Origin of the sequence: Serratia marcescens, assembly GCF_029846115.1 — a bacterium.
Taxonomy (GTDB): domain Bacteria; phylum Pseudomonadota; class Gammaproteobacteria; order Enterobacterales; family Enterobacteriaceae; genus Serratia; species Serratia marcescens_L.
This window is the reverse complement of sequence record NZ_JARVZZ010000001.1, coordinates 1722953-1838295: the sequence shown is the minus strand read 5'-3', so window position 1 is coordinate 1838295 and position 115343 is coordinate 1722953. Positions and strand designations below refer to the sequence as shown.

Sequence of the window (115343 nt, the reverse complement as noted above, 5' to 3'; positions counted from 1 at the left end):
ACCAGCAGGCAACAATATTGAGAAAAAGCGGCAGGAGCGGTGGCAAATTCGACGATATTTCGTGAATTTTGCATATGAAAAAGCCCTGAGTCTCTGACTCAGGGCTTATCAATTAAGTGGCGGAACGGACGGGGCTCGAACCCGCGACCCCCTGCGTGACAGGCAGGTATTCTAACCAACTGAACTACCGCTCCACCGATTTTTTACGTCGCATCTCTCGATGCCGGCAAATTCGCGCTCTGCGATTTGCGCATTACCAGTCGTCACACCGATAACGTTTATTTGATGCCTGGCAGTGTCCTACTCTCGCATGGGGAGACCCCACACTACCATCGGCGCTACGGCGTTTCACTTCTGAGTTCGGCATGGGGTCAGGTGGGACCACCGCGCTATTGCCGCCAGGCAAATTCTGTTTCATTCCAACCGCTTCACTCTCGTGTCGCCATCAGAACCAATCTCGGAACTTCGCTGAAAATCTCTCTAAAAACACCTTCGGTGTTGTAAGGTTAAGCCTCACGGATCATTAGTACTGGTTAGCTCAATGCATCGCTGCACTTACACACCCAGCCTATCAACGTCTTAGTCTTAAACGTTCCTTCAGGGACCTTAAAGGCCCAGGGAAGACTCATCTTGAGGCAAGTTTCGCGCTTAGATGCTTTCAGCGCTTATCTTTTCCGCACTTAGCTACCGGGCAATGCCATTGGCATGACAACCCGAACACCAGTGGTGCGTTCACTCCGGTCCTCTCGTACTAGGAGCAACCCCTCTCAATCTTCCAACGCCCACGGCAGATAGGGACCGAACTGTCTCACGACGTTCTAAACCCAGCTCGCGTACCACTTTAAATGGCGAACAGCCATACCCTTGGGACCTACTTCAGCCCCAGGATGTGATGAGCCGACATCGAGGTGCCAAACACCGCCGTCGATATGAACTCTTGGGCGGTATCAGCCTGTTATCCCCGGAGTACCTTTTATCCGTTGAGCGATGGCCCTTCCATTCAGAACCACCGGATCACTAAGACCTACTTTCGTACCTGCTCGAGCCGTCACTCTCGCAGTCAAGCTAGCTTATGCCTTTGCACTAACCTCACGATGTCCGACCGTGATTAGCTAACCTTCGTGCTCCTCCGTTACTCTTTGGGAGGAGACCGCCCCAGTCAAACTACCCACCAGACACTGTCCTCACCCCGGATCACGGGGCCGAGTTAGAACATCAAACATTAAAGGGTGGTATTTCAAGGATGGCTCCACGCAGACTGGCGTCCACGCTTCAAAGCCTCCCACCTATCCTACACATCAAGGCTCAATGTTCAGTGTCAAGCTATAGTAAAGGTTCACGGGGTCTTTCCGTCTTGCCGCGGGTACACTGCATCTTCACAGCGAGTTCAATTTCACTGAGTCTCGGGTGGAGACAGCCTGGCCATCATTACGCCATTCGTGCAGGTCGGAACTTACCCGACAAGGAATTTCGCTACCTTAGGACCGTTATAGTTACGGCCGCCGTTTACTGGGGCTTCGATCAAGAGCTTCGCCTTGCGGCTGACCCCATCAATTAACCTTCCAGCACCGGGCAGGCGTCACACCGTATACGTCCACTTTCGTGTTTGCACAGTGCTGTGTTTTTATTAAACAGTTGCAGCCAGCTGGTATCTTCGACTGGCTTCAGCTCCATCCGCAAGGGACTTCACCTACATGCCAGCGTGCCTTCTCCCGAAGTTACGGCACCATTTTGCCTAGTTCCTTCACCCGAGTTCTCTCAAGCGCCTTGGTATTCTCTACCTGACCACCTGTGTCGGTTTGGGGTACGATTTAATGTTACCTGGAGCTTAGAGGCTTTTCCTGGAAGCAGGGCATCAACTACTTCTGCACCGTAGTGCATCGTCATCACGCCTCAGGGTTAGTATGCAACCGGATTTACCAGGTCACACCCCCTACACGCTTAAACCGGGACAACCGTCGCCCGGCTAGCCTAGCCTTCTCCGTCCCCCCTTCGCAGTAACACCAAGTACAGGAATATTAACCTGTTTCCCATCGACTACGCTTTTCAGCCTCGCCTTAGGGGTCGACTCACCCTGCCCCGATTAACGTTGGACAGGAACCCTTGGTCTTCCGGCGAGCGGGCTTTTCACCCGCTTTATCGTTACTTATGTCAGCATTCGCACTTCTGATACCTCCAGCAACCCTCACAGGCCACCTTCAACGGCTTACAGAACGCTCCCCTACCCAACAACGCCTAAGCGTCGCTGCCGCAGCTTCGGTGCATGGTTTAGCCCCGTTACATCTTCCGCGCAGGCCGACTCGACCAGTGAGCTATTACGCTTTCTTTAAATGATGGCTGCTTCTAAGCCAACATCCTGGCTGTCTATGCCTTCCCACATCGTTTCCCACTTAACCATGACTTTGGGACCTTAGCTGGCGGTCTGGGTTGTTTCCCTCTTCACGACGGACGTTAGCACCCGCCGTGTGTCTCCCGTGATAACATTCTTCGGTATTCGGAGTTTGCATCGGTTTGGTAAGCCGGGATGGCCCCCTAGCCGAAACAGTGCTCTACCCCCGAAGATGAGTTCACGAGGCGCTACCTAAATAGCTTTCGGGGAGAACCAGCTATCTCCCGGTTTGATTGGCCTTTCACCCCCAGCCACAAGTCATCCGCTAATTTTTCAACATTAGTCGGTTCGGTCCTCCAGTTAGTGTTACCCAACCTTCAACCTGCCCATGGCTAGATCACCGGGTTTCGGGTCTATACCTTGCAACTAATCGCCCAGTTAAGACTCGGTTTCCCTACGGCTCCCCTATACGGTTAACCTTGCTACAAAATATAAGTCGCTGACCCATTATACAAAAGGTACGCAGTCACACCACGAAGGTGCTCCCACTGCTTGTACGTACACGGTTTCAGGTTCTATTTCACTCCCCTCGCCGGGGTTCTTTTCGCCTTTCCCTCACGGTACTGGTTCACTATCGGTCAGTCAGGAGTATTTAGCCTTGGAGGATGGTCCCCCCATATTCAGACAGGATGTCACGTGTCCCGCCCTACTCATCGAACTCACGACCTGTGCATTTTAGTGTACGGGGCTATCACCCTTTGCTGCGCGACTTTCCAGACGCTTCCACTAACACACAAGCCGATTCAGGTTCTGGGCTCCTCCCCGTTCGCTCGCCGCTACTGGGGGAATCTCGGTTGATTTCTTTTCCTCGGGGTACTTAGATGTTTCAGTTCCCCCGGTTCGCCTCATGCCACTATGTATTCATGACATGATAGTGTGTCGAAACACACTGGGTTTCCCCATTCGGGTATCGCCGGTTGTAACGGTTCATATCACCTTACCGACGCTTTTCGCAGATTAGCACGCCCTTCATCGCCTCTGACTGCCTAGGCATCCACCGTGTACGCTTAGTCACTTAACCTCACAACCCGAAGATGTTTCCATCGTTCGCGCTGCAAACATTTGAGAGACTCTATGACAGGTTACTCTTTATCCCAATACATCTACGGAGGGATAAATTTCAGCCGTCATGTTTCAATTTTCAGCTTGTTCCAGATTGTTAAAGAGCAAAATACTTCGCAGCATACTGTTTCCAATATACTCTGAAGTATTGAAATACCGGACTATATGGTGGAGCTAAGCGGGATCGAACCGCTGACCTCCTGCGTGCAAGGCAGGCGCTCTCCCAGCTGAGCTATAGCCCCATACAGTCACGTGCAGTACCTTTTCCACTTCGAAGAAGTGGTAGGCCTGAGTGGACTTGAACCACCGACCTCACCCTTATCAGGGGTGCGCTCTAACCACCTGAGCTACAAGCCTATAAAGGTATTTCTGCTCGTTACTTTCTATCAGACAATCTGTGTGAGCACGCCACTCGAATCAATATCTTTAGGTAAGGAGGTGATCCAACCGCAGGTTCCCCTACGGTTACCTTGTTACGACTTCACCCCAGTCATGAATCACAAAGTGGTAAGCGCCCTCCCGAAGGTTAAGCTACCTACTTCTTTTGCAACCCACTCCCATGGTGTGACGGGCGGTGTGTACAAGGCCCGGGAACGTATTCACCGTAGCATTCTGATCTACGATTACTAGCGATTCCGACTTCATGGAGTCGAGTTGCAGACTCCAATCCGGACTACGACATACTTTATGAGGTCCGCTTGCTCTCGCGAGGTCGCTTCTCTTTGTATATGCCATTGTAGCACGTGTGTAGCCCTACTCGTAAGGGCCATGATGACTTGACGTCATCCCCACCTTCCTCCAGTTTATCACTGGCAGTCTCCTTTGAGTTCCCGGCCGAACCGCTGGCAACAAAGGATAAGGGTTGCGCTCGTTGCGGGACTTAACCCAACATTTCACAACACGAGCTGACGACAGCCATGCAGCACCTGTCTCAGAGTTCCCGAAGGCACCAAAGCATCTCTGCTAAGTTCTCTGGATGTCAAGAGTAGGTAAGGTTCTTCGCGTTGCATCGAATTAAACCACATGCTCCACCGCTTGTGCGGGCCCCCGTCAATTCATTTGAGTTTTAACCTTGCGGCCGTACTCCCCAGGCGGTCGATTTAACGCGTTAGCTCCGGAAGCCACGCCTCAAGGGCACAACCTCCAAATCGACATCGTTTACAGCGTGGACTACCAGGGTATCTAATCCTGTTTGCTCCCCACGCTTTCGCACCTGAGCGTCAGTCTTCGTCCAGGGGGCCGCCTTCGCCACCGGTATTCCTCCAGATCTCTACGCATTTCACCGCTACACCTGGAATTCTACCCCCCTCTACGAGACTCTAGCTTGCCAGTTTCAAATGCAGTTCCCAGGTTGAGCCCGGGGATTTCACATCTGACTTAACAAACCGCCTGCGTGCGCTTTACGCCCAGTAATTCCGATTAACGCTTGCACCCTCCGTATTACCGCGGCTGCTGGCACGGAGTTAGCCGGTGCTTCTTCTGCGAGTAACGTCAATTGATGAACGTATTAAGTTCACCACCTTCCTCCTCGCTGAAAGTGCTTTACAACCCGAAGGCCTTCTTCACACACGCGGCATGGCTGCATCAGGCTTGCGCCCATTGTGCAATATTCCCCACTGCTGCCTCCCGTAGGAGTCTGGACCGTGTCTCAGTTCCAGTGTGGCTGGTCATCCTCTCAGACCAGCTAGGGATCGTCGCCTAGGTGAGCCATTACCCCACCTACTAGCTAATCCCATCTGGGCACATCTGATGGCAAGAGGCCCGAAGGTCCCCCTCTTTGGTCTTGCGACGTTATGCGGTATTAGCTACCGTTTCCAGTAGTTATCCCCCTCCATCAGGCAGTTTCCCAGACATTACTCACCCGTCCGCCGCTCGTCACCCAGAGAGCAAGCTCTCCTGTGCTACCGCTCGACTTGCATGTGTTAAGCCTGCCGCCAGCGTTCAATCTGAGCCATGATCAAACTCTTCAATTAAAAGCTTGATTTGCTTCCACTCGAGAAGCGATGCTCAAAGATTTACTGCATGAATTTTACTTCAGTTAGTCACTCTTCAAGACTTGATATTTTTTTGCATCCGAAGATGCTGGATATCGTCTTGTGGAATGCCCACACAGATTGTCTGATAAATTGTTAAAGAGCAGTGCCGAGAAACTCATCGGCGCGGGCTGCGTATACTACGCTTTTCGCCCTGAGAGTCAAGCGTTTATTTCGCTTTCCTCTCGCTGACCCGGCGGCTTGTCAGTCGTTGTTCCCGGTCAGTGGAGGCGCATTATAGGGAGTTCTCGGCGGGCCGCAACCCCTAAATGCAAAAAACCTCTCAAGCGCTCAAATAATCACCCAAAATGCCTTTTTAGGATGTTTATTAGTCAAAAAACACCGGTTTTAGCACAGCAATAGCGGCAAACCCTGTAAATAGAGACAAACGAAGATAAAGAAAAGGGAGCGGTCACCCGCTCCCTTTCATCTTTATGACGCTCGATTGCCGTTATTGGCGTGCAACGATATGGTCGTTTTCCACATCCAGCGTCACCAGCTTGCCGGGGATCAGCTTACCGGACAGGATTTGCTGCGCCAGCGGGTTCTCGATCTCCTGCTGAATAGCGCGTTTCAACGGACGTGCACCATACACAGGGTCGTAACCGGTTTTGCTCAACAGCGCCAGGGCCGGTTCGGTCATGGTCACTTCGTAACCGCGCTCTTCCAAACGCTTGTACAGACGCGACAGCTGAATCTTGGCAATTGCAGCAATGTGTTTCTCGCCCAGCGGATGGAACACAACCACTTCGTCGATACGGTTGATGAACTCCGGACGGAAGTGGTGACTCACCATCTCCATCACCGACTCTTTCATCTGTGCGTAATTCATCTGACCGAAATGCTCCTGGATCAGATCGGAGCCCAGGTTGGACGTCATGATCACCACGGTATTGCGGAAATCGACGGTACGGCCTTGACCATCGGTCAGTCGGCCGTCATCCAACACCTGCAACAGAATATTGAATACGTCCGGGTGCGCTTTCTCGACTTCATCCAGCAGAATCACCGAATAAGGCCGGCGGCGCACGGCCTCCGTGAGGTAACCGCCCTCTTCATAGCCGACATAACCCGGAGGCGCGCCGACCAGACGAGAAACGGAGTGTTTCTCCATAAACTCGGACATGTCGATACGCACCATGGCGTCGTCGCTGTCGAACAGGAACGAAGCCAGCGCTTTGCAGAGCTCGGTTTTCCCCACCCCGGTCGGGCCGAGGAACAGGAACGAACCGATCGGCCGGTTAGGATCAGACAACCCGGCGCGGCTGCGGCGGATAGCATTAGAAACCGCGCTGACCGCTTCGTCCTGGCCGATAACCCGCGAATGCAGCTCTTGCTCCAGGCGCAGCAACTTGTCACGCTCCCCTTCCAGCATTCTGGCCACCGGGATCCCGGTCGCACGCGCCAGCACTTCGGCAATCTCCGCATCGGTCACCCGATTGCGCAGCAGTTTCATACTCTTGCCTTCGGCCTGCGTGGCGGCAGCAAGCTGTTTCTCCAGCTCAGGGATTTTACCGTATTGCAGTTCTGACATCCGTCCCAGATCGCCGACGCGGCGCGCCTGCTCCAGGGTGATTTTGGCCTGCTCGAGTTCAGCCTTGATGTTCTGGGTGCCGGAGAGCGAGGCTTTTTCCGCTTTCCACTCTTCTTCCAGCTCCGAATATTCGCGCTCTTTCTGCCCCAGCTCATCGCTGAGCATGTCCAGGCGTTTCTTGCTGGCGTCGTCAGACTCTTTATTCAGCGCCTGCTGTTCCAGCTTCAACTGAATGATGCGGCGTTCAAGCCTGTCGAGAGACTCCGGCTTGGAGTCCATCTGCATGCGAATGCTGGACGCCGCTTCGTCGATCAGGTCGATAGCCTTGTCCGGCAATTGACGATCGGCGATATATCGGTGCGAAAGCGTTGCCGCCGCCACGATGGCCGGGTCGGTGATCTGCACGTGGTGGTGCAGTTCGTAACGCTCTTTCAGGCCGCGCAGGATAGCGATGGTGTCTTCCACGCTCGGCTCCGCCACATACACTTTCTGGAAACGACGTTCGAGGGCCGCATCCTTCTCTATATATTGGCGGTACTCATCCAGCGTGGTGGCACCGACGCAGTGCAGTTCGCCGCGCGCCAGCGCCGGCTTGAGCATGTTGCCCGCATCCATCGCGCCGTCCGCCTTACCGGCGCCGACCATGGTGTGCAGTTCGTCGATAAACAGGATAACGCTGCCTTCCTGCTTGGCCAGATCGTTGAGCACGCCTTTCAGTCGTTCTTCAAACTCGCCGCGGTATTTGGCGCCGGCGATCAAGGCCCCCATATCGAGAGACAGTACGCGCTTGTGCTTCAGCCCTTCTGGCACTTCGCCGTTGATGATGCGTTGCGCCAGGCCTTCGACGATGGCGGTTTTACCCACGCCAGGTTCGCCGATCAGCACCGGGTTGTTTTTGGTACGGCGTTGCAGCACCTGAATGGTGCGACGGATCTCTTCGTCACGGCCGATCACCGGGTCAAGTTTGCCCTGCTCGGCGCGTTCAGTCAGATCGATCGTGTATTTCTTCAATGCTTGCCGCTGGTCTTCGGCGCCTTGATCTTCCACGCTGTCACCGCCTCTCATTTGTTCAATGGCTTTGCTGATTTTGTCGGCCGTTGCGCCGGCCGCTTTTAACAAATCGGTCAACGAACCGCGGTCTTCCAGCACCGCAAGCACAAACAGCTCGGAAGAAATGAATTTATCCGCACGCTTCTGTGCCAGCTTGTCGCACAAGTTCAAAACGCGCACCAGCTCGTGAGACGGTTGAACGTCGCCACCGGTGCCTTCTACCTGCGGTAAACGGGACAGCGCCTGTTCGAGCTCGGTGCGCACGCGCCCGGCATCGATACCTGCGGAAGTTAAAAGTGGACGAACCGTGCCCCCTTCCTGATTGAGCAGGGCGCTCATCAGATGTAGCGGTTCAATAAACTGGTTGTCGTGCCCAAGGGCTAGTGACTGGGCATCGGCGAGGGCAAGCTGGAATTTGTTGGTAAGACGATCCAGACGCATAACACCTCCAAGATGGGTCGAAATTGCTACTGGAGATTAAATGAGGTCATCCCTCAAATTTTCAAGGTTATCTCGACGCTAAATTTTCGGTACAACGCCATGCGTCGTTGGATCGTCCTAATTCAATAGGTTATATCAGCCAGATTAAACTTGCCAGACGTCCGGTTATTCCATCGCGTCGATAGGAGAAAAAATGGCTCGTTTCGTTAACCGTGCAGCGGTCGCCGCCATAGATGGCCTGAACACCTGCACGCAACAAGCGTTGGCGAGCCAGCAAGTAGATATTAGCCAAAAACTTATCGCCGTGCGGCGTAAATGCCAACGCGGCTTCAGCATCTTCCGCCATGAAAGCGGCGCGCACCTCCGACCCGACCTCAAACTGCTGCGGACCGATCGCCGGCCCCAGCCAGGCGCTGATCTGGCCCGGCGCGGCGCTGAACGCCGCCACGGTTTGTTCCAGCACGCCGTGGCACAACCCACGCCAACCGGCGTGGGCGGCGGCCACTTCGTCGCCGTGCTGCGAACAGAACAGCACCGGCAGGCAATCCGCCGTCATCACTGCACACACCTGCCCCGGCACGTTGCTGTACACCGCATCCGCCCGCAGATCGACGGGCGCTTGTCCCGTCAACGGCACCACGCGGGTACCGTGTACCTGCTCGAGCCATACCGGCATCTGTGGCAAGCCGGCGGCGGTAACCAGCCTTTCCCGATTGCACTTCACCGCTTGCTCCTCGTCACCGACGTGGGTGCCGAGGTTCAGCGAGTCATAAGGCGGCAGGCTGACGCCGCCGCCGCGCGTGGTGCTGCAAGCTTTAACGCCGGGAGGCAACGGCCAGTCTGGCAGAATGAGCGGGTTCATTACCAGTCCATCTGATCTTTGAATTCTTCGGTGTCTGCCTTCAGCGCGTTGATCAGATCGACCATGTCCTGCGGCAGCGGCGCATGCCACTCCATCTGGATGCCGCTGATCGGGTGGTACAAACGCAGCATGGTGGCGTGCAGCGCCTGACGGTCAAAGCCGCGCAGCGTGTTGATGAAAGTTTCCGAAGCGCCTTTCGGCGGACGTGGACGGCCGCCGTACAGCGGATCGCCCACCAGCGGATGGCTGATATAAGCCATGTGTACGCGGATCTGGTGAGTACGGCCGGTTTCCAGACGCAGACGCAGGCGGGTGTGCGCGCGGAAGTGCTCCATGATGCGGTAGTGCGTCACCGCCGGTTTACCCATCGGATGCACCGCCATGTGGGTGCGCTTGGTGGAGTGACGCGCGATTGGCTCTTCTACCGTGCCGCCGGCGGTCATGGTGCCGATCGCCACCGCTTCGTATTCACGGGTAATTTCACGCGCCTGCAGCGCTTCCACCAGCCGGGTTTGTGCCGGCACGGTTTTCGCCACCACCATCAGACCGGTGGTGTCTTTATCCAGACGGTGCACGATGCCGGCACGCGGCACGTCGGCGATTTCCGGGTAATGATACAGCAGCGCATTGAGCACCGTGCCGTCCGGGTTACCGGCGCCAGGGTGCACCACCAAATCGCGCGGCTTGTTGATCACCAGGATGTCGCTGTCTTCATAGACGATATCCAACGCGATATCCTGCGGCTCCCAACGCGCCTCTTCTTCAATCTGTGCATCGATGGCGACGGTCTCTCCGCCCAGCACCTTCTCTTTCGGTTTATTTGACGTTTTGCCATTGACCTGCACCCGATCGCCCAGGATCCACTCTTTTATGCGAGATCGTGAATAATCAGGGAACAATTCGGCCAAAGCCTGATCTAAACGTTGTCCGAGTTGAGATTCGGCCACCGTTGCGGTGAGTTGTACTTGTTGTGCCATATGCAGCTTCTTCGTTAACGTTGGGTTTTCACGGCGATGCCGTTTAATATAATGTGCTATTGTACCTGGTCTTTGTCGGGAGCTTAACGGACAGTCTCCCGGAATAACACCCTGAGGATAATCAAAACGTCATGACGCGTATGAAATATCTGGTGGCGGCAGCCACGTTGAGCCTGGCGCTGGCAGGTTGCTCCACATCCAAGGATGCGGTTCCCGACAACCCACCTTCGGAAATCTATGCTACCGCGCAGCAAAAACTGCAGGACGGTAACTTCAAGGGCGCGATTACGCAACTCGAAGCGTTAGATAACCGCTATCCTTTCGGGCCGTATTCCCAGCAGGTCCAGCTGGATTTGATTTACGCCTACTATAAGGCCGCCGACTTGCCGATGGCTCAGGCATCCATCGATCGCTTCATGCGCCTGAACCCGACGCACCCGAACATCGATTACGTGATGTACATGCGCGGCCTGACCGACATGGCGCTCGATGACAGCGCACTGCAGGGCTTCTTCGGGGTTGACCGTTCAGATCGCGATCCTCAGCACGCTCGCGCTGCGTTCCGCGACTTCAGCCAGCTGATTCAGCAATACCCGAACAGCCAATACGCGACCGACGCCAACAAGCGTTTGGTGTATCTGAAAGACCGCTTGGCCAAGTATGAGCTTTCGGTGGCGGAATACTACACTAAACGCGGTGCTTACGTCGCGGTCGTTAATCGCGCCGAGCAGATGTTGCGTGAATTCCCGGATACCAAAGCGACGCACGACGTGTTGCCGCTGATGGAAAATGCCTACAAGCAGCTGCAGCTGAACGGCCAAGCTGACAAAGTGGCCAAAGTGATCGCCGCCAACCCGCAATAAGCGCGCGTCGGCAACGACAGAAAAACAAAACGGCAGCTTCGGCTGCCGTTTTCATTGGCGTTGACCGGGTTTTTACTGGGAAAATACACAAGTAAAAACACGGTGTTAGCTAACGTTCCTCACCGGTCAACTCATCGATAATGCGCCATCCGGCGGCAACTCTCAAGCATTAGATAACCAATTCAAATGCTGAATCACAGATTGAACTAACTTTGCAAAAAGTGACAAAAAATCGTGATTTACATCACGCATTTAAACAAAAAGCGGGGTATGCTGGATTCACCAAGACGGAAAGACAGAGAGGTAAGTTATATGACATTGAACATTACCAGCAAACAAATGGATATCACTCCCGCAATCCGCAATCACGTCGAAGACCGTCTCACCAAACTGGAAAAATGGCAGACCCAGCTGATAAACCCGCACATCGTCTTATCCAAAGAACCACAGGGGTTTGTCGCCGACGCTACCATTACCACGCCGAACGGCCCGCTGGTCGCCAGCGCCAAACATGATGACATGTATACCGCCGTTAATGAGCTGATCGCCAAGCTGGAGCGCCAGCTGAACAAGGTGCAACACAAAGGTGAAGCGCGCCGCTGCAACGCCAGCGTGAAAGACATCGTGCCGGAAGTCACACCGGAAGAAGAATAACTGTCCGAGTCCGACTACGGTTACCGCATCAAACGCGCCCGAGGGCGCGTTTTTTGTCGGGTATTTTTGTTGACGGGGTAAAAGCCAGCGGTTACTTTAAAACCTGTTCGCATCAACCTTAGGTAGACCATGCTACGTACATCGTTTTTCTTCGCATTCTTTTTTACCTTCCCCTGACTGGGAGGCGTTTCGTCGTGTGAGAAAGAATGCGAAGACGAACAACAAGGCCTCCTGGAAACAGGGGGCTTTTTTTATGGCTGTTTTATAACGAATAAGAACTGAAGGCGGAAGCTGATTATGACTGACAACCCGTTATTGGTGCTGCGCGAGCGCATCAGCGCACTGGACTTGAAACTGTTGGCCCTGCTGGCGGAACGCCGTGAGCTGGCGATCGAAGTCGGCAAGACCAAGCTGCACTCTCACCGCCCGATCCGCGACAAAGAGCGCGAGCGCGATCTGCTGGATGCGCTGATCGCCGCCGCCAAGCCTTACGACTTGGACGGTTTCTACGTCACTCGCCTGTTCCAACTGATCATTGAAGACTCCGTTCTGACCCAACAAGCGCTACTGCAGCACCAGCTCAATCCCGTCAGCCAGCACTCCGCCCGCATCGCCTTTCTCGGCCCGAAAGGCTCTTACTCGCATTTGGCGGCGCGCCAATACGCTGCCCGCCACTTCGATCAGCTGATTGAATGTGGCTGCCAGAAGTTTCAGGATATCTTCGCCCAGGTGGAAACCGGCCAGGCGGACTACGCGATTCTGCCGATCGAGAATACCAGCTCCGGCTCGATTAACGAGGTGTACGATCTGTTGCAGCACACCAGTCTGTCGATCGTCGGTGAACTGACCAACCCGATCAACCACTGCGTTCTGGTAGCCGGCGACAGCGATCTTAGCCAGATTGAAACCGTCTACAGTCATCCGCAGCCGTTCCAGCAGTGCAGCCAGTTCCTTAACCGTTTCCCACACTGGAAAATCGAATACACCGAAAGCACTGCAGCCGCGATGGAGAAAGTCGCCAAGCTGAATTCGCCGAAAGTGGCCGCGCTGGGCAGCGAAGCCGGTGGCGCGCTGTACGGTCTGCAGGTGTTGGAACACAACCTCGCCAACCAGCAGCAGAACATCACCCGCTTTATCGTCCTGGCGCGCAAAGCGATCGAGGTTTCTGAGCAGGTGCCGGCCAAAACCACGCTGATCATGGCGACCGGTCAGCAATCCGGCGCCTTGGTCGAAGCGCTGCTGGTGCTGCGCGACAACGGCATCATCATGACCAAGCTGGAATCACGCCCGATCAACGGCAATCCGTGGGAAGAGATGTTCTACATTGATGTGCAGGCCAACCTACGTGCCGACGCGATGCAGAAAGCGCTGCGCGATCTGGCGTCGATCACCCGTTCGCTGAAGGTGTTGGGTTGTTACCCGAGCGACACCGTAGTGCCGGTCAACCCTTCCTGACGCGATAAAAAAGGGTTCGGCCAAGCCGAACCCTTCATTTTTATTTACCGCCGGTATTTTACTGCCGACTGTCGTTGGCCTGCCGCAACAGCGTGCGGCTCTCCACCAGGAAACGCTGGGCGTAATCGCCGAACCAGTGTTCCACCTTGCGGAAACTGTCGATAAACGCCTGTTTGTCGCCATGCTCCAACAGCTTTATCGCCTCGCCGAAGCGCTGGTAGTAACGTTTGATTAACGCCACGTTTTCTTCCGACGACATGATGATGTCGGCATACAACTGTGGATCCTGCGCGAACAGGCGGCCAACCATCGCCAACTCCAGCCGGTAAATCGGCGAGGAGAGCGCCAGCAGCTGCTCCAGCTGTACGTTCTCTTCCGCCAGGTGCAGCCCGTAGGCGAAGGTGGCGAAGTGCCGCAGTGCCTGAATAAACGCCATATTCTGATCGTGTTCGACCGCGCTGATGCGATGCAGCCGCGCGCCCCACACCTGCAGCTGTTCAAGCAACCATTGGTAAGCCTCCGGCTGGCGGCCGTCGCAGTAAACCACTACCTGCTTCGCCACGCTGCCCACGTCCGGGCCGAACATCGGGTGCAGCCCCACCACCGGGCCGCTGTGCGCCGCCAGCATCGCGTGCAACGGGCGGTTTTTCACCGATGCCAAATCCACCAGAATACAGTCGTCGGGCAACGGCGGCAGGTGGCTTATCACCTGCTCTGTCACATGGATCGGCACGCTGACGATCACCATGCCGGCGTCTGCCAACAGCGGCTCCGCCTGCGGCCAATCTTCCTGATCCAATACCCTGACCTGATAACCCGACAGCGTCAGCAGACGGTTGAACAGCCGGCCCATCTGGCCGTTGCCGCCGATGATGACGATCGGCCGCAGCTGCGGGCACAGGGTTTTAAAGCCTTTATCGTTCTCGCTGACGTACGATTCGCGCATCACGCGGCGCAAGACGTCCTCGATCAAATCCGGCGGCACGCCGAGGTTTTCCGCCTCCTGACGGCGCGAGGCCAGCATCGCCGCCTCACGCTCCGGCACATAAACCGGTAAACCGTGGCGGCTTTTCACCTCCCCCACTTCCGCTACCAGATGCAGGCGTTTTGCCAGCAGATCCAGCAACGCTTTATCCACCTCGTCGATTTGATCGCGCAACGCGGTCAGTTCTGCCACCATAACTTACTTTTCTCCCGTGCGTGCCGTCAGCGCAGCGCCGAGTTCCTGATGCATATGACGCAGCAGCGTTTCCGTGCTCTCCCAGTCGATGCAGGCGTCGGTGACGGACACACCGTAACGCATGTCTGCACGCGGCTGTTCGGAAGACTGATTGCCCTCATGCAGATGGCTCTCCAGCATGATGCCGGTGATCGAGCGGTTGCCCGCCTTAATCTGCTCCACCACGGACTCGGCCACCGCCGGCTGACGGCGATAGTCTTTATTCGAGTTGCCATGGCTGCAATCTATCATCAAGGACGGGTGGAGTCCCGCCTCGAGCATCTGTTTTTCACAGGCCGCAACGTGCTCGGCGCTGTAGTTCGGGGTTTTGCCGCCGCGCAGGATCACGTGCCCGTCCGGGTTGCCCTGCGTCTGCAGCAGGCAAACCTGGCCCGCCTGGTTGATGCCGACGAAACGGTGCGGCATGGCGGCGGCGCGCATGGCGTTGATGGCGGTGCCCAAACTGCCGTCGGTGCCGTTTTTGAAGCCGACCGGCATCGACAGGCCGGAAGCCATTTCACGGTGGGTCTGCGATTCGGTGGTACGCGCACCGATCGCCGACCAGCTGAACAAGTCCCCCAGGTACTGCGGGCTGTTCGGATCCAACGCTTCGGTAGCCAACGGCAAGCCCATGCCCACCAGATCCAGCAACAGGCGACGCGCGATATGCAAGCCTGCTTCAACGTCAAACGAACCGTCCATGTACGGATCGTTGATTAAACCTTTCCAGCCGACAGTGGTTCTGGGTTTTTCAAAATAGACGCGCATAACGATGTACAGCTGATCGCTCAAGTCAGCCGCCAGGGTTTTCAAACGACGGGCGTAGTCCAGCGCCGCATCCGGATCGTGGATCGAACAAGGCCCGCACACCACCAACAGGCGATGATCGCGCCCCTGCAAAATGTTGGCGATGGTGTTACGCGCAGTGGCAATTTCATTTTCGTCGTCTGCACTGAGCGGGAACTGGTTCTTCAGCTCCTCCGGTGTGATGAGAACCTGTTCTGCACTGATGTGTACGTTATTGAGCGCGTCTTTTTGCATGATGCTATTCCTGTCGTTTGGCGTTATGCGTTGAAATGGAACATTGAGCGTTTCAGGGCTCTACCTTACCACGCAATGTAAAGTTTTCAATCCAATTTCCGTAAATAAAAAATTACCGTACTTAATCTTATGAAAAAACATTCGTAAAAACCTTAAGTAATAAAAATAAAATACAATAAATTCAATTAGATAATCAAGAATAAAGATCATCGTAATGCACCTGTGCGCCTTCCCAATCAAAACCCCTAGCTGTAAATATATTTGTACAATTGATTTTACAGGGAAGCTACGCCGCCCGTCTCGGCGCCAGCGAATGGGCAGCAGCGGATACCGTTAGACTCAGCACGAAATGCCGCCGAAAGCGATGAATTTAAGTAGAAGAAAAGCGAATAAATGAGGAATAAAAACTAAAAACTTAAGCTAATGGCGGCTATTTTTGTCGCCGAAATGAACCGATATAATGTGACCGTCATCAACAATAACCACCCTTAACAACTGGATCCAAGATGCTCTCTTCTCGCGCTCGTCGCGCTTTTCCGCTGTATATTTGCTGCTTAACGACTTTCACCAGTGTTTCAGCTCTTGCCGATAATACGCTTTTCACCGCGATGGACGATCCGGCCACCGCCAAGAAACCGTTCGAAGGCAACGTGCAGGCGGGCTATAACGCCCAGTCAGGCAACTCGCAGAGCTCCACCCTGCTGGCCAACACCAACATGACCTGGTTCAACAGCGACACGGCGTATAGCCTGTGGGGGGCGGCCAATAATACTACCTCCTCCAACGTGCGCTCGTCCGAAAAGTACCAGGCCGGTGGCCGTACGCGCTATAACCTGACCGATCGCAACTATCTGTTCGGCCAGGCAAGTTGGCTGAGCGACCGTTTCAACGGTTATGACTCGCGCTCCACGCTGACCGGCGGTTACGGCCGTCAACTCCTCAACGGGCCGCTCAGCGATCTGCGGGTGGAATTCGGTCCCGGCGTGCGCCATGACGAATACCATGGCGGCGGCCGCTCAACCAAAGGGCTGGCCTACGGTGCGGCCAACTACTCCTATCAGCTGACCGACAACACCAAGTTCATTCAGGGCGTTTCCGCGCTGGCGAACGAGGAAACCACGCTGAACTCGGAAAGCGCGTTGAACGTGGCGATCAACGATCGCTTCTCACTGCGCGTGGCCTACACCGTGACCTACAACAGCAAACCGCCGGCCTCAGCGCCCAAGAACACCGATACCACCACCTCGGTCACGCTGGTCTACGGCCTGTAACTTCCCCCCACCCAGAATTTCTCGAAGCCCATCATCGATGGGCTTTTTTTATGCCCGCCGCCCTCTTTTGCACAATCTGCTAAAAATATTCATCCCGCCCATTGACGACTTTAGCAAATAGCTTAATACTGTATGCATATACAGTAATTATTATACAGCCTCGGGCCATGATGGATTTCGATAGAGAGCGACCAGTAACGCATCGATGACCACCACAGCTCCCGAGATGCTGTAAACAAAGCGAGCATAAGCTATGGAGAAAATCACCTCATTCATCACCTACGCCATGGCGCTGTTTCTCGCCTGGCTCGGCAAGCTCTCTCCGCAGGACATTGCCTTTTTAGTCGGTGCGGCGGTAGGCATCGGCACGTTTCTGGTGAACTGGTACTACCGACGTAAAAGCCTGCAGATCTTGAAGGCTATTGAGCGCAATGCGGCATCACGGAGGAAAATTTACGATGAGTGCAATCGTTAAGCGCTGCAGCGTCGCCGCCGTTTTGGCCATTGCCGTGCTGTTACCGTCATTTGGCGAGCTGCAAACCTCAGAAGCCGGTCTCAGGCTGATCGCCGATCTCGAAGGTTGCCGCCTGTCGCCTTACCAGTGCAGCGCCAGAGTGTGGACACAGGGCATTGGGCACACCGCCGGCGTCATCCCGGGCAAAGCCATCGATGAACGGCAAGCCGCTGTGGATTTGGTCGACGATATTCGCCGTACCGAGCGTGGCATGGCCGCCTGCCTGCCGCAAACGCTCCCACAAGAAACCTATGACTCGGTGATCGCCTTCGCCTTCAACGTGGGCATCAGCGCTGCCTGCCACTCCACGCTGGTCACGCTGCTGCAGCAGCGCCAGTGGCAGCAGGCTTGCGATCAGTTGCCACGCTGGATTTACGTAAACGGAAAGAAAAACAAGGGGCTGGAACAGCGACGCGCCACGGAACGCGCACTGTGCTTGCAAGGCATTGCCTCATCATGACGGGCTCGCTCGCCTAAGTGGTGATGCCACAACAATTTCACTTAATTTGTTCAAGGGGGGTTCTTATGATGCACTGTCCACTCTGCGGTCACGTGGCCCACACTCGCTCCAGTCGCTATCTGAGCGAGTCGACCAAAGAGCGTTACCATCAATGCCGCAACATCAACTGCAGTTGCACGTTCGCCACGCACGAATCCGTTGCACGGGTGATCGTCAAGCCCGGCGATGACATTGTCCCGGCGCAGCCGCATCCGCCGGAGAATCAGCATAAACAAAGCGCCGCCGCGCTGTAATGCAAAAAGCCTGCTGATGCAGGCTTTTTTAATGTCGCTACAAGGCGGTCAAATCTCGCAAATGCAACGCAACTGGATTTTCAGATAAAAAAAGGGGTTGGCATAGGCCAACCCCTGATAACTATTAACTTTTGGATGCAGCGTTAGTTAACGCGGTTCAGACGCTCTTTGATACGAGCAGACTTACCAGTACGTTCACGCAGGTAGTACAGTTTAGCTTTACGAACGGCACCACGACGTTTAACAGTAATGCTGTCGATTACTGGGGAGTGAGTCTGGAATACGCGCTCAACACCTTCGCCGTTGGAAATCTTACGAACAGTGAATGCAGAGTGCAGACCGCGGTTACGGATAGCGATAACCACGCCCTCGAATGCCTGCAGACGTTTTTTGCTACCTTCAACGACCCATACCTTCACTTCCACGGAATCACCCGGACGGAATGCAGGTACGTCTTGTTTCATCTGCTCTTGTTCAAGTTGCTTAATAATGTTGCTCATAATATGTCTCTTACCCTAGGTAAACTGATATATCGGTCCCGTCTGATGTCAGACGTTTCCTTCATAGTCCTGTTGCCTGGCCTGATGTTCCCGTTGGAACTCAGCCAGCAACACCGCTTGCTCGTCAGTCAGAGCTAGGCTTTCTAGAAGTTCAGGTCTTCTAAGCCAGGTTCGGCCCAGCGACTGCTTTAAGCGCCAGCGACGTATCTCGGCATGGTTGCCCGACAGCAGAACCGGCGGTACTTCCATCCCTTCCAACACCTCTGGGCGGGTATAGTGCGGGCAGTCCAGCAATCCGTCGGCAAAGGAGTCTTCCTCCGCTGAGGCCTGATGGCCCAGCACACCCGGTATGAAACGGGCGACTGAATCAATCAGGGTCATCGCCGGCAGTTCCCCGCCGCTGAGAACGTAATCGCCGATTGACCATTCTTCATCAATTTCGGTTTGGATTACGCGCTCGTCTATCCCTTCGTAACGGCCGCACACCAGAATCATCTTCTGATTGGCCGCCAGTTCGCACACGCCGGTTTGATCCAGCTTGCGCCCCTGAGGTGACAGATAAATCACCTTTGCTCCCTCGCCTGCCGCTGCTTTCGCCGCATGAATGGCTTCCCGTAAAGGTTGCACCATCATCAGCATTCCCGGGCCGCCGCCATAAGGGCGATCGTCCACAGTACGATGCCGGTCGTAGGTGAAGTCGCGAGGACTCCAACACTGCACGCTCAGCAGGCCATTTTTTACTGCCCGGCCAGTCACCCCGTAATCGGTGATAGCGCGGAACATCTCAGGAAACAGGCTTACAATACCGATGAACACAAGCCAATCCCCTTACCGTTATTCCACTTGCTTCGACCGTTTGATCCGGGGGTCAAAAACCAGGATCCCAATCTGCCTCAATCACGCGGGCAGTGAGATCGACTTTCTTGATAACCTGCCCATGAAGAAACGGAATCAACCGCTCCTTCATGCCGAACGCATCTTTCAGGTTCGCTTTCACAACCATCACATCGTTCGAGCCGGTTTCCATCATATCGATGACTTTACCCAGCTCGTAGCCGGCAGTGGTGACTACCTGGCAGCCCATCAGGTCTTTCCAGTAGTAATCGTCACCCTCCAGCGGAGGAAGTTGCTCAGAATCCACCATAATCTCGCGATTAGTCAGCAGATTCGCCGCGTCCCGATCGTCAATGCCTTTGACCTTGATGATCAGATCCTGACTGTGGCGCTTCCAGTCTTCCAACTCGATATGCTGCCACTGACCCGCCTGCTGGATAAACCACGGCTGATAGTCAAAAATGCTTTCGGCGTTCTCGGTGGATGAAAACACTCTGAGCCAACCACGAATGCCGTAAGCGGACCCCATTTTACCGAGTACAATCGGCTGCTTAGGCGCTACCGGTTTGAGTTGCTTGCTCATTGCCACCACCGCGACAGATTAAGCTGCTTTCTTAGCGTCTTTGATCAGCGCGTGAACGCGATCAGAAACGGTTGCACCCAGACCAACCCAGTGCTCGATGCGGTCCAGGTCCAGACGCAGTGCTTCAGCCTGACCGGAAGCGATCGGGTTGAAGAAGCCTACGCGCTCGATGAAACGACCATCACGAGCGTTGCGGCTGTCGGTCACTACTACTTGATAGAACGGACGCTTTTTAGCGCCGCCACGTGCCAAACGAATTGTTACCATAACATCCTCTTTAGTTAATAAAACAGCCGGGCCCCATTGAGGGACGGGGCCCGGTTGCAATATAAAAAGCCCGAAAATTTTACTCATTTTGGCGCAAAAAGCAATCTAAAGCGTCGATCGCAGAGGACAACTTTTGCAGCCTGTCAAATTTCGGGCGGTTTTCACCGCGAACGGCGAATGCTGAAAGCGCCCGCACTCGGCGTGCGGAGGCCCATCAGCGGCCTGGGAAGCCCGGTGGCATCATACCTTTCATGCCGCGCATCATCTTCGCCATACCGCCTTTCTTCATCTTCTTCATCATACGCTGCATTTCGTCGAACTGCTTCAGCAAGCGGTTGACGTCCTGCACCTGCATGCCGGCCCCCATCGCGATGCGACGCTTGCGCGAGCCTTTGATGATTTCCGGTTTGGCGCGCTCTTTCAGCGTCATCGAGTTGATGATCGCCTCCATGCGCACCAACACTTTGTCGTCCATCTGCGATTTGACGTTATCCGGCAGCTGGCCGGCACCCGGCAGCTTGCTCAGCATGTTGGCCATGCCGCCCATGTTACGCATCTGCTTGAGCTGCTCCAGGAAGTCGGTCAGATCGAAACCGTCGCCCTTCTTCAGCTTGTTGGCCAGTTTTTCCGCCTGCTCGCGGTCGACCTTGCTTTCGATATCTTCGATCAGCGACAGCACGTCGCCCATGCCCAGGATGCGCGATGCTACGCGATCCGGGTAGAACGGCTCCAGCGCTTCGGTCTTCTCGCCCACGCCAAGGAACTTGATCGGCTTGCCGGTGATATGACGGATGGACAGCGCGGCACCGCCGCGCGCATCGCCGTCGACCTTGGTCAGCACCACGCCGGTCAGCGGCAGCGCTTCGTTAAACGCTTTGGCGGTATTGGCGGCATCCTGGCCGGTCATGGCGTCGACCACGAACAGGGTTTCTACCGGCTTGATCGCCGCATGCACCTGTTTAATCTCGTCCATCATCGCTTCGTCAACGTGCAGACGGCCGGCGGTATCGACGATCAGGACGTCGTAGAACTTCAGCTTGGCCTGTTGCAGCGCGCGATTGACGATGTCGATCGGTTTTTCTTTGACGTCAGACGGGAAGAAATCGATACCGACACCTTCCGCCAGCGTTTCCAGCTGTTTGATCGCCGCCGGGCGATAAACGTCCGCGGAAACCACCAACACTTTCTTCTTCTGCTTTTCCTTCAGGAATTTGCCGAGCTTACCGACGCTGGTGGTTTTACCGGCGCCCTGCAGGCCCGCCATCAGCACCACCGCCGGCGGCTGGGCCGCCAGGTTCAGCTCGGTGTTCACTTCGCCCATCGCGGCGATCAGCTCGCCTTTGACGATCTTGACGAACTCCTGCCCCGGCGTCAGGCTCTTGTTGACTTCATGGCCAACAGCGCTCTCTTTGACGCGGTTGATGAAGTCGCGCACCACCGGCAGCGCGACGTCCGCTTCCAGCAATGCCATACGCACTTCACGCAGGGTTTCCTTGATATTCTCTTCGGTCAGCCGCCCGCGGCCGCTGATATTGCGCAACGTGCGCGACAATCGATCGGTTAAATTTTCAAACATCGTCTCATGCTCAACGTGTAATGACAGGCCGCTCCGGCGACACAATTGCGCCGATGATAACACGAAGCGCGGCGGATCTCTGCCTCAGCGTTGGAGATAGGTTGGAGTGAAACGCGCGCAACGTTATACTGACACTCCAATTAACCACGCCGAAGCAAAATTAAACGCTATGCCAGTTTTCTCCATTGTGGCTTTGATGGCCTACCTGCTCAGCCTTGGACTGATCATTCCCAGTTTGTTGCGGAAGAACAGCGCATACCGTCGGCTTGCCCTCGTCTCGGCGGTGGTGGCGCTGATTTGCCATGCCATCGCGCTGCAGCAGCGCATCTTTGACGTCAGCGCCGGGCAGAATCTCAGCCTGCTGAACATTGGCTCCATCGTCAGCCTGATCATCTGCTCGGTGATGACCTTCGTCGCCTCGCGCGACCGCGGCTGGTTCCTGCTGCCGATCGTCTACAGCTTCGCGATGATCAACCTGGCCTTCGCCAGCTTTATGCCCGGCGAGTTCATCACTCATCTGGAGGCCAGCCCGGAACTGATGGTGCATATCGGCCTGGCGCTGTTCTCTTATGCCACCTTGATCATCGCCGCGCTCTACGCCTTGCAGCTCGCCTGGCTCGACTACCTGTTGAAGAACAAGAAGTTGACCTTTAGCGCCGACATGCCGCCGCTGATGAGCATCGAGCGCAAGATGTTCCATATCACCCAGATCGGCGTGGTGCTGCTGACGCTCACCCTGTGCACCGGCCTGCTGTACATGGATAATCTGTTCAGCAAAGAGAACGTGCATAAAGCCGTGCTGTCGATCATGGCCTGGTTCGTGTATATCGTGTTGTTGTGGGGCCATTACCATGAAGGCTGGCGCGGCCGCCGCGTCGTCTGGTTCAGCCTCGCCGGTGCCTTCCTGCTGACGCTCGCCTACTTCGGCAGCCGTCTGATTCAGCAGGTGATGGTGCGCTAAGCCAGCCCGGTTCAATTCTCCCTCTCTATAAGGAATACTGCATTGGAGCATGTGTCGACGGGGACCCTCATCATTATCCTGGTGATCATGATCGTGGTCTCCGCTTACTTCTCCGCTTCCGAAACCGGCATGATGACGCTCAACCGTTATCGCCTGCGTCACCTGTCCAAACAGGGCAACCGCTCGGCGCGTCGGGTGGAGAAGCTGCTGCAAAAACCGGATCGGCTGATCGGCCTGGTGCTGATCGGCAACAACCTGGTCAACATCCTCGCCTCGGCGCTGGCGACCATCGTCGGCATGCGGCTGTATGGCGATCTCGGCGTGGCGATCGCAACCGGCATACTGACCTTTGCCGTGCTGCTGTTCGCCGAAGTGCTGCCGAAGACCTTCGCCGCCCTCTATCCGGAACGCATTGCCTTCCCCAGCAGCGTCCTGCTGGCTCCGTTGCAAAAGGTGATGTTCCCGCTGGTCTGGTTGCTCAACGGCATCACCAGCCTGACCTTGCGCCTGTTCGGCATCCGCACCAACGTGCGCATCAGCGACGCCGTCAGCAAGGATGAGCTGCGCACTATCGTGCGCGAATCTCAATCGCAAATCTCCCGCCGCAATCAGGACATGCTGATCTCGGTGCTGGATCTGGAAAAGGTGACGGTTAACGACATCATGGTGCCGCGCACCGAGATCGTCGGCATCGACGTCAACGACGACTGGAAGTCGATCATGCGCCAGCTGACCCACTCGCCGCACGGCCGCATCGTGCTGTATCGCAGTTCGTTGGACGACGCGATCGGCATGCTGCGCGTGCGCGAAGCCTACCGCCTGATGACCGAGAAAAAAGAATTCAACAAAGAGAACCTGCTGCGCGCCGCCGACGAGATTTACTTCGTGCCGGAAGGCACGCCGCTCAACGTGCAACTGGTGAAGTTCCAGCGCAACAAAGAGAAGGTCGGCATCGTGGTCGACGAGTACGGCGACATTCAGGGCCTGGTCACGGTAGAGGACATTCTCGAAGAGATCGTCGGCGACTTCACCACCTCGATGTCACCGACGCTGGCGGAAGAGGTCACGCCGCAGAGCGATGGCTCGGTCTTGATCGACGGTACCGCCAACGTGCGCGAGCTGAACAAGGCCTTCAACTGGACCCTGCCGGCCAGTGAGGCCCGCACCGTCAACGGCATGCTGCTGGAAGAGCTGGAAGAGATCCCCGAAATCGGCACCCGGGTGCGTATCGGCCATTACGATATCGACATTCTCGACGTGCAGGGCAACATGATCAAACAGGTGCGGGTCACGCCGATCACCTCGCTGCAGTCCAGCGTCGGCCATCACTGACCGCCGGCCTGAACGTAAAAAAGACGCGAAATCGCGTCTTTTTTTATCTCTGCGGAAAATGCGCGGCTAGATATGCAGTTCCTGCAGCTTCTCTTTCGGCAGCGCCAACTCGTCGTTGTGGTTAACCACCACGTCGTTATCCAGGATGTGCTTGGCGATCTCCTGCGCTTCTTCCAGCGAGTGCATATGGTAAGTGCCGCACTGGTATTCGTTCAGCTCGGGGATTTTGCGCTGATCGGTCACTTTCAGCACGTCGGCCATCGCCGCTTTCCAGGCGTCGGCTACGCGCTGCTCTTCCGGCACGCCGATCAAGCTCATGTAAAAACCGGTACGACAGCCCATCGGGGAGATGTCGATAATCTCCACGCCCTGGCCATTCAGATGGTCACGCATAAAGCCGGCGAACAGGTGCTCCAGCGTGTGAATGCCGCGCTCGGGCATCACTTCCAGGTTCGGGCGGCAAAAGCGCAGATCAAACACCGTAATGGTATCGCCATGAGGCGTTTTCATGGTTTTCGCAACGCGGACAGCCGGAGCTGCCATACGGGTATGATCGACGGTAAAGCTATCCAGCAATGGCATTTCGCTACCTCCTCGTAAAAGAGCATTTATTTCGAAACTTTTTTTCCTAACCGGGAAACCTTTTCCAACCCTGCGAGTCTGAGTATGTGAAAGACGCGCATTTGTTATCATCATCCCTGTCATCAGAGATGCATATTTGGCCACATTGATGTGGCCTTTTTCTTTTTCAGCTTCCGCCGTTTTGCTTCAGGAACGCTTCAAAGCTTAGCGTATCATTGGCTTCTATGTCGCGTTGGCGCTGCCACGAGGCTTCCCGCTCTTTATCCAGCTCGGCTTCGTTCAGGATTTCCAACGGTTCTTCCAGCAACGTCTGGCGATACTGCTCCGCCAGCTGCAACCCGACGCGCCCGGTGCCTTCCTCCTTCATCGCCTTCAGAATGCGCGCGGAGAAGGTCAGCTCAGGATCGTCGAACGCGGCGACCAGCTCATCACACACCTGCTGGTATTGACGGTTGCCGGCTTCGCTGTCCAACACTTCCGCCACCCGACGCAGATCGGCGAACAGCGCCTTACCCACTTTTTCGAGCGGTTCATGGCTGGCGCCACAGCCGATGCCGATGGTCTGGCCCGGCTTACGCCCTTCCAGAATCACCCGGTTCCAGTTCTTGCGCGTGCACAGCAGTTCATCGCTGCTCATCTCCGGCGCATCGGCAAGCGCGCACCACACCAGGAACAGATCCAGGAAACGCGCCTGCACCGCGTCCACGCCGATCGGCGAGAACGGGTTTATATCCAGCGAACGCACTTCGATGTATTCGATACCGCCACGCAGCAGCGCGTCCGACGGTGTCTCGCCGCTTTGGGTCACGCGCTTCGGCCGTATCGGTGCATACAGCTCGTTCTCGATTTGCAGCACGTTGCTGTTCAGCTGCAGGTAGCGATCGCCCTCTTTCACGCCCAGCTTGGCGAACTCTTCGGAAGGCGTAGCAATCGCCCGCTTCAGACCGGCCACATAGCTGTGCAGATCGTTGAAGGTGATGCCCAAATTGCTCTGCGACTTGTTGGTGTAACCCAGGTCGCTCAGTCGCAGCGAGGTGGCGTACGGCAGGTAGCACATCCCCTGCTCGGTGCGCTCGAACGGCAGATTGGTCTCGCGCCCCTTGAGGAACGAAGAACAAATGGCCGGTGATGCGCCGAACAGATACGGGATCACCCAGCCGAAACGGTAATAGTTGCGGATCAGGCGGAAATACCCCGCCGAGATCTGCTCTTTGCCGCTTTCTGCGTCCTGCACGCCGGCCCACGCCTGCCAAAACTCCAGCGGCAGCGAGAAGTTGTAATGCACGCCGGAAATGGTCTGCATCAGCGCGCCGTAGCGATTCTTCAACCCTTCGCGATACAGCGTCTTCATGCGGCCGATGTTCGACGAACCGAACTGCGCCAGCTCGATATCCTGCTCGGCTTCGATAAAGCACGGCATGCTGAGCGGCCACATGCGCTCATCGCCGATATTGCGCGCCACGTAGCGATGAATATCGCGCAGGAACGTCAGCAGGTGATCGATGTTGTCATCAACCGGCGTAATGAACTCTAACAGCGCTTCGGCGAAATCCGTGGTGATCCAGTGGTGCGTCAATGCCGCGCCCAGCTTTTCCGGATGCCCGGTGGTCGCCAAGGTGCCGTTCGGCGTGACCCGCAGCGTTTCACGCTCGATGCCGCGACGAATGCCTTTTAATGCCTGGGGATGGGCTTCCAACCAAGAAAGCGCCTGTGATACGTCCGGGATCAAATTGACCTCCCGCTTCTAAAAACAATAACTCGTAAGCATACTGAATCCGCACCCGAGAGAATATTGAGTTATATTCACTTGGTTACTGCCACCAGGCGATACCCTGTGCCGTTATCATAGCCAACACGATGTAACGCAGCGCCTTTCCGATACACAGAAACAGCGCGACAGAGCCCCAGGGCATGCGCAGCCAACCTGCCAACACGCACAACAAATCGCCCACCACCGGCACCCAGCTGAGCAGCAGCGCAGCCGGGCCGAAGCGTTGCAGCCACCCGAGCGCCGTTGCCAGCCCCCGCTGTGGTTTCAACGCCGGTAACAGGCGCCCGATAATGACATTGGTCAAGCCACCCAGCGTGTTGCCCAGGGTCGCGGCCAATACCAGCAACTCTGGCGAGACGCGACTCTGGGCCAGCAAGGCGACCAGAACGATTTCTGAATTTCCCGGCAGCAGCGTCGCACTGAGGAAGCTACTGCCAAATAACGATATTACGGCTAGCGTACTACTCACAGCGTGCGGACGTCTACCACAGCCATACCGGCACTTTTCGCCGCCTGAATGCCGAAATCGGCGTCTTCAAACACCACGCATTTTTCCGGCGGTACGCCGATCAGTTCGGCACAGCGCAGGAAGGTGTCCGGCTCCGGTTTATGGCGCTGCACGTCGTCCGCGCCGACGATCGCGTCGAAGCAGTTGAACAGGCCGAGATGACGCAGCAGCATTTCCGCCATGCGGTGCTCACTGCCGGTACCGACCGCCATCGGACGGCGACCATGATAGGACTTCACCACCTCGATCAGCGGCAATGGACGCACGCTATCCAGCAGCATCGCTTCCACCGCGCGCGTTTTCTCCGCGGCCAGGTGATGCGGATCGAGGTCGGCCTGGTGGCTGGCGATAATCGCCTGAGCGATGCGCCATGTCGGTGAACCGCTCAGCGCCACCATGGCCGCTTCATCAAACGTCATGCCATAACGGGACAGCACTTCACGCCACGCTTTGCGGTGCGTTGGCTCGGTGTCCAGAATCGTACCGTCCATGTCGAAAATAAGACCCTGATAGCGGTCGTACATCGTTACTCCATGATCGTAGAGGAAAGAAAACTACTTTAGCGTAAAGCCGTTGGGTTGTCGCTGACTGCGTCATAACGGAATGTGCTGTGCCCGAACGGGCGCAAAGGGGAAAAGGGGGATGGAAAAAGCTGAAAAGCGAAAAACCCGCCGTAGCGGGTTTCTCTTAGATGGTGCATCCAGGAGGATTCGAACCTCCGACCGCTCGGTTCGTAGCCGAGTACTCTATCCAGCTGAGCTATGGATGCATGTCTATTTTTTACTGCTTGCCTGCTTCACTAACGAAGCATGACGGAAAGAATGGTGCATCCAGGAGGATTCGAACCTCCGACCGCTCGGTTCGTAGCCGAGTACTCTATCCAGCTGAGCTATGGATGCACAGGAATTCTTTTTTGATACCGTATGGTACGTTGTTACTACCCCACCATACCGCAAAATATGGTGCATCGAGGAGGATTACTCGGCGCTAGCGCCTCGCCCTACGGCGCCATTGCTTAAGCAATGTTATCCTCCTTCGAGCACTTTCTTGCTCGCCATCTGTCTGAAACTCTCGCTCCGCGACACATGAGGAAAATATGGTGCATCCAGGAGGATTCGAACCTCCGACCGCTCGGTTCGTAGCCGAGTACTCTATCCAGCTGAGCTATGGATGCAAATGGCGGTGAGGCGGGGATTCGAACCCCGGATGCAGCTTTTGACCGCATACTCCCTTAGCAGGGGAGCGCCTTCAGCCTCTCGGCCACCTCACCATACGCTTCTTTCGAATTGTGCCTAACTTGCTTTAGAGAAGCTCATCGGCACTGCGTGGCGCACATATTACTTTCTCCGACTTTTAAGTCAAACAATTTTTCCCAACTCATGCGCGTTTGCACAATTCGCACCCAACATGGGCGATTTCAAGGCAAAAAGGGCGTTTTATCAACAGGCAACCGCAGCGTTTGTGGCAACAAAGCAGAAAACTAACCGGGAAAATAATCACGAAAAAGAGAGAGGAGAACGAAAGAAGTGGGTAAAACGATGCAGTAGCGTCTCGTCTGGCAACGAGACGCTGCTTCGGAATCAGTAAGTCGTCTGCTGAGACTTCTCTGCCTGAATGCGCTGATAGATTTCTTCACGGTGAACCGAAACCTCTTTGGGGGCATTCACACCAATACGCACCTGGTTGCCTTTTACCCCTAGCACAGTGACCGTAACCTCATCGCCAATCATGAGGGTTTCACCAACTCGACGAGTCAGAATTAACATTCTTTGCTCCTTGAAAGATTAAAAGAGTCGGGTCTCTCAGTTTCCCCGTCATTATCCATCATATGTGGTGAAAACGTAAGCCGCGCAACCCACAATAAGTGTAAGCAGACTTGGTCCCACCTCAGATAATGGTAAGTTTAGCCGACCTGAAAAACTTTGTTCCCGCAATTGTAACTAAATTGTGTTAGCACAGTATGAAAACGCCATAATCAACAAAGTATTATGGCGTTTGTGCGTGCTATTTATTTATGTTCACAGCTTCGAGGCCACCCAGGCTTCTACGCTGTTTAACGCCGCTGGCAGGGCGTTGATATCCGTCCCCCCCGCCATCGCCATATCCGGGCGACCACCGCCCTTGCCGCCTACCTGGTGCGCCACGTTGCCGATCAACTCGCCGGCTTTCACGCGGTCAGTCAGATCCTTGGTCACGCCTGCAACCAGGCTGACTTTGTCATCAGCCGTCGTTGCCAACACGATGATGGCCGAACCCAATTGATTTTTCAGGTCATCCACCATGGTGCGCAGCATTTTGGCTTCGACATTGTCCAACTGGCTGACCAACAGCTTCACACCGTTAACCACTTTTGCCTGGCTGGACAACGACGCGCTTTCCTGCGCCGCCTGCTGATCTTTCAACTGCTGCAGTTCTTTTTCCAGCGCGCGGGTGCGATCGAGCACCGAGCGCACTTTATCGGTCAGGGTGTTGCTGTCGCCCTTAACCAGCTGCGCAACGTCTTGCAACAAATCGCTTTGCTGGTGCAGCGTGGCGATAGCGCCTGCGCCGGTCACCGCTTCAATACGACGGATGCCCGCCGCGGTGCCCGACTCGCTCAGAATGCGGAACAGGCCAATATCGCCGGTGCGGCTGGCATGAGTACCGCCACACAGTTCGGTGGAGAAGTCGCCCATGGTCAGTACGCGCACGTTGTCATCGTACTTCTCGCCGAACAGCGCCATCGCGCCCTTCTCTTTGGCATCTTCCAACGCCATCAGCTCGGTCTGTACCGGCAGGTTACGACGCACCTGCTGGTTCACCAGATCTTCCACCGCGCGGATTTGCTCCGGCTTCATCGCTTCGAAGTGCGAGAAGTCGAAACGCAGGTATTTGTCGTTAACCAGCGAGCCTTTCTGCGCGACGTGGTCGCCCAGCGTTTGACGCAGCGCGGCGTGCAGCAGGTGAGTCGCGGAGTGGTTCAGACGAATGCTGTTGCGGCGCTCAGCGTCGATCTGCGCATCCACGCGATCGTTCAGCTTCAGCGAGCCCTGCGCCAGTTTGCCCTGGTGGCCGATAGCCTGGCCGTATTTCTGGGTGTCGTTGACCACAAACTCTACGCCGGCGGCTTTCAGCACGCCTTTATCGCCGACCTGGCCGCCGGATTCGCCGTAGAACGGCGTCTCATCCAGCACCACCACCGCCTCTTCGCCAGCGTTAATCTGATCGACCGGCTGGCCGTCGCGGAACAGCGCGATGACAGTTGCCTGCTGCTCGTCGTGATCGTAACCGCTGAACTGGCTGCTGCCGTCCACGCGGATCAGGCTGTTGTAGTCGGCGCCGAAGCCGCTGGATTCGCGCGCGCGGCGGCGCTGCGCTTCCATCGCTTCTTCAAAGCCCGCTTCATCGACTTTCAGACCGCGCTCGCGGCAGACGTCAGCGGTCAGATCGACCGGGAAGCCGTAGGTATCGTACAGACGAAAAGCGGTTTCGCCGTCCAGGGTATCACCCTTCAGCTTGGCCAGCTCTTCGTCCAACAGCGCCAGACCACGCTCCAGCGTGCGGGCAAACTGCTCTTCTTCGGTTTTCAGCACCTGCTCCACCAGCGATTGCTGGCGTTTCAATTCGTCGGCCGCCGGGCCCATCACGTCGATCAGTGGCGCCACCAGCTTGTAGAAGAAGGTATCTTTCGCGCCCAGCATGTTGCCATGGCGGATCGCGCGACGAATGATGCGGCGCAGCACGTAGCCGCGGTTTTCGTTAGACGGGATCACGCCGTCCGACACCAGGAAGGCGCAAGAACGGATGTGGTCGGCGATAACGCGCAGGGATTTGTTGTCCAGATCGGTCGCGCCGGTCACTTTCGCCACGGCGGCGATCAGGGTACGGAACAGGTCGATTTCATAGTTGGAGTTCACATGCTGCAACACCGCCGCGATGCGCTCCAGCCCCATACCGGTATCCACCGAAGGTTTCGGCAGTGGCAGCATGGTGCCGTCGGACTGACGGTTGAACTGCATGAAAACGATGTTCCAGATCTCGATATAGCGGTCGCCGTCTTCTTCCGGGCTGCCCGGAGGGCCGCCCCAGATGTGATCGCCGTGATCGTAGAAAATTTCGGTGCACGGGCCGCATGGGCCGGTGTCGCCCATCTGCCAGAAGTTGTCGGAAGCGAAAGGCGCGCCCTTGTTGTCACCGATACGGATAATGCGCTCGGCCGGTACACCAATTTGCTTCTGCCAGATGTCGAACGCTTCGTCATCGGTTTCATACACGGTGACCCACAGTCTCTCTTTCGGCAGGTTGAACCAGTTTTCACCGGTCAGCAGTTCCCACGCGTAGCTGATCGCGTCGTGCTTGAAGTAATCGCCGAAGCTGAAGTTGCCCAGCATTTCAAAGAAGGTATGGTGACGTGCGGTATAACCGACGTTTTCCAGGTCGTTATGCTTGCCGCCTGCGCGCACACAGCGCTGCGAGGTGGTGGCGCGGGAATAGGCGCGTTTGTCGAGCCCCAGGAAAACATCCTTAAATTGGTTCATGCCGGCATTGGTAAACAGCAATGTCGGATCATTGTTAGGCACCAGGGAGCTGCTTGCTACAACCTGATGACCCTTACTATGAAAGAAATCGAGAAACGCTTGACGGATCTCAGCGGTGCTCTTGCTCATAATTTTCCTGGAAAGGCTAGAATAACGACACGTGAGCCGGTGACGCGTCATCCCGACGATGACAACCAGCTCACGAACAAAAAGTGGGGATAAGATAAATTTTCTTCAGAGGGAAGTAAAACCCCGTGTGCGCTCATTGCGCAAAATCACGGTAAATTGACTGAATTTCTTCCTGGAAGAAGCCGCGATAGAGCAGATAACGCTGCACTTTGGCTTTCTCTTTCCAGTCGGTTGGCAACGCATCGCCAAATTTTCGCTGTGCCACCTGTTTTGCCTGTTCGCACCAATCGATATCGCATTCCGCCAGCGCGTCCTGCACCAGCGCTTTGTCGACGCCCTTTTGCATCAGTTCGCTGCGGATGCGCTGCGCGCCGTAACCTTTGCGGCTGCGGCTGCCGATGTAGCTGTGAGCGAAACGCTTATCGTCTAGCCAGTTATGCTGGTAACAGTAGGCAATAACCTGCTCGATCAGCGCAGGATCCACCGGCTCTTCAGCCACCGGCGGTAATGCCGGCGCATGTGGCCTCTTGCCGCCAAAACGGGCTTTCGCCACAAACGGCTGCGCCGCAAGTTTGCGGCGCAGTTCAGCTTCACTATGATCGCGTTGCGACAGCAGGCGCATGGCGCGGCTTAGCAAGTCATTCATCATTCAAGCCTGAATTTATGGGATATGCGCCACACGAACGGCGGCACACATCTTCAGCGATTAGAACTGCTCGCTGGTTTCCGCTTCATCGTCTTCGAAGTCGTCACCGGAAGCGGCCACCAGTTCACCGCCGCTGTGCAGCAGCAGGTCACGCAGCTTCTTATCCAGCTCGGCGGCGATAGCCGGGTTTTCTTTCAGGAAGTTACAGGCATTCGCCTTGCCCTGGCCGATCTTCTCGCCGTTATAGCTGTACCAGGCGCCGGCTTTTTCGATCATCTTGTGCTTCACGCCCAGATCGACCAGTTCGCCACGGCTGTTGATGCCTTCGCCGTACATGATTTGGAACTCAGCCTGCTTGAACGGCGCAGCGATTTTGTTCTTCACCACTTTCACGCGGGTTTCGCTGCCCACCACTTCGTCGCCCTCTTTGATGGCGCCGATGCGGCGGATATCCAGACGCACCGAAGCGTAGAACTTCAGGGCGTTACCGCCGGTCGTCGTTTCCGGGTTGCCGAACATCACGCCAATTTTCATACGGATCTGGTTGATGAAGATCAGCAGGGTATTGGCGTTTTTCAGGTTGCCGGCCAGCTTACGCATCGCCTGGCTCATCATGCGTGCCGCCAGACCCATGTGCGAATCGCCGATTTCACCTTCGATTTCCGCCTTCGGCGTCAGTGCCGCCACGGAGTCGACGATAATGACGTCAACCGCGCCGGAGCGGGTCAGCGCATCACAGATTTCCAGCGCCTGCTCGCCGGTGTCCGGCTGGGAGCACAGCAGGTTGTCGATATCGACGCCCAGCTTTTTCGCATAGATAGGATCCAGCGCGTGCTCGGCGTCGATGAACGCACAGGTTTTGCCTTCACGCTGCGCAGCGGCGATCACCTGCAGCGTCAGGGTGGTTTTACCGGATGATTCCGGGCCGTAAATTTCGACGATGCGGCCCATCGGCAGGCCGCCGGCGCCCAGAGCGATATCGAGTGACAGTGAGCCGGTGGAGATCGTTTCCACGTCCATGGAGCGGTCTTCACCCAGGCGCATGATGGAGCCTTTGCCGAACTGTTTCTCAATCTGGCCCAGTGCCGCAGCTAACGCCTTTTGCTTGTTCTCATCAATAGCCATTTTTGCTCCTTCGTTTCGCAATGCCGGTGTTACCCCACACTGCCACTGAATGTATGTTGTGCAGGAAATGTCACTAATTATACTGTATGGTCATACAGTATCAAGCCTAATTTACAAAAATTCGTCGATGGCGGTTTGCAGCGCGAAAATCGTCGCCTGCAGCCGCACCGCGTCGCGGTCGCCCTCAAATTGCATCTTGCGCGACAGCCCCCGGCCATCGCTGCCGGCGAAGCCGAACCACACGGTACCGACCGGCTTTTCCGCGCTGCCGCCGTCCGGGCCGGCGATGCCGCTTACCGACAGCGCCAGATCGGCCTGTGCCGCCCGCAGCGCCCCTATTGCCATCTCGCGCACTACCTCTTCGCTGACCGCGCCGTGCGCCGCCAACGTGGCTTCGCTCACCCCCAACAGGTCATGCTTCGCCGCATTGCTGTAGGTGACGAAACCGCGATCGAAATAGGCGGAGCTGCCGGCGATATCGGTAATGGCCTTGGCGATGCCGCCGCCGGTGCAGGATTCCGCGCAGGTGATCCAGCGGCCCTGAGCCTTCAGTTTTTCCCCCGCCAGCACGCTGAGCCGGCGCAGTTGGTTTTCACTCATAACCCCTCCCTCGCGAATTCAGGTATATGCGCCCGATAGTAGCATTTATCAAGGCGACGCGGCGGCTGGCGCGCAGAAATGCGCAGCGCCTCGCAGGAGGTGCGGTTTTAAGCGCCCGGCCAAGCTGCTAGTATCAAAAGAAGCGCCCCATTGAGCGGCGGCGCACCAGCACAAGGAACATCACGGAGGCGGCACGCGGCGGCGGCGGCCTCAGGGCGCACCAGAAGAGATTAGGATGATAGCGTGAAAAAAACGTTGGGCGTATTCTTGCCGTTGTACACCACCACCCTGCTGCTGCTGTTGGGCTCAGGCCTGCTCACCACCTACGTCTCGCTGCGGCTGACCTCCATCCACGTCAGCAGCGCGCTGATCGGCGCCATCATCGCCGCCAACTACATCGGGTTGGTGATCGGCGGCAAGGTCGGCCACTTTCTCATCGCCCGCGTCGGGCATATCCGCGCCTACGTGGCCTGCGCCGGCATCATCACCGCTGCGGTGCTGGGGCACGGCCTGACGGAGTTCATTCCCGCCTGGGTCGCGCTGCGTCTGGTGATCGGGCTGTGCATGATGTGCCAGTATATGGTGCTGGAAAGCTGGCTGAACGACCAGGCGGAATCCAACCAGCGCGGCATGGTGTTCGGCTTCTATATGGCGGCGACCTATCTCGGCATGTCGCTGGGCCAGATCGTGTTGATGCTGCAAAGCAATCTGGGCATCACCACGCTGCTGGTGATCGCACTGTGTTTCGCGCTCTGTCTGGTGCCGATCGCTCTCACCACCCGCACCAATGCACGCCACATGTCGCCGGCCCCGATGGAGCTGCGTTACTTTGTCGGCGCCATTCCCAAGGTGCTGGCCACCACGTTGGTGATCGGCATGGTGGTGGGCTCGTTTTACGGCCTGGCGCCGGTCTACGCCAGCCTGCAATCCTTAACCACTCAGCAAACCGGCCTGTTCATGGCGCTGGCCATCTTCGCCGGGCTGGTGGCGCAGTTCCCGCTCAGTTGGCTGTCGGATCGCTATAACCGCCCGTTGCTGATGCGCTTCAACGCCATTCTGCTGATCGTGGCGGCGCTGCCGCTGGCGCTGCTGCCGCACATCGATTTTCCGTTGCTGCTGGCGGTGGGCTTTGTCGTCAGCATGTTGCAGTTTACGCTCTATCCGCTGGTGGTGGCATTGGCCAACGATCTGATCGAGCCGGAGCGCCGCGTCTCGCTGGCTGCCTGTCTGCTGATGGCGTTCGGCGTCGGCGCCAGCATCGGGCCGTTGGCGGTCGGCGCACTGATCGAGCCGCTTGGCGGCAATATCCTGTACGCTTTCTTCGCTCTGTGCGGCGTACTGCTGGCGGCCCTCGGCCGTACGGCGAAAGCGGAGGAACCGCAGCTGGCGCAAGATGCGCCGGTGCCACACATTGCGCTGCCGGACAGCCTCGCCAGTTCACCGCTGTCGCCGGCGCTCAATCCGACCTTCGATGAGCAGATCATTCACGACACCATGCCGCCGCCGGAAGCGGCGCCCGATGTCGACGAGCCGCAGTCTGAAGAACAGGAGGCGGAGCCCCTGCCTCAGGGGGCCGATCCGCAAGAGGACACCGGCCTGAAAAAGGCGCACGCCATGCTGTGAACGGCGGCGCTACAGATCCTGGAAGGAGCCCAGCATAAAACCGCGTTCGGCGATCGCCGCTTTCAGCGTCGGCGCGGTCAACACATCCAGCTCGACAAGGCGCGGGTGGCAGTATTTGCTCTGCAGGATCGTCGCGTCGAGGAACGCCGGGTGGCACATCATTTCCAATGACTCGGCGCCCTGCTCGTCGGCGCGCGCCAATCTCTGCAGGAATAAGGCTTCGGAAATCGTTTCGCCGTAGAATCCCGCATCAAACGCGTCGGTGCTGCAGGGCGTCTGCAACGCAATATCGCGCCGTTTCGCCTCTTCGCGATCGAGGCGCAGCGGCAGCCCCTGCGCCTGCGCAAACGCCTCCACCAGCGGGTAAATCTGCGGCTGCATATGCACATGGTGGTGGCTGTCGATGTGCGTCGGTGGCCTGCCGAACAGCGTCATAAACCGCGTGAACTGGCGCTGCAGCTCCTCCTGAATCTCGTCCAGTTGCAGCTCACCGGCCTCGGCGCGGCGCCACAGCCATTTGCCCAATTCGCCATGCTCGTTGACCAGCGAAGGCATGGCGCCCAGCGGCCTGCCATAGGTCAAAACGAAATGCAGCCCGATCGGCAGCCCCGGATGTTGCCGGCTGAGCGCCGCCGCGTGCTGTGCGCCGCCGCCGTTCACCATCGCCGTGGTGGAGGAGACGACGCCATATTGATACGCCTCGATAACACCGTAGTTTTGCCCCTTGCTTAGGCCGAAGTCATCGGCATTCACGATCAGTAGTTTTTCCATAGTGGCTCCCGCGAGATGGATTTTTGGCAAGGGAAGTCCGACCGACCGACGCGGCATTCCCTTTCGCTAAGGTAAAAATCGAATGACTAACTGGCCGGCGGCCTGAAGCTCATCGGCATATCGGCATTGAGACTGATCGGGAGCGGCCCTAAAGAGGGCCGTAGCACTTTTTTCGGTAGTTGCCTGGGGTCACCTCGGTGAGCCGCTTGAAGTTTTTGATGAACAAACTGACATCGCCATAGCCGGAATCGAAGGCGATATCGGACACCGAAGAGTTGGTGACCTCCAGCTGCGTCTTGGCGAAATTGATGCGGATCTCATTGATCACCTGCATCGGCGTCTTATGGTAGTAACGCCGCATCGCCCGGGTCAGATACTCCTGAGTCTTCCCCGACAGCGCCACCATGTTCGCCAACGCCCTCTCGCCGAACATCGCCTTGTCATGCATGCCGGCCAGGGTGTTCTTCAGCCACTGCGGGATATCATCGCCGCCGTCATTTTCTTCTTTATAATGACGAATGCGGCTGATCACATAGAAGGTCAGCGTTTCGAGAAACTCGGCGAAATCATCCTCACGAAACTGCGGCGAACTCACCACCGATTCGATATAGGCCAGAAACTCGCTTCTCAGGCTGTAGGCCTGCGAGGCAACAAAGCAGCGCGGCAGCTGCTGCAAATAGTGCTCTTCAAAAAACGCTTTGCTGACCGCCACGTTGAAGATTTTTGTCGCGCCGAACTCGTAAAAGCTCTGGTGATAGGAGCCGATAGGGATAAAGACGAAATCACCGCGTTCCAGCAGCACCCGCTTACCGTTGATCTCCTGATAGCATTTGCCGCTCAGCACGATGGTGAACTCGTAATAGTCGTGCTGATGCAGGCCGGTGGCGCTTTCCACCTTGTTGTAGATAAACAGGTGAAAATCTTTGCAGTTAAAGAAATCCTGCTCGCGAATCAGCTTCACATCGTTGGCACTCAGCGAAATTCGGTTGTCAGACACGGCGTCGGCCTCCCGTTAGTCAAATCCGTTGCGTCTGGCCGCCTCGGCAAACCAGTAGCCGCTTTTCTTGATGGTGCGGCGCTGATCCGCCCGATCCAATCGCACCAGCCCATAACGATTCTTGTAGGCGTTCAGCCAGGACCAGCAGTCGATAAAGGTCCACAGATGATAGCCTTTGCACTGCGAGCCTTCTGCCAGCGCGCGGTGCAGCCACTTCAGGTGCTCGCGAATAAAGTCGATGCGGTAATCGTCCTCCACCCGCCCATCGGCGCCGATAAACGCTTCTTCTCCCTCGACGCCCATGCCGTTTTCCGAAATATAACAAGGCAGATTGCCGTAGTTCTCTTTCAGGTCCATCAGGATGTCGTACAGCCCCTTCTCATAGATCTCCCAGCCGCGGTGCGGATTGATTTTGCGTCCCGGCATCGCATAGTAACTGAACAAATCCTCCGGCGATGCGATCGGCCCCTCGGCACGACGCCCCTCTTTCGCCTGCACCCTGCGCGGCTGGTAGTAGTTGACGCCGAGGATATCCACCACGCCGCCTTCGATCAGCCGCGCATCCTGCGGCTCGCAGCAGGGCATCAGCCCATGCCGTTCCAGCAGCTGCAGCAACGCCGCCGGATAACGCCCTTTGGCGACCGGATCGAGGAAACTGCGGTTGAGCAGCAGATCGGCGTCGTGCGCAGCCTGCCGATCCTCCGGCGCGTCGGAACGCGGGTAGGTCGGGCTCAGATTCAGAATGATGCCGATGCTCCCCGGCAGCTCACGTGCTCTGAAACGCTGCACCGCCATGGCGTGCGCCAGTACGCTGTGATACGCCACGGTGACCGCCCGTTTGAAGTCCACCACGCAAGGGTAGTGCAGGTCATTCAGGTAACCTGCCTCTACCGGCACGATCGGCTCGTTGAAGGTGAACCAGTGGGTGACCCGATCGCCAAATAGATCGAAGCAGATATCGGCGTAACGCGCGTAGGCTTCGACCACCGCCCGGCTTTCCCAGCCACCGCGCTGCTGCATGCGCAGCGGCATATCGAAGTGGTAGAGATTGATAAACGGGGTGATGCCCTGCGCCAGCAGCTCGTCGATCATCGCGTTATAGAACGCCACCGCCTGCGGGTTAACCTCGCCGTCGCCGTCCGGGATCAGCCGCGACCACGAGATCGAGGTTCTAAAGGTATTGTGGCCCAGCGTTTTGAGCAGCCCGATATCGGTGCGGAAATGGTCGTAAAAGGTCGAGGCCTCAGCCGGCCCCACCCGATCGTGAAAGCGCTCGGGCGCGATCTCGTACCAATAGTCGAAGATATTGCGGCTCTTGCCGTCCCGCGCGGCCGCCCCTTCAGACTGCGGCGCGGAGGTGGCGCTGCCCCACCAGAACCCGTCGGCAAATTGATATTCCATACTCGCGTCCCTCGCGGGGCGGCCGCGCCGCCCCGTTCCACAGTTAGAGTTTCAGCGCCTTGGCGATGTCTTCTTCGCTTTCCGTCGCCGCGTCGATCTGGCTCTGTGCCTTGTTGGAGATCGCCACAAACGGCAGATAAATCACGGTGGCGACCGCCAGGTTGAACAGGCTCAGCAACATGGCCATGATGCTGCCGTTGGTGTTGAAGAACGCCCCCAGGCCGACCGGCATAGTCCAGGGCGCAATGTTGGTGATAGGCGGGATCAGCCCGGAGTAATAAGCCAGCGAGGTGATGATGGTCAGCACCGGCTGCACCAGGATGAACGGAATGAACATCACCGGGTTCATGATCACCGGCAGGCCGAACAGAATCGGTTCGTTGATCTGGAAAATGCCGGACGGCGTCGCCAGCTTGGCGACCTGGCGGTAATCTTCGCGGCGCGAGGCGATGAAGATGGCGATGATCAGGCCCAGCGTCGAGCCGGTTCCGCCGAGGTAGATGTAGGAGTCGACGAACGGTTTCGCCCACATGTGGAACTCTTTGCCGGCGGCCACCGCCGCTTCGACCGAACCGTATTTGTTATACAGCTCCACGTTTTCCAGCGCGAACGGCGTCATGATGCCGCTGTCCAGCGCCGCCAGCGCCATGGAGCCGTGCACCCCAAAGAACCACAGCAGCGAGGAGAACAGCACGTACACCCAACCCACCACGCTGCCCATCTTGGCCAGCGGCGCCGAGATGCCGTCCATGATGATCTGGTGGAAGTTGGTGCCCCAGTGCGCCAGCGCGAACGCCACCAGCCCCATGATGGAGAGGATGATAAAACCGGGGATCAGCGCCGAGAAGGAGCGCGACACCGAAGCCGGCACGCTGTCCGGCAGGCTGATCACCCAGTTGCGCCGCACGATGAAAGCGAACATCTCGGCCACCACCAGCCCGATCACCATACCGGAAATGATGTTGGCACCACCCAGCCAGTTGGCGCCCACCGCATAGGCCTCGCCGACGTTAAACGGCGTGACGGTCATAAAGGCCGCCACCGCCAGCAGTGCCGCAGCCAGCGGATCGACCTTGCGCTCTTCGGCCAACGCCATGCTGATAAAGAACGGCGTCATCAGGGACATGATCCCCAGCGTACCGTTGTAAACGCTGCCGCCAATGCTCTTCAGGCCGTTCAGCGTCTCGATGGTGGAGGCATCCAGGCGCACGCCCAGCGAATAGAAGAACGATCCTTCGCCGAAGCTCAGGAACACGTTGTTGATCAACACGAACATCGCCCCGGTCAAGGTCAGCGGCATCAGGCGGACAAAGCCGTTCTTGATGGCGTTGACGTGGGGCTGCTTACCGATTTTTACGGCGAAAGGCAGGATAACCTTCTCGAGCGAGGCAATGAGGGTATTCACGGCGGCCTCCTGTTATTGATTGGCTTTCTTGATGGCGGCCACCGCGGCCTTCAGCACCCCCAGCCCATCGACCTTGCCGTACAGCAGCGGATCGATGACTTCAACAGGTTTGTTGGGCAGCTGTTTTTGCACCTCCGGCAAGGTGTAGGCGATCTGCGGCCCCAGCAGGATCAGATCCGCTTCAACGCCTTTCTCCGCGGCCAGCGCCTCCGGGTAGGCGGCGATGATCACCGGTACTTCGTATTTCTCGGCCTGCGCCTTCATTTTTGATACCAACAGGGAAGTGGACATACCGGCAGAACAAAACAGATAGATTTTTTTCTTTTCCATACCAAGCACCTCAGATAATCAAAAAAACCCCGTGTTATTTGTATGCCAGATGCAATCACGATTGCTTCACGCACATTCCTTATGAAAATTTCCGTCACGTTGCCCTGGTTGCAGACAGTATACGGAGCATGAAAAACGGATCGGTAAGCCAGCGAGGATAATAACCGTCTCTCCTTGACCTACCGGCTTGACCCCCTTCACATTTCACATAAAAAAATAGTGTGACCGGGCTCTCAAATAACCGATAAAAACTCGGAATATTCGCAACAAATACACAAATAACAATTATAAACAGCCAGTTACAAACTCGCTGAGAATTTAAGGGTTTATTTGCGCCCGAACAAGCGAAGGGGGAATTAAAATAGTTCAAGCTTGATTCGCCTGCTGCTCCCCGAACGCGATGGCAGGCGAAGAGGATTAGGTGGGCAGACGGAGCAACTCGATCACTGTGGCCAGCGCCACGGAATGGTTCCTGCGGTTGGGGTAATAGAGGTAAAAACCGGGAAACGGCGCGCACCAGTCGGCCAACACTCGCCGCAGCCGCCCGCTCGCCAAGTGTTCTTCCACCTCCTGCTCGATGGCGAAAGCGATGCCGACGTGTGCCAACGCCGCTTGCAGCAACAGCCTGGCGTCATCCACGATAAGCGGGCTGTTGACCGCCACGGAAAACCGCTGCTCGCCCTGCTGAAAAGTCCATTTGTAGCGCTCGCCCGAAGAGGCCTTGCGCCAACCGATGCAGCGGTGCTGCAGTAAATCCTGCGGGTGCGTCGGTTCGCCGTGCCGTTGAAAATAGTCCGGCGTGGCGACGATGGCAAAACGCAGATCCGGCGTCAGGCGCACCGCACGCATATCGTTGTGCAGATCCTCGCCGAGCCGAATACCGGCGTCAAAGCCTTGCTCGACGATATTGGTAAACCCTTCGTTCGCTACCACCTCCAGCGTAATGCCGGGATACTCACTTGCCAACCGCCCCAGATGCGGCACGATGGCGAGATCGATCGCCGAACGCGGCGCGTTGATGCGCACCAGGCCGCGTGGCCCTTCTCGAAACGCATTCAGACTCTCCAGCGCGGCGTCGATGTCGGTAAAAGCCGGCACCAGCTGTGCCAGCAGATGCTCACCGGCCTCCGTCGGCGAGACATTGCGGGTGGTACGGTTCAGCAGGCGAATGCCCACCTGCGCTTCCAGTTCACGCAGGGTGTGGGTCAGCGTCGGCGGCGTCACGCCCAATCGGGCAGCGGCGCGGCGGAAGCTGCGTTCACTGGCGATAGCCACGAAGGCCGCCAGGCCGGACAATTCGGGTTTCTTCATGCTATTAATATAAATTATCTAATAGTGAGATGAATTTTTAGCGGATAGTTATTCGTCATCTAACAACATAGCATTGCGATCGACCCCATTACCAGGTATCGATGCGATGATTAATGCTACAGCTCCAACTCATGAAACGCCGCGCCGTCTGGCTGACAAAGTCGTGCTGGTGAGCGGCGGCGGCACCGGTATCGGCCGCGCAGCCGCGTTGGCCTATGCCCGCGAAGGAGCCAAAGTCGCGCTGGCCGGCCGGCGCGCGGCGGAAATAGAAGCCACGGCGCGCGACATCGCGCTCGCAGGCGGCGACGCCCTGCCCATCGTGGCCGACGTCTCCCAGGAAGACGATATCCGTCGGCTGCTCGCCACGGTGACGGCCCACTACGGCCGGCTCGACGTCGCCTTCAATAACGCCGGCATCATCGGCAACTTCGCCCCCATCACCGAACAGAGCAGCGAGGATTTTGACCGCGTGATCGCCATTAACCTCCGAGGCGTCTGGCTGGCGATGAAATACGAGATTGAAACCTTCCTGGCTCAGCGCTCGGGCGGCGTGATCGTTAACACGTCCTCCTGGCTGACCCACGGCGCGCTGGCCGGTTCGTCCAGCTACTCTGCCAGCAAAGGCGCGCTCGATGCGATGATCCGCGCGGTGGCGCTCGAATACAGCGGCCAGGGCATCCGCGTCAACAACATCAACCCCGGCATCATCGACACGCCGATGGCGCGCGGCAGCGTGGCTGACAGCGCGGCGTTCGCGCCCTTTATCGCCCACACGCCCGCCGGCCGCCTGGGCGAATCGGAAGACATCGGCGATGTGGCTTTGTGGCTGGCGACGGACGAAGCTCGTTTCATCACCGGCCAAAGCCTGCTGGTGGACGGCGGCTACACCATCGCCGGCATGCGCTGAGGAGACGACACCATGAACTACGTTCGGCTTGGCGGCAGCGGCCTGCAGGTATCTCGCCTCTGCCTGGGCTGTATGACCTACGGCGATCCGGCCTGGCGGCCCTGGGTACTGAAAGAGGATGAAGCGCGCCCCTTTATCCGCGAGGCGCTGGAGGCGGGCATCAATTTTTTCGATACCGCCAACATTTACTCCGGCGGAGAAAGCGAGCGCATTCTCGGCCGTGCGCTGAAAGCGTTCGCCCGCCGTGAAGACGTGGTGATCGCCACCAAAGCCTACTTTCCGATGGATGCGCAACCGAACAGCCGCGGGCTGTCGCGCAAACACCTGCTGCACAGCGTCGACGCCTCCTTGCAGCGGCTGGGAACGGATTACCTCGATCTGTTCGTGCTGCACCGCTTCGACACCGAAACGCCGATCGAAGAAACTGCCGACACCCTCGACGGCCTGGTGCGGGCGGGCAAGATCCGTTACCTCGGCGCGTCTTCACTGCACGCCTGGCGCCTGATGAAAATGCTGGCCTTTCAACGTCAGCACCGCCTGGCGCCGTTTATTTCGTTGCAAAGCCAATACAACCTGGTGACGCGTGAAGACGAAGAAGAATTGATCCCGCTGTGCCTGGAAGAAGGTCTTGGCCTGACGCCCTGGTCGCCGCTGGCCCGCGGCGTGCTGGCCGGCTCCGGCAGTGGCGGCACGCTGCGCGCCGCCACCGACGAACAGACGCCCCGTTGGTACGGCGGCAGAAACGAGGTAGAACGCACCGTCACCGCGGTAGCGGAGGTAGCGGCCGCGCGCGGCGTTCCACCGGCGCAGATTGCGCTGGCCTGGCTATTGGCCAAACCCGGCGTGGCGTCGCCGCTGGTGGGCATGTCCAAGCCACACCATCTGCAGGATGCGCTGGCGGCGCTCGACCTCAGGCTATCGTCAGAAGACGTGGCCGCGCTGGAGGCGCCAATGGCACACGCTGCCCGCCCCGAGCGCTGGTAGCCCCTTTTACCTCATTCCCGGAGAGAAACATGTCATACGCTGTTACCGCGCGAGCGGCGTTGTTCACCCTCGCTACCGCACTCACCCTTAACGCGCCGGCGCAGGCCACCGTCAGCGCAGACTGCACAGAAAGCAGCATGACGCTGCCGCCCGGCGCGCTTTACCCCAACGGCATCGCCCGTGCGGCGGACGGCACGCTGTATGTCGGGCTGATCACCAGCGGCAACGTGCTGCGCAAACGGCCGGGTCAGGCGTGGGAAACCTTCTTCCCCGGCGCTGACACGGTGTTCGCCTCAAACGCGCTGCGGCTGGACGAACGGCGCGGGTTGCTGTGGGGAAACTCGCCGGACTTCCTCTCCGGCGGCAAAACGCGCGCCAACCGCATTTATGCGCTGAACGTCGCGGATGGCACCCTCAACCGCAGCCTGGCACTGCCGACGGGGGAAATGGGCAACGATATCGTGCTCGGTGCAGACGGTACGGTGTACGTGACGGAAACCCGCGGCGGCGGCATCCTGCTCCTGCGGCCGGGCGAAGCGGCATTCAGTACGTTGTATCAGGATGCGCGGTTAGCGGCCCCCAGCGGGTTGGGCGCCGCCGGTATCGTACTGCTCGACAACCGGCAGATGGCTGTCGCCAATTTCGGCACCGGTAAGCTCTATACCCTCAGCTATAACGATCCAAAGCCGCAGCTGACGGAAATGCAGCTGCCGCGCCTGATTGAAAACCCGGACGGAATGGGATTGGCACCGGACGGCGCGCTGATCGTGCTGGAGAACGGAATCCAGAGCGGCCAAGGGCGGATCCTGCGGATCCCGTCCCCCAAGGCGGCAGGCTCGCACCGGATTGAGGTCTTGCGCGAAGGCATGGAATCACCGGTCAATCTGACTATCACACCACAAGGCTGTGCCTTCGTCAGCGAATCGCGCATCCGCCACCGCCTGCTGCCCGGCCATGAAACCGAAGTGCCCGACAGCTTCCGCCTTTATCAACTGCCCCTGCCTCTCACCGCCGCACAATAAATTCGCCGCCTTACTGCGGGCGGCGACTTGCGTTGTTGCCCGCAGGCAAACGACAATCTCGCTTCGTTGCAACCTCGCCTTGCGCAGCGCTTCCCATTTTTACCTGTGACAGCCGATTGCCCGCTGGGCTAGTATAAGCGTCTGTGCAAACCTCAGGTTTGAGCGCGCCGTCTGGCGTTTTGATGATTTGATTTGCGCCGCCCGCCAAGCGCTGAATGGGGCGGCGCCTGCTGAAACAATGTGATAGCGAATGACGACAATGAAAATCACAGTTCCCTTTACATTCAATGGATTGGAAAAATAATCGCATGAATAGCACCGATAAACTCGATTCGCATACGCCGATGATGCAGCAGTACCTGCGCCTCAAGGCCCAGCATCCTGAAATCCTGCTGTTCTACCGCATGGGCGACTTCTACGAGCTGTTTTACGACGACGCCAAGCGCGCTTCCCAACTGCTGGATATCTCGCTGACCAAACGCGGCGCCTCGGCGGGTGAACCGATCCCGATGGCCGGCGTGCCGCACCACGCAGTGGAGAACTACCTGGCCAAGCTGGTGCAGCTCGGCGAGTCCGTCGCCCTCTGCGAGCAGATCGGCGATCCGGCCACCAGCAAAGGGCCGGTCGAACGCAAAGTGGTGCGTATCGTCACTCCCGGCACCATCACCGACGAAGCGCTGCTGCAAGAGCGCCAAGATAACCTGCTGGCGGCAATCTGGCAGGACGCGCGCGGCTTCGGCTACGCCACCCTGGACGTCAGCTCCGGCCGCTTCCGCGTCGCCGAGCCGCAGGATCTGGAAACCATGGCCGCCGAGCTGCAGCGCACCAATCCAGCCGAGCTGCTCTACCCGGAAATCTTCGAACAAATGGCGCTGATCGAACAGCGCCACGGCCTGCGCCGCCGCCCGCTGTGGGAATTCGAGCTTGAGACCGCGCGTCAGCAGCTCAACCTGCAATTCGGTACCCGCGACTTGACCGGTTTCGGCGTCGAACAGGCGCACCAGGCACTGCGCGCCGCCGGCTGCCTGCTGCAGTACGTCAAAGATACCCAGCGCACTTCGCTGCCGCACATTCGCGGCATCACCATGGAGCGCCAGCAGGACGGTATCATCATGGACGCCGCGACCCGCCGCAATCTGGAGCTGACGCAGAGCCTGTCCGGCGGCAGCGACAACACGCTGGCGGCGATCCTCGATCGCACGGTCACGCCGATGGGCAGCCGTATGCTGAAACGCTGGCTGCACATGCCGACCCGCGATATCAAGGTTCTCACCGCCCGCCAACAGGCGATCGGCGCATTGCAGGACCTGTTCACCGATCTGCAGCCTTCGCTGCGTCAGGTGGGCGATCAGGAGCGAATTTTGGCGCGTTTGGCGCTGCGCACCGCCCGGCCGCGCGATCTGGCGCGCATGCGCCATGCTTTCCAGCAACTGCCGGACATCCGCGCGCTGCTGCAAGATGTGGATACCCCACACGTGCAGCAACTGTTGTCGCAGGTGGGCCAGTTCGACGATCTGCGTGAGCTGCTGGAACGCGCGGTCATTGAGTCGCCGCCGGTGCTGGTACGCGACGGCGGCGTGATCGCCCCCGGTTACAACAGCGAACTGGACGAGTGGCGCGCACTGGCCGATGGCGCCAGCGATTATCTCGATCGGCTGGAGATCCGCGAGCGTGAAAAACTGGGGCTGGATACGCTCAAGGTCGGTTTTAACGGCGTACACGGCTACTACATTCAGGTCAGCCGTGGCCAAAGCCACCTGGTGCCGATCCACTATGTGCGCCGTCAGACGCTGAAAAACGCCGAGCGCTATATCATCCCGGAATTGAAAGAGTACGAAGACAAAGTGCTCACCTCCAAGGGCAAGGCGCTGGCGATCGAGAAAAGCCTGTACGACGAGCTGTTTGATCTGCTGCTGCCGCACCTGGCGGAGCTGCAGCAAAGCGCCGCCGCACTGGCCGAGCTGGACGTGCTGGCCAACCTGGCCGAGCGCGCCGATACCCTAAACTACGCTTGCCCGACCATGAGCGAGCAGCCGGGGATCCGCATTACCGAAGGCCGCCACCCGGTGGTTGAGCAGGTGCTGAGCGAGCCGTTTATCTCCAACCCGCTCACCCTGTCGCCACAGCGCCGCATGCTGATCATCACCGGCCCGAACATGGGGGGTAAAAGTACCTATATGCGGCAAACGGCGCTGATCGTGCTGATGGCACACATCGGCAGCTACGTGCCGGCCACCAAGGCCACCATCGGCCCGGTGGATCGCATCTTCACCCGCGTCGGCGCGGCGGACGATCTGGCTTCCGGCCGCTCCACCTTCATGGTGGAAATGACCGAAACCGCCAACATCCTGCACAACGCCACCGAGCACAGCCTGGTGTTGATGGATGAAATCGGCCGCGGCACCTCCACCTACGACGGCCTGTCGCTGGCTTGGGCCTGCGCCGAAAACCTGGCCAACCGCATCAAGGCGATGACGCTGTTCGCCACCCACTACTTCGAGCTGACGACCTTGCCGGAGAAAATGGAAGGCGTGGTCAACGTGCATCTGGACGCGCTCGAACATGGTGATACCATCGCCTTCATGCACAGCGTACAGGACGGTGCCGCCAGCAAAAGCTATGGCCTGGCGGTCGCCGCGCTGGCCGGCGTGCCGCGCGACGTCATCAAGCGCGCACGTCAGAAGCTGCGCGAGCTGGAGTCAATCTCCAGCCACACCGCCTCGGGCAGCGTCGATGCTACCCAGATGACGCTGCTGCAGGAAGAAACCTCGCCGGCGGTAGAAGCCCTGGAGGGGCTTGATCCGGATTCCCTGTCGCCACGCCAGGCGCTGGAATGGATCTACCGGCTGAAAAATATGGTGTAACCTGGCGCCAAACGCGGGCATAAAAAAACGGTGAGCATCATGCTCACCGTTTTTATTTGATGCGGTTCAACAACCGGCGTTATTCGCGGAACAGCGCCTCAATGCTCAGGCCCTGCATCTGCAGAATCTCACGCAGACGGCGCAGACCTTCAACCTGAATCTGACGGACGCGCTCGCGCGTCAGGCCAATCTCCCGGCCTACGTCTTCCAGCGTCGCCGCTTCATAGCCCAGTAGGCCGAAACGACGCGCCAACACTTCACGCTGTTTGGCGTTCAGTTCGAACAGCCATTTGACGATGCTTTGCTTCATATCGTCGTCTTGCGTGGTGTCTTCAGGCCCGTTGTCCTTTTCGTCGGCCAGAATGTCCAGCAGCGCTTTCTCAGAATCCCCGCCCAGCGGCGTATCCACCGAGGTGATGCGCTCATTCAGGCGCAGCATGCGGCTGACGTCATCCACCGGCTTGTCGAGTTGCTCGGCAATTTCTTCAGCGCTCGGTTCATGATCCAGCTTGTGGGAAAGCTCGCGCGCGGTGCGCAGATAGACATTCAGTTCTTTGACGATATGGATAGGCAAACGAATGGTACGGGTTTGGTTCATGATCGCCCGTTCAATCGTCTGACGGATCCACCAGGTTGCGTAAGTGGAGAAGCGGAAACCGCGTTCCGGGTCGAATTTTTCCACTGCGCGAATCAGACCGAGGTTACCCTCTTCGATCAAATCCAGCAGCGCCAGACCGCGGTTGCTGTAGCGGCGGGCGATTTTCACCACCAGCCGCAGGTTGCTTTCAATCATGCGGCGGCGGGACGGCACGTCACCGCGCAGAGCACGCCGCGCAAAATAGACTTCTTCCTCTGCGGTCAGCAGAGGTGAATAACCGATCTCACCCAGATAGAGCTGCGTCGCATCCAATACGCGTTGCGTAACGCCTTGAGACAACAGCTCTTCTTCCGCTAAATCGTTCTCGCTGGTCTCTTCTTCTACCAGCGCTTTTTCATCAAACGACTCGGCCTCAGCTCCATTCTCGTCGAAATCCGCATCATCATGTAACTCGTTAACTTTCAGCGTATTTTGGCTCATATGCTGCTCCTACCCGTGATACCGCGAGCAGAATCTCAGCGTATTCTGCCCAATCTATCGCTGCGGAAGATAACGCAGCGGGTTTACGGATTTCCCCTTGTAACGAATTTCAAAATGCAAACGTACTGAACTGGTACCGGTGCTACCCATGGTGGCTATTTTTTGACCCGCCTTCACTTCTTGTTGTTCCCGGACCAGCATTGTGTCGTTATGAGCGTAGGCGCTCAGGTAATCATCATTATGTTTGATGATGATTAGATTACCGTAACCCCGTAAAGCGTTGCCTGCATACACTACACGACCATCGGCGGTAGCGAAGATAGGCTGCCCACGGGAACCGGCGATATCGACACCCTTATTCCCACCTTCTGATGAGGAAAAGTTATCAATAACCTTACCGTCAGTCGGCCATCTCCAGGTACTAACCGGAGCGCTGTTGCTGACGGTGCTGCTCACTGGTGGAGCGGCTTCCGGCGCGGTAACAGGCGCAGTCGCGGTCCCAACCGCTGCGGCACCTGCTGCAGGTAACATCTTACCTACATTCTGTTTACCCGAGTTTTCAGAATACGCGTTAGTTGATTGAGAATCAACCGTTGCCGTCTGGATCTGGGAGCTGGAAGGTGGCTTCGGAACACCGCCTTTGGTCGCGTCTGTCGTCGCCAGCATGCCGCCGCCGCCGTTAGCAGAACCATTACCAAGCTGAATGGTTTGGCCAACATTCAGGCTGTATGGCTCGGGAATATTGTTGCGCTGCGCCAGGTCGCGGAAATCATTGCCGGTGATCCAGGCGATGTAAAACAGCGTGTCGCCGCGCTTGACCGTATAAGTTTCACCGCCGCTGTAACTCCCTTTAGGAATGGCGGTATAACTGCGATTATAGACAATGCGGCCCTCTGGGCTGGCCTGCTGCACTCCGCCATTATTATTGCCGGATGGAACGGCACCGCCGCCGCCCACGCTGCTGATAGGGGCCGACGTCGAGGCCGTATTCGTACAACCCGCCAACCACAAACTTACCATCGTACACACCGCAACCCGGCGTAACGTAATCATTGGGCTTCCCGTGCTCATGCTTCCCCCATGACAGCAATATCAGTGATATATCCAAAATACCCTTTACATCGTAGCCGAGCTTTTGCCACTTCCCAGTTTCTGCGATGTAAAGGCGCCGCCGGCCGATCCCTGAACGCCAGGTCATCTCCCGCCGGAGCATCAAAACGCGCGCCAATGCTAACCACATTGACGTCGCCGCACCATAAGACAACTACGTAGAAAGGCCAATTCTAGTGAAAATTAGCCTGATTGGAACGAGAAAACCTTATCCGGACGTGATGAAAGTGCAACAGATTTTGCCGACGGTCGAAAATTCAGACAATCGCTAGGCCAATTCGCCTTTCACCAGCGGAACAAAGCGCACCGCTTCGACCGCATCGACAACGAAATCGTTGCCATGACGCTGAATGCGTTTGAGGGTTTGGGCCTGCTCGCCCACCGGCAACACCAAAATACCGCCGTCGTCCAACTGCTCCACCAGCGCCTGCGGGATCTCCGGCGGTGCGGCGGTGACGATGATCGCATCGAACGGGCCGCGCGACGCCCAGCCCTGCCAGCCGTCGCCGTGGCGGGTAGAAACATTGTGGAGATCGAGCTGCTTCAGCCGGCGCTTGGCCTGCCACTGCAGCCCCTTGATGCGCTCGACGGAACAAACGTGTTGCACCAGATGCGCCAGGATAGCGGTTTGATAACCGGAACCGGTGCCGATCTCCAGCACCCTTGAGGTGGGCTTCAGGTTCAGCAGCTCGGTCATCCGCGCCACCATATAAGGCTGAGAAATGGTCTGACCGGAACCGATCGGCAATGCGGTGTTTTCGTAGGCTTTGTGATCCAGCGCTTCGTCGACAAAACGCTCGCGCGGCACCGCTTCGATCGCCCGCAGCAGCTTTTCGTCCCGGATCCCCTGCTGACGCAGCTGCGTCAGCAATGTTTGCATACGCTTGTTCACCATTCCCCGCTAACCTCTGCCTTGGTTAACCATGTTGTCACGACTTCCTGCGCCGCGTAGGCGGTCAAATCCACCTGCAGCGGCGTGATCGCCACATAGCCTTGTTCCACCGCCGCAAAGTCGGTATCCGGCCCGGCATCAAATTTATCACCAGGCGGCCCGATCCAGTAGAGATTTTGTCCGCGCGGATCCTGCTGGCAGAAAACCGTGTCGGCGGGATGGCGGCTGCCGCAGCGGGTAACGCGCAGGCCTTTGATCTCCGCCAGCGGCAGATCCGGTACGTTGATATTCAGGATTTTTCCGGTACGCAACGGTTCGCGCTGCAACGCGCGCAGGATACGGCAGGTAATGACGGCGGCGGTCGCATAGTGCTGGTGGCCGTTCAACGACACCGCCAACGCGGGCAGCCCCAGATGCCGCCCCTCCATCGCCGCCGCGACGGTGCCGGAATAGATGACGTCGTCGCCCAAATTCGGCCCGGCGTTGATGCCGGAGACCACAATATCCGGCGCCGGGCGCATCAAAGCGTTGACGCCAAGGTAGACACAGTCGGTCGGCGTCCCCTGCAGCACCGCAATATCGCCGTTGGCCAGCGTCTGCGTGCGCAGCGGCGACTCCAGCGTCAGGGCATTGGAAGAGCCGCTGCGATTACGATCCGGCGCCACGACCTGCACCTCGGCAAATTCCCGCAGCGCCGCCGCCAGCACCTGAATGCCCGGGGCGCTAACGCCGTCATCGTTACTCAGCAATATCCGCATTACTGTCATCCTGCTGCATGATCTCGCGAACCACGCTGGTGGCGAAGCTGCCTGCCGGCAGCCAGAAGCGCAGTTCCACGGTAACGTCATCCCACCAGTTCCACAGCATATTTTGCGGCTGCAACAGCAGGGCCCGACGAGCGGGTTCGACACGCTCGCGCTTTAAAAGCGTAAGCAATTCCGGCTGCTCCGCCAAGCATTGTTGTTCAAATGCCAACGCATCGCCGGCAGTACCCGGCCCGCCGTCGCCCGGCAACGTCGCGGTGACAACCAGCTCACCGGCATCCAGCCGCTGTTGCAGCGTCTCCAGCTCATCGGCCTTGGCGACGAACCAACTGCCGCGGCCGCTCAGCTGCAGGGCGTCCCCCTCCAGCACGGTGCGCTGCAGGCCTTCGGCCAGGCGCCGACCTGCTATCAGATTGAACAGCGCGCTGCGGCTGGCGGACAGGTAGAAACTGCGTTTGCTGCGCTCTTTGACGCGGATTTCGTCGTTCGCCCAGCGGCGCGCCATCACCAGGTTGTTGCCGCCGCGGCCGAAGCGTTGGCTGCCGAAATAGTTTGGCACGCCCTGCGCGGCGATGGCCTGCAGACGGCGTTCCACGTCCTGCCGGTCGGAAATCTGGCGCAGCACCAGCGTAAAGTGGTTGCCTTTCAGGTTGCCGATGCGCATTTTACGCAGGTGGCGGGCTGACGAGAGCACCTCGCAGCCTTCCAGCGCAAACTGGGAGAAATCCGGCGTGTCCTTGCCCGGCATGTGCAGGCAGAACCACTGTTCGGTCACCGCGTGGCGATCCTTCAAGCCAGCATAGCTGACGGAACGGGCATGAATACCGGCGAAACGCGCCAAATAGTCGGCCACGAACTGGGTATTGCAGCCGTTTTTACGGATGTTCACCAGCACGTGCTCGCCTTCGCCGTCCGGCGCAAAGCCCAGGTCTTCCACCACCACGAAATCTTCCGGATTGGCTTTCAACACCCCGGTGCTCTGCGGCCGGCCATGCAGCCAGGTCAGATTCGCCATATCCATGCAATTATTCCTTGATCAGCAAGGCGACCGCTTCGCAGGCGATGCCCTCGCCGCGCCCGGTGAAACCGAGCTGCTCGGTGGTGGTAGCCTTCACGTTGACGTCATCCATATGGCACTGCAGATCTTCCGCCAGGAAGACGCGCATCTGCGGGATGTGCGGCGCCATTTTCGGCGCCTGGGCGATGATGGTGATATCGAGGTTGCCGAGGCGATACCCTTTGGCGCGGATGCGTTTCCAGGCTTCGCGCAGCAGCTCGCGGCTGTCGGCGCCCTTGAAGGCCGGATCGGTATCGGGGAACAGCTTGCCGATATCACCCAGCGCCGCCGCGCCCAGCAAGGCGTCAGTCGCGGCGTGCAGCGCAACGTCACCGTCGGAGTGGGCCAACAAACCTTTGTCGTAAGGGATGCGAACACCGCCGATCACTAACGGGCCTTCGCCGCCGAATTTATGTACGTCAAAACCGTGACCGATACGCATGATGCGCTCCTTAATTGTCCAACTGAGTCAAATAGAACGCCGCCAGCGCCAAATCCTCCGGCCGCGTTACTTTAATGTTGTCCGCCCGGCCGGCGACCAGCAGCGGATGATAGCCGCAATGCTCCAGCGCCGAGGCTTCGTCGGTGACGTTCGCGCCTTCATCCAGCGCGCGCTGCAGGCACTGCTTGAGCAGCGGCAGCGGAAACAGCTGCGGCGTCAGCGCATGCCACAGATCCTGCCGTTCGACGGTGTGGGCGATGGTTTCGCGGCCGGGTTCGGCGCGTTTCATGGTGTCGCGCACCGGTGCGGCGAGAATGCCGCCGACCTTGCTGTGTGCGGTGATCGCCAGCAGGCGCTCGAGATCGTCGGCGTGCAGGCAGGGGCGCGCGGCGTCGTGCACCAGTACCCAGTCCGCATCGCCCGCCAGCTTCAGCCCGGCCATCACCGAATCGGCGCGCTGTTTGCCGCCCTCAGTGACGATCACCCGCGGATCCTGGGCGATCGGCAACTGTTCGAACTGGCGATCTTCGGGGCCGATCGCCACGATCACCCGCTCAATGCGCGGATGACGCAACAGGGCGTGGATGGCGTGCTCGACGATGCTGTGCCGGCCGATGGTTAAATATTGCTTCGGGCATTCCGCCTGCATGCGGCTGCCGATACCGGCAGCGGGCAGGACGGCAATCACCGAGGGAAAGGTGCCTGCGGAGTGATTCATGCGTTATTTTTGTGCGTTATTTTGCGAGGAAGACGCCGCGTTGCGTCTGGATTGGTCAGGAACCAGACGATAGAAAGTCTCACCGGGCTTGATCATGCCCAGCTCATTACGCGCTCGCTCTTCGATCGCTTCCTGACCGCCGTTCAAATCATCGATTTCGGCAAACAGCTGATCGTTACGCGCTTTCAACTTGGCGTTGCTGCCCTGCTGGACCGCAACGTCTTCATTGACTCGCACGTAATCGTGAATACCATTTTTGCCCAGCCACAGTGAATACTGTAACCAACCGAGCAATGCCAGCAATAGCAGCGTAAGTTTTCCCATCTCCGCCCCCTGAAAAACCGACCAATCATCCCACAACTTCTCGTTGGACTCCACACTGAGAGCGGCATTTCAACGCCAAATTCAGAATACGGATGAAGGATTCCCGAGTTTATCGACTAATTCCACGGCGAAAGCGGCAAAAAAAGCCCCTTTTGCCCGATGCGCGCGACGCGTTTTGCAATGAAGCATACCCTGCCCTTCACCCATTATGCAGCAAGAACCACTGCACAGCCGCCTCCTGACCCATCGCTTACGCCACAGCAACGAAAAAAGTGAATATTTAACACCATAGAAAGAATAATCCTTATACAGGGGTTGTACTTTCATTCATTGAAGCTTATTTTTATGCACTCATAGTGCATAAATAATTCCAATATATAACCTTTCATTATCGGGGATCGCGATGTTAAAACGTTTAGTTCTGATCGGCGCCTGCCTGGCCGCCACCTTCTCCACCGCCGCGTTGGCGGCTGAAACTACCTACGTCGTCGGCTCCGGCGGCACCTATCGGCCGTTCGAATTTGAAAACAGCCAAAAGCAGCTGGAAGGTTTCGACATCGACATCATCAAAGCGGTAGCCAAGGCCGAAGGTTTCCAAATCAAACTGATCAATACGCCGTGGGAGGGGATCTTCGCCACCTTGAATTCCGGCGATCGCGACATCATCATTTCCGGCATCACCATCACCGACAAACGCAAACAAATGGTTGATTTCTCGGCGCCATACTTCCCGGCCGAGCAGGCCATCGTGGTGCCGAAAGACTCGACGGTAGACTCCATCGCCGCGCTGAAAACGCTGAAGGTCGGCGTGGTGAACTCCAGCACCGGCGATATCGTGGTGTCCGACGTGCTGGGCAAAAACAGCACCGCCATCAAGCGCTTCGATAATACCCCGCTGATGCTGCAGGAGCTGTATGAAGACGGCATCGGCGCGGCGGTCGGCGACGTTGGCGTGGCCAAGTTCTATATCAAGACCCATCCGGAGAAAGCCTTCAAACTGGTGCCCGACGCCAAGTTTGAGCGCCAGTATTTCGGCATCGCGGTCGCCAAAGGCAACGACGAACTGCGTAACAAGATCAACGCCGGCCTGAAGAAGATCGTCGCCGACGGCACCTACGCCAAGATCTACCAAACCTGGTTCGACAGCAACGTGCCGACGCTGCCGGCGGAATAACACTCTGTCGCCGGCGCCCGCCAGGCCGTCGGCGCGCCCCCGTTTCAGCACACCAAGAAGGAATACCCTTTGAACTTCCGCTGGGAGATCATCCAGGAATACGCGCCGCTGTTTATGGAAGGCGCCTGGATGACCATCAAATGCACCATTATCTGCGTACTGCTGGGCACCACCTGGGGCTTGATCCTCGGGCTGGGGCGTTTGGCGCAGGCGCCGCACGGCATCTGGAAACCCATCCTGCATTACGGCGTTCAGTGGCCGGTGCGCATTTACATCAGCGCCTTTCGCGGCACGCCGCTGTTCGTGCAGATCATGGTGGTACACTTTGCATTGGTGCCGCTGTTCATCAACCCGCGCGACGGCCTGCTGGTCACCAGCGGCCTGATGAGCGTCGATTTCGCCCGTGCGCTGCGCGCCGATTACGGTGCCTTTCTTTCCTGCGTGGTGGCGATCACGCTCAACGCCGGCGCCTATGTGTCGGAGATCTTCCGCGCCGGGATCCAGTCGATTGACCGCGGCCAGATGGAGGCCTCGCGCTCGCTGGGCATGAGCTACGGCAAGACCATGCGCCAGGTGATCCTGCCGCAGGCCTTCCGCCGCATGCTGCCGCCGCTGGGCAACAATGCTATCGCCATCGTCAAGGATTCGTCGCTGGCCTCCGCCATCGGCCTGGCGGATCTGGCCTATGCCGCCCGTACCGTCTCCGGCGCCTACGCCACCTACTGGGAGCCCTATCTGACCATTTCGCTGGTCTATTGGGTCATCACCTTCCTGCTCTCACTGTTGGTGCAACACATGGAAAAGAGGTTCGGTAAAAGTGATTCGCGTACATAACCTGCAAAAACAGTTCGGCGAGAGCCACGTGCTGCGCGGCATTTCCTGCCGGATCGCCGCCAACGAAGTGGTATGCGTCATCGGCCCTTCCGGCTCGGGAAAAAGCACCTTCCTGCGCTGCATCAACGCGCTGGAGACGCTCTCCGGCGGCGAGATCGAGGTCAACGGCTTCGCCGTCCACGATCAGAAAACCGACCTGAACAAGATGCGTGAAAGCGTGGGGATGGTGTTCCAGCGCTTCAACCTGTTCCCGCACATGACGGTGTTGGAAAACATCATCATGGCGCCGGTGAGCGTGAAGAAGCAGCCGCGCGCCGAAGCCATCGCACAAGCCGAGCAGCTGCTGCACAAGGTCGGGCTGCTCGACAAGATAGACGCCTACCCCAACAGCCTGTCCGGCGGCCAGCAGCAGCGGGTGGCCATCGCCCGCGCGCTGGCGATGGAGCCGAAGATCATGCTGTTCGACGAACCGACCTCCGCGCTCGATCCGGAGCTGGTGGGCGAAGTGTTGGCGGTGATGAAATCGCTGGCCCACGAGGGCATGACCATGGTGGTAGTCACGCATGAGATGGGCTTTGCCCGCGAGGTGGCCGATCGGGTGCTGTTTATCGATCAGGGGATCATTCAGGAGGAAGGTGCGCCGCAGCAGATCTTCAGCCATCCGGCCAATCCGCGCACACAGGCGTTTCTGAGCAAAGTTTTGTAACCTTCGGCACCGCTTTGCAATCCTTCGGGCGCCGGCATCGGCGCCCGCTCTCTCACCACCCGGTCAAGAAGCTGAACACCAGCCAGAACAGGCACAGCACGATGGCGCCGGTCAGCAGCAGCGTCAGGATCAGACGGCCGCGCAACAGCGTGCTGAGGGTGATGCCGATCAGCACTGACAGCGGCATCAGCGCCAGGAAGAACGGCCAGGTATAGAGCAGGAAAAACAGCGTGTTGGAACCGTAAACCAGGAACGGCAACGCGAACGCCAGCCAGTAGAAAACAAAGCCGCTGACGCCGCCCAGGAAAGAATAAGAAGGCTCCTCTCTCTCCTGTTTTGACTGCTTGGAGTCGATCAAGATAGGCGTGACATTTTGCATAGTGATCCCTGGTTATTCGGCTCGCTCTGCGGCGGCTTAGAGTAAAAAGCGCATGGCGAAAAACGCCACACGCTTTTTTTGAATTCAGGGTTTGATAATAGCCTGACCACGCAACACGTCTAACAATTGCGCAATCAAATTTGTTACCAATTGTTGGCCATCGAGGTGGATTTCAGGCCGCTGCGGCGCCTCGTAAACCGCGTCGATGCCGGTGAAATTGCGCAGCTCGCCGGCGCGCGCTTTTTTATACAATCCCTTCGGATCGCGAGCCTCGCAGATCGCCAACGGCGTGTCGACGAACACCTCGATAAAGCGATCGTCGCCGAGCATCTCGCGCACCATCTGCCGCTCGGCGCGGTGCGGCGAAATGAACGCGGTCAGCACCACCAGCCCGGCGTCCACCATCAGTTTGGCCACTTCCCCCACCCGGCGGATGTTTTCGCGGCGATCTTCGTCGGAGAAGCCGAGATCGCGGCACAGGCCGTGGCGCACGTTATCGCCGTCCAGCAGATAGGTGCTGACGCCGAGCCCGTGCAGTGCCTGCTCCAGCGCGCCGGCGACGGTGGATTTGCCCGAGCCGGACAGCCCGGTAAACCACAGCACCACGCCGCGGTGGCCGTTGCGCGCTTCGCGATCCGCGCGCGTCACGGCGTGCGGATGCCAAACCACGTTCTCATCGTCCGGCCCGGTCGCCCTCAGTTCGGCGGCCACCTTATCGACCACCGAGCAGATCGCGTGCGCCCCAGTGCGGGAAGTGCTTGCGCACCAGCGCATTCAGCTCCAGCTCGAAGGCGCTGAACTCGCCGTGCGCCGCCGGGGTGGCCTGCAGCGTTTCGCGCACCAGACCGGCGCCTACCGTGACGTTGCTCATGCGATCGATGAAGATCAGCCCGCCGGTGTCGTGGTTGCTCTGGTAGCTGTCCAGCATCAGCGGTTCGTCGAACGTCAGCTCCACCAACCCGATGCCGTTAAGCGGCAGGGTGTCGGCCGGGTGTTGCGCCAGCGTATTGATCTCCACCTGATGACAAATGCTCTCCACGCGTGCGCGGGTCTTTTTACCGGCGATCTTGATGTCGTAACTCTGGCCCGGCACCAGCGGCTGCTCCGCCATCCATACCACGTCCACCAGCGCGCTCTGCGCCGCCTGCAGGCTTTCGCCGGCGTCGACCAGCAAATCGCCGCGGCTGATGTCCACCTCATCCTTCAGCACCAGCGTAATCGCCTCGCCCGGCACCGCCTCTTGCAGATCGCCGTCGAAGGTCACGATGCGCGCCACGCTGGATTCCACGCCGGAAGGCAGCACCTTGACCCGTTGCCCCACCCGCACCACGCCGGCCGACAGCGTGCCGGCATAGCCGCGAAAATCGAGGTTCGGGCGGTTGACGTACTGCACCGGGAAGCGCAGCGGCTGGTTTTCACGCTCGCTGACCACGTCCACGCTCTCCAGCACTTCCAGCAGCGTCGGGCCGCTGTACCACGGCATATGGGCGCTTTCGCTCGCCACGTTGTCGCCGTCCAGCGCCGACAGCGGCACGAATTTGATATCCAGATCGCCTGGCAGCTGCTGGGCAAAGGTCAGGTAATCCTGTTTGAACTGCTCGAACACCGCTTCCTGGTAGTCCACCAGATCCATTTTGTTCACCGCCACCACCAGATGGCGAATGCCCAGCAGGGTCGCGATAAAACTGTGGCGGCGGGTCTGATCCAGCACCCCTTTGCGCGCGTCGATCAACAGGATCGCCAGATCGCAGGTGGAGGCGCCGGTGGCCATGTTGCGGGTGTACTGCTCGTGTCCCGGGGTATCGGCGATGATAAATTTGCGTTTTTCGGTCGAGAAATAGCGATAGGCCACGTCGATAGTGATGCCCTGCTCGCGCTCGGCCTGCAGGCCGTCCACCAGCAGCGCCAGATCGAGCTTCTCGCCCTGGGTGCCGATGCGTTTGCTGTCGCTGTGCAGCGTCGACAGCTGATCCTCGTAGATCTGGCGGGTATCGTGCAGCAAGCGGCCGATCAGGGTGCTTTTGCCGTCATCGACGCTGCCGCAGGTCAGAAAGCGCAGCAGGCTCTTGTGCTGCTGCGCGTGCAGGTAAGATTCGACGCCGCCCTGGTCAGCGATTTGTTGTGCAATTGCGTTGTTCATCCGGCGGCTCCTTAGAAATACCCTTGACGCTTTTTCAGCTCCATCGAGCCGGACTGATCGCGGTCGATCATCCGCCCCTGGCGTTCGCTGGTGGTGGAGACCAGCATCTCTTCAATGATCTCCGGCAGGGTTTGCGCCTGCGAATCCACCGCGCCGGTCAGCGGCCAGCACCCCAGGGTGCGGAAACGCACCATGCGCTGGCTGATCACTTCACCCGGCTGCAGATCGATGCGATCGTCGTCCACCATCATCAGCATGCCGTCGCGCTCCACCACCGGGCGAGGTTTCGCCAGGTACAGCGGCACGATGTCGATCTTTTCCAGGAAGATGTACTGCCAGATATCCAGCTCGGTCCAGTTCGACAACGGGAAGACGCGGATGCTCTCCCCTTTGTTGATCTGGCCGTTGTAGTTGTGCCACAGCTCCGGCCGCTGGTTTTTCGGATCCCAGCGGTGGAAGCGATCGCGGAACGAATAGATGCGCTCTTTGGCGCGCGATTTCTCCTCGTCGCGCCGCGCACCGCCGAAGGCAGCGTCGAAACCGTACTTGTTCAACGCCTGCTTCAGGCCCTCGGTCTTCATGATGTCGGTATGCTTGGCGCTGCCGTGCACGAACGGGTTGATGCCCATCGCCACCCCTTCCGGGTTTTTATGCACCAGCAGCTCGAAGCCGTACTCCTTCGCGGTGCGATCGCGGAATTCGTACATTTCGCGGAACTTCCAGCCGGTATCGACGTGCAGCAGCGGGAACGGCAGCGTGCCGGGGAAGAACGCCTTGCGCGCCAGATGCAGCATCACGGAAGAGTCTTTACCGATGGAATACAGCATCACCGGGTTGGTGAATTCAGCGGCGACTTCACGGATGATATGGATACTCTCCGCCTCCAATTGCCGCAAATGAGTGAGTCGTTTTTCGTCCATAACAGGTCCTTAAAAGCCTTGCTTATGCCAAATTCACGACGGCCGGGCGCGCGGCCCCTTCCGTCTGCGATTGATGCCCGAACCAGGCGATTTGATGGTGCAGTTCCACCACTTCGCCAATCACCAGCAGCGCCGGCAGCGGCGCCCGGTGGGCCAGATGTTCCAGTTGATCCAACGTACCGATCTGCACCTGCTGATCGGCGCGCGTGCCGCGGCTGATCACCGCCACCGGCGTATCGGCAGCGCGGCCGTGGGCGATCAGGCGTTGGCTGATGTCCGCCGCCTTCATGGTGCCCATGTAGATAGCCAGCGTCTGCCGCGCCCGGGCCAGATCGGCCCAGTCCAGGCCATCGCCGTCGGGGCGGCAGTGGCCGGTGATAAAGGTCACGCTCTGCGCGTGATCGCGGTGCGTCAGCGGAATGCCGGCGTAGGCGGTCGCCCCCGCCGCGGCCGTGACGCCCGGCACCACCTGGAACGGAATGCCGGCGGCGGCGGCTACCTGCAGCTCTTCGCCGCCGCGGCCAAAGATGAACGGGTCGCCGCCCTTGAGGCGCACCACGCGTTTGCCCTGCTGCGCCAGCTCCACCAACAGCCGGTTGGTCTCTTCCTGGATCACCGAGTGCGCGCCGGCGCGCTTGCCCACGCAGATGCGCTCGGCGTCGCGGCGCACCAGATCGAGGATCTCGCCGCTGACCAGGTGGTCATACAGCACTACGTCCGCCTGCTGCATCACCTGCAGCCCGCGCAGGGTCAACAGCCCCACGTCGCCCGGCCCGGCGCCCACCAGGGCGATCTCGCCCTGCGCGCCTTCATCGCCTGCGGCGAAGCGGTGTAAATCCTGCTCCAGCTGCCGCTCCGCCTGCGCCGTTTGGCCGTTGGCCACCAGCGTGGCGAAACGGCCGCCGAAGGCTTTCTCCCAGAAACGGCGACGCTCGCCGATCGAGGCCAGCCGCTGTTTGACCTGGCCACGCCAGCGGCCCGCCACCTGCGCCATCTGCCCCAAACTGGCGGGCAGCAACGCCTCCAGCTTTTCGCGCAGCAACCGCGCCAGTACCGGCGCCTGGCCGCTGGACGATACGGCCACCACCAGCGGCGAGCGATCGATGATCGACGGGAAGATGAACGAGCAGCGCGGCTGGTCGTCCACCACGTTGGCCAACACCCGGCGTTTATCCGCTTCGGCGAACACCGCGGTGTTCAGCGCGTTGTCGTCCGTGGCGGCGATCGCCAGAAACACGTCGTCCAGCTGTTGCGGGTCAAAGGTTTTCCCCAGCCAGAGCAATTGCCCTCGCTGACGTTGTTGTTCCAGTTCCGGTGAGAGCGACTGCGCAACTATCCGTATTTCAGCCCCGGCGCGCTGAAGCAGATCGACTTTGCGCGCAGCCACGTCACCGCCGCCAACGACCAGCACCGGGCGTTGTTTCAGGTCGGCGAATATTGGTAGATAGTCCACAACAGCCTTTTCATATAACAGAAAGATAGTGTGACTATACGGGCTGAGATTTAGCCTCTGAAATGACGAAAAGGAATGATTAGTTCCTTTATGGAATATAGGCCGCAACGCCAGAGGCAAACGGTGATAACTGCGGCGACGGTTTGCGCGTTAGCGCGAAAATTAAGAGACGGGGAAATTGTGTAATGCCGCCCGGCGTCTCATACTGGGTGCCGCAGAAAAATGATCGGCAGCGCCGATAGCAAAGAAGGATTTTTCGGTATGTTTTCCCGTTTTTACCTGAAGACCAGCCTGCTGGCCCTCGCACTCGGCGGCGTCTTCAGCGTTTGTGCCGCACAGCCCGCAAAAGACGCGCCAATGGGCCGTTTCGCCGCCGAACAGACCCGCCACATCGCCACTTATTTCCCCGGCCGCATGGCGGGCAGCCCGGCCGAATTGCTCACCGCCGACTACCTGAAGCAGCAGTTCGCCAAGATGGGTTACCAAAGCGACATTCGCAGCGTCAACACGCGCTATCTCTACACCAGTAAAGACGGCAAGAAGAACTGGAACAACGTCACCGCCAGCTCGGTGATCGCCGCCCGCAACGGCGACAGTCCGAAACAGATAGTGATCGTCGCCCACTTCGACACCTACACGCCGCAGAGCGACGAAGATCTGGATAACAACCTCGGCGGCCTGACGCTGCAGGGCGTCGACGACAACGCCTCCGGCATCGGCGTGATGCTGGAGCTGGCGGAGCGCCTGAAGAGCATCCCCACCGCCTACGGCCTGCGCTTCGTCGCCACCAGCGCCGAAGAACTCGGCTCGCTGGGCGCACAGAACTACCTGCAACGCATGAGCGCGGAAGAGAAAAGCAACACCGTGCTGGTGATCAACCTCGACAGCCTGATCACCGGCGATCGCCTGTACTTCAACGCCGGGCGCAACACGCCGCCGCAGATGGCGAAACGCTCCCGCGATCGCGCGCTGGATATCGCCCATCGCTACGGCATCGCCGCCGCCAGCAATCCGGGCAGCGCACAGCATCCGAAGGGCACCGGCTGCTGCTCCGATCAAGAGGTATTCGATGCGGCGGGCATCCCGGTGCTGTCGGTGGAGGCCACCAACTGGTCGCTGGGCGACAAGGACGGCTACCAGCAGCGCGCCGTCAGCCCGCACTTCCCGCAGGGCATCACCTGGCACCGCCCGCAGTATGACAACCTGCAGTACCTGGATCGCTACCTGCCGGGGCGGATCGACAAACGCAGCCGCGACAGCGTGCAGATCCTGCTGCCGCTGATCAAAGAGCTGGCGCAGGCGCACCCGCCGAAAGCACAGAAGAAAAAGTAGCCCGCAAAAAAACAGGGCCCAGCATTGCTGAGCCCTGTCGTGTGATTCGCCTCGTTTAGCCTTCGTGCAGGCCGCACTCGCGCTTCAGCCCGAAGAAACGCGTCTCTTCCTCGCTCATGCCCGGCTCCCACTTCTGGGTGGTGTGGGTATCGCCTACCGACAGGTAGCCCTGCTCCCACAGCGGGTGATAGCTCAGCCCGTGCTCGGTCAGATACTGGTAAATCTTGCGGTTGTCCCAGTCGATGATCGGCAGGATCTTGAACACCCCGCGCTGCACCGCCAGCACCGGCAGATTGGCGCGGCTGCCGGACTGCTCGCGCCGCAGGCCGGCGAACCAGCTCTGCGCCCCCAGCGTCTCCAGCGCGCGGTTCATCGGCTCAACCTTGTTGATCTGGTTGTACTTTTCAATCCCTTCCACACCCTGTTCCCACAGTTTGCCATAGCGCGCCTCTTGCCAGGCGGGAGACTGTTCGGCGCGGAACACCTGCAGATTCAGCTTCAGCTGGTCGGTCAGTTGATCGATAAAGCGGTAGGTTTCCGGGAACAGGTAACCGGTGTCGGTCAGGATCACCGGGATATCCGGCCGGATGCGCGTCACCAGGTGCAGACATACCGCCGCCTGAATGCCGAAACTGGACGAGAGTACGAACTCGCCGGGCAGATGCTCCAGCGCCCATGCAACGCGCTGTTCGGCGCTGAGGGTCTCCAGTTGGCCGTTGACCACCGCCAATGCCAGCGCCTGCCCGGATTTGGGCAACGCGTTCAGCGCCGCCAGATCGAATTCAGCCATGTTGTCTCTCCTGCTACTTGAAATTACCTGTGCGGCCCCTCTGCCCAGGGGCCGCCCGACCTCACTCCCAGAAATCTCGCGCCGGATCCAGCACCGGTTTGACGATGCCCGCGCGAACGGTGAAGTCGCCGAAGCCTTCGCCGGCGTTGCGCTCCTTCGCCCAGCGCCCCACCAACAGGTCGATCTCGCTCAGGATCTCGTCTTCGTTGATGTTCTCGCGATACATACGCGGAATGCGCGTGCCTTCGCGATTGCCGCCCAAATGCAGGTTATAGCGGCCGACCGCCTTGCCCACCAGCCCCAGCTCCGCCAGCAGCGCGCGGCCGCAGCCGTTCGGGCAGCCGGTGATGCGCAGCACGATATGCTCGTCGCCCACCCCGTGCCGATGCATGATCCCTTCCACCTTGGTGACGAACTGAGGCAGGAAGCGCTCGGCCTCCGCCATCGCCAGCGGGCAGGTCGGGAACGATACGCAGGCCATCGAGTTCTTGCGTTGCTCGCTGATCCCGTCGTCGATCAGGCCATGATCGCGCGCCAGGGCCTCGATCTTCGTCTTCTCGCTTGCCGGCACGCCGGCGATGATCACGTTTTGGTTCGCCGTCAGGCGGAAGTCGCCTTTATGGATCTTGGCGATCTCCGCCATGCCGGTCTTCAGCGGGCGCCCCGGATAGTCCAGCAGGCGGCCGTTCTCAATAAACAACGTCAGGTGCCACTGATCGTCGATGCCCTTCACCCAACCGATGCGATCGCCGCGGCCGGTGAATTCATACGGCCGGATCGGCGCGAAGGTGATGCCGGCGCGCTTTTCCACTTCGGCGCGGAAAACGTCCACCCCGACGCGCTCCAGCGTGTATTTGGTTTTGGCGTTCTTGCGATCGGTGCGGTTGCCCCAGTCGCGCTGCGTGGTCACCACGGCCTCCGCGACCGCCAGCGTATGTTCGAGCGGAATGTAGCCGAACTCGCTGGCCTGGCGCGCATAGGTTTTCTTGTTGCCGTGTTCGATGGACAGCCCGCCGCCCACCAGCAGGTTGAAGCCTACCAGCTTGCCATTTTCGGCGATCGCCACGAAGTTCATGTCATTGGCGTGCAGATCGACGTCGTTCTGCGGCGGGATCACCACCGTGGTTTTGAACTTACGCGGCAGGTAGGTCGGCCCCAGAATCGGCTCTTCGTCGGTAGTGGCCACCTTCTCCTGATCCAGCCACACCTCGGCGTAGGCGCGGGTGCGCGGCAGCAGGTGTTCGGAGATCTTCTTCGCCCACTCGTAGGCTTCCTGATGCAGCTCGGACTCCACCGGGTTGGAGGTGCACAGCACGTTGCGGTTCACGTCGTTGGCGGTCGCCAGCGCGTCCAACCCCAGACGGTTCAGCAGCTGGTGCACCGGTTTGACGTTGCCTTTCAGAATGCCGTGAAACTGGAACGTCTGGCGGTTGGTGATGCGAATGCTGCCGTACAGCGTGCTCTCCTGCGCGAACTTGTCGATGCCCAGCCACTGCTGCGGGCTGATGATGCCGCCCGGCAGGCGGCAGCGCAGCATCATGGCGTGGCGCGGCTCCAGCTTCTGCTCGGCGCGTTCGGCGCGAATATCGCGGTCATCCTGCTGATACATGCCGTGAAAACGGATCAGCAGGAAATTGTCGCCGTTGAAGCCGCCGGTCAGGCCGTCGTTCAAATCTTCGGCGATGGTGCCGCGCAGGAAGTGGCTCTCCTTCTTCATGCGCTCCGCATCGGCCAGTTTGCCTTCGACTACCAAAGGCCCGGGGTGTTTATCACTCATCAGTAAACATCTCGCTGATAACGGCGCTCAAGGCGCAGCTCACTTAAAAATTCATCCGCCTGCTCGGTATCCATGCCACCGTGCTCGGCCACCAGTTCCAGTAATGTGTTTTCCACGTCTTTCGCCATGCGATTGGCATCGCCGCAGACGTAAATGTGCGCGCCTTCCTGAATCCAGCGCCACACTTCCGCGCCCTGTTCGCGCAGTTTGTCTTGTACGTATATTTTATGTTGCTGGTCGCGGGACCAGGCCAGATCGATGCGGGTCAGCAGGCCGTCTTTCACGTAGCGCTGCCATTCGACCTGATACAGGAAATCTTCGGTGAAGTGCGGGTTGCCGAAGAACAGCCAGTTCTTGCCGCCGGCGCCGTCGGCGTCGCGCTGCTGCATAAAGGCACGGAACGGCGCGATGCCGGTGCCCGGGCCGATCATGATCACCGGCGCTTCCGGATTGGCCGGCAGGCGGAAGTTGTCGTTGTGTTCGATAAACACCCGCACGTCGCCGTCCTCCTCCAGGCGATCCGCCAGGAAGCCGGAGGCGCCGCCGCTGCGGGCGCGCCCGTCGATGTCGTAACGCACCACGCCCACGGTGATGTGCACTTCGCTTTCGTTCTCCGCCTGCGAAGAGGCGATGGAGTACAGGCGCGGCGTCAGCGGGCGCAGCAGACCGACCAGCTGTTCGGCGCTCAGGTCCGCCGGCGCCTGACGCACCATGTCAACGATCGGCGTGTTGTGCGCATAGTGCTGCAGCGCGGCTTTATCCGCCAACAGGCCGATCAACGTTTCGTCGCGCGACAGCGCGGCGTATTTATCGACGATCGGCGTGGTGTTCTGCGTCAGCTCGAAATGGCTGCGCAGCGCCTGCGCCAGCGGCAGGGTTTGCCCTTCCACCTCGACCGGCTCGTCGCCTTTCAGCCACAACAGCTGCACCAGTTCGTCCACCAGCGCCGGATCGTTGTCGAACCATACGCCGAGCGCATCGCCCGGCTGATAGCGCAGGCCGGAGTCGCCCAGATCGATCTCGATATGGCGCACGTCTTTATCCGACGCGCGGCCGGTAATTTTCTGATTGACCGCCAGTTGGGCGGTGAGCGGCTGTTCCTTGCTGTACGGGCTGCTGTCGATCAGATCGACCGCGCCGCTGGCCAACACGCCCGGCGCGGCGCTTTCCGCCGGCGCGCGCGCCTTCAGCACCGATACCACCTGTTTGCGCCAGGCAGCGGCCAGTTCCTGGTACTCCACGTCGGCGTCCACGCGCTCCACCAGGCGCTCGGCGCCCAGCTCGGCCAGCTTGCCGTCGAAATCCTTACCAGACTGGCAGAAATTCTCATAAGAGGTGTCGCCCAGCCCGAACACCGCAAAAGCGGTATCATTCAGCTTCGGCGCCTTCTTCGAGAACAGGAATTTATGCAGCGCCACCGCTTCTTCCGCCGGTTCGCCCTCCCCCTGCGTCGAGGCGACGATCACCAGCAGGCGCTCTTGGGCTATCTGCTTGAACTTGTAGTCGCCGGCGCTGATCAGCGTGGCGCTCAGATTGGCGGCCAGCAGATCGTCGCGCAGCTGCTCCGCCAGGCGGCGCGCATTGCCGGTCTGCGAAGCGGAAATGATGGTGATGCCGGCGGCAGCCGCAGGGGCGACAGGCGCAATGGCCACGGCTCCGGGCTGTTGATTGACCATGCCCCAAAAATAGCCGGACAGCCACGCCAGCTGCGTCGGCGAATAGTCACCGATCGTCGCCTGCAGGCGCGCCAGCTGTTCGGGCGTCAGCGGGAGCAAAGATGTTGGAGGAGCCTGAGTCGTCATTGCTGTACTTATTCCTATACTTAGCGCCTTTCCTGCCAGGCGCGCGCCAGTGTCAGTCGCTGTCTCTTCGCTGCGTCGGGTGTGCGGAAAAGATCAGGAGAGTTTGTAAGGTTACCGAGCAGAATAGCAACGATTAAATAAGGGATAGCAATAAATCATAACCAAAATGACTAAGCTGTTTTTCTGGTAAGGGATAACGCTTAAACCGTTAAACAAAGTTTTTTATCCAGATGAAATTAAAGCGCTTTTTTTCATCGTTTTTTCACCGTTCAACATTTCGGCTCATTACCCCAGCCGATAGGTGCCGCAAACACCAAACAAAAAAAGTGTTAACCGGGCGCGGTTACCGCGGCGCTAGACCATAACGGTATAAATGGCAAGCAGACGCGCTTTCCGGTACTATGCGGCGGTTTTTGAGTCAATGAGGCCGTAATAATGGCAACCACGCTGTTTAAAGATTTTCAGTTTGAAGCCGCACACCGTTTGCCGCACGTGCCGGAGGGCCATAAATGCGGCCGCCTGCATGGGCATTCGTTTATGGTGCGTCTGGAAGTGACCGGTGAAGTGGACCCCCACACCGGTTGGGTGATGGATTTCGCCGAGCTCAAGGCTGTGTTTTCCCCGATCTGGGAACGGTTGGATCACCATTATCTGAACGATATTCCAGGATTGGAAAATCCCACCAGCGAAGTGCTCGCCGCCTGGATTTGGCAGCAGCTCAAGCCCCAGTTGCCGGAACTGACTGCGGTGATGGTGAAAGAGACCTGTACCGCGGGATGCGTATATAAAGGTTAAAAGAAAGGGCGCCGCAAAGGCGCCCTGATTTTAGGCGATGTTCAGATACTTGTGGGTCTGCATCGACAGCCGCCAGTTGCGCGCGATGCAGGTTTCGATGCACAGGCGGGTCGCCTCTTCTTTCTGACTGATCGGCTGCAGCGCAATAATCCGTGCCTTGTCGTCCTGCAGCGTCGCCAGCAGCGCGTCCAGCGCCTCGATGTCGCGCTCGCGCGCCACCGGATGCTTCACCTCGTCGGCGCGCCGCAGCGCCTGATCCAACACCTTCATGCCGCCGCGCATATTCACCTTGGGCGAAACCGTCACCCAGGTTTTGGCGGAACAGCGGATGTCGTGGGTACCGCTGGTCTCAATCTGGCAGCCGTAACCATGCTGTTCGAACAGCTCGGTCAGCGGCGTCAGATCGTAGATGCAGGGTTCGCCGCCGGTGATCACCACATGGCGCGCGGTGTAGCCTTGTTGACGCATCACCGCCAGCAGCTGCTCGGCGCTGGCATTGCCCCAGGCGTCGCTCTCTTCTGTTTTGACCAGGATCCGTTGCAGGTCGACTTCCCGATTGGCTTCCTTTTCCCAGGTATGTTTGGTATCGCACCAACTGCACCCTACCGGGCAGCCCTGCAGGCGGATAAAAATGGCCGGCACGCCGGTGAAAAAGCCTTCGCCCTGCAAGGTTTGGAACATCTCATTGATCGGGTACTGCATCAGTTTCTCAATCTGGAAAAGTAAAAAGCGATTATCGCAGATTCCGGCCCGGCGACCAAACGGCCAAAATTGTATTAAATTTTATCCTCCGCGCCGCCACCAGCATATCTCACCGCCCATGGCGTTTATTTAATTTGTTCGACGGGTTCTGATCTTTCATTCACGGTGTAACCTGCTTCGCAAAAACAACATTTATTTAACGCATAAGATAAATATATTTGACATAAAGCGTCGACGCGCAGATGTATATACAAGCAAACACAAGCCGGGCGTCAGTTTCGGCCGCGTTCCATCCATCACGACTACATCTGCGTTTAGAGGGTGCCATGACTCATTCCACCAGCGAGTTGAACATTCAGCAGGCCATCGACGACAGCAAGTTTTCGCTGTTTCACTGGACCCTGATCATTCTCGGATTCCTGATCCTCGCCATCGACGGTTTCGATACCGCCGCCATGGGCTATATCGCCCCCTCGGTCGCCAAAGACTGGGGCATCGTCAAACAGGATCTGGGGCCGGTGCTGAGCGCCGCGCTGCTGGGGCTGTCGCTCGGTGCGCTGATCGCCGGGCCAATCTCCGACCGCATCGGCCGCAAGCGCGTGCTGGTGTTTTCCTGCTTGTTCTTCGGCCTGTCGAGCCTGGCCACCGCCTACGCCGGCTCGCTCAATAGTCTGACGCTGTGGCGCTTCCTCACCGGCCTCGGGCTGGGAGCGGCGATGCCCAACGCCATCACGCTGATCTCCGAATACGCGCCGCAACGCTGCCGTTCGTTGGCGATCAACACCATGTACTGCGGCTTTCCGCTGGGCGCGGCCGGCGGCGGTGCCATTTCATCGTGGCTGATCCCAAGCTACGGCTGGCACAGCGTGCTGTTGCTCGGCGCCATTGCGCCGCTGGCGTTGACGGTCTTGCTGATCCTGCTGCTGCCGGAATCGGTCAAATATATGGTCAACCGCGGGCAGGATGCGGCGAAGATCAAGCGCATCGCGCAACGCTTCGTCAGCCAGAACCTTGACGGCGTGACGCGTTTTTACCTGTACGAAGAGAAGCTGACGCAGGCCAAGACCAGCGTCGGCCTGCTGTTCAGCCGCCCTTACCTGCTCGGTACGCTGATGCTGTGGGTGACCTACTTCATGGGGTTGGTGATCTACTACGTGTTGCTGAGCTGGATGCCAATCCTGATGCAGGGGCTGGGCTATCAGCTGGAACAGTCGGCGATGCTCACCTCGCTGTTCACCTTCGGCGGCACGCTTGGCATCCTGGTGGCCGGCTGGCTGATGGATCGCTGGAATGCGCACAAGGTGGTCTCGAGCGGCTTTGTCGTCACCGCCCTGTTGATCGTGGCGATGGCGACCGAAGACAAGCAGATCGTGTTGCTGGGCGCCTTCATCTTCCTGATGGGCGTCACCATGAACGGCGCGCAGTCCGGGCTGCAAACGCTGGCAGCCACCTTCTACCCCACCCATAGCCGCGCCACCGGCATCGCCTGGATGCAGGGCATCGGCCGCTTCGGCGGCGTCGCCGGCACCATGATGGGCGCCCAACTGCTGGCGATGCAGTGGGAAGTGCAGAGCATCCTGATGTTCCTGTGCGTACCGGCGCTGATCGCCGCCATCGCCACGGTGTGCAAAATGAGCCGCAAACCGATGCTGCAACCGGCCGCCTGAGCCTGGCAAGCCCGCCCACGGCGGGCTTTGTTCCTGCGGTGATAGGACTTGTTTATCCTTCGCCGCCAACTGTAATCAGTCTGTAAAAATATTGTGACTAGTCGCCCAAAAATGAGTCAATTTTAATTCATTTTTGCCGAACAGCTCACTTTTCTCCGGCTTCCAGCACATGAGACCGGCGATAAAAAATCGCATATCAACATGATATAAAAAGAAAATAAATTTTTCTTATGCCACTTTTCAGCGGCAACTGGTCAGTGTTGCATATGCTTGTACATACAAGTATATGTTAATAAGCCCTACGCATTATTATGCCGTGGTACTCATCCCCACCGCGGCATGGAATCTGCACCGATACTGTTTGAGGAAACTGCTGTGACTACAAATAACAAAGTTCGCAATGTCGATGTACGCGCGCCACGCGGCACACAATTAAACGCAAAAAGCTGGCTGACCGAAGCGCCGTTACGCATGCTGATGAACAACCTCGATCCTGAAGTTGCGGAGAACCCACACGAGCTGGTGGTGTACGGCGGCATCGGTCGCGCCGCACGCGACTGGGATTGCTACGACAAGATCGTCGAAACCCTGAAGACGCTGGAAGAAGACGAAACCCTGCTGGTGCAGTCCGGCAAGCCGGTCGGCGTCTTCAAAACCCACAGCAACGCGCCGCGCGTGCTGATCGCCAACTCCAACCTGGTGCCGCACTGGGCGACCTGGGAACACTTCAACGAACTGGACGCCAAAGGCTTGGCCATGTACGGCCAGATGACCGCCGGCAGCTGGATCTACATCGGCAGCCAGGGCATTGTTCAGGGCACCTATGAAACCTTCGTCGAAGCGGGCCGCCAGCATTACGACGGCAGCCTGCAAGGCCGCTGGGTGCTGACCGCCGGCCTGGGCGGCATGGGCGGCGCGCAGCCGCTGGCCGCGACGCTGGCGGGCGCCTGCTCGCTGAACATCGAATGTCAGCAGAGCCGTATCGATTTCCGCCTGAAAACCCGCTACGTCGATGAGCAGGCCAACGATCTGGACGACGCGCTGGCCCGCATCAAAAAATACACCTCAGAAGGCAAAGCCATCTCCGTCGCCCTGTGCGGCAACGCGGCGGAAATTCTGCCTGAGCTGGTTCGCCGCGGCGTGCGCCCGGACATGGTCACCGATCAGACCAGCGCCCACGATCCGCTGAACGGCTACCTGCCGAAGGGCTGGAGCTGGGAAGAGTATCGCCAGCGCGCCCAGACCGAGCCGGCTAAAGTGGTCGCCGCCGCCAAGCAGTCGATGGCCGATCACGTCAAAGCCATGCTGGCGTTCCAGCAGATGGGCGTGCCGACCTTCGACTACGGCAACAACATTCGCCAGATGGCGAAAGAAGTGGGCGTCGACAACGCCTTCGACTTCCCGGGCTTCGTGCCGGCCTACATCCGTCCGCTGTTCTGCCGCGGTATCGGGCCGTTCCGCTGGGCGGCGCTGTCCGGCGATCCGCAGGACATCTACAAAACCGACGCCATGGTGAAAGAGCTGATTCCGGATGACGAACACCTGCACCGCTGGCTGGACATGGCGCGCGAGCGCATCAGCTTCCAGGGCCTGCCGGCGCGCATTTGCTGGGTTGGCCTCGGCCAGCGCGCCAAGCTGGGCCTGGCGTTCAACGAGATGGTGCGCCGCGGCGAACTGTCCGCCCCGATCGTCATCGGCCGCGACCACCTGGATTCCGGCTCCGTGTCCAGCCCGAACCGTGAAACCGAAGCGATGAAAGACGGCTCCGATGCGGTTTCCGACTGGCCGCTGCTGAACGCCCTGCTGAACACCGCCAGCGGCGCCACCTGGGTTTCCCTGCACCACGGCGGCGGCGTCGGCATGGGCTTCTCCCAACACTCCGGCATGGTGATCGTCTGCGACGGCACCGACGAGGCCGCCGAGCGCATCGCCCGCGTTCTGCACAATGACCCGGCTACCGGGGTCATGCGTCACGCCGACGCCGGTTACGATATCGCTATCGACTGCGCCCGCGAGCAAGGCCTGAACCTGCCGATGGTTGCCGCGACCCAAGGAGAAAAAGCATGAAAGCGCTGACTATTCGCCCTGGCAAACTGACGCTGGCCCAGCTACGCGACGTCTATCAACACCCGGTAACGCTGACGCTGGACGACAACGCCTACGCGCCAATCCAGCAGAGCGTGGCCTGCGTGGAACGCATCGTTGAAGAAAACCGCACCACCTACGGCATCAACACCGGGTTTGGCCTGCTGGCTTCGACGCGCATCGCCCGCGACGATCTGGAAAACCTGCAGCGCTCGATCGTGCTGTCACACGCCGCCGGCGTAGGCGAGCCGACCGACGACAGCCTGGTGCGCCTGATCATGGTGCTGAAGATTAACAGCCTGTCGCGCGGCTTCTCCGGCATTCGTCTGGAAGTCATTCAGGCGCTGATCGCGCTGGTCAACGCCGAAGTTTATCCACATATTCCGCTGAAAGGCTCGGTCGGCGCCTCCGGCGACCTGGCGCCGCTGGCGCACATGAGCCTGGTGCTGCTGGGCGAAGGCCAGGCGCGCCATCAGGGCCAATGGCTGCCGGCGACCGAAGCGCTGGCCAAGGCCGGCCTGAAACCGCTGACCCTGGCGGCGAAAGAGGGCCTGGCACTGCTGAACGGCACCCAGGTCTCCGCCGCCTTCGCGCTGCGCGGCCTGTTCGATGCCGAAGATCTGTTCGCCGCCGCGACCGTGGCGGGCAGCCTGACGGTGGAAGCGGCGCTGGGCTCTCGCAGCCCGTTCGATGCGCGTATCCACGAAGTGCGCGGCCAGCGCGGCCAGATCGACGCCGCCCTCGCCTATCGCCACCTGCTCGGCGCGCGCAGCGAAGTCTCCGACTCGCACCGCAACTGTGAAAAAGTGCAGGATCCTTACTCCCTGCGCTGCCAGCCACAGGTGATGGGCGCCTGCCTGACGCAGATCCGCCAGGCCGCCGAGGTGCTGGAAATTGAAGCCAACGCCGTCTCCGATAACCCGCTGGTGTTCGCCGAACAGGGCGACGTGCTGTCCGGCGGCAACTTCCACGCCGAACCGGTGGCGATGGCCGCCGATAACCTGGCGCTGGCGTTTGCCGAAATCGGTTCGCTGTCCGAACGCCGCATCTCGCTGATGATGGACAAGCACATGTCGCAGCTGCCACCGTTCCTGGTGGAAAACGGCGGCGTGAACTCCGGCTTCATGATCGCCCAGGTGACCGCCGCGGCGCTGGCCAGCGAAAACAAAGCGCTGGCGCACCCGTCGAGCGTCGACAGCATCCCGACCTCCGCCAACCAGGAAGACCACGTCTCCATGGCGCCGGCTGCCGGTCGCCGCCTGTGGAGCATGGCGGACAACGTGCGCGGCATTCTGGCGGTCGAATGGTTGGCCGCCTGCCAGGGCCTGGATTTCCGCAACGGCCTGAAGACCTCGGAAGGTCTGGAGCAGGCGCGCCGTCTGCTGCGCGAGCATGTCAGTTTCTACGACAAGGATCGTTTCTTCGCCCCCGACATTGAAGCCGCCAGCCAACTCTTGGCGGCCGGTCACCTGACATCGCTGCTGCCTGCGGCGCTGCTGCCTAGCCAGGCATAATCATCACACACTGAATCACGCAGTTTGTTCTGCCCCGCCGGGTGCGTTCCACCCGGCGCGGGCAGCGCGTGCCTGTTCGGCAAACACTTAACGGGAAGCAACATGCGTAACGAAACGACACAACTCAGACGCGGACTAAACGCGCGGCACATCCGTTTCATGGCTCTCGGCTCGGCGATCGGCACTGGCCTGTTCTACGGCTCCGCCGGCGCCATCCAACTGGCCGGCCCGGCCGTGCTGCTGGCCTACCTGGTGGGCGGTGCAGCGGTATTCATGGTGATGCGCGCGCTGGGTGAAATGGCGGTGCACCAGCCGGTTTCCGGCTCGTTCGGCCACTACGCCAGCCACTATCTCGGCCCGCTGGCCGGGTTCCTCACCGGTTGGACCTACACCTTTGAAATGGTGATCGTCGCCCTGGCGGATGTCACCGCCTTCGGCATCTATATGGGGCTGTGGTTCCCGGACGTCGCCCAGTGGGTCTGGGTGCTCAGCATCATTCTGTTTATCGGCGCGCTCAACCTGTGCAGCGTCAAGGTATTCGGCGAGCTGGAGTTCTGGCTGTCGCTGGTCAAAGTCGCCGCCATCGTGGCGATGATCGTCGGCGGCGCGGCGGTGATGCTGTTCGGCTTCGGCCAAACCCAGCACGCCACCGGCATCAGCAACCTGTGGCAGCACGGCGGCTTTATGCCTAACGGCATGGGCGGCGTGGTCGCGTCATTGGCGGTGGTGATGTTCGCCTTCGGCGGCATCGAGATCATCGGCATTACCGCCAGCGAGGCGAAAGACCCCGCCAAAGTGCTGCCGAAGGCGATCAACGCCGTGCCGGTGCGCATCCTGCTGTTTTACGTGCTGACGCTGACGGTGCTGATGGCGATTTACCCGTGGAACAGCATCGGCCAGAACGGCAGCCCGTTCGTTGAGATCTTCAGCAACCTCGGCATCAGCTCCGCCGCCAACGTATTGAATGTGGTGGTGATCACCGCCGCCATTTCGGCCATCAACAGCGACATCTTCGGCGCCGGCCGCATGATGTACGGCATGGCGCAGGACGGCCAGGCACCGCGCAGCTTCACCAAACTGACCGCCAGCGGCGTGCCGTGGATGACGGTGTTGGTGATGTCGGTCGCCCTGCTGCTGGCGGTGGTGCTCAACTACCTGATCCCGGAGAAGGTCTTCATGATCATTGCCTCGATCGCCACCTTCGCCACCGTCTGGGTGTGGCTGATGATCCTGCTGTCGCAGATCGTCATGCGCCGCACGCTGTCACCGGAGGAAACCCGTCAGCTGAGTTTCCCGGTCCCGTGGTGGCCGGTGGCGCCGGCATTGGCGACCGCCTTTATGGCATTCGTCATCGGCCTGCTCGGCTACTTCGAAGAGAGCCGCATCGCCCTGTACGTCGGGCTGGTGTGGATCGCCCTCCTCACCGTAGCTTACTGGCTGTGGGTGCGCAAAAAAGGCGGGGGTTCGCCGGTGAGCGCGGCAACGCAGCAGATGTAACGCTCACTTCTGATAAAACCCGCTGCGGCGGGTTTTTTATTGCACCTGCGTCAACGCTTGCAAGATATCCGCCCTCAGGTCGTCGAACTCCTCCAACCCCGCGGACAGCCGCACCAGCCCCTCGCTGATGTGGTGCCGCTTCCGCTCTTCCGGCGTGTAAGCCGAGTGAGTCATACTGGCCGGGTGTTGCGCCAGGCTTTCGCAATCGCCCAGGCTGACCGCGCGCAAGATGAGCTGCAGCGCATTGAGGAAGCGAATACCCGCCGCCATGCCGCCCCGCAGTTCAAACGCCAGCATGCCGCCGGGGCGCGCCATTTGCCGCTGCGCCAACGCATGCTGCGGGAAGTTCGCCAGGCCTGGATAGTAAACCCGCGCTACCGCCGGGTGATCCGCCAGCATTTCGGCCAGACGCTGGGCGTTGTCGCAGTGGCGATCCATGCGCAGCGGCAGCGTCTTCAACCCACGCAGCACCAATGCGGCGTCCTGCGCCGACAGTACCGCCCCGTTCAGGTCCTTTAGCCCCTCCAGCCGGATCGCCTGCGCCAGCGCCTCGCTCGTCACCGCTACTCCGGCCAGCAGATCGCCGTGCCCGCCGAGGTACTTGGTCGCCGAGTGCACCACGATATCGGCGCCCAGCGTCAGCGGCCGCTGCAAGTACGGCGTGCAATAGGTGTTGTCCACCAGCAACAGCGCCTGATACCGATGGGCGATCTCCGCCACGGCGGCGATATCGATCAATCGCATGTTGGGGTTGGCCGGGGTTTCGCAATACACCAGCCGGGTACGCTGACCGATCGCCGCGGCCAACTGCTCCGGCCGGGTCATATCAACGTGGGTTATCTTGACGCCAAAACGCGCCAGACCGTGATGAAAATAGCTGAAGGTGCAACCATACACCGTTTCATCGACGATCAGCTCGTCGCCCGGGTTGAGCAACGTCCAGCAACAGGCGGTGATCGCCCCCATGCCAGAAGCGAACGCCACCGCCGCTTCCCCTTCTTCGAGGTTGGCGATGCGCTGCTCCAGCAGATTCAGCGTCGGGTTAGCGATACGCGAATAAAAATACCCCGGCTCGGTGCCGGCAAAACAAGCACCGCCATATTCCGCCGTGGGAAAGGTAAAGGTGGAACTCATAAATACCGGCGGGCACAGTGCCCCCTGATGCTGCTGAGGATCATAGCCGTAATGAATGGCGCGGGTGGCGAAAGCGTGGCCAGTGATGGCGGACATAACGCAACTCCTTACCTGAGTGGGAAAGCTTAATTCGATGACTCATCCTGGAGCGACGGCGGCAACGCGCTGTCCTGCGTGCGCCGGCCGATGATTTGCAGAGTACGCAGCAGCAGCATGACGCCCAGCAAGGTGTCAGGATGCTTCAGCAAGGCGTAAGCCGCACGAAAATTGGCGGGCGGCGGGTTCAATTGCAGCTCGCTGTGCGCCATCTTCAACGCAGTCCCTCCCTCCCAACCGACCGTAACCAGCCCTTCAAACACGCCGGCCAGTTTCTCTACCAGCGCGTTGTCGGCGATATCCACTACATCCGACAATAACGACAGCAGATCGACCACGTTGTCCAACCGCCCACCGGCCAGCAGCGGCCGCAGTTTTTCCAGCAACCCCGCCAGCGATTGGAGTTCGTCGCCATGTATCGAGCCTTCCGTCATATCAACCCCCTTACCGTGGCCCAGTAAAGGCCGCGATTAAAGCCGTTGCGCAGCATGCCCCCCACCTTGGTAGCCGGAGTCGGCAGTACATCATGACGGTAGTCGTAGACCAGCGGCATGCCGGCATGCAGCCCCATTTGCGCGATCGCCTGCACCTTGCCGTCGTAATGGCAGATCGTTTGCCCCAGCCGTATTTCCGCCACGATGTTGTCGGCGATCACCGGCGCCTGGTTGTGGCAAGAACCGCCTGCTTTGCTGACCGGCAGATCCACGGTGTCGCCGATCACGTATACGCCCTCTTGGCCGTACACCTGTAGCGTTTGGTGATCGGTCGGCAGCCACCCCTCGCCGTTTTGAATATCGCTTAGCCCGGTATTGCGCACCGCCTCCACCGCTCGGATCGGCGGCGTCGCCATCAGGATGTCAAACGGCTGTTCCTCACCTTCCGCGGAATAGGCGATGTTGCGCTGTGCATCCACCCGGCAGAGGGTAAAACCGCGCTGGTGACGGATATCGCGCGCCGCAAAAATGGCGGGCAGCGCTTCGCCGGTCGGGCGCTGCAAAAACAGACAGTTGCGCAGCAGTTGGGAAATCGTCGGGTAGGTATAAACGATCTCTACCGCCTTACGTACGCCGCGCCGCCGCAGGTAGTCGTCCAGCATCAAGGTAGTTTCAATCGGTGCAATGCCGCACTGATGGGGCACGTTGGGCGTTTCGGGGAAGGAAACGGTGATGAAAATGCGGCCTTTCTCGATGGTAGCCAGTTTATGCGCCAACCGCCTGGCGGCCTGATACTGGTAGAAATGATCGCCTGCGTGCGCCAGCCCTTCGATGCGCTCCGGCCAGGGGACACAACCGGTAGCAAAGACCAGAAAATCATAGGAATAAAGTTTACCGCTTTGCGTCGCTATACTTCGCTGTTTTAAATCGAAAGATTCCACTTTATCAACAATAAACTGTATTTCAGGCCGCAATAAACTCCGCTGTGAGCGCATGAGTTCCTGTTTGAAAAAACTATTGAACGCCACATACATAAAGGCTGGCTTGTAATAATGCAGTGGTGAATCCGATATCATTAATAACTCAACTTTATTATTAATAATTTCTCGGTGCAATTTTGCCGCCAATACATTGGCCAGTATGGTACCGCCGGTTCCGCCGCCGACAATGACGATTCGCTGTCGCATCAAGCCCTCGCACAGCCGGCAAGCCGGCAGTATTAAACGATGATGGGGGATCTTTAACGGCAGAACGGCGAAAAAATAAACTGCCTCATTGGCAGTCTAGTAACGAATAATTATAAAGCAAATAAAATAGGAATATAAAATAAACGCAGTTACTATCCTTAATAAAATTATCGAGTTAAATAAGATCACGCTTTCAATAAAAAACTTATTATTAAACTAACAATTATCACGAATTTAAAACATAAAAAAACCCGCCGCAGCGGGTTTTTATTTAACAACCGAATCGGTCGAAATTATTGGCCTTTAACTTCTTTCAGGCCGTTGAACGGCGCACGGTCACCCAGCGCTTCTTCAATACGGATCAGTTGGTTGTATTTGGCAACGCGGTCAGAACGGCTCATGGAACCGGTTTTGATCTGGCCAGCCGCAGTCCCTACCGCCAGGTCGGCGATGGTCGCGTCTTCGGTTTCACCGGAACGGTGAGAGATCACCGCAGTGTAGCCCGCGTCTTTCGCCATCTTGATAGCCGCCAGGGTTTCGGTCAGAGAACCGATCTGGTTGAATTTGATCAGGATGGAGTTGGCGATGCCTTTCTCGATGCCTTCTTTCAGGATCTTGGTGTTGGTAACGAACAGATCGTCGCCCACCAGCTGGATTTTGTCGCCCAGAACTTTGGTCTGGTAAGCGAAGCCCGCCCAGTCAGATTCATCCAGGCCGTCTTCGATAGACACGATTGGGTACTGTTTGGTCAGCTCTTCCAGGAAGTGAGTGAACTCTTCGGAAGTGAAGGCTTTGTTGCCTTCGCCGGCCAGCACGTATTTACCGTCTTTGTAGAATTCGGAAGCCGCACAGTCCATCGCCAGAGTCACGTCTTTGCCCAGCTCGTAGCCCGCCGCTTTTACCGCTTCAGCGATAACCGCCAGCGCTTCGGCGTTGGAACCCAGGTTTGGCGCGTAGCCGCCTTCGTCGCCCACGGCGGTGTTCATGCCTTTGGCTTTCAGAACTTTCGCCAGGTGGTGGAACACTTCAGAACCGATGCGCACCGCTTCTTTCAGGGTTTTCGCGCCAACCGGCTGAATCATGAATTCCTGAATATCGACGTTGTTGTCAGCGTGCTCGCCGCCGTTGATGATGTTCATCATCGGCAGTGGCATGGAGAATTTGCCTGGGGTGCCGTTCAGTTCAGCGATGTGCTCGTACAGCGGCATGCCTTTAGAGGCTGCGGCCGCTTTCGCTGCTGCCAGGGAAACCGCCAGAATGGCGTTGGCGCCGAAGTTGGATTTGTTTTCGGTGCCGTCCAGATCGATCATGATCTTGTCGATGTTCGCCTGGTCTTTGGCATCTTTACCCAGTACTGCCTGAGCAATCGGACCGTTTACTGCAGCAACGGCTTTCAGTACGCCTTTACCCAGGAAACGAGACTTGTCACCGTCACGCAGTTCCAGCGCTTCGCGGGAACCGGTAGAAGCACCTGACGGCGCAGCAGCCAAGCCGACGAAACCGCCTTCCAGATGAACTTCGGCTTCAACAGTCGGGTTACCGCGGGAGTCGATGATTTCACGACCGATGACTTTAACGATTTTGGACATTAGGTTTTCCTCAGTACAAGTTAAACTAAAACTCCAGACAAACAGCGCGCGGTTCTCACCGCGCGCCGCCTACCAAATATTTTATTTCACCTGGCGCTTCTGATGCTCGCCTGCGGCTTTCACGAAGCCGGCGAACAGCGGATGCCCATCACGCGGCGTAGACGTAAATTCCGGGTGGAACTGACAGGCTACAAACCACGGGTGATTCGGCAGTTCAATGATCTCGACCAGCTTGTTGTCGGCGGAACGACCGGCGACACGCAGCCCTGCGGCTTCGATCTGCTTCAACAGCATGTTGTTAACTTCGTAACGGTGACGGTGACGCTCGACAATGGTCGGTTCGCCGTACAGCTGGCGCACCAGGCTGTTGTCGCTCAGGTTGCACTGTTGGCCACCTACGCGCATCGTGCCGCCCAAATCGCTTTCTTCGCTACGTACTTCGACGTTGCCTTCTTCGTCGCGCCATTCGGTGATCAACGCTACCACCGGGTACTTACAGTCTGGCATAAACTCGGTGGAGTTGGCGTTCTCCATGCCCGCCACGTTGCGAGCGAACTCCATCAACGCCACCTGCATGCCCAGGCAAATGCCCAGGTAAGGAATGTTGTTCTCGCGCGCATAGCGTGCGGTCATCACTTTGCCTTCCACGCCGCGGTAGCCGAAGCCGCCCGGGATCAGGATCGCGTCCAGCCCTTTCAGCACTTCCACGCCGCGGGTTTCCACGTCCTGCGAATCGATCAGCTTGATGTTCACGGTCAGACGGTTTTTCAGCCCACCGTGCTTCAGCGCTTCGATCACCGACTTGTAGGCGTCCGGCAGCTCAACGTATTTGCCGACCATACCGATGGTCACTTCGCCGCCCGGATTGGCTTCTTCGTAGATCACCTGTTCCCATTCGGCCAGGTTGGCTTCCGGTGCGTTCAAGCTGAATCGTTTACAAATATAATCGTCCAGCCCCTGAGATTTCAATAGGCCTGGGATTTTATAAATAGAATCAACGTCTTTCAGAGAGATAACCGCTTTTTCCGGCACGTTGCAGAAAAGCGCGATTTTAGCGCGTTCGTTAGCAGGAACCGCGCGATCGGAACGGCAAATCAGCACATCCGGCTGAATACCGATGGAAAGCAGCTCTTTTACGGAATGCTGGGTCGGCTTGGTTTTCACTTCGCCGGCCGCCGCCATGTACGGCACCAGCGTCAGGTGCATGTACAGGGTGTGCTCACGGCCCACTTCCACCGCCATCTGACGAATGGCTTCGAGGAACGGCAGCGATTCGATATCGCCGACGGTGCCGCCGATTTCCACCAGCACCACATCGTGGCCTTCGCCGCCTTCGATGATGCGCTCTTTGATCGCGTTGGTGATGTGCGGAATGACCTGCACGGTCGCACCCAGATAGTCGCCGCGGCGTTCTTTACGCAGCACGTCGGAGTAGATGCGGCCGGTGGTGAAGTTGTTGCGACGCGACATTTTGGTGCGGATGAAGCGCTCGTAGTGACCCAAATCCAGATCGGTTTCTGCGCCGTCTTCGGTGACGAAAACTTCCCCATGCTGAATCGGGCTCATGGTGCCCGGATCCACGTTGATGTACGGGTCCAGTTTCATGATGGTAACGTTGAGGCCACGGGCTTCAAGAATAGCCGCCAGAGAGGCTGCGGCAATGCCTTTACCCAGAGAGGATACGACCCCGCCGGTCACAAAAATATAATTAGTTGTCATGCTGAACCTGAGAGTTTAGGTTTAAAGACGATGGAAGAACCAAGACGGGAAAGTAGTATACCCGAACCTCTCCTGACCTACAAACGATCGTTTTGCTGTCCATCATCTCGGCCGCCCTCCCGTGTTCATCAGGGTTTACTCCACCGGCGCCGCATAAACCCTCCAGATAAAACAAAGAGTTAGCTGAGAAAATTTCTTTTTACCGCCCCTCGGGAGCGATAAAACGCCTTAGATTTCAGTTTGTTGCCCTTTTTCTGCCGCCGGCAGCCATGCGCCTCTGACCTGACTGAAAGCTTAACCGTTTCAGCTCGGGCGAACCTTGTCGGCGATCAACATTGTCGCGGCGATTCAACTTTCCTGACGTTTCACCTGCTGCCAGGCCTCTTCCATCTGCTCCAGCGTGGCGTCTTCAAGCCGCAGCCCGTTTTGCTTTACGATCGCTTCCACCTGGCGGAAACGGCGCTCGAACTTGCGGTTCGCCGCCTGCAGCGCGTTCTCTGCCTTGTGGCCTAAATGGCGCGACAGGTTCACCGTGGCGAACAGCAGATCGCCGATCTCCTCCTCCAGCTTGCTCTCGTCGACCACCGCCTGGCGGGCTTCGTGCATCACTTCGTCGATCTCTTCGTACACTTTATCCAGCACCGGGCCCAGGGTGTTCCAGTCGAAGCCGACCGAGGCGCAGCGTTTTTGGATCTTGTGCGCTTTCATCAACGCCGGCAGCGCCTGCGGAATGTCGTCCAGCACCGAGTGCAACTCTTTTTCGGCGCGCTCGCCGGCCTTCAGCTGCTCCCAGCGCGCCGCCACGGCTTCGCTGTCTCCGCCCTCGGCATCGCCGAAGATGTGCGGGTGACGGCGCTCCAGCTTGTCGCTGATGGCGGTGCACACCTCATCGAAATCGAATAGCCCCTGTTCCTGCCCCATCTGGGCGTAGAACACCACCTGAAACAGCAAGTCGCCCAGCTCGTCGCGCAGATCGGCGTAGTCCTGCCGCTCGATGGCGTCCAGCACTTCGTAAGTCTCTTCCAACGTATAAGGCGCAATGGTGGAGAAAGTTTGCTTGCGGTCCCACGAGCAGCCGATCTGCGGGTCGCGCAGCGTTTTCATGATGTTCAGCAGGCGCTGCAGCGGAGTGGATTGGGTCATAAAAAATCTCTGAGAAAGCATGGGGGCGCAGGGGAGCGCCCACCGAATTCATGGATTTCGGGCCGCATCCGCTATCGATACGGCCCGAAAGGCGATGTGGGCTTAGTTACCGTGCAGACGTTTGGCGTCTATCACGTCCGGCAGCTGGTTCAGCTTCGCCAGCACCCGGCTCAGCACCTGCTGGTTGTAGATTTCGATATCCATGTCGATGGTGGCCAGCTGCTTCTTGGTGTCGCTGCGGCTGGCGACGCCCAGCACGTTGACCTTTTCGTTGGCCAAAATGGTGGTAATGTCACGCAGCAACCCGCTGCGATCGTTGGCCATCACGCGCACCACTAACGAATAACCGCTGGAGTAGCTTTCGCCCCACACCGCATCGACGATGCGTTCCGGCGCATGCGATTGCAAATCGACCAGTTGATCGCAGTCCGCACGGTGGATCGAGATGCCGCGCCCCTGGGTGATAAAGCCGACGATGTCGTCACCCGGGATCGGCTGGCAGCAGCGGGCGATATGGTGCATCAGGTTGCCCACGCCCTCCACTACCACTCGGCCGTTATCCTTGTTGCGGGTCGGCGGCGGCGCTTTCTGCTGCACCAGCTGGCGCAGCGCCTCGCGATCCTGCTCTTCGGCGCTCGGCTTGTTGAACTTGCCCTGCAGGTAATTCACCATCTGGTTCAGGCGAATGTCCCCACCGCCGATCGCCGCCAACACCTCGTCCAGCGAGTTCATGTTGTAGCGTGGGATCAACAGCTTCTCAGCCTCTTTCAGGCTGATGCCGAGGTGTTCCAGTTCGTTGTCCAACATCTGGCGGCCGGCGAGAATGTTCTTGTCGCGGTCCTGCTTGCGGAACCAGTTGTGGATCTTCGAGCGCCCGCGGCTGGTGGTCACATAGCCCAGGTTCGGGTTCAGCCAGTCGCGGCTCGGGTTTGGCTGTTTCTGGGTGATGATCTCAATCTGATCGCCCATCTTCAGCTGATAGGTAAACGGCACGATGCGGCCGCCGATCTTGGCGCCGATACAGCGGTGACCGACGTCGCTGTGAATGTGGTAAGCGAAATCGAGCGGCGTGGAGCCGGCCGGCAGATCCACCACGTCGCCTTTTGGCGTAAACACATACACCCGATCGTCGAACACCTGGCTGCGCACTTCGTCGAGCATCTCGCCGGAGTCCGCCATCTCTTCCTGCCAGGCGATGAGCTTACGCAGCCAGGCGATGCGTTCTTCGTAGCCGGAGCGCACGGTTACGCCTGCGCCCTCTTTGTACTTCCAGTGCGCGGCCACGCCCAGCTCGGCGTCTTCATGCATTTGCCGGGTGCGGATCTGAATCTCGACGGTTTTGCCGCGCGGCCCCAGCACCACGGTGTGGATCGACTGGTAGCCGTTGGGTTTCGGGTTGGCGACGTAGTCGTCGAACTCGTCCGGCAAATGGCGGAAGTGGGTATGCACGATGCCCAACGCCGCGTAGCAATCCTGCAGGCGCTCCGCCACGATGCGCACCGCGCGCACGTCGAACAGTTCGTCGAACGCCAGATGTTTTTTCTGCATCTTGCGCCAGATGCTGTAGATGTGTTTCGGCCGGCCGTAGATCTCCACCCGAATGCCTTCGCTGGCCATTTCGGCGCGCAGCCCGGCGACGAAGTCGTCGATGAACTGTTCGCGATCGATGCGGCGCTCATGCAACAGCTTGGCGATGCGCTTGTATTCTTCCGGATGCAGGTAGCGGAAGCAGAAATCTTCCAGCTCCCACTTCAGTTGGCCGATGCCGAGCCGGTTGGCCAGCGGGGCGTAGATGTTGGAACACTCTTTCGCCGCCAGCACGCGTTCGTCTTCCGGCGCGTCTTTCACCTCGCGCAGGTGAGCGATGCGCTCCGCCAGCTTGATGACCACGCAGCGGAAATCCTCCACCATCGCCAACAGCATGCGGCGCACGTTGTCGACCTGTTCGGAGGCCATCGAGTCGTTTTGGGTGGCTTTCAGTTGGCGAATGGCGTCCATGTCGCGCACGCCGTGCACCAGCGCGACGATGCCGTTGCCGAACGCTTCGGTCAGGGTCTCTTCCTGCACGATGCCGGCGTCCACCAGCGGGAACAGCAGCGCAGCGCGCATGCTGTCGTTGTCCATGCTCAGCGTCGAGAGGATTTCCACCATCTCCAGACCTCGCCACAGCAGCAGCGAGGCGTCGGGGTGATTCTGGGTCTGCTGCTCACAATAACGCCAGGTTGCGGCCAATCGCTCACATGACTGCGGGTTAGGTAGCCCCAAGCCGGCTATCCACTCATCGAGAGCGAACTCACCCGCCGTATTCAGATGTGCACTTCTTACCGCAACCATAACTTCTCCCTACTTTGCAGCGACCTCTGGCGCGCGCTCGTTGATAAACAGCGCCATTGATTCAAGATGCCCCGTGTGCGGAAACATATCCAACATCCGCACGCGCGCAAGACGATAACCGGCGCTCAACAGCACTTTGCTGTCGCGAGCCAGCGTGGTGGGGTTACAGGAAACATACACCACCCGCGCCGGCGCCAGTTTTACAATGTGTGACATCACCCCGGCCGCACCGGCGCGGGCGGGATCCAGCATCACCTTATCAAACCCTTGTGCTGCCCAAGGTTGCCGCGCAACGTCGTCCTCCAGATTCTCGTGGAAGAACGACGCATTATTCAGCTTATTCTTATGTGCATTATATTGCCCATTCGCTACCAGCGTGGCAACACCTTCGATGCCCACCACCGCAGCGGCGCGGCGCGCCAACGGCAGGGTGAAGTTACCCATGCCGCAGAACAGGTCCAGCACCCGATCATTGGGTTGAATATCGAGCCATTCAAGGGCCTGCGCCACCATTTGTTGGTTTACGGCGTCATTGACCTGAATAAAGTCGCGCGGACTGAAGTCTAAGCGTAGCCCGTCAACCTGATAATACGGCGTGTCACCGCACAGTTTCTCCACGCGATCGCTGTCCGGTGCCAGATAAACGGCGACGTTTTCCCGCTCGCCAAACGCCAACAGCGCCTGCCGATCCGCCTCTTTCAGCGCGTCGAGATGGCGCAGCACCAGCAGCGGGCCGTTGTCCGCCAGCACCAGCTCCACATGCCCCAGCCGCCGCACCGCCTGCAGCCCGCTCAGACAGGCGCGCACCGGCGCCAGCAGCTGTTCCAGCTCCGGCCGCAGCACCGGGCAGTGCTCCACCGCCACCAGCTCGCTGGAGGCCGCCTGCCGAAAGCCCATCATCAGGCGCTGCAGCTTGGGCTGCCACGCCAGGCTCAGGCGGGCACGGCGGCGATAGCCGTATTCCGGGCCGGCGATCACCGGCTCCTGCTGCGGGGTCACTCCGGTTTCGCGGGCGATCATGCGCACCAGCGCCGCTGCCTTGCTCTGCTGTTGCAGCCCCTCATCCGCATGCTGCTGCTGGCAACCGCCGCACACGCCAAAATGCGGGCAGCGCGGTGCCACCCGTTGCGGGCTGCGGCTCAGCAAACGCTTGAGTTTGCCTTTGGCGAACTGGCGCTTGTCTTCGGTCAGCTGGATTTCCGCCTGCTCGCCCGGCAATACGCCCGGCACGAACACCGCTTTGCCGTCGTGGCGCGCCACGCCCTGGCCGAAAGGATCGAGATCGCTCACCGTCACGGTGAAGATTTGTGAGCTCTGCCGGGTCGTCACGCGGCGTTTGGGAGAGTAGAATTGCGCCATATTTGTCGATTGTGTGCTGGTTCATTAAGCTAGTGTCAGCTGTCAATTCTCCCACATTGGAATCCCATGACCAAATACAGCCTGCGTGCGCGCATGATGATCCTGATTCTGGCCCCGACCTTGCTGATTGGTTTGCTGCTCAGCACCTTCTTCGTCGTGCACCGCTATAACGAGCTGCAGGAGCAATTGGTCGACGCCGGCGCCAGCATCATCGAGCCGCTGGCGGTGGCCAGCGAGTACGGCATGACGTTCCGCAGCCGCGAATCGGTCAGGCAATTGGTCAGTCTGTTGCACCGCCGCCATTCGGACATCGTGCGTTCGATCACCGTGTTCGATGCGCAGAACAACCTGTTCGTCACGTCCAATTATCACCACAACTTCGCTCAGCTGCAGTTGCCGAAAGGCGTGCCGTTGCCCACCGAACTGATGCTCACCCGACGCGGCGATTCGCTGATCCTGCGCACGCCGATCCTGTCGGAAAGCCAGTATCCGGATGAAACCGCCGATGGCGGCAGCCATCCCGACAACAACCTGGGCTATGTGGCGATCGAGCTGGATCTGCAGTCGGTGCGGCTACAGCAATACAAAGAGGTGTTCGTCTCCACCCTGCTGCTGTTGCTGTGCATGTGCATCGCCATCCTGTTCGCTTACCGCCTGATGCGCGACGTGACCGGTCCGATCCGCAACATGGTGAACACCGTCGACCGCATCCGCCGCGGCCAGCTCGACAGCCGCGTGGAGGGCTACATGCTCGGCGAGCTGCACATGCTGAAGAACGGCATCAACTCGATGGCGATGTCGCTCACCGCCTATCACGAAGAGATGCAGCAGAACATCGATCAGGCCACCTCCGACCTGCGTGAAACGCTGGAGCAGATGGAGATCCAGAACGTCGAGCTGGATCTGGCGAAAAAACGCGCGCAGGAGGCGGCGCGCATCAAGTCCGAATTCCTGGCCAACATGTCGCACGAGCTGCGTACTCCGCTCAACGGCGTGATTGGCTTCACCCGCCAGATGCTGAAAACCGATCTGAGCGCGACCCAGACCGATTATTTGCAGACCATCGAACGCTCGGCCAACAACCTGCTGACCATCATCAACGACGTGCTGGACTTCTCCAAGCTGGAGGCCGGCAAGCTGGTGCTGGAGCATATTCCGTTCGCTCTACGTGAAACGCTGGACGAAGTGGTGGTGCTGCTGGCGCCCAGCGCCCACGATAAGGGGCTGGAGCTCACGCTGGATGTGCACAACGACGTGCCGGAGCAGGTGATCGGCGACTCGCTGCGCCTGCAGCAAATCATCACCAACCTGCTGGGCAATGCCATCAAGTTCACCGAAACCGGCAATATCGACATTCGCGTCGAGCTGCGCAAACAGCTGGATCGCCGGGTGGAAGTGGAGGTGCAGATCCACGACACCGGCATCGGCATCTCCGAACGCCAGCAGTCGCAGCTGTTCCAAGCGTTTCGTCAGGCGGACGCCAGCATCTCCCGCCGCCACGGCGGCACCGGGCTGGGGCTGGTGATCACGCAAAAACTGGTGAAGGAGATGGGGGGCGATATCTGCTTCCACAGCCAGTTGAACCGCGGCTCGACCTTCTGGTTCCACATCACGCTGGATCTGAACGAGGGCATGCTGTCGCTGGCGCCGAGCCTGCCGGATCTGAACGGCAAAACGCTGGCCTACGTCGAATCCAACCCGACGGCGGCGCAGGCGACGCTCAACATGCTCAGCGTTACGCAGTTGGTGATCACCCATTCGCCGACGCTGGCCCAACTGCCACCAGGCCATTATGACTTCCTGCTGGCCGGCGTGCCCATCCCGTTCCGCGCCAACATGGCGCAGCACGAGGACAAATTGCTGGCCTCGCTGAAGCTGGCCGATCGGGTGATTCTGGCGCTGCCGTGCCAGGCGCAGATCGATGCCGAGCTGCTCAAGCAACAAGGCGCACTCGGCTGCCTGATCAAGCCGATCACCAGCACCCGGTTGTTCCCGCTATTGAGGATGGAGGCGCCGGCGCGCCTCACCGCGCAGCCTGAGCGTAAACGCCTGCCGCTGACGGTGATGGCGGTTGACGACAACCCGGCCAACCTGAAGCTGATCGGCACGCTGCTGGGGGAACAGGTAGAAAAAACCCTGCTGTGCGAGAGCGGCGAGGAAGCGCTGGCGCTGGCGCGCGACAACGTGCTGGATCTGATCCTGATGGACATTCAGATGCCGAAGATGGACGGCATTCACGCCAGCGAGCTGATCCGCCAGTTGCCGCATCACAACTCCACGCCGATCGTCGCCGTTACCGCCCATGCCGCCAGCGGCGAGCGCGAGCACCTGCTGCAGGCCGGGATGGACGACTATCTGGCCAAACCGATCGACGAAAAAATGCTGACCCGCGTGCTGTCGCGCTACCACAGCGGCGACGTGGAAAACGCCATCGCCGACGACACGCCGCTGTCGCTCGACTGGCCGCTGGCGCTGCGTCAGGCGGCCAACAAACCGGACCTGGCGCGCGATTTGCTGCAAATGCTGCTCGATTTCCTGCCGCAGGTGCGCGAGCGGGTACAGGCGCTGCTCGACGGCCAGCATGACGACGAGATCCTCGATTTGATCCATAAGCTGCACGGCAGTTGCAGTTACAGCGGCGTGCCACGCCTCAAGCAGCTGTGTTTCTACCTCGAGCGGCAGCTGCGCCAGGGCATCACCAACGACGAACTGGAGCCGGAGTGGCTGGAGCTGTTGGATGAGATTGAACTGGTGATCCACGCGGCGCGCGCGCATCTGGCGCAACCCGCCTGAATCCTCAGGCCATAACGCAAAAAGGCACGCCGCAGCGTGCCTTTGTTTTTTAACGCCTGACGCTTATCACTGCGCCAGCAGGTACAGCTGGCTCTCGCCGCGCTGAATATTCAACGCCAGCACCGACGGCTTGCTGTCGAGGATTTTACGCAGCTCGCCCAGGTTCTGGATCGGCTGCTGGTTCACGCCCAGGATCACATCGCCCTTTTTCAGGCCGATACGCGCCGCGGCGCTGCCGGCTTTCACGCTGTCGACCTTGACGCCCTTCACGTTACCGACCTGGGTGTTGCTCAGCTCGGCGCCTTCGATGCCGGTGTAGATATTGCCCGAGGCCACCTGGGTCTGCGCGCTTTGCTCCAGCGTGACGTCAATCGTTACCGGCTTGCCGTCGCGAATAATGCCCAGCGACATCTTGCTGCCGACCGGCAATGTACCGATCTCCGCCCGGAACGAGGCAAAGCTGGAAATGGCCTTGCCGTTCATGGTGACGATCACGTCGCCGGCTTTAATGCCCGCTTTCGCCGCGGAAGACTTCGGCATCACCTGGCTGACGAAGGCCCCGCGCTGCGCATCGACCTTCATCGCCTTGGCCAGCTCAGAGTTCAGCTCAGTGCCCATGATGCCCAGCTCGCCGCGTTTCACCTGGCCATATTCGACCATTTGCGCCGTCAGGTTTTTCACCATGTTGCTCGGAATGGCGAAGCCGATACCGATGTTACCGCCGTCCGGCGCCAGGATCGCGGTGTTGATGCCGATCAGCTCGCCGTTCAGATTAACCAGCGCACCGCCGGAGTTACCGCGGTTGATCGCCGCATCGGTCTGGATAAAGTTTTCGTAGTTTTCGATGTTCAGGCCGCTGCGCCCCAGGGCGGATACGATGCCCGAGGTGGCGGTTTCACCCAGCCCATACGGGTTGCCGATCGCCACGGTGTAATCGCCGACGCGCAGCTGATCGGAATCCGCCATCTTGATCGCCGTCAGGTTCTTGAAGTCTTTCAACTGGATCAGCGCGATATCGGAACGCGGATCCTTGCCGATCACCTTGGCGTCGAAACGTCGGCCGTCGCTCAGCTGCACCTGGATCTTGTTGGCATTGTCCACCACGTGGTTATTGGTCACCACGTAGCCCTTGGCAGCATCGATGACCACCCCGGCGCCCAGCGCCTGGAATTTCTGCTGCGTGCCCTGCGGCTGGCCATCCGGCCCAGGCTGTTCGCCGCCCTGACACATCGGCGAGCCCTGGAACGGCGAACCGTCCTGACAGAACGGCGAATCTTCGCCGAAGAACTGTTGGAACTGCTGCGGCATGCGCGGCGTATTGACCGTGGTGCTGCCCTCAACGTTAATGCTCACCACGGAAGGCATTACCTTTTCCAGCATCGGCGCCAGGCTCGGCAGCTGTTGGGTGCTGGATGAGGCGGTTTCAGCGGCGCTGGCCGTGACCGGGCCCATCGCCATACCGATACTGAATGCCAGTGCGCTCAGAACTAATGCGGTTTTTTTCATCTGTGTGTCTCTTATAAAGTCGTTCAAAAAGAATGATTGTCTTGCGTGCTTATTCAGAGTTAATTAATAGCCCGAAGTTCCGGCACAGATGATTGGCAATAGTAAACAAATATTGTCCGTCTTTACAAAACTCGAGACAGCCAACCGGTTGGAATTGCTGAAATTATTCTTCAGATCAATTATTCCGCCGCCATCAATCGACGATATTCATCATAGGCGTAAAGGTCGGTCATTCCGCTGATATAGTCCTGCAATAAACGCGCGCGGAAATAATATTCCCGAATGGCTTGCTGCTCCGGCGATAAATGCTGCAGCCCCTCTACCGCCTCCGCATACGCCAGCCGATGCTTGGTGGACAGCTTGTGGAACAGGCGCGTTTCGATCGGGTAAGCGCGATGACTGTCCTCGTGCACCAGCTGGCTGAAGTCCGCCAGCGACATCGCCAACAGCGGGCTGTAAATGTCCAGCAGGCCGCTGATCACCCGGTAGCCTTGCAGCTCGAGCTGCTCGACCTCCGGGTGGTTGAACACGTGCTTGAACGCCACATTTTTAAATATTTTCAGCAGCTGGTACGCCGGGCTGGAGTCCTCCAGCAGCGCCTGATTGAAACTGCCCTGATAGACCGCGTCCAGATTGTCGATAAAGCGTTGCGCCGCGTGCGGCACCAGCCGCGCCACGGTAAACACCCGCAAATACATGAAGAACTGATCTTCCGCGCTGCGCCGCGCGCCGCCGCGATCGATCTTGCGAAACGCGCTGGCGACGGTCTTGTCGAACAGATCGCCCGGCACCACCTCGCCCCACTCCTGAATCAGGTGCTGATACAGCTGCTCGACGGTGAAAATGCTCTTCTCCACCGCGTCTTCCAGATCGGCCACGCAGTACGAGATATCGTCGGCGGCCTCCATGATATAGGTCAGCGGGAAACGATCGAACTCGCCCATGTGCAGCTCGCGCCGCAGCCGATCGACGAAGGCCTCTTCCGCCAGATAGTAGCCGGGCTTTTTCATCAGGTAACTGTGGCTGGCGGGGATGTCGCTCGCCCAGTAGGCCGGGCGGGTGTATTTCAAAATGCAGCCGACCTGCGCATAGGTCAGGTTGAGCTTGAGCAGGCTGTACACCATGCGGATCGCCTGGGCATTGCCCTCGAAGTGGCTGAGATCCTGACGGATCCGGCTGCGCAGCCGGTTCAGATCGCTCTCCCCCTCATGCAGGCGCAGCGTCGCCACCAGGCAGCGATCGTGGCTGCCCGGCTCGCTGCCGCAACTGGCGGGATCGAGCCGTTGGGCGAACCAGTCGTTGATCGCCGACTCGCCGAAGTGACCGAACGGCGGATTGCCGATGTCGTGCATCAGGCAGGCCATTTCCACGATGCTTTCAAACGGATCGAGCAGCCGGGTCAGGCCGAGCTCATCAATTCTCCCCGCCTGTTTGAAGCGGTTGAGGATCTCTTTGGCGATGTGGCGCCCAACCTGCTGCACCTCCATCGAGTGCGTCAGGCGGCTGCGCACCGCCGCGTTGCGCTCCAGCGGAAACACCTGGGTTTTTTGCTGCAGACGGCGAATGGCGGCCGAGTTAACGATGCGCCCGCGATCGCTCTCGAACTGCCGCACGATGTCGTACTCTTCCTCGGCCTCGATCGGTTTGCTGAAAGGCCGTTGAAAGCTGATTTTTTGCTTGAAGTCGATCCCGGACATCTGTTTCTCCGCCGTTGCGCCCTGCCCCCGTGATAACAATTCCCGGCAGCGGATGCAACGCATTATCTCTCATACACAGCCATGATAGACTATGCCGCAATTCTCACGGCCAATCAGCGAGTGTTATTTATGAAAGTAGGCATCATCGGCGCAATGGAGCAGGAAGTCACCCTGCTGCGCGATCAAATCGAAAACCGTCAAACTATCCAGCGCGCAGGCTGCGAAATCTACACCGGCCAAATTGGCGGCGTTGACGTGGCCCTGCTGAAATCCGGCATCGGTAAAGTCTCGGCGGCCATGGGCACCACTCTGCTGCTGGAGCACTGCAGCCCGGACCTGGTGATCAACACCGGTTCCGCCGGCGGCCTGGCCAGCACGCTGCGCGTGGGCGATATCGTGGTATCGGAAGAAGTGCGCTACCACGACGCCGACGTCACCGCTTTCGGCTACGAGCCGGGCCAGATGGCCGGCTGCCCGGCGGCGTTCGTCGCCGACGACGCGCTGATCGCGTTGGCGGAAGGCTGCATCAAACAGCTGGATCTGCACGCGGTGCGCGGCCTGATCTGCAGCGGTGACGCCTTCATCAATGGCGCCGAACCGCTGGCGCGCATCCGCGCGACCTTCCCGCGCGTCGCCGCCGTGGAAATGGAAGCCGCGGCGATCGCCCACATCTGCCATCTGTTCGGCACGCCGTTCGTGGTGGTGCGCGCCATTTCCGACGTCGCCGACAGCGAATCGCACATGAGCTTTGACGAGTTCCTGGTGGTAGCGGCCAAGCAGTCTACGCTGATGGTCAACGCCATGCTGCAAACCCTGGCCAAGCGCGGTTGATGTGAGGCTGCGCTTCACCTCGATGCTCTGTCTGTTGGCGCTCTGGCTGGCCATGCCGGCCGGCGCCGCTCAGCGGGTGATCAGCCTGGCGCCCAACGCGACCGAACTCGCCTATGCCGCCGGCATGGGCGATGTGCTGGTGGCGGCGAGCGCCTATTCCGATTATCCGCCGCAGGCCGCCAAGCTGGAGCAGGTGGCCTCCTGGCAGGGCATCAATCTGGAGCGGGTGCTGGCGCTCAAGCCGGACCTGATCCTCGCCTGGCGCGGCGGCAATCCGCAGCGCGTGCTGGATCAGCTCGCCGCGTTCGGCATCCCGATCTTCTATGCGGACGCCGATAATCTCGAAGGGATCGCCGGCTTGCTGGACAAGCTGGCGCAATACAGCCCGCACCCGGAGCAGGCGCATCAGGCGGCGGAAGGCCTTCGCCGCCAGTTCGCCGCTCTCAAACAACAGTATGCCGCTAACCCATCGCGGCGCGTGCTGCTGCAGTTCGGCACCCAGCCGCTGTTCACCAGCGCCGGCGCCACATTGCAAAGCCAGGTGCTGGCGCTGTGCGGCGGGCAGAACGTCTTCGCCGACAGCCGCACCCCTTGGCCACAAATCAGCCGCGAGCAGGTGTTGGCGCGCCAGCCGCAGGCCATCGTCATCACCGGCGGCGCGAAAGAAGCCGCCAATGTGAAAGCCTTCTGGGCGCCGCAGCTGCAGGTGCCGGTGATCGCGCTGAACGAAGACTGGTTCAACCGCGGCGGGCCGCGCATCCTGTTGGCGGCGCAGCAGCTGTGCCGCCAGCTGGCGGAGATCCGCTGATGCTGGTGTTCTGGTTGGATATTCTCGGTACGGCGGTGTTCGCCATCTCCGGCGTACTGCTGGCCGGCAAGTTGCGCATGGATCCGTTCGGCGTGCTGGTATTGGGCGTGGTCACCGCGGTCGGCGGCGGCACCATCCGCGACATGGCGCTGGCCAACGGCCCGGTGTTCTGGGTCAAGGATCCCACCGATCTGGTGGTGGCGATGATCACCTGCGTCTTGACGCTGCTGCTGGTGCGCCAGCCGCGCCGTCTGCCGCAGTGGGTGCTGCCGGTGCTGGACGCCGTCGGGCTGGCGGTGTTCGTCGGCATCGGCGTCAACAAGGCCTTCGCAGCCGGCACCGGCCCGCTGGTGGCAATCTGCATGGGGGTGATCACCGGCGTCGGCGGCGGCATTATCCGCGACGTGCTGGCGCGCGAGATCCCGATGATCCTGCGCACCGAAATTTACGCCACCGCCTGCATCATCGGCGGCATCGTGCACGCCACGGCGTTTTACACCTTCAGCATGCCGCTGCAACAGGCCATGATGCTGGGCATGATCATCACCCTGGTCATTCGACTGGCGGCCATCCGCTGGCACCTCAAACTGCCCGCCTTTATTCTCGAACGCTGAGCCGTCGCCCTGTGGGGCGACGCTTGGCAACGCCGCACCTGGTGATTTATTAGACTAAAAACGGGTTTGGTGATATTATTTTCGTCCGAAAAATAGCGTAGCGACGATGTAAAATTCTGTTATCCGCAGGTTAATCCCCTCCCCGCGCTGTTAAAACTTTTTAACTTTTTGCCGATAAGTCATCACAAGATGGCTTACGGATGACTATTCCCGCAATGATGAAAAAAATGCTGCTTGCCTGCTGTGGTGCCCTGCTGAGTGGCACCGCGTATGCCGATGCCGTCAGCGGCCAGATCGGCGTTACCCTGACCATTGAACCGCAATGCGCCGTGCGTCTCGAGGCCGACATCCCACAGGCCGAATGCAGCCACGCGACGGCGCAGCCGAACATCATCCACAGCCCACCGGCACAGGAGAACGGTGCGGAAGTGATCCTCGTGGAATGGTAGGCATAAAAAAACCCGCCGGCCGTAAGGCGAGCGGGTTGATATTCTGACTGGCAAACTCAGATGCTGAACGACGAACCACAACCGCAGGTGGTTTTGGCATTCGGGTTGGTCACCACGAAGCGCGACCCTTCCAGCCCTTCAGTGTAATCCACCGAACCGCCGACCAGATACTGTAGGCTCATCGGATCGACCACCAGCGCCACGCCCTGCTTCTCGATGGTCATGTCGCCATCGTTGACCTTGTCGTCAAAAGTGAAGCCGTACTGGAATCCGCTGCAGCCGCCGCCGGTAATGTAAACCCGCAACTTCAGGTTCGGATTTTCTTCGTCAGCAATCAGGAACTTAACCTTGCTTGCTGCTGCCTCGGTAAATTGCAGGGGCAGTGCCGTTTGATCACTCATACTCTTTACTCCCAACATTGTTCAGCATCAGATCGCGACTATGGCTGCCTGATTAATATTAACGATTATCCGATACCTGAGTGTTGCGTTCAAGTATTCACCGCATTTGTTGTATTTTCCTTACCTGTTTTCTCCGCCGCTTCCCGCGCCAGCTGCGCCTCCTGTCTTTGCAGCGTGCGGGCCAGGATCGACGAATACAGCGGCTTGCCGCCGAGCAGCTGCGCCACCACCGTAGCGCCGAGGCAAGTGATGATCATCGGTAAAATCAGTTGGTAGTTGTCGGTCATTTCCAGCACCAGCACGATACCGGTCAGCGGGGCGCGCACCGTGGCGGCGAACAGCGCCCCCATGCCGGCGATGGCGAAGGTGCCCGCCTCGATGCCGTACTGCGGGAACAGGTGCGCCCCCGCCAGCCCAAAAGCGGTGCCGAACAGCGTGCCCAGCGCCAGCATCGGCGCGAAGATGCCGCCCGGCGCGCCGGAGCCGAAGCACAGCAGCGTAGTGAAGATGCGGGTAATAAAGATGAACATCAACATGCCGACGCTGTAATTGCCCGCCGCGGCGATGGGGATCAGCCCAAAGCCGCCACCCGCCGCCTCCGGCTGGATCAGCCCCAGAATACCGCACACGCCGCCGAGCAGCCCGCCCATCAGCAAGACATTGCGCATTCTGCCGCCGTGCAGGCGCGCAAACATATCCTGAGTGCGGAAGATCATCGCGTTGAATCCCACGCCCACCGCGCCGAATATCGCCCCCAGCACCAGATAGAGCCACAGGGTATTAATGGGCGCCGAAGAAAGTTTATCGACCGCGATCACCGAGCCCTGGCCGTTAAACAGCTGGAACACCACGCTCGACATGATAACGCCGATAAACACCGCTTTAATCGAGATCAGGTTGTAGCGGAACTGCGGCCGCATCTCTTCGATGATGAACAAGATGCCGGCCAGCGGCGCGTTGAACGCGGCGGACAGCCCAGCGGCGGCCCCGGTCGCCAGCAGCGTATGACGCGCCTCGGCGCCGCGAATGCGCAGCACGTCCAATACCATGCGCCCGACGTTGCCGCCCATTTGCACCGTGGGCCCTTCGCGCCCCAGCACCATGCCCGCCCCCAGCGTGCCCATGCCGCCGATGAATTTCACCGGGATCACGCGCCACCAGCGCACTGGCCGCAGCTCCTCCAGCGCGCCTTCGATCTCCGGAATACCCGAGCCGCCCGCCTCAGGCGCAAAGCGCCGCACCAGGTAATAACCCAGCGCCGCCAGCGCGGCGGACAGGATAAACGCCAGCGGCCACACCAGGCTCCAGGAATCGGCGACCTGCGCCAGTGAAGCCAGCCGCTGCTGCTGCACCCACTCCACCGCCTTATCGAAGGCCACGCCGAGCAAACCGGCCAGCGTCCCCACCAGCGCGGCCATCACCAGGATCGCCACCGGGGTCTTATCGCGGCGAATAAACTGACGCACCGCATCGCTGCGGCTAAGACGCGGGCTCAACGTCCCGACTGGCTGTGATTGTGATTCTGTCATCGCGAATGATTCGTCAGGTAATTTGTAATACAAATAGGCAGGGCGGTTATTCTACCCCAACCCGGCGGCGGGCGCTGCCGTTAATGGTATCTGACTGTGATCGTTTCATAACGCGGCGCTCTCCTCTAGAATAGCGCGGTCAAATCATTCAAAAGAGAATCCAGGAGCCGATTTATGAGCCTACACAGCAAGTCCGAAAGTCTGTACGCCCAGGCGCAACAGTTGATCCCCGGTGGGGTGAACTCTCCGGTGCGTGCATTCACCGGCGTAGGCGGTGTGCCGCTGTTTATCGAGCGGGCTGACGGGGCTTACCTGTTCGATGCCGACGGCAAGGCCTATATCGACTATGTCGGTTCCTGGGGGCCGATGGTGCTGGGGCATAACCACCCGGCGATCCGCGACGCGGTGATCGAAGCGGCGCAGCGCGGCCTGAGCTTCGGCGCACCGACCGAGATGGAAGTCAAAATGGCGCAGTTGGTCACCGAACTGGTGCCGACGATGGATATGGTGCGCATGGTGAACTCGGGCACCGAAGCCACCATGAGCGCCATCCGCCTGGCGCGCGGCTACACCAACCGCGACAAAATCATCAAGTTCGAAGGCTGCTACCACGGCCACGCCGACTGCCTGCTGGTGAAAGCCGGTTCCGGCGCGCTGACCCTCGGCCAGCCGAACTCACCGGGCGTGCCGGCCGACTTCGCCAAGCACACCCTGACCTGCACCTATAACGACCTGGATTCGGTGCGTGCCGCCTTCGAGCAGTACCCGTCCGAGATCGCCTGTATCATCGTCGAACCGGTTGCCGGCAACATGAACTGCGTGCCGCCGCTGCCGGAATTCCTGCCGGGACTGCGCGCCCTGTGCGACAAGTACGGCGCGCTCTTGATCATCGATGAAGTGATGACCGGCTTCCGCGTGGCGCTGGCCGGCGCACAGTCCTATTACGGCGTCGAGCCGGATCTGACCTGTCTGGGCAAAATCATCGGCGGCGGCATGCCGGTGGGCGCCTTCGGCGGCCGCCGCGACGTGATGGACGCGCTGGCGCCGACCGGCCCGGTCTACCAGGCGGGCACCCTGTCCGGCAACCCGATCGCCATGGCGGCGGGCTATGCCTGCCTGACCGAAGTATCACAGGTAGGCGTGCACCAGACGCTGACCGAACTGACCGAAATGCTGGCCGCAGGCCTGCTGCATGCGGCGCAGGAAGAGAATATCCCGCTGGTGGTCAACAACGTCGGCGGCATGTTCGGCCTGTTCTTCACCGACGCGCCGACAGTGACCTGCTATCAGGACGTGATGCAGTGCGACGTGGAACGCTTCAAGCGCTTCTTCCACCTGATGCTGGAGGAAGGGGTGTATCTGGCGCCGTCCGCCTTCGAAGCGGGCTTCATGTCCGTGGCGCACAGCAAGGAAGACATTCAGCGCACCATCGACGCCGCGCGTCGCTGCTTCGCCAAGCTGTAATCCCGGCCGAATGGCCAAAAAAACGGGCGCCTCGGCGCCCGTTTTGTTTTTCGCAGCCGCTTAAAGCAGCGTGCCGTAAATGGTCAACAGCGCCACTACCACCACGATGATCATCGTCACCTTGCGCGCCAGCGTCACCGCCGCCCGCGGCGTTTGCACCGGATCCATATGCGGATCGCGCGCCAGCGAGAACTGCGCCAGCCGCGTCAACACCTGATACGACGACGAATGCCGATCCCCCAGCGAGGCGAACCACGCCGGCAGCGCACGCTCGCCGTGGCCGAACAGCGCATAGGCCACCCCAGCCAAACGCACCGGGATCCAGTCCAGCCAGTTCAGCAGGTGATCGATGCCCGATTGCGAACGCTCCAGCGGCGTATTGTGGCGCGCCAGCCAGGTTTGATAGGCGCGCAGGAAGGCATACCCCGCCAACGCGATCGGCCCGTAAGGCCCAAAGACCACGAACCAGAACAGCGGCGCCAGGTAATAGCGGAAGTTGATCCACAGCAGCGCGTTTTGCAGCTCGCGCAGGCGCAGCTCTTCGCTGCAGTCCACCGGCAAACCGTGGATCAACGCCAGCTCTTCCGCCATCTGATCGCTGGCGTGGGTATCGCCCTGCCGCGCCGCTTTCAGGTAGGCGCGGTAGTGTTTGCGCTTGATGCCGGCGCCGACGCACAGCAGATCGATGACAATCCACAGCAGCAGCGTCACCACGCCGAAGAACAACCCGTGCGACAGCCACAGAACGCCCCAGACGATCACCATCCAGGCGGCGGTCATCGCCAGCGTCTGCGCCAGCGAAACCCGATGCAGCCGCTGAAACACCACTTCGAGACGGTGATCCAGCTGCCAGTGTTCTCCCAGCTTAAACAGGCGCTCCCAGGCCAAAACCAGCAACAGCGTAAACAGCGTCATTAGCGATTCCTCTCCCTTTTTCTTGTCTCAAGCATAGCGTCGGCGGGCGCGCCGCGTTGTTCCAGAGATGCCAGATAGCGATCCCAATCGAACGCCGGTCCGGGATCGGTCTTGCGGCCGGGAGCGATATCGCAATGCCCGGCGATATTGGCCACCAGCGGCGGATAACGTTCGGCCAGCAGCGCGGTGACCGCCTGCAGCCTGTGGTATTGCGCCTCGGTGTAAGGCAACAGATCGGTGCCTTCCAGCTCGATGCCGATGGAGAAATCGTTGCACCGATCGCGCCCCTGATACAGAGAAACGCCCGCGTGCCAGGCGCGTTGGTCGAAGGGCACATACTGCACGATCTCCCCGTCGCGGCGGATCAGACAGTGCGCCGACACCCGTAGCTGATGGATCTCGGCGAAATAGGGGTGCTGCGCGGGATCGAGCGTGCCGGTAAACAGCTGGTCGATATAGGGGCCGCCGAACTCGCCGGGCGGCAGGCTGATGTTGTGGATGACCAGCAGCGAGGGGGGCTCGTCATCCGGGCGCCGATCGCAGTGCGGCGAGAGCACTCGCGTCACCCCGACAATCCAGCCATTTTCCAACTGCATCAGACACCTCTCTACGGTGGTACTTATTCCTGCAACAGAGTAGCATGTTCCCCTACGATCTAACCGTCCATTTCGGAGTTTTCCATGCCGACACGCCGCTACAGTGCCGACAGTCGCCGCACCGAGCTTCTTGAACGAATTGAAAGTGATATTCCCTATGCCGTCGCCCAGGCGCTGCGCGAAGACTTGGGGGGTGAAGTCGACGCCGGGCGCGATATTACCGCGCAATTGTTACCGGCGGACAAGCAGGCCGAAGCCACCGTCATCACCCGCGAAGCCGGCGTGTTCTGCGGCCGCCGCTGGTTGAACGAAGTCTTTATTCAGTTGGGCAACCAGGTGCAGGTGGAGTGGCTGGTGGCGGACGGCGACCGTCTGACGCCGAACCAACCGCTCTGCCGGCTGCACGGCCCCGCGCGGGTGATGCTGACCGGCGAGCGCACCGCGCTGAACTTCGTGCAGACGCTCTCCGGCGTGGCGACCGAGGTCAGCCGCTACGTGGCCCTGCTGGAAGGCACCCGGACTCGCCTGCTCGATACCCGCAAGACCTTGCCCGGTCTGCGCACCGCGCTGAAATACGCCGTGCTGTGCGGGGGCGGCAGCAACCACCGGCTGGGGCTGTCCGACGCCTTCCTGATCAAGGAAAACCACATCATCGCCTCCGGCTCTATCAAGAACGCGGTGGAAAAAGCCTTCTGGCTGCACGCCGATGTGCCGGTGGAAGTGGAAGTCGAATCGCTCGATGAACTGCAGCAGGCGCTGGACGCCGGTGCCGACATCATCATGCTGGACAACTTCAGCGTCGAGATGATGCGCCAGGCGGTCGCCCAAACCCAAGGGCGCGCCCAGTTGGAAGTGTCCGGCAACGTCACCAGCGAGACGCTGCGCACCTTTGCCGAGACCGGCGTGGATTACATATCGGTCGGCGCACTGACCAAGCACATCACTGCACTCGATCTGTCAATGCGCTTCAAATGATCCCCTCGCCCCCGGCCGCTGTCGGGGGCGTCACCGAAAAATTGCGAACCCCCTCGCATCGTTTTTTTCACCGCTGCAAACGACATCATTACTGATGGAAGCGCGCCGAGAAACGCGCAAAAGCCCCTCGCCGTGCCCCCGAGCAAGCCGCTACCGTTGTCTTCCACACCCAATGGAGGAAACAACGCATGGAAACGCAACGCGGCTTTACCCTGATAGAACTGATGGTGGTGATCGCCATCATCGCCATCCTCAGCGCTATCGGCATTCCCGCCTACCAACGCTACATCCAGAAAGCGGCGATGACCGACATGCTGCAAACCATGGCGCCGTATAAACTGGCGGTCGAGCTGTGCGTGCTGGACGAGGGCGCACCCACCGGCTGTGAGGCCGGCAGCAAAGGCATTCCCACCGGCGGCACGTCGCGTTACGTCAGCGGGGTGAAAGTCGTCAAAGGCGTGATCACGCTGACCGGCACCCAAACGCTGCAGGGGCTGGCGGTGGCACTAACCCCCAAATCGAACGCCGAGGGGCTGACCCGCTGGAGCCGGCTGTGCAGCAGCGAAAACGCAACGCTGGTTGAAGTGTGTCAGGAAGTCTTCCGCTTCGACAATGCGGCGGAGTAACGGCGATGAACGCGCAAATCAGCGAAGAGGTTCATGCCCTGTGCCGGCGCTATCAGGCGCTGGCGCTGAACGAAGATCCGACCACCCTGACGGTCGCGCTCAACGAAGAAGCGCCGCAGGGGCTGCTGGCGGCGCTGCGTTTCGCCACCGGCAAGCGCATCCATCTGGAACACTGGCCGGCGGCCAGGCTTGAGCAGGCGCTGAACCAACGCCACGAATCGCTGCCGGCGCCGCTGGCAGCCGAAGAAGACACCGCCGACATCGCCTACCTCGACGACGGCGATGCGCCGGTGGTGCAGTTCATCAACCAGACGCTGCGCCTGGCCATTCAGCGCCGCGCCTCGGATATCCACTTCGAGCCCTTTCGGCAGCATTTTCGCATTCGTCTGCGCATCGACGGCGTGCTGCAAACCCTCGCCTCACCGCCGCCACAGCTGGCCGCGCGCCTCATCGCCCGGCTGAAGATCCTCGGCCAGTTGGATATCGCCGAGCGCCGTCAGCCTCAGGACGGGCAACTCAGCCTGACGCTGGATAGCGCGCGCTATGCCATGCGTATCGCCACCCTGCCGACGCTGCACGGCGAAAAGGTAGTGCTGCGCGTTCAGCAGGGTGAGCAGCAGGAGCTGCCGCTGGATCAACTGGGCATGAGCCGGGCAGATCTGGCGCGCTACGCGGCGGCGCTGGCCTGCCCGCAAGGTTTGATCCTGGTGACCGGCCCGACCGGCAGCGGCAAGACGGTAACGCTGTACAGCGGTCTGCGCCAGTTGAACGATGCACAAAGCAACCTGTGCAGCGTCGAGGATCCGATCGAGATACCGCTGTTCGGCGTCAATCAAACCCAGATCAATGCCAAAACCGAGCTGAGTTTCGCCCGGGTGCTGCGCGCCCTGCTGCGCCAGGATCCGGATGTCATCATGATCGGCGAGATCCGCGATGCGGAAACCGCCGAGATCGCGGTCAAGGCCGCGCAAACTGGCCACCTGGTGCTGTCGACGCTGCATACCAACTCCACCGGCGAAACCCTGACGCGCCTGATGCACATGGGCATCCCCGGCTACCTGCTCGCCGGCTGTCTGAAGCTGGTCGTTGCGCAGCGGCTGGTGCGCAGGCTGTGTCGCCACTGCCGCTACCCGCACAGCCTGCCCACGCATTTTCCCGCAGCGGTCTGGCCAGATCCGCTGACCGCCTGGCGCGCCGACGGCTGCGAGCATTGCTTCGGCGGCTACTATGGTCGCATCGGCGTGTATGAGCTGTTGGCCATTACGCCGGAAATACAGGCGGCGTTGCTGGCGAGCGCCGCGCCCAGCCTGCTGGCAGATGTCGCCCGCGAGCAGGGGCAGCTTTCGCTGCTGCAGGCCGGGCTGGCGCTGGCCGCCGAAGGCACGACCTCGCTGGAAGAACTGTACCGTGTGATCGACGTCGTCCAGCTCGGCGTAACCGCACCATGAAAGCGCGCCGGCTGTTTCTGTGGCAGGCTTTCGACGCTCAGGGCGCCTTGCGCCGCGGCGAACTGATGAGCGATGAAAAACGACAGGTGAGCCGATTACTGATCGAACAAGGCATGCAACCGTGGCGGATCGGGCACGGCAAGCGCGTCACGCCTGGCCAGTGGCGCGGAGAACCCTTAATCCACTTCACCCGCCAACTCGCTACCCTGTTGCAGGCCGGGCTGCCGCTGGTCAATACGCTGCAGCTTCTGGCGGCAGAGCACCCTTCGCCAGCCTGGCGTTGCCTGTTACGCCAGTTGGCAGAACAGGTGCGCGAAGGGCTGCCACTCTCCGAAACCCTTGCCGCGCAACCAGGCATTTTTCCGCCTATTTATCGCCAGCTGATCGCCATCGGCGAACTGACCGGTAACCTCGATCGCTGCTGCCTGCAGCTGGCACAGCAGCAGGAAGCCCAGCTGATGTTGCGCCGCAAAGTGACCAAAGCGCTGCGCTATCCCCTCTTCATCTGTGCGGTGGCGCTGCTGGTCAGCGTGCTGATGCTGGTGATGGTGCTGCCGGAGTTCGCCAAGGTTTATCAATCGTTCGATGCGCCGCTGCCCTGGTTTACCCAAGGGTTATTGAGGTTATCCGCGCTGCTGATCGCCGTTGGCCCCTATTTGGCGCTGCTGCTCGGCGCATTGCTGTTCGGCTACTGCCGCTGGCTGCATCCGCGCCCTCCGTGGCGCCAACGTGAACAGGCTGCCTTGCTGCGCCTGCCGCTGATCGCCCGGCTGGTGAGCGGCGGCGCGTTGAGCCAAACGTTTCGTATTCTGACCATGACCCAACGCGCGGGGCTGACGCTGGTGGAAGGTTTGAACGCGGCGGCGCTGGCGGCTGACCATCTGCTGTACCGACAGGCGCTGGAGCAGGTGCAGCGGCAGATCGCCGAAGGTGAGGCGTTTCATCATGTCCTTGGCCTGCAACCGCTGTTTCCGCCGCTGTGTCGGCAGCTGGTGCGGGTGGGCGAAGAATCCGGTTCGCTGGACGCCTTGCTGGATAAATTGGCGCAGTGGTACGAACGGCAGACGCACGAGTTGGCCGATACGCTGGCGCAAACGCTGGAGCCGCTGCTGATGCTGGTGGTGGGCGGGATTGTCGGTGCTTTGGTGATCGCCATGTACCTGCCTATTTTTCAACTGGGCAGCGTGCTGGGATAAAGAAAAGGATAACGGGCGCCGCTGTGCGCTGCGCCCGAATGCAAGGTGTGGCTTATTTGCTGCCGAAGACGCGGTTTTCCTGCTCCGCCACGCGGATAAAGGTGGTGCGCTTGGTCAGCTCTTTCAGGCGCTCGGCACCGACGTAGGTACAAGCGGAACGCAGGCCGCCGAGGATATCGCGCACGGTGAACTCCACCTCGCCACGCAGCGGCAGCTTGACGGTTTTGCCTTCGGCCGCGCGATACTCCGCCACGCCGCCGACGTGGCGCTTCATCGCCGACTCGGAGCTCATGCCGTAGAACAGCATGAACTTCTCGCCGTTCTCTTCCACGACGGTGCCTTCGCACTCGTCGTGGCCGGCCAGCATACCGCCCAGCATCACGAAGTCAGCACCGCCGCCGAAGGCTTTGGCGACGTCGCCTGGCACCGAGCAGCCGCCGTCGCTGACGATTTGACCGCCCAGCCCGTGGGCCGCATCGGCGCATTCGATCACCGCCGACAGCTGCGGGTAGCCCACGCCGGTTTTCACTCGAGTGGTACAGACTGAACCCGGGCCGATGCCGACCTTAACGATGTCGGCGCCGGAGAGGATCAGCTCTTCCACCATCTCGCCGGTCACCACGTTACCGGCGCAGATCACGTGATTCGGGCAGGCTTCGCGCGCTTTCTGCAGGAAAGCGACGAAATGTTCAGAGTAGCCGTTGGCCACGTCGATGCAGATGAATTTCAGCGCCGGAGATAGAGCCAGGATCTGTTGCATTTTGGCGAAGTCGGCTTCGGAGGTGCCGGTGGACACCATCACGTGGCGCAGCACCGATTCCGGCATACGCTGCACGAAGTCAGCCCATTGCTCGACGCTGTAATGTTTGTGTACCGCGGTGAGAACGTCGAAAGAAGCCAGGGCCTCAGCCATGCGGAAGGTGCCCACCGTGTCCATGTTGGCGGCGATAATAGGCACGCCGGACCAGCTGCAACCTGAATGCTTGAAGGTAAACTGACGTTCCAGTTCAACCTCGGAACGGCTTTTCAGCGTGGAGCGCTTAGGGCGGATCAACACGTCTTTAAAGCCCAACTTCAAATCTTCTTCAATACGCATGACTTATGATTTCCTGGTTAATGGCGACGGATCGCAAGGAGGATGTTCGAATCTCTGCCCGACGGCTTTCCAGTGGCGCAAAAAGACGGCGGCGAGATTAATGCCAGTTCCAGTGACGTTATAATACGCGCTAATAATCGCCGAACAAGACTGCGAATTCGCCTTTATTTACGCTACAATCCGACAAATTTACCTGCATAATCGCAGTGTGATTGCCCGCTCATTTTTGCCGTGCCGCTGCGCTTTTTCTCGCCGTCCGATCGGTGCCGATGCGCAAGCGCCGCCTGCCGACTTGCACTTCTGCGCGATCGCTTTATGATTCGACTATTATTTTTTTATGAACATCGGATGCACCTAACACCATGGCCTACATTGTTGCGTTGACCGGGGGCATAGGCAGCGGCAAGACGACCGTCGCGAACGCCTTTGCGCGCCACGGCGCAACCCTTGTTGATGCTGACGTGATCGCCCGTCAGATCGTCGAGCCGGGCACCCCTGCCTTGACCGCGATCGCCGAGCGATTTGGTAATGAAATGTTGCTGCCGGACGGCGCATTGAATCGCGCTGCGCTGCGTCAGCGCATCTTCAGCCATCCCGATGACAAAACCTGGCTGAACCAGCTGCTGCATCCGCTGATACACCGTGAAACCCAGCGCCAACTGGCGCAGGCCACCAGCCCGTACGCGCTGTGGGTGGTGCCGCTGCTGGTGGAAAACGGTCTGCAGGATCGCGCCGATCGGGTGCTGGTGATCGACGTTGACGCCGAAACCCAGCTGGCTCGCACCATCGCACGCGACGGCGTCAGCCGTGAGCAAGCGCAAAGCATTCTCGCCGCCCAGGCCACGCGCCGGCAGCGCCTCGCCGTGGCGGATGACATTATTGACAACAGCGGCGCCGCTCAGGGGATAGAGCCACAGGTCGCCGCACTGCATCGTCGCTACCTTGAACTGGCGGCAACAGCGCCCCAACAGGATTAAACTGCATGAGTGATGTTTCCCCAACCGTTCTCTTTGAACACCCGCTGAACGAAAAAATGCGCACCTGGCTACGCATCGAATTTCTGCTGCAACAGCTGCACGGCCAACGCGCCCTGAGTGAAACCGCCATCGCCCTCACCTTCTTTCGCACCGTCTCCGACTTGCTGGACGTGCTGGAGCGCGGCGAAGTGCGCACCGAACTGCTCAAAGAGCTCGAGCGCCAGCAGCAGAAACTGTTGGCCTGGGCCGATGTGCCGGGCGTGGATATGGCGCTGATCGACCAGTTGCGCAGCCAGTTGAAGTCGCGCTCATCGGCGCTGATGGCGGCGCCACGCCTCGGCCAGGCGCTGCGCGAAGATCGGCTGATCGGTCTGGTGCGCCAGCGGCTGAACATTCCCGGCGGCTGCTGCAGCTTCGATCTGCCGACCCTGCACATGTGGATGCACGCACCGCAGCAGGATCGCGATGCCGACGTCGCCGCCTGGCTGCAGTCGCTGGATCCGCTGAACCAGGCGCTGATCATGGTATTGGATCTGATCCGCCAATCCGGGCCGTTCCGCAATCAAATCAGCCTGAACGGCTTTTTCCAGGACAACGCCGAAGGGGCGGATCTGCTGCGCCTGCGCCTCCATCTGGCGCCGCAGCTTTATCCGCAGATTTCCGGCCACAAGACGCGCTATGCCATTCGCTTCCTGCCGCTGGATAGCGAAAATGGCGTGGTGCCTGAACGCCTGACGTTCGAACTGGCCTGTTGTTGAACTTGTGCAAGAAAGCCTTCTCAGCACTGACAGAAGGCGTAAGGAACCGTTATGACGACCGTAGTGAAATGCCCAACCTGTGGCACCGGCGTGGTTTGGGGCGAAGTCAGCCCGTTCCGGCCGTTTTGCAGCAAGCGCTGCCAGCTGATCGATCTCGGCGAGTGGGCCTATGAAGAGAAGCGCATTCCAAGCAACAGCGATCTGTCGGAAAGCGAAGACTGGAGTGAAATGGACGACCGTTGATCGTCCGCGATTGGCCTGGTGCCCGCCAGGCCAATCTTGTTATTGCGCGGCGTTAGCCTGCGCTACCAGCAGTTGAATAATGCCGACGTTGGCTTCCGGGAACTCGTCTTCACGCAGATCTGCCTGTTTTACCCAGCGCATCGGTTGCCCCTCGCGGCCGAACGGCTCGCCCACCCAGGCTTCCACCAGATAAAAATTCAGCGTCACGATACGGTCGCTGAAGCGGTGCTCCACCACCTCCAGCAGTTCGGCGCGTTCGGCTTCGATACCGGTCTCTTCCCGCAGCTCGCGGCTCAGCGCCTGTTCCGGCGTTTCACCCTGTTCGATCTTGCCGCCGGGAAACTCCCAGAATCCGGCCATGTGCGCGTCGGCGGCGCGGCGGGTAATAAAGATCTCCCGTTGCGCATTACGGATGATGCCCACGGCGATATTCAAATGTTTCATCTCACCCTCCTGATGGGTGTCAAAAAACAGGGGCTCAGCAAGCTGAACCCCTGGGTGTTATCGGTTAACCGCAGCCGCCATTACTGCAGGCGGCCGTGGCACTGCTTGTATTTCTTGCCGGAGCCGCATGGGCACGGATCGTTGCGGCCCACTTTACGCTCGGCGGTCGCCGGTGCGTTCGGATCTTCGGTCACCAGCGCGTTCTCGTCGTGGTGGCTCAGCTGTTGGTGCTGCGCCAGGCGCTCGGCTTCTTCACGGCGCTGCTGTTCCAGCGCTTCCACCTCTTCCGGCATCCGCACCTGAACCTTGCTCAGCACGCTGATCACTTCATATTTCAGCGATTCCAGCATGGTGGCGAACATGTTGAAGGATTCGCGCTTGTACTCCTGCTTCGGATCCTTCTGCGCATAACCGCGCAGGTGGATACCCTGACGCAGGTAGTCCATCGCCGCCAGGTGCTCTTTCCACAGGGAATCCAGCGTCTGCAGCATCACGCCCTTCTCGAAGTTGCGCATCATTTCGCTGCCGACCACGTCTTCCTTACGCTGGTACTGCTCTTTGGCGTTCTCCAGAATACGTTCGCGCAGCGTCTCTTCGTGCAGCTCCGGCTCTTTATCCAGCCATTGTGCGATCGGCATTTCCAGATCGAAGTCGTTCTTCAGGCGTTCTTCCAACCCCTGAATGTCCCACTCTTCTTCCAGCGACTGCGGCGTGATGTAGTTGTCGATGGTGCTCTTGAACACGTCCTCGCGGATGCTGGCGATGGTTTCGCTCACGTCGGACACGTCCAGCAATTCGTTACGCTGGCTGTAGATGGCGCGGCGCTGATCGTTGGCGACATCGTCGTATTCCAGCAGCTGCTTACGGATGTCGAAGTTGCGGCTCTCTACCTTGCGCTGGGCGTTGGCGATCGCCTTGGTCACCCACGGGTGCTCAATCGCTTCGCCTTCTTTCATACCCAGTTTACGCATCATGCCGGATACGCGATCCGAGGCGAAGATACGCATCAGGGCATCTTCCATTGACAGGTAGAAGCGGGATGAACCGGCATCGCCCTGACGACCGGAACGGCCGCGCAGCTGGTTATCGATACGGCGCGATTCATGGCGCTCGGTACCGATGATATGCAGGCCGCCCGCCGCCAACACCGCGTCGTGGCGCACTTTCCAGGCCGCTTTGATGGCTTCGATCTGCTCTTCGGTTGGCTCTTCCAACAGCGCCACTTCGGCCTGCCAGCTGCCGCCCAGCACGATATCGGTACCACGGCCCGCCATGTTGGTGGCGATGGTCACCGCACCGCTCTGGCCGGCCTGGGCGACGATGTCCGCTTCCATAGCGTGGAATTTGGCGTTCAGCACCTTGTGCTCGATGCCCGCTTTGGTCAGCTCATGGGAAACCACTTCGGATTTCTCGATTGAGATGGTACCCACCAGCACCGGCTGGCCTTTGGCGGTACGCTCGCGGATGTCTTCGATGATGGCGCCGATTTTCTCTTTCTCGGTCATGTACACAAGATCCGGCATGTCTTTACGGATCATCGGACGGTTGGTTGGCACCACGATGGTGTCCAGCTTGTAGATCGAGCTGAATTCGAAGGCTTCGGTATCGGCGGTACCGGTCATCCCAGCCAACTTCTCGTACAGACGGAAGTAGTTCTGAAAGGTGATCGAAGCCAGCGTCTGGTTCTCGTTCTGGATCTCCACGCCTTCTTTGGCTTCCACCGCCTGGTGCAGGCCATCGGACCAGCGGCGGCCCTGCATAGTACGGCCGGTGTGTTCGTCGACGATGATGACTTCGCCGTCTTTCACGATGTAGTCAACGTCGCGGGTGAACAGCACGTGGGCGCGCAGCGCGGCGGTAACGTGGTGCATCAGCATGATGTTGGTCGGTGAGTACAGCGACTCTCCCTCATCCATGATGCCGGCTTCCACCAGCATCTCTTCAATCAGGATCAGGCCGCGTTCGGTCAGGTGGACCTGGCGCGCCTTCTCATCCACCGAGAAGTGCCCTTCTCCCTTGAAGGTGTCGGAGTCTTCTTTTTCCTGGCGGATCAGTTTAGGGATCAGCTTGTTGACCTTGATGTACATCTCGGAGCTGTCTTCGGCCGGGCCGGAGATGATCAGCGGCGTACGCGCTTCATCGATCAGGATGGAGTCCACCTCATCCACCAGCGCATAGTGCAGTTTGCGCTGCACGCGCTCTTCCGGGCTGAACGCCATATTGTCGCGCAGGTAGTCGAAGCCGTATTCGTTGTTGGTGCCGTAGGTGATGTCGGCGGCGTAAGCTTCACGCTTGGCCGGCGCCGGCATGCCCGGCAGGTTGATGCCGATGCTCAGGCCGAGGAACTCGAACAGCGGACGGTTGTTTTCGGCGTCACGCTGCGCCAGATAGTCGTTGACGGTCACAACGTGCACGCCGCGGCCGCTCAGGGCGTTCAGGTAGGCCGGCAGCGTCGCAGTCAGGGTTTTACCTTCACCGGTACGCATCTCGGCGATGCAGCGGTCGTTCAGCACCATGCCGCCCAGCAGCTGCACGTCGAAGTGACGCATGCCGAACACGCGCTTGCTCGCCTCACGCACCACGGCGAAGGCTTCAGGGATCAGGCTGTCCAGCGACTCGCCTTTCTCCAGGCGCGCGCGGAACTCGTTGGTTTTCGCTTTCAGCTCGTCATCGGACAGTTTTTCCATGTCCGGTTCCATGCGGTTGATCTGCTCAACCACTTTGCGCATGCGGCGCAGAGTACGATCGTTACGGCTGCCAAAAACTTTGGTTAATAATTTCACTAACATGATGTTTGATATCTCTGTCATGACGGCCGAATACGGCAGTCAACTTGCTATTATTTATGGTTTTTGTGCCCTAAGGGCGGAGTCAGACGAGCGCGGCAGGCCCGGCACGAATGCCCTGTACCTGCGCCACCCACAGGCCGGTCTGGTGCCGTGCCAGCGTTGGCAGCACCTCAAGGTGGGTGTGGCGAATGATGGTCGGCGGCTTCGGCTCGTGCGTCAGCAGCGCGTTGAGGGTAGAAAGCAGCGCCAATTGCGCGACCTGCAAAGGGGGTTCCGCTTCGGCTTCGCTCTCCTGCACCCGCGCATAAACCGCCTGCGGCGCCAGCGCGAAAGAGAGGTGACGAATGACGGTGCGCAGCGCATGTTGCTGCCAATAATCTACGCTGAAGGTAGGACGGCGATGCGCGTCCTGCAGCAGGGCCAGGCTGTTGAAGGTACCGTTGGCCGAATTTTGCCGGTTTAGGCTGGACGACGCATTCGGCAGTGCGGCCTGATCGGGGGCGCCGGACAAATTGGAAGACGCGCCAAGCGTGGCCGCAACCATCCCTAACAGGAGATGGGGCCAGAAATAACGTCTGCCAAATTGTCGCCAACGATTTAGAATACCGATCACGAGTTTATAATCCGCCGGAGCCCATTATGCGCGATAGCCGTCCACAATTATTAGATGTCCTGTTCGACGACGCGTCTGCCGGCAGCAAAGGGCCGCTGCATAACGTCCAGCAACGCGCGGTGGCGCTGCTCAAGCTTAACCGTGCAGTGAAGGGCCTGTTGCCCGCTCCCCTGCATCCCTGGTGCCGCGTCGCGAATTTCCGACAGGGTATTTTAGTGCTCGAAACGGCAAATGCCAGCTGGATGATGCGCTTGCGCTACGAACAACCCGCTCTGCTGTCTGCACTACGAGCGCAAATTCTACCATCATTGTCGTCGATCGACATCAGGATTAATCCGGCCTTGATGGCGAAAGGCAGCCACCAGGTGCAAAACGCAGAGAAAGCGCCGGTAAAACCCGTGCCGATGCGGCATTTGAGTCTGGAAAGTGCGGAAGAGCTGAGAGGGTTGGCGAGCCGTAGCCCGGAGAAACTGCGCAAGATATTGGAACGGCTGGCTGCATTGGCCGGAGAGGGTACCAACACAACCAGTCGTGATAAGTGATCAGCGACACAACTGCAAAACATCAGACGGCATCACGAGCCTGAATTCTCAGGCTCTCAGAGGATGCGCCTGCCGTTATTCTGCAGCAGGCGAGGAATTCAGACCTTACGCCAATACGGTGGACGGTGCCTTGAATGCCAACGGCATTTCGGCTTCGTCCTGGAAGGTCACGTATTCCCACGCTTCCTGCTTGGCCAGTACGGCCTGCAGCAGTTTGTTGTTCAACGCGTGGCCAGACTTGAACGCGGTGAACGCGCCAATGATGTTGTGGCCGCACATGAACAGGTCGCCGATGGCGTCCAGCATTTTGTGACGTACGAATTCGTCTTCGAAACGCAGACCGTCTTCGTTCAGCACGCGGTAGTCATCTACCACGATAGCGCAATCGAAGCTGCCGCCCAGGGCCAGGCCGCGAGACTGCAGGTATTCGATGTCGCGCATAAACCCGAAGGTGCGCGCGCGGCTGATTTGACGCACGAACGACTCAGCCGAGAAATCGAGACGATAGCGCTGAGAGCTGGCGTCGATAGCCGGGTGGTTGAAGTCGATGGTGAAGTCCAGGCGGAACCCGTTATGCGGGGACAACTCGGCCCATTTGTCGCCATCTTCAACACGCACGGTCTCTTTCAGACGCAGGAATTTCTTCGCCGAGTTCAGTTCTTCGATGCCGGCATCCAGCAGCAAGAACACGAACGGACTGGCGCTGCCGTCCATGATTGGGATTTCAGCGGCGTCGACTTCGATGACGATGTTGTCGATGCCCAACCCAGCCAGCGCGGCGTTGAGGTGCTCAACGGTCGAAATACGCACGTCATGCTCATTCACCAGGCAAGTACAGAGCATGGTATCACGCACGGATTTTGCATCAGCCGGAAAATCAACCGGTGGATTCAAGTCAGTGCGACGATAGATGACCCCGGTATTAGCCGGCGCTGGGCGCATTGTCAGCGTGACTTTCTTGCCGGTATGCAAACCGACACCAGTCGCCTGAACAATACGTTTTAATGTCCTTTGTTTGATCATCGTTTTATCTCGCAATGTTATCCATCCTACCAGCCAAGCATACAGCATGGCTGGCGGGACAGTTTAGCACAAAGAGCGGAGATTCCAAATTCTCAGGATATTCTTAGTCTGCCTGCTTACGCAGGAAGGCTGGAATATCAAGATAGTCGGGCTCTTTATTCGGCTGCGCAGCTTGGTCGTTGACCACCTTGGCGGCAGGTTTCACTTCCTGCGGCAGAGGCGACATGCCGTGCTGCTGATAACGGTGATCCATCACCGGCTGGCTGGCCTGCTTATTGGTCACCAGGGTGATTTCAGGACGCTTGTCCATACCGATACCGGTTGCAACCACGGTTACGCGCAGTTCGTCGTTCATTTCCGGATCCAGCGAGGTACCGATAACCACGGTAGCGTTGTCGGACGCGAACGCACGGATGGTGTTACCCACGGTTTCGAACTCATCCAGACGCAGGTCGAAGCCGGCGGTAATGTTGACCAGCACGCCGCGCGCACCGGACAGGTCGATGTCTTCCAGCAGTGGGCTGGAGATCGCCATTTCGGCCGCTTCTTCGGCACGGTCTTCACCGCAAGCCACGCCGGAACCCATCATCGCGTAGCCCATTTCGGACATCACGGTGCGCACGTCGGCGAAGTCGACGTTCATCAGGCCCGGACGGGTGATCAGCTCGGCGATACCCTGCACCGCGCCTTTCAGCACGTCGTTGGCCGCGCCGAACGCGTCCAGCAGAGAGATGCCGCGACCCAGAACTTTCAACAGCTTGTCGTTCGGGATGGTGATCAGCGAGTCCACGTGTTTGGACAGCTCAGCGATACCCTGCTCCGCGAATGCCATGCGCTTCTTGCCTTCGAAGTTGAAAGGCTTGGTCACCACGGCCACGGTCAGAATACCCAAATCTTTAGCCACTTCAGCCACCACTGGCGCCGCACCGGTACCGGTACCGCCGCCCATGCCGGCCGCGATGAAGACCATGTCTGCGCCGTCCAGCGCTGCGCGCAGGGCTTCGCGGTCTTCTTCCGCTGAATTGCGACCCACTTCCGGGTTCGCGCCCGCACCCAGACCTTTGGTAATACCGCTACCGATCTGGATGGTTTGGCCAACCGCCGTTTTGCGGAGCGCCTGGGCGTCCGTGTTCACAGCGAAGAATTCAACACCTTCGATGCGCTCGCGCACCATGTGTTCAACGGCGTTGCCACCGCCGCCGCCGACGCCGATGACTTTAATCACCGCGTCATTGGTTAGTTCCATTGGTTCAAACATAGTTTCTCTCCGTTTTGTGCCTGTCGCTGCGAGATCATAAAAAGATTACTCAGCATGATCTCTTTGTTGAAACATTAAAACTCTTTTCTCAGCCAGCTATTGATGCGTTTAAACCAATTGCCCACCGAGGCGCGTTTTTCTACTTCCGTCTCACCGCTCAGGTGAGACTCTTTTCCATAGTGCAGCAGACCTACCGCTGTCGAGTAGTAAGGCTCCTGCGCATAATCCGTCAGACCCGTGATGTTCAAGGGTTGGCCGATGCGTACCTGGGTGTGGAACACCCGTTGCGCACAGGCTGCCAGGCCATCAATCTGGGCGGCGCCACCGGTCAGCACGATACCGGCTGCCAGATGATGCTTCACCCCTTGCTGACGCAGTTGCTCCTGCAATTGCAAAATTTCATCGTTAACCAGATTCAACAGTTCGGTGTAGCGTGGCTCAATGACTTCAGCCAGCGTCTGTCTTTGCAGACTGCGCGGAGGGCGTCCCCCGACGCTAGGCACCTCTACATTCTCATCCTTGCTAACAATCGACCCAAGCGCACAGCCGTGTCGAACTTTAATCGCTTCCGCGTCGGTCGGCGGCGTGCCGAAGGCGTAGGCGATATCGCTGGTGACCACGTTCCCGGCGTAAGGGATCACTTTGGTGTGGCGCAGCGCACCGCCGGTATACACCGCCATATCCATGGTGCCGCCGCCGATATCCACCACGCAAACGCCGAGTTCGCGTTCATCTTCGGTCAGCACCGCATAACTCGCGGCCAGACCGGCGAAAATAAGTTGGTCAACTTTCAGGCCGCAACGTTCCACGGCCTTGACGATGTTCTTCGCCATATCGTTATGGCAGGTAATCAGATGCACCTTGGCCTGCATGCGCACGCCGGACAGCCCAACCGGGTTCTTGATGCCTTCCTGATAATCGATGGCGTATTCCTGAGGAATCACGTGCAGAATGCGGTGTTCGTCGCGCACGCGCACCGATTTGGCGGTGTGCACCACGTTCTCCACGTCGTCCTGCGTCACTTCCTCTTCCGAGATCGGCACCATGCCGATTTCGTTCTGGCAGCTGATGTGTTTGCCCGACAGCGCCAGGTACACCGAGGAGATCTGGCAGTCCGCCATCAGCTCGGCCTGATCAATGG

101 protein-coding genes, 7 tRNA genes, 3 rRNA genes and 1 other annotated feature (1 of these 112 cut by a window edge) are annotated in these 115343 nt (G+C 59.2%); of the genes, 38 read left to right on the top strand and 73 right to left on the bottom strand.

The window, feature by feature from the left end; all coding sequences use genetic code 11:
* Positions 1-117: 117 nt before the first annotated feature.
* The 9 genes from QDT79_RS08470 to rluD form a co-directional block, all read right to left on the bottom strand.
* Positions 118-194 (bottom strand) — tRNA-Asp (locus QDT79_RS08470).
* 93 nt (positions 195-287) lie between these two features.
* A 5S ribosomal RNA gene (gene rrf / locus QDT79_RS08465) occupies positions 288-403 on the bottom strand.
* Between the two features lie 99 nt (positions 404-502).
* A 23S ribosomal RNA gene (locus QDT79_RS08460) occupies positions 503-3410 on the bottom strand.
* 207 nt (positions 3411-3617) lie between these two features.
* Positions 3618-3693, bottom strand: a tRNA-Ala gene (locus tag QDT79_RS08455).
* Between the two features lie 38 nt (positions 3694-3731).
* Positions 3732-3808 (bottom strand) — tRNA-Ile (locus tag QDT79_RS08450).
* A 74-nt stretch (positions 3809-3882) separates the two neighbouring features.
* Positions 3883-5424: ribosomal RNA gene (locus tag QDT79_RS08445) — 16S ribosomal RNA — on the bottom strand.
* The 16S, 23S and 5S rRNA genes sit together here with 3 tRNA genes alongside, the layout of an rRNA operon.
* Before the next feature lie 511 nt (positions 5425-5935).
* Positions 5936-8509 (bottom strand): ATP-dependent chaperone ClpB, encoded by a 2574-nt coding sequence (gene clpB, locus QDT79_RS08440; protein WP_063991344.1) that lies wholly within the window; start codon positions 8507-8509, stop codon positions 5936-5938.
* Between the two features lie 130 nt (positions 8510-8639).
* Positions 8640-9371, bottom strand: coding sequence for a purine nucleoside phosphorylase YfiH (yfiH, locus tag QDT79_RS08435; protein ID WP_063991345.1), 732 nt, complete (start codon positions 9369-9371; stop codon positions 8640-8642).
* Positions 9371-10348 carry a 23S rRNA pseudouridine(1911/1915/1917) synthase RluD gene (gene rluD / locus QDT79_RS08430; protein WP_063991346.1) on the bottom strand — a complete coding sequence of 326 codons (978 nt, stop codon included), beginning with the start codon at positions 10346-10348 and terminating at the stop codon, positions 9371-9373. The genes yfiH and rluD overlap by 1 nt, the downstream gene beginning before the upstream one ends.
* A 131-nt stretch (positions 10349-10479) precedes the next feature.
* On the opposite strand from rluD, the gene bamD reads away from it, so the two are divergent.
* The 4 genes from bamD to pheA all read left to right on the top strand — a co-directional run bounded on the left by bamD (position 10480) and on the right by pheA (position 13320).
* The gene (gene bamD / locus QDT79_RS08425) at positions 10480-11211 is read left to right on the top strand and encodes an outer membrane protein assembly factor BamD (RefSeq protein ID WP_004932456.1); all 732 of its coding nucleotides are present in this window, start codon (positions 10480-10482) and stop codon (positions 11209-11211) included.
* A 312-nt stretch (positions 11212-11523) separates the two neighbouring features.
* Positions 11524-11865, top strand: a complete 342-nt coding sequence (gene raiA / locus QDT79_RS08420) for a ribosome-associated translation inhibitor RaiA (protein WP_060422373.1) — start codon at positions 11524-11526, stop codon at positions 11863-11865.
* 128 nt (positions 11866-11993) lie between these two features.
* Positions 11994-12120: a sequence feature (Phe leader region), on the top strand.
* Positions 11995-12042 (top strand): hypothetical protein, encoded by a 48-nt coding sequence (locus QDT79_RS08415; RefSeq protein ID WP_197687229.1) that lies wholly within the window; start codon positions 11995-11997, stop codon positions 12040-12042. Its footprint overlaps the feature before it by 48 nt.
* A 42-nt stretch (positions 12121-12162) precedes the next feature.
* On the top strand, positions 12163-13320 hold the full coding sequence (gene pheA, locus QDT79_RS08410) for a bifunctional chorismate mutase/prephenate dehydratase (protein WP_063991347.1): 1158 nt from the start codon (positions 12163-12165) through the stop codon (positions 13318-13320).
* A 58-nt stretch (positions 13321-13378) separates the two neighbouring features.
* On the opposite strand, the gene tyrA is transcribed toward pheA, so the two are convergent.
* Together tyrA and QDT79_RS08400 are read right to left on the bottom strand one after the other, a co-directional pair.
* Positions 13379-14500: a bifunctional chorismate mutase/prephenate dehydrogenase gene (gene tyrA, locus QDT79_RS08405; protein ID WP_063991348.1), complete on the bottom strand. Its 1122-nt coding sequence runs from the start codon at positions 14498-14500 to the stop codon at positions 13379-13381.
* Between the two features lie 3 nt (positions 14501-14503).
* The gene (locus QDT79_RS08400; protein WP_038871801.1) at positions 14504-15580 is read right to left on the bottom strand and encodes a 3-deoxy-7-phosphoheptulonate synthase; all 1077 of its coding nucleotides are present in this window, start codon (positions 15578-15580) and stop codon (positions 14504-14506) included.
* Positions 15581-16086: 506 nt separating this feature from the next.
* Between QDT79_RS08400 and QDT79_RS08395 the strand changes: the two genes are divergently transcribed.
* From QDT79_RS08395 to QDT79_RS08380, 4 genes are all read left to right on the top strand, one after another.
* Positions 16087-16851 carry a DUF481 domain-containing protein gene (locus QDT79_RS08395; RefSeq protein WP_063991349.1) on the top strand — a complete coding sequence of 255 codons (765 nt, stop codon included), beginning with the start codon at positions 16087-16089 and terminating at the stop codon, positions 16849-16851.
* A 253-nt stretch (positions 16852-17104) separates the two neighbouring features.
* Positions 17105-17326, top strand: coding sequence for an HP1 family phage holin (locus QDT79_RS08390; RefSeq protein WP_025301641.1), 222 nt, complete (start codon positions 17105-17107; stop codon positions 17324-17326).
* On the top strand, positions 17310-17825 hold the full coding sequence (locus QDT79_RS08385; protein WP_130018472.1) for a lysozyme: 516 nt from the start codon (positions 17310-17312) through the stop codon (positions 17823-17825). The genes QDT79_RS08390 and QDT79_RS08385 overlap by 17 nt, the downstream gene beginning before the upstream one ends.
* A gap of 65 nt (positions 17826-17890) precedes the next feature.
* A complete protein-coding gene (locus QDT79_RS08380; protein WP_016929021.1) occupies positions 17891-18118 on the top strand; it encodes an ogr/Delta-like zinc finger family protein in 228 nt (75 codons plus the stop codon).
* 143 nt (positions 18119-18261) lie between these two features.
* Here the strand turns inward: QDT79_RS08380 and rplS are convergent, their stop codons facing one another.
* The 5 genes from rplS to ffh all read right to left on the bottom strand — a co-directional run bounded on the left by rplS (position 18262) and on the right by ffh (position 21878).
* Positions 18262-18618 (bottom strand): 50S ribosomal protein L19, encoded by a 357-nt coding sequence (gene rplS, locus QDT79_RS08375; protein WP_019455136.1) that lies wholly within the window; start codon positions 18616-18618, stop codon positions 18262-18264.
* A gap of 48 nt (positions 18619-18666) precedes the next feature.
* Positions 18667-19434 carry a tRNA (guanosine(37)-N1)-methyltransferase TrmD gene (trmD, locus tag QDT79_RS08370; RefSeq protein ID WP_004932485.1) on the bottom strand — a complete coding sequence of 256 codons (768 nt, stop codon included), beginning with the start codon at positions 19432-19434 and terminating at the stop codon, positions 18667-18669.
* A gap of 52 nt (positions 19435-19486) precedes the next feature.
* Positions 19487-20035, bottom strand: coding sequence for a ribosome maturation factor RimM (gene rimM / locus QDT79_RS08365; protein WP_019455135.1), 549 nt, complete (start codon positions 20033-20035; stop codon positions 19487-19489).
* Between the two features lie 18 nt (positions 20036-20053).
* Positions 20054-20302, bottom strand: coding sequence for a 30S ribosomal protein S16 (gene rpsP, locus QDT79_RS08360; RefSeq protein WP_004932501.1), 249 nt, complete (start codon positions 20300-20302; stop codon positions 20054-20056).
* Positions 20303-20516: 214 nt separating this feature from the next.
* Entirely contained in the window at positions 20517-21878 is a 1362-nt protein-coding gene (gene ffh / locus QDT79_RS08355) for a signal recognition particle protein (protein ID WP_004932504.1), read from the bottom strand.
* 169 nt (positions 21879-22047) lie between these two features.
* Here ffh and QDT79_RS08350 point away from each other — a divergent pair, with 169 nt between their 5' ends.
* Together QDT79_RS08350 and QDT79_RS08345 are read left to right on the top strand one after the other, a co-directional pair.
* Positions 22048-22839, top strand: coding sequence for a cytochrome C assembly family protein (locus tag QDT79_RS08350; RefSeq protein WP_063991354.1), 792 nt, complete (start codon positions 22048-22050; stop codon positions 22837-22839).
* 42 nt (positions 22840-22881) lie between these two features.
* The gene (locus QDT79_RS08345; RefSeq protein ID WP_060425324.1) at positions 22882-24171 is read left to right on the top strand and encodes an HlyC/CorC family transporter; all 1290 of its coding nucleotides are present in this window, start codon (positions 22882-22884) and stop codon (positions 24169-24171) included.
* Positions 24172-24237: 66 nt separating this feature from the next.
* On the opposite strand, the gene luxS is transcribed toward QDT79_RS08345, so the two are convergent.
* The 13 genes from luxS to pncC all read right to left on the bottom strand — a co-directional run bounded on the left by luxS (position 24238) and on the right by pncC (position 34049).
* Positions 24238-24753, bottom strand: coding sequence for an S-ribosylhomocysteine lyase (gene luxS / locus QDT79_RS08340; protein WP_019455133.1), 516 nt, complete (start codon positions 24751-24753; stop codon positions 24238-24240).
* Positions 24754-24919: 166 nt separating this feature from the next.
* The gene (gshA, locus tag QDT79_RS08335; protein ID WP_107226787.1) at positions 24920-26482 is read right to left on the bottom strand and encodes a glutamate--cysteine ligase; all 1563 of its coding nucleotides are present in this window, start codon (positions 26480-26482) and stop codon (positions 24920-24922) included.
* Positions 26483-26564: 82 nt separating this feature from the next.
* A complete protein-coding gene (locus QDT79_RS08330; protein WP_308316385.1) occupies positions 26565-26993 on the bottom strand; it encodes a YqaA family protein in 429 nt (142 codons plus the stop codon).
* A complete protein-coding gene (gene yqaB, locus QDT79_RS08325; RefSeq protein WP_033637176.1) occupies positions 26990-27556 on the bottom strand; it encodes a fructose-1-phosphate/6-phosphogluconate phosphatase in 567 nt (188 codons plus the stop codon). Before yqaB ends, QDT79_RS08330 begins: the two co-directional genes overlap by 4 nt.
* 168 nt (positions 27557-27724) lie before the next feature.
* A tRNA-Arg gene (locus QDT79_RS08320) sits at positions 27725-27801 on the bottom strand.
* Positions 27802-27854: 53 nt separating this feature from the next.
* Positions 27855-27931, bottom strand: a tRNA-Arg gene (locus tag QDT79_RS08315).
* Between the two features lie 198 nt (positions 27932-28129).
* Positions 28130-28206 (bottom strand) — tRNA-Arg (locus QDT79_RS08310).
* Between the two features lie 3 nt (positions 28207-28209).
* Positions 28210-28302 (bottom strand) — tRNA-Ser (locus tag QDT79_RS08305).
* 310 nt (positions 28303-28612) lie between these two features.
* A complete protein-coding gene (gene csrA, locus QDT79_RS08300) occupies positions 28613-28798 on the bottom strand; it encodes a carbon storage regulator CsrA (RefSeq protein ID WP_004091602.1) in 186 nt (61 codons plus the stop codon).
* Between the two features lie 252 nt (positions 28799-29050).
* Positions 29051-31678, bottom strand: coding sequence for an alanine--tRNA ligase (gene alaS / locus QDT79_RS08295; protein WP_308316384.1), 2628 nt, complete (start codon positions 31676-31678; stop codon positions 29051-29053).
* 133 nt (positions 31679-31811) lie between these two features.
* Positions 31812-32324, bottom strand: a complete 513-nt coding sequence (recX, locus tag QDT79_RS08290; RefSeq protein ID WP_130018515.1) for a recombination regulator RecX — start codon at positions 32322-32324, stop codon at positions 31812-31814.
* A 60-nt stretch (positions 32325-32384) separates the two neighbouring features.
* On the bottom strand, positions 32385-33449 hold the full coding sequence (recA, locus tag QDT79_RS08285; protein WP_004932541.1) for a recombinase RecA: 1065 nt from the start codon (positions 33447-33449) through the stop codon (positions 32385-32387).
* Positions 33450-33560: 111 nt separating this feature from the next.
* Positions 33561-34049: a nicotinamide-nucleotide amidase gene (pncC, locus tag QDT79_RS08280; protein ID WP_048794685.1), complete on the bottom strand. Its 489-nt coding sequence runs from the start codon at positions 34047-34049 to the stop codon at positions 33561-33563.
* 243 nt (positions 34050-34292) lie between these two features.
* On the opposite strand from pncC, the gene QDT79_RS08275 reads away from it, so the two are divergent.
* Positions 34293-35672 (top strand): MFS transporter, encoded by a 1380-nt coding sequence (locus QDT79_RS08275; RefSeq protein WP_063991360.1) that lies wholly within the window; start codon positions 34293-34295, stop codon positions 35670-35672.
* Between the two features lie 9 nt (positions 35673-35681).
* Here QDT79_RS08275 and chbG read toward each other — a convergent pair whose 3' ends face one another.
* From chbG to QDT79_RS08245, 6 genes are all read right to left on the bottom strand, one after another.
* The gene (gene chbG, locus QDT79_RS08270) at positions 35682-36443 is read right to left on the bottom strand and encodes a chitin disaccharide deacetylase (RefSeq protein ID WP_063991361.1); all 762 of its coding nucleotides are present in this window, start codon (positions 36441-36443) and stop codon (positions 35682-35684) included.
* A gap of 148 nt (positions 36444-36591) precedes the next feature.
* Positions 36592-37440: a transcriptional regulator ChbR gene (gene chbR / locus QDT79_RS08265; protein ID WP_063991362.1), complete on the bottom strand. Its 849-nt coding sequence runs from the start codon at positions 37438-37440 to the stop codon at positions 36592-36594.
* Between the two features lie 15 nt (positions 37441-37455).
* Positions 37456-38841 carry a 6-phospho-beta-glucosidase GmuD gene (gene gmuD / locus QDT79_RS08260; protein ID WP_063991363.1) on the bottom strand — a complete coding sequence of 462 codons (1386 nt, stop codon included), beginning with the start codon at positions 38839-38841 and terminating at the stop codon, positions 37456-37458.
* Positions 38842-38884: 43 nt separating this feature from the next.
* Entirely contained in the window at positions 38885-40246 is a 1362-nt protein-coding gene (chbC, locus tag QDT79_RS08255; RefSeq protein WP_308316383.1) for a PTS N,N'-diacetylchitobiose transporter subunit IIC, read from the bottom strand.
* 12 nt (positions 40247-40258) lie between these two features.
* Positions 40259-40576 carry a PTS sugar transporter subunit IIB gene (locus QDT79_RS08250; protein WP_004932561.1) on the bottom strand — a complete coding sequence of 106 codons (318 nt, stop codon included), beginning with the start codon at positions 40574-40576 and terminating at the stop codon, positions 40259-40261.
* 417 nt (positions 40577-40993) lie between these two features.
* Complete coding sequence (locus tag QDT79_RS08245) at positions 40994-41887, bottom strand: LysR family transcriptional regulator (RefSeq protein ID WP_107226781.1); 894 nt, start codon at positions 41885-41887, stop codon at positions 40994-40996.
* A gap of 106 nt (positions 41888-41993) precedes the next feature.
* Here QDT79_RS08245 and QDT79_RS08240 point away from each other — a divergent pair, with 106 nt between their 5' ends.
* The 4 genes from QDT79_RS08240 to mutS all read left to right on the top strand — a co-directional run bounded on the left by QDT79_RS08240 (position 41994) and on the right by mutS (position 47664).
* A complete protein-coding gene (locus QDT79_RS08240; RefSeq protein WP_048321287.1) occupies positions 41994-42794 on the top strand; it encodes an SDR family NAD(P)-dependent oxidoreductase in 801 nt (266 codons plus the stop codon).
* Between the two features lie 12 nt (positions 42795-42806).
* The gene (locus QDT79_RS08235) at positions 42807-43778 is read left to right on the top strand and encodes an aldo/keto reductase (protein WP_308316382.1); all 972 of its coding nucleotides are present in this window, start codon (positions 42807-42809) and stop codon (positions 43776-43778) included.
* A 29-nt stretch (positions 43779-43807) separates the two neighbouring features.
* Positions 43808-44800, top strand: a complete 993-nt coding sequence (locus QDT79_RS08230; RefSeq protein WP_308316381.1) for an NHL repeat-containing protein — start codon at positions 43808-43810, stop codon at positions 44798-44800.
* Positions 44801-45108: 308 nt separating this feature from the next.
* Positions 45109-47664: a DNA mismatch repair protein MutS gene (gene mutS / locus QDT79_RS08225; RefSeq protein WP_308316380.1), complete on the top strand. Its 2556-nt coding sequence runs from the start codon at positions 45109-45111 to the stop codon at positions 47662-47664.
* Positions 47665-47743: 79 nt separating this feature from the next.
* Here mutS and rpoS read toward each other — a convergent pair whose 3' ends face one another.
* The 8 genes from rpoS to ftsB form a co-directional block, all read right to left on the bottom strand.
* Entirely contained in the window at positions 47744-48742 is a 999-nt protein-coding gene (gene rpoS / locus QDT79_RS08220; RefSeq protein ID WP_004932578.1) for an RNA polymerase sigma factor RpoS, read from the bottom strand.
* 54 nt (positions 48743-48796) lie between these two features.
* Positions 48797-49795 carry a murein hydrolase activator NlpD gene (nlpD, locus tag QDT79_RS08215; protein ID WP_063991367.1) on the bottom strand — a complete coding sequence of 333 codons (999 nt, stop codon included), beginning with the start codon at positions 49793-49795 and terminating at the stop codon, positions 48797-48799.
* A gap of 325 nt (positions 49796-50120) precedes the next feature.
* Positions 50121-50747 (bottom strand): protein-L-isoaspartate(D-aspartate) O-methyltransferase, encoded by a 627-nt coding sequence (locus QDT79_RS08210; protein ID WP_004932585.1) that lies wholly within the window; start codon positions 50745-50747, stop codon positions 50121-50123.
* Positions 50741-51502, bottom strand: a complete 762-nt coding sequence (gene surE / locus QDT79_RS08205; protein WP_063991368.1) for a 5'/3'-nucleotidase SurE — start codon at positions 51500-51502, stop codon at positions 50741-50743. Before surE ends, QDT79_RS08210 begins: the two co-directional genes overlap by 7 nt.
* The gene (truD, locus tag QDT79_RS08200) at positions 51483-52529 is read right to left on the bottom strand and encodes a tRNA pseudouridine(13) synthase TruD (protein ID WP_308316379.1); all 1047 of its coding nucleotides are present in this window, start codon (positions 52527-52529) and stop codon (positions 51483-51485) included. Before truD ends, surE begins: the two co-directional genes overlap by 20 nt.
* 4 nt (positions 52530-52533) lie before the next feature.
* Positions 52534-53007: a 2-C-methyl-D-erythritol 2,4-cyclodiphosphate synthase gene (gene ispF, locus QDT79_RS08195; protein WP_004932594.1), complete on the bottom strand. Its 474-nt coding sequence runs from the start codon at positions 53005-53007 to the stop codon at positions 52534-52536.
* A 10-nt stretch (positions 53008-53017) separates the two neighbouring features.
* A complete protein-coding gene (gene ispD, locus QDT79_RS08190; RefSeq protein ID WP_130018508.1) occupies positions 53018-53725 on the bottom strand; it encodes a 2-C-methyl-D-erythritol 4-phosphate cytidylyltransferase in 708 nt (235 codons plus the stop codon).
* 3 nt (positions 53726-53728) lie between these two features.
* A complete protein-coding gene (gene ftsB / locus QDT79_RS08185; RefSeq protein WP_021505314.1) occupies positions 53729-54049 on the bottom strand; it encodes a cell division protein FtsB in 321 nt (106 codons plus the stop codon).
* Positions 54050-54452: 403 nt separating this feature from the next.
* Here ftsB and QDT79_RS08180 point away from each other — a divergent pair, with 403 nt between their 5' ends.
* The 3 genes from QDT79_RS08180 to QDT79_RS08170 all read left to right on the top strand — a co-directional run bounded on the left by QDT79_RS08180 (position 54453) and on the right by QDT79_RS08170 (position 56763).
* Positions 54453-55223, top strand: coding sequence for a basic amino acid ABC transporter substrate-binding protein (locus QDT79_RS08180; protein WP_308316378.1), 771 nt, complete (start codon positions 54453-54455; stop codon positions 55221-55223).
* A gap of 114 nt (positions 55224-55337) precedes the next feature.
* The gene (locus QDT79_RS08175) at positions 55338-56057 is read left to right on the top strand and encodes an amino acid ABC transporter permease (RefSeq protein WP_042706788.1); all 720 of its coding nucleotides are present in this window, start codon (positions 55338-55340) and stop codon (positions 56055-56057) included.
* Positions 56041-56763 carry an amino acid ABC transporter ATP-binding protein gene (locus QDT79_RS08170; protein ID WP_060445929.1) on the top strand — a complete coding sequence of 241 codons (723 nt, stop codon included), beginning with the start codon at positions 56041-56043 and terminating at the stop codon, positions 56761-56763. The genes QDT79_RS08175 and QDT79_RS08170 overlap by 17 nt, the downstream gene beginning before the upstream one ends.
* Before the next feature lie 52 nt (positions 56764-56815).
* Here the strand turns inward: QDT79_RS08170 and QDT79_RS08165 are convergent, their stop codons facing one another.
* The 5 genes from QDT79_RS08165 to cysG all read right to left on the bottom strand — a co-directional run bounded on the left by QDT79_RS08165 (position 56816) and on the right by cysG (position 61655).
* Positions 56816-57142 carry a DUF3561 family protein gene (locus QDT79_RS08165; RefSeq protein WP_063991373.1) on the bottom strand — a complete coding sequence of 109 codons (327 nt, stop codon included), beginning with the start codon at positions 57140-57142 and terminating at the stop codon, positions 56816-56818.
* Between the two features lie 84 nt (positions 57143-57226).
* The gene (cysC, locus tag QDT79_RS08160) at positions 57227-57916 is read right to left on the bottom strand and encodes an adenylyl-sulfate kinase (RefSeq protein WP_080473437.1); all 690 of its coding nucleotides are present in this window, start codon (positions 57914-57916) and stop codon (positions 57227-57229) included.
* On the bottom strand, positions 57855-59282 hold the full coding sequence (gene cysN, locus QDT79_RS08155; protein WP_107226776.1) for a sulfate adenylyltransferase subunit CysN: 1428 nt from the start codon (positions 59280-59282) through the stop codon (positions 57855-57857). Before cysN ends, cysC begins: the two co-directional genes overlap by 62 nt.
* Positions 59283-59293: 11 nt before the next feature.
* A complete protein-coding gene (gene cysD, locus QDT79_RS08150) occupies positions 59294-60202 on the bottom strand; it encodes a sulfate adenylyltransferase subunit CysD (protein WP_063991376.1) in 909 nt (302 codons plus the stop codon).
* Positions 60203-60224: 22 nt separating this feature from the next.
* Positions 60225-61655 carry a siroheme synthase CysG gene (gene cysG, locus QDT79_RS08145; protein WP_308316377.1) on the bottom strand — a complete coding sequence of 477 codons (1431 nt, stop codon included), beginning with the start codon at positions 61653-61655 and terminating at the stop codon, positions 60225-60227.
* A 261-nt stretch (positions 61656-61916) separates the two neighbouring features.
* On the opposite strand from cysG, the gene QDT79_RS08140 reads away from it, so the two are divergent.
* A complete protein-coding gene (locus tag QDT79_RS08140) occupies positions 61917-62987 on the top strand; it encodes an aminopeptidase (RefSeq protein ID WP_060422571.1) in 1071 nt (356 codons plus the stop codon).
* 55 nt (positions 62988-63042) lie between these two features.
* Here the strand turns inward: QDT79_RS08140 and QDT79_RS08135 are convergent, their stop codons facing one another.
* From QDT79_RS08135 to cysJ, 3 genes are all read right to left on the bottom strand, one after another.
* Positions 63043-63777, bottom strand: a complete 735-nt coding sequence (locus QDT79_RS08135; protein WP_016929052.1) for a phosphoadenylyl-sulfate reductase — start codon at positions 63775-63777, stop codon at positions 63043-63045.
* Positions 63778-63838: 61 nt separating this feature from the next.
* Entirely contained in the window at positions 63839-65554 is a 1716-nt protein-coding gene (cysI, locus tag QDT79_RS08130; RefSeq protein WP_063991378.1) for an assimilatory sulfite reductase (NADPH) hemoprotein subunit, read from the bottom strand.
* Positions 65554-67356: an NADPH-dependent assimilatory sulfite reductase flavoprotein subunit gene (gene cysJ / locus QDT79_RS08125; RefSeq protein WP_060422522.1), complete on the bottom strand. Its 1803-nt coding sequence runs from the start codon at positions 67354-67356 to the stop codon at positions 65554-65556. The genes cysI and cysJ overlap by 1 nt, the downstream gene beginning before the upstream one ends.
* A 435-nt stretch (positions 67357-67791) precedes the next feature.
* Here cysJ and queD point away from each other — a divergent pair, with 435 nt between their 5' ends.
* Positions 67792-68151: a 6-carboxytetrahydropterin synthase QueD gene (gene queD / locus QDT79_RS08120; RefSeq protein WP_004932638.1), complete on the top strand. Its 360-nt coding sequence runs from the start codon at positions 67792-67794 to the stop codon at positions 68149-68151.
* Positions 68152-68181: 30 nt separating this feature from the next.
* On the opposite strand, the gene queE is transcribed toward queD, so the two are convergent.
* Positions 68182-68853, bottom strand: a complete 672-nt coding sequence (queE, locus tag QDT79_RS08115) for a 7-carboxy-7-deazaguanine synthase QueE (protein ID WP_038873559.1) — start codon at positions 68851-68853, stop codon at positions 68182-68184.
* Positions 68854-69179: 326 nt separating this feature from the next.
* On the opposite strand from queE, the gene QDT79_RS08110 reads away from it, so the two are divergent.
* The 4 genes from QDT79_RS08110 (at position 69180) to hutT (ending at position 75616) form a co-directional block, all read left to right on the top strand.
* Entirely contained in the window at positions 69180-70520 is a 1341-nt protein-coding gene (locus QDT79_RS08110; protein WP_197787320.1) for an MFS transporter, read from the top strand.
* A gap of 375 nt (positions 70521-70895) precedes the next feature.
* Complete coding sequence (gene hutU, locus QDT79_RS08105) at positions 70896-72587, top strand: urocanate hydratase (protein WP_175089867.1); 1692 nt, start codon at positions 70896-70898, stop codon at positions 72585-72587.
* Positions 72584-74119, top strand: coding sequence for a histidine ammonia-lyase (gene hutH / locus QDT79_RS08100; protein ID WP_063991383.1), 1536 nt, complete (start codon positions 72584-72586; stop codon positions 74117-74119). Before hutU ends, hutH begins: the two co-directional genes overlap by 4 nt.
* Before the next feature lie 102 nt (positions 74120-74221).
* Positions 74222-75616, top strand: coding sequence for an L-histidine transporter HutT (gene hutT, locus QDT79_RS08095; RefSeq protein ID WP_063991384.1), 1395 nt, complete (start codon positions 74222-74224; stop codon positions 75614-75616).
* Positions 75617-75652: 36 nt separating this feature from the next.
* On the opposite strand, the gene QDT79_RS08090 is transcribed toward hutT, so the two are convergent.
* From QDT79_RS08090 to rlmD, 8 genes are all read right to left on the bottom strand, one after another.
* Entirely contained in the window at positions 75653-76846 is a 1194-nt protein-coding gene (locus QDT79_RS08090) for a methionine gamma-lyase (RefSeq protein ID WP_308316376.1), read from the bottom strand.
* 29 nt (positions 76847-76875) lie between these two features.
* On the bottom strand, positions 76876-77280 hold the full coding sequence (locus tag QDT79_RS08085) for a helical membrane plugin domain-containing protein (protein WP_080473438.1): 405 nt from the start codon (positions 77278-77280) through the stop codon (positions 76876-76878).
* The gene (locus QDT79_RS08080; protein WP_308316375.1) at positions 77277-78467 is read right to left on the bottom strand and encodes an NAD(P)/FAD-dependent oxidoreductase; all 1191 of its coding nucleotides are present in this window, start codon (positions 78465-78467) and stop codon (positions 77277-77279) included. Before QDT79_RS08080 ends, QDT79_RS08085 begins: the two co-directional genes overlap by 4 nt.
* A 293-nt stretch (positions 78468-78760) precedes the next feature.
* Complete coding sequence (gene eno, locus QDT79_RS08075; protein ID WP_025301599.1) at positions 78761-80056, bottom strand: phosphopyruvate hydratase; 1296 nt, start codon at positions 80054-80056, stop codon at positions 78761-78763.
* Positions 80057-80137: 81 nt separating this feature from the next.
* Complete coding sequence (gene pyrG, locus QDT79_RS08070; RefSeq protein WP_063991387.1) at positions 80138-81775, bottom strand: glutamine hydrolyzing CTP synthase; 1638 nt, start codon at positions 81773-81775, stop codon at positions 80138-80140.
* Positions 81776-82123: 348 nt separating this feature from the next.
* Positions 82124-82918 (bottom strand): nucleoside triphosphate pyrophosphohydrolase, encoded by a 795-nt coding sequence (gene mazG / locus QDT79_RS08065; RefSeq protein ID WP_063991388.1) that lies wholly within the window; start codon positions 82916-82918, stop codon positions 82124-82126.
* A gap of 102 nt (positions 82919-83020) precedes the next feature.
* On the bottom strand, positions 83021-85252 hold the full coding sequence (gene relA, locus QDT79_RS08060; RefSeq protein WP_107226769.1) for a GTP diphosphokinase: 2232 nt from the start codon (positions 85250-85252) through the stop codon (positions 83021-83023).
* Between the two features lie 9 nt (positions 85253-85261).
* Positions 85262-86611 carry a 23S rRNA (uracil(1939)-C(5))-methyltransferase RlmD gene (gene rlmD / locus QDT79_RS08055; protein WP_197766969.1) on the bottom strand — a complete coding sequence of 450 codons (1350 nt, stop codon included), beginning with the start codon at positions 86609-86611 and terminating at the stop codon, positions 85262-85264.
* Positions 86612-86677: 66 nt separating this feature from the next.
* On the opposite strand from rlmD, the gene barA reads away from it, so the two are divergent.
* Positions 86678-89404 carry a two-component sensor histidine kinase BarA gene (gene barA, locus QDT79_RS08050; RefSeq protein ID WP_063991391.1) on the top strand — a complete coding sequence of 909 codons (2727 nt, stop codon included), beginning with the start codon at positions 86678-86680 and terminating at the stop codon, positions 89402-89404.
* Positions 89405-89470: 66 nt separating this feature from the next.
* On the opposite strand, the gene degP is transcribed toward barA, so the two are convergent.
* Both degP and dgt read right to left on the bottom strand, forming a co-directional pair.
* Positions 89471-90910 (bottom strand): serine endoprotease DegP, encoded by a 1440-nt coding sequence (degP, locus tag QDT79_RS08045; protein WP_033637134.1) that lies wholly within the window; start codon positions 90908-90910, stop codon positions 89471-89473.
* Positions 90911-91089: 179 nt separating this feature from the next.
* The gene (gene dgt, locus QDT79_RS08040; protein WP_308316374.1) at positions 91090-92607 is read right to left on the bottom strand and encodes a dGTPase; all 1518 of its coding nucleotides are present in this window, start codon (positions 92605-92607) and stop codon (positions 91090-91092) included.
* 129 nt (positions 92608-92736) lie between these two features.
* Here dgt and mtnN point away from each other — a divergent pair, with 129 nt between their 5' ends.
* The 4 genes from mtnN (at position 92737) to QDT79_RS08020 (ending at position 95309) form a co-directional block, all read left to right on the top strand.
* Positions 92737-93438: a 5'-methylthioadenosine/S-adenosylhomocysteine nucleosidase gene (mtnN, locus tag QDT79_RS08035; RefSeq protein WP_308316373.1), complete on the top strand. Its 702-nt coding sequence runs from the start codon at positions 92737-92739 to the stop codon at positions 93436-93438.
* Between the two features lie 22 nt (positions 93439-93460).
* Positions 93461-94246 (top strand): vitamin B12 ABC transporter substrate-binding protein BtuF, encoded by a 786-nt coding sequence (btuF, locus tag QDT79_RS08030; RefSeq protein ID WP_107226808.1) that lies wholly within the window; start codon positions 93461-93463, stop codon positions 94244-94246.
* The gene (locus QDT79_RS08025; RefSeq protein WP_063991394.1) at positions 94246-94860 is read left to right on the top strand and encodes a TRIC cation channel family protein; all 615 of its coding nucleotides are present in this window, start codon (positions 94246-94248) and stop codon (positions 94858-94860) included. Before btuF ends, QDT79_RS08025 begins: the two co-directional genes overlap by 1 nt.
* Before the next feature lie 200 nt (positions 94861-95060).
* Positions 95061-95309, top strand: a complete 249-nt coding sequence (locus QDT79_RS08020; RefSeq protein ID WP_130018495.1) for a hypothetical protein — start codon at positions 95061-95063, stop codon at positions 95307-95309.
* A 56-nt stretch (positions 95310-95365) separates the two neighbouring features.
* On the opposite strand, the gene erpA is transcribed toward QDT79_RS08020, so the two are convergent.
* Positions 95366-95710: an iron-sulfur cluster insertion protein ErpA gene (gene erpA, locus QDT79_RS08015; RefSeq protein WP_033649222.1), complete on the bottom strand. Its 345-nt coding sequence runs from the start codon at positions 95708-95710 to the stop codon at positions 95366-95368.
* A gap of 89 nt (positions 95711-95799) precedes the next feature.
* The gene (gene clcA, locus QDT79_RS08010) at positions 95800-97239 is read right to left on the bottom strand and encodes a H(+)/Cl(-) exchange transporter ClcA (protein ID WP_308316372.1); all 1440 of its coding nucleotides are present in this window, start codon (positions 97237-97239) and stop codon (positions 95800-95802) included.
* 174 nt (positions 97240-97413) lie between these two features.
* Between clcA and hemL the strand changes: the two genes are divergently transcribed.
* On the top strand, positions 97414-98703 hold the full coding sequence (gene hemL / locus QDT79_RS08005; protein WP_049272773.1) for a glutamate-1-semialdehyde 2,1-aminomutase: 1290 nt from the start codon (positions 97414-97416) through the stop codon (positions 98701-98703).
* Between the two features lie 60 nt (positions 98704-98763).
* Here hemL and ampE read toward each other — a convergent pair whose 3' ends face one another.
* Together ampE and ampD are read right to left on the bottom strand one after the other, a co-directional pair.
* Positions 98764-99618 (bottom strand): beta-lactamase regulator AmpE, encoded by an 855-nt coding sequence (gene ampE / locus QDT79_RS08000; protein WP_033631795.1) that lies wholly within the window; start codon positions 99616-99618, stop codon positions 98764-98766.
* Entirely contained in the window at positions 99618-100214 is a 597-nt protein-coding gene (ampD, locus tag QDT79_RS07995) for a 1,6-anhydro-N-acetylmuramyl-L-alanine amidase AmpD (protein WP_063991396.1), read from the bottom strand. Before ampD ends, ampE begins: the two co-directional genes overlap by 1 nt.
* 84 nt (positions 100215-100298) lie before the next feature.
* Here ampD and nadC point away from each other — a divergent pair, with 84 nt between their 5' ends.
* The 4 genes from nadC to hofC all read left to right on the top strand — a co-directional run bounded on the left by nadC (position 100299) and on the right by hofC (position 104459).
* Positions 100299-101189, top strand: coding sequence for a carboxylating nicotinate-nucleotide diphosphorylase (gene nadC / locus QDT79_RS07990; protein ID WP_063991397.1), 891 nt, complete (start codon positions 100299-100301; stop codon positions 101187-101189).
* Positions 101190-101377: 188 nt separating this feature from the next.
* The gene (ppdD, locus tag QDT79_RS07985) at positions 101378-101815 is read left to right on the top strand and encodes a prepilin peptidase-dependent pilin (protein ID WP_149558883.1); all 438 of its coding nucleotides are present in this window, start codon (positions 101378-101380) and stop codon (positions 101813-101815) included.
* Between the two features lie 5 nt (positions 101816-101820).
* The gene (gene gspE, locus QDT79_RS07980; RefSeq protein WP_107226765.1) at positions 101821-103263 is read left to right on the top strand and encodes a type II secretion system protein GspE; all 1443 of its coding nucleotides are present in this window, start codon (positions 101821-101823) and stop codon (positions 103261-103263) included.
* On the top strand, positions 103260-104459 hold the full coding sequence (gene hofC / locus QDT79_RS07975) for a protein transport protein HofC (protein ID WP_149558885.1): 1200 nt from the start codon (positions 103260-103262) through the stop codon (positions 104457-104459). The genes gspE and hofC overlap by 4 nt, the downstream gene beginning before the upstream one ends.
* A 52-nt stretch (positions 104460-104511) precedes the next feature.
* Here hofC and QDT79_RS07970 read toward each other — a convergent pair whose 3' ends face one another.
* Complete coding sequence (locus tag QDT79_RS07970) at positions 104512-105555, bottom strand: GMP reductase (protein ID WP_015376656.1); 1044 nt, start codon at positions 105553-105555, stop codon at positions 104512-104514.
* Positions 105556-105917: 362 nt separating this feature from the next.
* Here QDT79_RS07970 and coaE point away from each other — a divergent pair, with 362 nt between their 5' ends.
* Genes coaE through yacG form a run of 3 tightly spaced genes read left to right on the top strand, consistent with a single transcriptional unit; the run spans position 105918 to position 107533 of the window.
* The gene (gene coaE / locus QDT79_RS07965) at positions 105918-106532 is read left to right on the top strand and encodes a dephospho-CoA kinase (protein ID WP_308316371.1); all 615 of its coding nucleotides are present in this window, start codon (positions 105918-105920) and stop codon (positions 106530-106532) included.
* A 5-nt stretch (positions 106533-106537) separates the two neighbouring features.
* Positions 106538-107290, top strand: a complete 753-nt coding sequence (zapD, locus tag QDT79_RS07960) for a cell division protein ZapD (protein ID WP_063991401.1) — start codon at positions 106538-106540, stop codon at positions 107288-107290.
* Between the two features lie 51 nt (positions 107291-107341).
* Positions 107342-107533, top strand: coding sequence for a DNA gyrase inhibitor YacG (yacG, locus tag QDT79_RS07955; RefSeq protein WP_308316370.1), 192 nt, complete (start codon positions 107342-107344; stop codon positions 107531-107533).
* Between the two features lie 39 nt (positions 107534-107572).
* Here the strand turns inward: yacG and mutT are convergent, their stop codons facing one another.
* From mutT to secM, 3 genes are all read right to left on the bottom strand, one after another.
* Positions 107573-107977 carry an 8-oxo-dGTP diphosphatase MutT gene (mutT, locus tag QDT79_RS07950; RefSeq protein WP_197755168.1) on the bottom strand — a complete coding sequence of 135 codons (405 nt, stop codon included), beginning with the start codon at positions 107975-107977 and terminating at the stop codon, positions 107573-107575.
* Positions 107978-108057: 80 nt separating this feature from the next.
* Positions 108058-110766, bottom strand: a complete 2709-nt coding sequence (gene secA, locus QDT79_RS07945) for a preprotein translocase subunit SecA (RefSeq protein WP_063991402.1) — start codon at positions 110764-110766, stop codon at positions 108058-108060.
* Between the two features lie 82 nt (positions 110767-110848).
* Positions 110849-111379 (bottom strand): secA translation cis-regulator SecM, encoded by a 531-nt coding sequence (gene secM, locus QDT79_RS07940; RefSeq protein WP_063991403.1) that lies wholly within the window; start codon positions 111377-111379, stop codon positions 110849-110851.
* 26 nt (positions 111380-111405) lie between these two features.
* On the opposite strand from secM, the gene QDT79_RS07935 reads away from it, so the two are divergent.
* Positions 111406-111921, top strand: coding sequence for a DUF721 domain-containing protein (locus QDT79_RS07935; RefSeq protein ID WP_063991404.1), 516 nt, complete (start codon positions 111406-111408; stop codon positions 111919-111921).
* Between the two features lie 105 nt (positions 111922-112026).
* Here QDT79_RS07935 and lpxC read toward each other — a convergent pair whose 3' ends face one another.
* The 3 genes from lpxC to ftsA form a co-directional block, all read right to left on the bottom strand.
* Complete coding sequence (gene lpxC, locus QDT79_RS07930) at positions 112027-112944, bottom strand: UDP-3-O-acyl-N-acetylglucosamine deacetylase (protein ID WP_004932754.1); 918 nt, start codon at positions 112942-112944, stop codon at positions 112027-112029.
* 103 nt (positions 112945-113047) lie between these two features.
* Positions 113048-114202 (bottom strand): cell division protein FtsZ, encoded by a 1155-nt coding sequence (gene ftsZ / locus QDT79_RS07925; RefSeq protein ID WP_004932757.1) that lies wholly within the window; start codon positions 114200-114202, stop codon positions 113048-113050.
* A 74-nt stretch (positions 114203-114276) separates the two neighbouring features.
* Positions 114277-115343: the 3' portion of a cell division protein FtsA gene (gene ftsA / locus QDT79_RS07920; RefSeq protein WP_004932758.1), read on the bottom strand. The gene runs 190 nt beyond the window's last position; the window shows 1067 of its 1257 coding nt (coding positions 191-1257); its start codon lies beyond the right edge, outside the window — the gene reads right to left on this strand; the stop codon is at positions 114277-114279.

Coding starts and splice junctions, on each gene's coding strand:
- clpB (WP_063991344.1), bottom strand. CDS start 8,509: ATGCGTCTGGATCGTCTTACCAACAAATTCCAGCTTGCCCTCGCCGAT.
- yfiH (WP_063991345.1), bottom strand. CDS start 9,371: ATGAACCCGCTCATTCTGCCAGACTGGCCGTTGCCTCCCGGCGTTAAA.
- rluD (WP_063991346.1), bottom strand. CDS start 10,348: ATGGCACAACAAGTACAACTCACCGCAACGGTGGCCGAATCTCAACTC.
- bamD (WP_004932456.1), top strand. CDS start 10,480: ATGACGCGTATGAAATATCTGGTGGCGGCAGCCACGTTGAGCCTGGCG.
- raiA (WP_060422373.1), top strand. CDS start 11,524: ATGACATTGAACATTACCAGCAAACAAATGGATATCACTCCCGCAATC.
- pheA (WP_063991347.1), top strand. CDS start 12,163: ATGACTGACAACCCGTTATTGGTGCTGCGCGAGCGCATCAGCGCACTG.
- tyrA (WP_063991348.1), bottom strand. CDS start 14,500: ATGGTGGCAGAACTGACCGCGTTGCGCGATCAAATCGACGAGGTGGAT.
- QDT79_RS08400 (WP_038871801.1), bottom strand. CDS start 15,580: ATGCAAAAAGACGCGCTCAATAACGTACACATCAGTGCAGAACAGGTT.
- QDT79_RS08395 (WP_063991349.1), top strand. CDS start 16,087: ATGCTCTCTTCTCGCGCTCGTCGCGCTTTTCCGCTGTATATTTGCTGC.
- QDT79_RS08390 (WP_025301641.1), top strand. CDS start 17,105: ATGGAGAAAATCACCTCATTCATCACCTACGCCATGGCGCTGTTTCTC.
- QDT79_RS08385 (WP_130018472.1), top strand. CDS start 17,310: ATGAGTGCAATCGTTAAGCGCTGCAGCGTCGCCGCCGTTTTGGCCATT.
- QDT79_RS08380 (WP_016929021.1), top strand. CDS start 17,891: ATGATGCACTGTCCACTCTGCGGTCACGTGGCCCACACTCGCTCCAGT.
- rplS (WP_019455136.1), bottom strand. CDS start 18,618: ATGAGCAACATTATTAAGCAACTTGAACAAGAGCAGATGAAACAAGAC.
- rimM (WP_019455135.1), bottom strand. CDS start 20,035: ATGAGCAAGCAACTCAAACCGGTAGCGCCTAAGCAGCCGATTGTACTC.
- rpsP (WP_004932501.1), bottom strand. CDS start 20,302: ATGGTAACAATTCGTTTGGCACGTGGCGGCGCTAAAAAGCGTCCGTTC.
- ffh (WP_004932504.1), bottom strand. CDS start 21,878: ATGTTTGAAAATTTAACCGATCGATTGTCGCGCACGTTGCGCAATATC.
- QDT79_RS08350 (WP_063991354.1), top strand. CDS start 22,048: ATGCCAGTTTTCTCCATTGTGGCTTTGATGGCCTACCTGCTCAGCCTT.
- luxS (WP_019455133.1), bottom strand. CDS start 24,753: ATGCCATTGCTGGATAGCTTTACCGTCGATCATACCCGTATGGCAGCT.
- yqaB (WP_033637176.1), bottom strand. CDS start 27,556: ATGTACGACCGCTATCAGGGTCTTATTTTCGACATGGACGGTACGATT.
- csrA (WP_004091602.1), bottom strand. CDS start 28,798: ATGTTAATTCTGACTCGTCGAGTTGGTGAAACCCTCATGATTGGCGAT.
- alaS (WP_308316384.1), bottom strand. CDS start 31,678: ATGAGCAAGAGCACCGCTGAGATCCGTCAAGCGTTTCTCGATTTCTTT.
- recX (WP_130018515.1), bottom strand. CDS start 32,324: ATGAATGACTTGCTAAGCCGCGCCATGCGCCTGCTGTCGCAACGCGAT.
- recA (WP_004932541.1), bottom strand. CDS start 33,449: ATGGCTATTGATGAGAACAAGCAAAAGGCGTTAGCTGCGGCACTGGGC.
- pncC (WP_048794685.1), bottom strand. CDS start 34,049: ATGAGTGAAAACCAACTGCGCCGGCTCAGCGTGCTGGCGGGGGAAAAA.
- chbG (WP_063991361.1), bottom strand. CDS start 36,443: ATGGAAAAACTACTGATCGTGAATGCCGATGACTTCGGCCTAAGCAAG.
- gmuD (WP_063991363.1), bottom strand. CDS start 38,841: ATGGAATATCAATTTGCCGACGGGTTCTGGTGGGGCAGCGCCACCTCC.
- QDT79_RS08250 (WP_004932561.1), bottom strand. CDS start 40,576: ATGGAAAAGAAAAAAATCTATCTGTTTTGTTCTGCCGGTATGTCCACT.
- QDT79_RS08245 (WP_107226781.1), bottom strand. CDS start 41,887: ATGAAGAAACCCGAATTGTCCGGCCTGGCGGCCTTCGTGGCTATCGCC.
- QDT79_RS08240 (WP_048321287.1), top strand. CDS start 41,994: ATGATTAATGCTACAGCTCCAACTCATGAAACGCCGCGCCGTCTGGCT.
- QDT79_RS08235 (WP_308316382.1), top strand. CDS start 42,807: ATGAACTACGTTCGGCTTGGCGGCAGCGGCCTGCAGGTATCTCGCCTC.
- QDT79_RS08230 (WP_308316381.1), top strand. CDS start 43,808: ATGTCATACGCTGTTACCGCGCGAGCGGCGTTGTTCACCCTCGCTACC.
- mutS (WP_308316380.1), top strand. CDS start 45,109: ATGAATAGCACCGATAAACTCGATTCGCATACGCCGATGATGCAGCAG.
- rpoS (WP_004932578.1), bottom strand. CDS start 48,742: ATGAGCCAAAATACGCTGAAAGTTAACGAGTTACATGATGATGCGGAT.
- nlpD (WP_063991367.1), bottom strand. CDS start 49,795: ATGATTACGTTACGCCGGGTTGCGGTGTGTACGATGGTAAGTTTGTGG.
- QDT79_RS08210 (WP_004932585.1), bottom strand. CDS start 50,747: ATGGTGAACAAGCGTATGCAAACATTGCTGACGCAGCTGCGTCAGCAG.
- surE (WP_063991368.1), bottom strand. CDS start 51,502: ATGCGGATATTGCTGAGTAACGATGACGGCGTTAGCGCCCCGGGCATT.
- truD (WP_308316379.1), bottom strand. CDS start 52,529: ATGGATATGGCGAATCTGACCTGGCTGCATGGCCGGCCGCAGAGCACC.
- ispF (WP_004932594.1), bottom strand. CDS start 53,007: ATGCGTATCGGTCACGGTTTTGACGTACATAAATTCGGCGGCGAAGGC.
- ispD (WP_130018508.1), bottom strand. CDS start 53,725: ATGAATCACTCCGCAGGCACCTTTCCCTCGGTGATTGCCGTCCTGCCC.
- ftsB (WP_021505314.1), bottom strand. CDS start 54,049: ATGGGAAAACTTACGCTGCTATTGCTGGCATTGCTCGGTTGGTTACAG.
- QDT79_RS08180 (WP_308316378.1), top strand. CDS start 54,453: ATGTTAAAACGTTTAGTTCTGATCGGCGCCTGCCTGGCCGCCACCTTC.
- QDT79_RS08175 (WP_042706788.1), top strand. CDS start 55,338: ATGGAAGGCGCCTGGATGACCATCAAATGCACCATTATCTGCGTACTG.
- QDT79_RS08165 (WP_063991373.1), bottom strand. CDS start 57,142: ATGCAAAATGTCACGCCTATCTTGATCGACTCCAAGCAGTCAAAACAG.
- cysC (WP_080473437.1), bottom strand. CDS start 57,916: ATGCGCTGGTGCGCAAGCACTTCCCGCACTGGGGCGCACGCGATCTGC.
- cysN (WP_107226776.1), bottom strand. CDS start 59,282: ATGAACAACGCAATTGCACAACAAATCGCTGACCAGGGCGGCGTCGAA.
- cysD (WP_063991376.1), bottom strand. CDS start 60,202: ATGGACGAAAAACGACTCACTCATTTGCGGCAATTGGAGGCGGAGAGT.
- QDT79_RS08140 (WP_060422571.1), top strand. CDS start 61,917: ATGTTTTCCCGTTTTTACCTGAAGACCAGCCTGCTGGCCCTCGCACTC.
- QDT79_RS08135 (WP_016929052.1), bottom strand. CDS start 63,777: ATGGCTGAATTCGATCTGGCGGCGCTGAACGCGTTGCCCAAATCCGGG.
- cysI (WP_063991378.1), bottom strand. CDS start 65,554: ATGAGTGATAAACACCCCGGGCCTTTGGTAGTCGAAGGCAAACTGGCC.
- cysJ (WP_060422522.1), bottom strand. CDS start 67,356: ATGACGACTCAGGCTCCTCCAACATCTTTGCTCCCGCTGACGCCCGAA.
- queD (WP_004932638.1), top strand. CDS start 67,792: ATGGCAACCACGCTGTTTAAAGATTTTCAGTTTGAAGCCGCACACCGT.
- queE (WP_038873559.1), bottom strand. CDS start 68,853: ATGCAGTACCCGATCAATGAGATGTTCCAAACCTTGCAGGGCGAAGGC.
- QDT79_RS08110 (WP_197787320.1), top strand. CDS start 69,180: ATGACTCATTCCACCAGCGAGTTGAACATTCAGCAGGCCATCGACGAC.
- hutH (WP_063991383.1), top strand. CDS start 72,584: ATGAAAGCGCTGACTATTCGCCCTGGCAAACTGACGCTGGCCCAGCTA.
- hutT (WP_063991384.1), top strand. CDS start 74,222: ATGCGTAACGAAACGACACAACTCAGACGCGGACTAAACGCGCGGCAC.
- QDT79_RS08090 (WP_308316376.1), bottom strand. CDS start 76,846: ATGTCCGCCATCACTGGCCACGCTTTCGCCACCCGCGCCATTCATTAC.
- QDT79_RS08085 (WP_080473438.1), bottom strand. CDS start 77,280: ATGACGGAAGGCTCGATACATGGCGACGAACTCCAATCGCTGGCGGGG.
- QDT79_RS08080 (WP_308316375.1), bottom strand. CDS start 78,467: ATGCGACAGCGAATCGTCATTGTCGGCGGCGGAACCGGCGGTACCATA.
- eno (WP_025301599.1), bottom strand. CDS start 80,056: ATGTCCAAAATCGTTAAAGTCATCGGTCGTGAAATCATCGACTCCCGC.
- pyrG (WP_063991387.1), bottom strand. CDS start 81,775: ATGACAACTAATTATATTTTTGTGACCGGCGGGGTCGTATCCTCTCTG.
- mazG (WP_063991388.1), bottom strand. CDS start 82,918: ATGACCCAATCCACTCCGCTGCAGCGCCTGCTGAACATCATGAAAACG.
- relA (WP_107226769.1), bottom strand. CDS start 85,252: ATGGTTGCGGTAAGAAGTGCACATCTGAATACGGCGGGTGAGTTCGCT.
- rlmD (WP_197766969.1), bottom strand. CDS start 86,611: ATGGCGCAATTCTACTCTCCCAAACGCCGCGTGACGACCCGGCAGAGC.
- barA (WP_063991391.1), top strand. CDS start 86,678: ATGACCAAATACAGCCTGCGTGCGCGCATGATGATCCTGATTCTGGCC.
- degP (WP_033637134.1), bottom strand. CDS start 90,910: ATGAAAAAAACCGCATTAGTTCTGAGCGCACTGGCATTCAGTATCGGT.
- dgt (WP_308316374.1), bottom strand. CDS start 92,607: ATGTCCGGGATCGACTTCAAGCAAAAAATCAGCTTTCAACGGCCTTTC.
- mtnN (WP_308316373.1), top strand. CDS start 92,737: ATGAAAGTAGGCATCATCGGCGCAATGGAGCAGGAAGTCACCCTGCTG.
- btuF (WP_107226808.1), top strand. CDS start 93,461: ATGCTCTGTCTGTTGGCGCTCTGGCTGGCCATGCCGGCCGGCGCCGCT.
- QDT79_RS08025 (WP_063991394.1), top strand. CDS start 94,246: ATGCTGGTGTTCTGGTTGGATATTCTCGGTACGGCGGTGTTCGCCATC.
- QDT79_RS08020 (WP_130018495.1), top strand. CDS start 95,061: ATGACTATTCCCGCAATGATGAAAAAAATGCTGCTTGCCTGCTGTGGT.
- erpA (WP_033649222.1), bottom strand. CDS start 95,710: ATGAGTGATCAAACGGCACTGCCCCTGCAATTTACCGAGGCAGCAGCA.
- clcA (WP_308316372.1), bottom strand. CDS start 97,239: ATGACAGAATCACAATCACAGCCAGTCGGGACGTTGAGCCCGCGTCTT.
- hemL (WP_049272773.1), top strand. CDS start 97,414: ATGAGCCTACACAGCAAGTCCGAAAGTCTGTACGCCCAGGCGCAACAG.
- ampE (WP_033631795.1), bottom strand. CDS start 99,618: ATGACGCTGTTTACGCTGTTGCTGGTTTTGGCCTGGGAGCGCCTGTTT.
- ampD (WP_063991396.1), bottom strand. CDS start 100,214: ATGCAGTTGGAAAATGGCTGGATTGTCGGGGTGACGCGAGTGCTCTCG.
- nadC (WP_063991397.1), top strand. CDS start 100,299: ATGCCGACACGCCGCTACAGTGCCGACAGTCGCCGCACCGAGCTTCTT.
- ppdD (WP_149558883.1), top strand. CDS start 101,378: ATGGAAACGCAACGCGGCTTTACCCTGATAGAACTGATGGTGGTGATC.
- gspE (WP_107226765.1), top strand. CDS start 101,821: ATGAACGCGCAAATCAGCGAAGAGGTTCATGCCCTGTGCCGGCGCTAT.
- hofC (WP_149558885.1), top strand. CDS start 103,260: ATGAAAGCGCGCCGGCTGTTTCTGTGGCAGGCTTTCGACGCTCAGGGC.
- QDT79_RS07970 (WP_015376656.1), bottom strand. CDS start 105,555: ATGCGTATTGAAGAAGATTTGAAGTTGGGCTTTAAAGACGTGTTGATC.
- coaE (WP_308316371.1), top strand. CDS start 105,918: ATGGCCTACATTGTTGCGTTGACCGGGGGCATAGGCAGCGGCAAGACG.
- zapD (WP_063991401.1), top strand. CDS start 106,538: ATGAGTGATGTTTCCCCAACCGTTCTCTTTGAACACCCGCTGAACGAA.
- yacG (WP_308316370.1), top strand. CDS start 107,342: ATGACGACCGTAGTGAAATGCCCAACCTGTGGCACCGGCGTGGTTTGG.
- mutT (WP_197755168.1), bottom strand. CDS start 107,977: ATGAAACATTTGAATATCGCCGTGGGCATCATCCGTAATGCGCAACGG.
- secA (WP_063991402.1), bottom strand. CDS start 110,766: ATGTTAGTGAAATTATTAACCAAAGTTTTTGGCAGCCGTAACGATCGT.
- QDT79_RS07935 (WP_063991404.1), top strand. CDS start 111,406: ATGCGCGATAGCCGTCCACAATTATTAGATGTCCTGTTCGACGACGCG.
- lpxC (WP_004932754.1), bottom strand. CDS start 112,944: ATGATCAAACAAAGGACATTAAAACGTATTGTTCAGGCGACTGGTGTC.
- ftsZ (WP_004932757.1), bottom strand. CDS start 114,202: ATGTTTGAACCAATGGAACTAACCAATGACGCGGTGATTAAAGTCATC.